Consider the following 111084-nt stretch of genomic DNA (forward strand, 5'->3'; position numbering starts at 1 on the left):
CCCGCGACGCCCCGTTGTCGGCGGCGCGGCGGCGTCCGGCCTCGCTCGTTTTCGTGGGGGAAAAGGCAGCGAGGTCGGACGATCCTTCACAATGGTGGCGGGTGATCCCTGGCGCCGACTGGCGGCATCCCGAGGGGCCGGGCTCGAGCATCCGGGGCAAGGAAGCCTGGCCGGTCGTCCACATCGCCTGGGAGGACGCCATGGCCTACGCCCGCTGGCTGGGCCGTGACCTGCCGACCGAGGCCGAGTGGGAATACGCCGCGCGGGGCGGCCGGGTCGCCAAGCGCTACGCCTGGGGCGACCAGCCCCAGGACGCCAGGTTTCCGCGCGCGAACACCTGGCAGGGTGTCTTTCCGGCCCAGGATCTGGGCGATGACGGCTTCAAGGCGCGGGCCGCGCCCGTCGGCTGCTTCCCGCCCAACGGCCATGGCCTCTGGGACATGGCGGGTAATGTCTGGGAGTGGACCAAGGACTGGTTCAAGCCAGGCTTGGAGCCCGCCAGCGTGATCGAGACCGGCGGACCACCCGAGGTCCGCGCCCTCGATCCCGACGAGCCGAACGTGGCCAAGCACGTGATCAAGGGCGGCTCTTTCCTGTGCGCCGATGACTTCTGTTTCCGCTATCGCCCCGCCGCGCGGACCCCGGGTCCGCCCGACAGCGGCGCCTCGCACATCGGTTTCCGGACGGTGCTGAGGGAGCGCTAGAAGCCCGGCGCCGGCTGGGTGCGGATGTTCAATTGGCCAGCCAGCCCCGCCTTGCGGTGGTGCTCGATCGCGTGCATCTCGGGCGACATCACCATGGCCTGGAAGGCGGCCAGGGACGGGTACTCGGCCAGGGCGACCGCGTCCCACAAGTCCTCGACCTCGCCCAGCAACAGGCCCGTCACCGCGCCGCTGTAGCGGATGCGGCCGCCCAGGCCCTCGACCAGCTTGCTGACCGCCTCGCCATAGCGGGAATAGGCCTCCTTGCCGGAAAGGTGGGCGTCCGAACCGTCCGGATACTGGGCCTTGTCGTGGAACTTCAGCAGGTTGACCATCACGAACGGCCCATCCTCCGGCGCGCCGAAGAATTCGCTGACCTGGGGAGCCTCGGGGAAGACGGCGTTGACGACCTTCACGCGACCGCCTCCGGCTGGGGCAGGGACGCGACGACCTCGTCCAGCAGGGCGGCGATCTCGGCGGGGGCGTCCTCCTGGATAAAGTGTCCGCCCTTCAGGGTCACGTGCTTGGATTTCTGGGTCGCCGGCACCCGGGCCTGGAAGATCGCCTCGCCGCCGCGCGTGATCGGATCGCTGTCCGAGAAGGCGGTCAGGAACGGCTTGTCGAAGCGCTCGAACACCTTCCAGGCCGCCTCGTTCTCGGCGATCGAGGCGTGCTCGGGCGTGATCGGCACCAGGGCCGGGAACTGCCGGGCGCCTTCCTTGTAGCGCTCGTCCGGGAAGGGCGCGTCATAGGCGGCGCGCTCGGCGTCGGTGAGATCGCGCGCGGTCCCGCCGTTCAGGATGAAGCCGATGGGTAGCTCCGGGACGTTCTGGCTAAAGTTCAACCAGGCCTCGAAGCCCTCGGTCTTGCCCTGGCCGATCGGCATGCCGGTGTTGGAGACGACCACCGCCGCGAAGCGCTCGGGGAAGGCCGCCACCAGCCGCAGACCGATCAAGCCGCCCCAGTCCTGGCAGAACAGGACGATGTCCTTGAGGTCGTTGCGGACGAGCCAGTCGCTCATCCAGGCCACGTGCCGCTCGTAGGTGTAGTCGGCGCGCGAAGCCGGCTTATCCGAACGGCCGAAGCCGACCAGGTCGGGCGCCACCGCGCGGCGACCTCGGGCGACCAGGTCGGCGATGATCTTGCGATAGAGATAGGCCCAGGACGGCTCGCCATGCATCAGCAGGATGGGGCGCTGACCACGCGGGCCCTCATCGACATGATGGACGCGCAGGCGCGTTCCGTCGGCGTCCGTGATCTCGGTATAGCGAGGCGGGTAGGGCCAATCGGCCAGTCCCTCGAACCGCGCGTCCGGCGTTCGCAGCACCTCCATGGCGTCTCTCCCTTCGCATTCCTCGTTTGTATTGACATAATGAGTGTCACTATCTCGCCCGCTGTCAAGAAGGACCGCGCGCGTTGCCGGGTAGCGGTCGCCGCCGGCGGACGCTAAGCAGGAGAAAGGAGGGTCTCGGACTTGGATCGCGCGCGCTATCTTCTGCCTCATCCCGCCACCGCCGAGCCGTCCGCCGATGGCCGACGCCGGCGCGGGGAGGACAGTCGCGCCCGCATCGTTCGGGCGATGCTGGACCTGGTGAGCGAAGGTTTTATTTCGCCTTCGGCCGAACAGGTGGCGGCGCGAGCGGAAGTGGGGCTGCGCACCGTTTTCCGGCACTTCAAAGACCTTGAGAGCCTGTATGGCGAGATGTCGGGCGTCATCGAAAACGAGCTGGTCACCTTGGCCGACACCCCGTTCAAGGCGGTCGCCTGGCGCGAGCGCGTGCTTGAGCTGGTCGAGCGTCGGGGCTGGGCCTACGAGCGTATCGCCCCTTTCAAGCGGGCTTCCGAGGTGCTTCGCCATCAGTCCGAGACGCTGGCCCTCGACAACGCCAGGTTCGTCGCCGGGACGCGCGAAATCCTGAGGCGCGAACTGCCGGCCCATCTGGCCGCGGACCGTGATGTCTTCGAGGCGATCGATCTGCTTCTGAGTTTCGACGCGTGGCGGCGTCTGCGCCAGGACCAGGAGCTTTCGCCGCTGGCCGCCAAGGAAGTCCTTCAGAAAACGATCTCGGCGCTGCTGGATCGGCTGGGCGTCTAAGCCTTCCGCGCGGGAGAAGGGGCCGGCCGGAGCTGCTCAATTCTCCGGCCGGCGGACTCCCGACCGTAAGGGATGATCGGTGTCCTTGCCAAATAGGGACGCCGCCGCGCGCGGACATCCTCCATCCCTTTTCGGACAGTCGCTTGAATTTCGACGCCCCATTCGTTCAAGCCCAGCGCCAAGCGTCCTGACACGGTGTGTCAGCAGCGCGAGCCCGCGCCGCTTGCCAGCGGAGGTTGGAACGCCGAAGTTTCGCGGACGTTGTCGTCGCCTGGGCCGGCAGGCGCGCCACCTCCCAAGGAGTTCCCATGACCCCCGACGATCTGCCCGTCATCGATCTGGCCGACGTCGAGGCCCCGGCCGCGATAGAGCGCTATCGCCGGGTGCGTCGGCGCACCGAGATCCTAGCGGCGCCGTTGTCGCCCGAGGACCAGTCCGCCCAGTCCATGCCGGACGCCAGCCCGACCAAGTGGCACCGCGCCCACACCACGTGGTTCTTCGAGACCTTCCTGCTGACGCCGTTCCTGCCGGGCTACGCCGTCCACGACCCCGACTACAACTATCTGTTCAATTCCTACTACGAGGCGGTCGGCCCAAGGCAGCCCCGGCCTCAACGCGGCCTGCTCACGCGCCCGTCGGCCCAGGCGATCGGCCTCTATCGCGCGCATGTCGATACGGCGATGGAGCGGCTCCTGGCGGGACCGCTCACGCCCGAGATCAGCGAACGTCTCGAGCTTGGCCTGGCGCATGAGGAGCAGCACCAGGAACTGATCCTGATGGACATCCTTCACCTGTTCGCCCAGTCGCCGCTTAGCCCCGCCTATCAGGCCGGCGCGCCCGCCCATCGCGGTGACCATGGACCGCAGCGCTTCCATCGCTTCGCGGGCGGACTGGTCGAGATCGGGGCCGAGGAGACGGGTTTCGCCTTCGACAACGAGCGCCCCAGGCATCGCGCCTATGTCGCGCCGTTCCGCCTGTCGGATCGCCTGGTCACGAACGGCGAATGGATCGCCTTCATCGAGGCTGGCGGCTACCAACGCGTCGACCTTTGGCTCTCCGAGGGCTGGGCGAAGGCCCGGGAGGAGGACTGGAGCGCGCCGGCCTATTGGCGGCGGGAGGCGGACGGGACCTGGACCACGATGACCCTGCGGGGGCGCCTGCCGGTCGACCCGTCGGCGCCGGTGCTCCATGTCAGCTACTACGAAGCCGCGGCCTACGCCGCCTGGGCCGGACGGCGGCTGCCGACCGAGGCCGAGTGGGAGGCCGCCGCCACCGCCTCGGGCGACACGGGCTTGCGCCAGCTCTTCGGGGCGGCCTGGCAGTGGACCTCCAGCGCCTACGCCGCCTATCCGGGCTTCAAGCCGGGAGCGGGCGCCCTGGGCGAGTACAACGGCAAGTTCATGGTCAACCAGATGGTCCTGCGAGGCGGTTGCGAGGCCACGCCGCCGGGTCATTCGCGCGCGACCTACCGAAACTTCTTCCATCCGGACCGGCGGTGGATGTTCGCCGGCGTGCGCTTGGCCGATGACGATCGCCTCGTTGAAGTGAAGCCCGCGAACGCATTCCTGGACGAGGTGATCGCGGGCCTGTCGGCGACGCCCAAGACCCTGCCGGCCAAGTATTTCTACGACGCCGAGGGCTCGCGGCTGTTCGAACAGATTTGTGAGCTGCCGGAATACTACCTGACCCGGACCGAGACGGCCCTGCTACGCGAGATCGCTCCGGAGATCGCCGCGCGCATTCCGGACGGCGCGGCCCTGGTCGAGTTCGGCAGCGGCGCCAGCACCAAGACCCGCATCCTGCTCGACGCGGCCCCTCGGGTGGCGGTCTACGCGCCGATCGACATCAGTCCCAGCGCCCTCGACGAAGCCGCGGCCAGCTTGCGGAAGGACTATCCCTCTCTGACCATCGCGCCCTTGGTCGAGGACTTCACCAAGGCGCTAGCGCCCCCGGATGGCGCGCGCGGCCGTCCGCTGGTCGGCTTCTTCCCCGGCTCGACGATCGGCAATTTCGCGCCGGAGGAGGCAGAGGCCCTGCTGCGGGGCGCGCGGAGGCTGCTGGGCGAGGGGGCCATGTTCGTGGTCGGCGCCGACGTCGCCAAGGACCCTTCGGTGCTGATCCCGGCCTATGACGATGCGCGAGGCGTGACGGCGGCCTTCAATCGCAACGTGCTGGTCCATATCAACCGGGAACTGGACGGAACGTTCGACCCCGCCGCCTTCGCCCATCGGGCGATATGGAACGCCGAGGAGAGCCGGATCGAGATGCATCTGGAGAGCGTCCGCGACCAGATCGTCATGGTCGGCGACCATGGCTTCCGCTTCGCCAGGGGCGAAACGATCCACACCGAGAACTCCTATAAGTACAAGCCGGAGGCGTTCGACGCGATCGCTCGCCGCGCGGGCTGGACGGTGGCCCGGCGTTGGATCAGCTCGGAGCCGACCTTCGGCGTCTACCTGCTGACGGCCTGACGAGCCAGGGGCGACGCGGACGCGAAAAAGCGCCGGTTCCGAGGGTGTCGGAACCGGCGCGCTCGAACCGCGGTTCGATCAATTAGATGCCGCGTTCGCCGGGGCGGCCGCGCGAGGAGGACCCGCCCTTGCGACCTGCGTTGGCGGCTAGGTCTCGATCCTTGGCGAAGCTGCGCTTTTCGCTGGGCACGCTTGCTCCGCCCTTCCTGGCGATCTCGCGCCGGCGTTCCGGGTCCATGGCGGCGAAACCGCGACGACCGCGGGGACGTTCGCTATCGGTGTCCATCTGGGGCTCCTAGTCGGGACTGGTCACAGGCGGTACGGGCGAGGTCGCGACGCTATAGGGACGGTCGTCCCCGGGATCGACCGGCGGCGAGGTAGGGGGCTCCTCGACGGGGATGACGCCGGGCTCGTACTCGGGCGGTTTGGGCTCGGTCGGAGGCGGGGCGTCGGGGTCGGTCATATGTGTCGTTTCCTGCGCGTTCCGGTGAAGTAACCAGCGAACACGCTTTCGGTTCACCATTAAGTCGCACTAATTACGCCGGGCCGGGAATGTTTCGGCCCTAAGGAGTCGCCTGAGAATGCCCCGCAACACCAAGCAGATGCTGCCTCGCGCCCTGTCGCATTGGCGTCTGGCGGTCGCTCTCGCGATCGGGATAGTCGTCTGGATAACGGCGAACTATTTTGGCGCGCCGCGTGGAGCGCGCCTGTTGCTGGCCTGGGATAGCGCGGCCTTGGTCTATCTATTGACGATGTGGACGCTGTTCATCCGCTCCGACGAGGCCAAGCTGAGATCGCGGGCGGCCCTCTATGACGAGGGCGTGCCGGTGCTGATGCTGATCGTGCTGACCGCCATCGCCGCCAGCCTCGGCGCGGTGGTCGACGCGATGATCGTCGTCAAGGACGCGCCCAGCGGCGCCAAGGCCACCATCATCGGCTGCGCGATGGCGACGCTGATCCTGTCGTGGCTGGTGCTGCAGACCGTGTTCGTCCTGCACTACGCGCACCGCCATTTCGGAGCCGGCGGGGACAAGGGCGGCATCCAGTTTCCGGGAGAACAGCCGACCAGTTACCTCGACTTCGCGTATCTGGCCTTCAGCATCGGCGCGACGTTCCAGGTGTCGGACAACAGCATCCTGACCTCGAAGCTGCGCCGGCTGGTCACCACCCACGCCGCGGCCGCCTACTTCTACAACACCGCCGTGCTGGCGCTGGGCATCAACATCATGGGCAGTCTGATTGGCGGCTAGACGCCTTCAGGCGGGCAGGCGCACGCTGGCCCGAAGGCCGCCTTCCGGGCGGTTGACCAGGGTGACGTCGCCGCCGTGCGCGCGGGCGAGGGAGCGGACCACCGCCAAGCCCAGGCCCATGCCGCCCGTCTCGCGATTGCGCGAAGGCTCGCCGCGATAGAACGGCTCGAACACCCGCTCCAACTCGGCCAGCGGCACGCCGGGCCCGTCGTCGTCTATCTCGATGATCGCCATGCCTTCCTCGGCGTAGACCCTGCCGCGCGCGGCGCCGCCGTATTTGAGGGCGTTTTCGACCAGGTTCTGAACAAGCCGCTTCAACGCGACGGGATCGCCTTCGATCACCGTCTTCTCGGCTTGCTCGACCGTGGCGTCGCCGCCCGTCTCGGCGGCCTCGTCCATGACGCTCTCCAGAAGGGAGGCGAGTTCCAGCTTGGTTCGTTCGGCCGGCCGGTTGGTGTCGCGCACGAAGCCCAGGGTGGCGGCGATCATCGCCTCCATCTGGTCGATGTCGGCGGCCAGTTTCGGCCGGATGTCGTCGGGCGCGGCCTCGATGCGGAACTTCAGCCGGGTGAGCGGCGTGCGCAGGTCATGGGCGATCGCCCCCACCATGGCCGTACGGTCCTCGACGTACCGTCGCAGGCGCTCCTGCATCATGTTGAAGGCCGAGGCCGCGGCGACCACCTCGGTCGAGCCGGAGAGGTTCAGGGGCGGCGTGCGCGGGTCCTTGCCCAGCCGCTCCGCGGCGTCGGCGAAGGCGGTGATCGGCTGGGACAGGCGGCGGGCGAACAGCCAGGCCAGCGGCGTCACGGCGATCACCGACAGCAGCAGGATCAGCAGGATGCGCTGCTGCCAGCTGTCCAGGCGGAAGGTGGGCTTGGGCTCGACCACCAGCCAGCGTCCGTCGCTCTGACGGACCCCGAACTTGAAATCGCCGAAGATCAGCGGCTCGTCCCGAGCTTGGCTACGCGCCCCTGGGGGACCGCCGGAGCCGGGCTCTCGGGCGAAGGGCTCGCGCGGGAGGCGGCCATTGGGAGGCGGTCGCGTCTCGCTCGAGGCGTTGGGAGGATTGACCGGCGTGCGACGGACAAAGAACCGCGGGCCGTTGTCGATCTGCAGCTCGACGCGGTTGACCGGAACGCCGATCGCGCGCGCGATGCCGGCCTTGAAGTCGGCGCGGCGGATGCTGTCGGGGCCGGTGGAGCGCAGGGAGCCTTGCTCCTTGACCACCAGAAGGCGACCGTCGCGGGGCTGGACCGACTGGCCGGTCTTGAGCGCGCGGACGATCTCGGCGGAACGGTAGAATTCCGGTGGCGGCGGCGGCAGGTTGAAGATGACCGCGATCGCGATCAGCTGGGCCGCCACCAGGGTGACGATGACCAGGCCGAGGGCTTGCGCGAACAGCGGCGCGCCGCGCCGAAACATCGTCATGGCGTGCGCACGACCTTGGCGGTGAACATATAGCCCTCGCTGCGGATCGTGCGGATCAGCTCGCCGCCGCCGCCATCGTCCAGCTTGCGCCGCAGGCGGCTGATCTGGACGTCGATGGCGCGGTCGTAGGCGTCGCTGTCGCGGCCGCGGGCGAGGTCCAGCAACTGGTCGCGGGTCAGAACGCGTTGAGGGCGCTCCACGAAGGCGCGCAGCAGCGAGAACTCGCCGCTGGAAAGGTTCACCACCACCGACTGCGGCGAGCGCAGCTCGCGACGGACGAGGTCCAGCCGCCAGCCGGCGAACTCACAGGCCGCGCCCATGGCGTCGTCGACCGCGCGGGGTTCTTGGCGTCGGCGCAGCACGGCCCGGACCCGCGCCAGCAGCTCGCGCGGATTGCACGGCTTGGGCAGGTAGTCGTCGGCGCCGAGTTCGAGGCCGACGATCCGGTCCGTCTCCTCGCCCATGGCTGAAAGCATGATGATGGCGGGACCATCGGTGGCCGAGGAGAGGCGGCGGCAGATCGCCAAACCGTCCTCGCCGGGCAGCATGACGTCCAGCACCACGAGATCGATCGGACCGTGCGCCAGGATCTGTTCCATGGTGCGGGCGTCCTGCGCCGTCTCCACGGCGTAGCCGTGTCGCGAGAGGAAGTCGGACACCACGTCGCGGATGCCGGGATCGTCATCGACGATCAGGATGCGGGGCGCCGCGCCCCGGGGAGCGTCTGGATCGCCTTGGAGGGTGTTCTGGGCATTTTCCATATGCGCTCTCCTGTCACGGGCCCGTCACGCTCTGATTTCACCTCTGCAACAGGGGTGCAACCCTAGCGTGGCATCCAGAACCGCGCCGGCCGCCGTCCCCCCAACTAGCGGCTTCCGGCGTTTGGGACCCGGTTCGCTTCTCCCCCCCCTTTGCGAACCGGGTCCGCCTGATCCTAGCCGGGCGAATGGTTCTCCGGCGCGTGGTAGCGCGCGCCTTGCGCCTTCATGGCCGCCACCGCGCGGTCGCCGACGAATGGATTGCTCCGACGCTCGGCGCCAAAGCTGGACATCGGCCCGTGACCCGGCACGAAGCGAACGTCGTCGCCCAGCGGCCAGAGCTTCTGGGTGATCGCGTCGATCAGGTCCTGATGGTTGCCCATCGGAAAGTCGGTCCGACCGATCGAGCCCTGGAAAAGCACGTCGCCGACCTGGGCGAACTTGGTTTCGCGGTGGAAGAACACCACGTGGCCCGGCGTATGACCGGGGCAGTGCAGGACCTCGAACTCGGTCTCGCCCAGCGTGACCTTGTCGCCGTCATTCAGCCAGCGGTCGGTGACGAAGATGCGAGCCTCGGGCATGCCGTACATCTCGCCGCTTTGCTGGATGCGGTCGATCCAGAACTGGTCCGCCTCGTGCGGGCCCTCGATCGGGACACCGGTGCGGGCCTTCAGCTCGGCCGCGCCGCCGGCGTGGTCCATGTGGCCATGGGTGATCCAGATCTTCTCCAGAGTCAGGCCCTTGTCGGCCAACGCCTTCAGCAGCCGGTCGACCTCGCCGCCCGGATCGATGATCGCGGCCTTCATCGTCTTCGCGCACCAGACGATCGTGCAGTTCTGTTGCAGCGGCGTGACCGGCGCGATCATGGCGGCGATGGGCATGGCGTCACTCATCGAGGCGACCTCCAAGGAAAAAGGGCGGGAGCCGAAGCGCCCGCCCTTTTGACCTAAAGCCTATCGGCTCAAGATCAAGCCAAGCCTGTTAGTCGCGCTCTTCCTTCGAGCCCGGCGCCGGAGCGCCAGGCATCGGCGCGACGGCGGTGGGCGGGGCGTCCTCGGCCAGTTCCGGGACGTCCGTGATGCCGCGACCGACATAGCTCTTGCGATAGCCGTAGGCGAAGTACAGCACGAGGCCGATCGCCGACCAGACCGGGAACAACAGCTTGGCGTCGTGCGGCAGGAAGAAGAACAGCACCACGGTGCCCGCGGCGGCCACCGGCGCGATGACCCAGACCAGCGGGGTCCGGAAGGGACGAGCGCGGTCGGGTTGCTTCACGCGCAGCATCATGACGGCGATCGACACCATCAGGAAGGCGAACAGGGTGCCCGAGTTCGAGATGTCCGCCAGCTTGCCGACCGGCAGGAAGGCCGCGGCGAAGGTGACGCCGACGCCGGTGATCATCGTGACGATGTGCGGCGTCTTGAACTTCGGGTGCACCTTGGACAGCACCGGCGGCAGCAGGCCGTCGCGCGACATCACGAAGAAGATGCGGGTCTGGCCGTAGATCATCATCAGGATGACCGAGGGCAGGGCGATGCCGGCCGCCAGGCCGATGAACTTGCCGACCATCGGGTGGCCAAGCTCGCGCATCACGTGGGCCAGGGCCTCCTTCGAGCAGACCAGCGGCATCTTGCCCGCGCCGCTCAGGGTCGAGCATTGCTCGGCCAGCATGACCGATCCCGGGGCCAGGGCTTCGCCGCCCGGACCGAAGACGGGCTGAGCGCCGTAGGCGCCGATCGCGCCAGCCGCGACCAGCATGTAGAAGATCGTGCAGATGATCAGCGAACCGATCAGGCCGATCGGGATGTTCCGCTGCGGGTTCTTGGTTTCCTCGGCGGCGGTCGACACGGCGTCGAAGCCGACATAGGCGAAGAAGATCGAGGCCGCGGCCGCGACGACGCCCGTGGAGCCCAGCGGCGCGAACGGCTTGAAGTTATCGTCATTGATGACCGGCAGCGCCAGCCAGATGAAGGCCACCAGGGCCGCGACCTTCACGATCACCAGGACCGAGTTGACGGTGGCGCTTTCCTTGGTGCCCAGGATCAGCAGGCCGGTGACGGCCAGCGAAATGACGATCGCGGGCAGGTTCACGATGCCGCCGGCGTACGGGCCGGCCGTTAAGGCGAGGGGCAACTGGACGTGTAGCGAAGCTTCGATCAAGCCCACCATGTAGCCCGACCAGCCGACGGCGACCGCGGAGGCGGCCACGGCGTACTCTAGGATCAGGGCCCAGCCGACCAGCCAGGCGAAGAACTCGCCGAGCACGGCGTAGGAATAGGTGTAGGCGGAGCCCGAGACGGGAACCATGGAGGCCAGCTCGGCATAGCAGAGAGCGGCCACGGCGCAGACGAAACCGGCGATGATGAAGCTGACCATCATGCCCGGACCGGCCTTCTGAGCCGCCTCGGCGGTCAGAACGAAGATGCCGGTGCCAATGATACCGCCGATGCCCAGCATGGTGAGCTGGAAGGCGCCGAGCGACCGGTGCAGGGATTTCTTCTCGGCCGTCGCTAGGATCGCATCAAGCGATTTTACGCGCCACATAGTTCCTCCTGAATAGGCAAGACTCCCCCGGGGGTCGCCTTTGGAAAATTTTGCGGACCGTGACCCTTTTATGAGCATGGGGTCAAGGCCAAGCGGTGGAAGCGCGTAAATGTTCTCCGGCGGCCTGACTAGTCCAGAGATGCTTGGCGCGAAGCGGCGCGGCCAGTAAAGCGGGCGCGATGTTGCCCATTTTCGAGGCCCTTCCGGCGCTGAAAGGCGCCCTGAACGCGCGGGAGAGCGCCGTTCTCGTCGCCCCGCCGGGCGCGGGCAAGACCACGGCCGTCCCGTTGGCGCTTTTGGAAGAGCCTTGGGTTCAGGGTCGCAAGCTGATCGTGCTGGAGCCCCGTCGCCTGGCCGCGCGCGCCGCCGCCGCCCGCATGGCCGCCAATCTGGGCGAGTCCGTCGGCGAGACGGTGGGCTTCCGGGTGCGCCTGCAATCCAAGGTCTCGGCCAGGACGCGGATCGAGGTCGTCACCGAGGGTGTCTTCACGCGGATGATTCTCGACGACCCGGGTCTGGACGGGGTCGCCGCCGTGTTGTTCGACGAGTTCCACGAGCGCAGCCTCGACGCCGATCTCGGCCTGGCCTTCGCGCGCGATGTCCAGAGCGTGCTGCGCGACGACCTGCGCCTGCTGGTGATGTCGGCGACGCTGGACGGGGCGCGAATCTCGTCGCTGCTGGCCGACGCGCCGATCGTCGAGAGCCAGGGCCGGATGTTCCCGGTCGACACCCGCTATCTGGGCCGCGACGAGCGTCAGCGGCTGGAGGAGCGCGTCGGCCGCGCCGTCGAGCGGGCCCTGGCCGAGGAGAGCGGATCGGTCCTCGTCTTCCTGCCGGGGCAGGGCGAGATCCGCCGGACCGAGAGCTGGCTGAACGAGCGCCTTCGCCGCGCCGACGTCGACGTCGCGCCGCTCTTTGGCGCGCTCGAGCCCGCCGCCCAGGACCGCGCCATCTCGCCGTCGCCGCCCGGCCGCCGCAAGGTGGTGCTGGCGACCTCGATCGCCGAGACCAGCTTGACCATCGAGGGCGTCCGGGTGGTGATCGACGCCGGCCTGGCCCGCGTGCCGCGCTACGATCCGGCCTCGGGTATCACGCGGCTTGAGACCGTGCGCGTCAGCCGCGCCGCCGCCGACCAGCGCCGAGGGCGCGCCGGCCGGACCGAGCCGGGCGTCTGCTACCGCCTGTGGGACGAGCCCGAGACCCGCGCTCTGCCGGCCTTCGCCCGGCCGGAGATCCTGGAGGCGGACCTGTCGCGCCTGGCCTTGGATCTCGCCCGCTGGGGCGCGCGGGACGCTGGCGGCCTGACCTTCCTCGATCCGCCGCCGGCCGCCGCCTTCGCCGAGGCGCGGGGTCTGCTGACGCGCATCCAGGCGCTGGACGCCCACGGCGACCTCACGGCCCACGGCAAGGCGCTGGCCGAGATGCCGCTGCCGCCGCGTCTGGCGCATATGGTCGTACGCGCCGCCGCCTCCGGTCAGGCGCGCGAAGCGGCCGAGGTCGCCGCGGTGCTGACCGAGCAAGGGCTGGGCGGCAAGGACGTCGACCTGCGTCGGCGGCTGGAAAACCTGCGCCGCGATCGCTCGCCGAGGGCGCGCGACGCCATGGCCCTGGTCGAGCGCTGGGCTCGCGCGGCGGGGCGGGCATCCGGCGCGAAGGAGCTTGAGGTCGGCCTGATGCTGGCCGAGGCCTATCCCGAGCGCGTCGCCAAGGCGCGCGGCAAGGCGGGTGAGTTCCAGCTGGCCGGAGGACGCGGGGTGTATCTGGAGCCGACCGATCCCCTGGCGCGCGAGCCCTGGCTGGCGGTGGGTGAACTGGGCGGGGGCGACAGCCGCGACCGCATCCTGCTGGCCGCCGCCGTCGAGGAGACCGAGCTGCGCGAGGCCTTCGCCGACCGCCTGATCGCCGAGGATCGCCTGGAGACCTCCGGCGGCAAGGTGCGCGCCAAGCGTCTGCTGCGGCTCGGCCGGCTGGTGCTGGAAGAGCGGCTGATCGAGAATCCCGACCCGGCGATGATCGCCGGCGCCTTGATGGATCAGGTTCGCGCCGAGGGGCTGTCGGCGCTGCGCCTGGGCGAGCGGGGCAGGGCGCTTTTGGACCGCGTGGCCTTCCTACGCGACGTCGACGGCGATGACTGGCCCGATCTGTCGGAGAGCGCCCTGATCGAGCGCCTCGACGAGTGGTTGGAGCCCCTGCTGGCGGGGCGCTCGTCGCTGTCCAGTCTGGACGAGGGGACGCTGCACGACGCCCTGAAGACACTGGTCCCCTGGGACCTGCAGCGGAAGATGGACGCGCTGCTGCCCGCGCGCTTCGAGGCGCCGACCGGCAACACCTTCGCCATCGACTATTCCGCTGAAGGAGGACCTCGCGTCGAGGTGCGGGTCGGCGAACTCTATGGCCTGGCCGAGCATCCCAGCGTGGCTGGCGGCAAGGTCCCGCTGACGCTGGCCCTGCTCTCGCCCGCCCACCGCCCGATCCAGATCACCAAGGACCTGCCGGGCTTCTGGAAGGGCTCGTGGCGCGAGGTGAAGGTCGAGATGAAGGGGCGGTATCCGCGGCACGTGTGGCCGGATGATCCGGCCAGCGCCGCGCCGGTGACAAGGGCGAAGCCGCGAGGGACGTGAGGGGGCTGACGGGCAAATCCTCCCCCTAGCGGGGGAGGTGGCCCAGAGGGCCGGAGGGGGCGAGCTCGGCTTTCAAGGCGCTAGCCCCCTCAGTCGCTCCGCGACAGCTCCCCCGCATCGCGGGGGAGCAACTTTGATGGCCCTACCCCGTCACCGTGTAGATCATGATCCCGGTCGCCACGGACAGGTTCAGGCTGTCGGCTCGTCCGCGCATCGGGATCTTGACGTTCACGTCGCACGCCGCCGCCAGCTCGGGCGGCAGGCCTTGCTGCTCGTTGCCCATCAGGATCAGCGACGGCTTCACGTAGTCGGCGGACTTGTGGTCGACGGTGGCGGTCAGCAGCGTGCCGACCACGCTGCCCGGCCAGGTTTCGCGCCAGGCCAGGAACTCGGGGATCGTCGCCTTGGCGATCTTTACGGCGAAGATCGAGCCCATGGTCGCGCGGACGCCTTCGACCGAATAGGGATCGACGCAGTCGCCAACCAGGATCACCCCGCCGCAGCCGGCCGCGTCGGCGGTGCGGATCACGGTGCCGAGGTTGCCGGGGTCGCGAACGGCCTGCATGGCCACCCAGCACGGCGCGCTCTCGGGGACGATGGCCGCCAGCGGCGTGAACACTTGGCGGAACACCGCCACGACCGCCTGCGGGTTGTCGCGGCGCGAGACCTTCTCAAGGATTTCGCGATTGACCTCAATGACTTCGCCGCCAGCCTTGAGGCACGCCGCGACGGCCTTCTTCAGCATCGGATGGTCGGCGGCGTCGGGGCCGTACATGACGATCTTGGGGGCGTGGCCGCAGTCGATCGCCTCGATGACGATCTTCAGGCCCTCGGCCAGGAACAGGCCGCTCTCCTCGCGCTCCTTGCGCATGTGCAGGGCGCGGACGGCCTTGACGGTCGCGTTGGTCAGGGAGGTGACGGTCTTGGTGCTCATGTCCCTCAGCCTTCAGACGACCAGCGGGCGAAGAACGACAGGCCGATCTGGCGGTCGCCCTTGTCCTCGACCAGCGAGAGCTCGCCCCAGTCGATGACGCCGCCCCGGCCTTCCAGCTCCTGGGCCAGCAGGCCCGACATCGCCGCGCCCGAGACGCGGGCGGCGTAGGCGTTCATCAGCAGGAACGAAGCGTCTTCGCCGAGCAGGGCGGCGACATCGCGGGTCAGGCCGGCCAGGTCCTCGAACAGGCGCCAGACCTCGCCGTCGGCGCCGCGGCCGAACTTGGGCGGGTCCAGGATGATCCCATCATAGACATTGCCGCGCCGAACCTCGCGGGCGACGAACTTGCGGGCGTCCTCGACGATCCAGCGGATGGGCTTTTCGGCGAGGCCGGCGAAGGCGGCGTTCTCGCGCGCGAAGCCGACGGATTTCTTGGAGGCGTCGACATGGGTGACCGCCGCGCCCGCCGCCGCGCAGACCAGCGAGGCCACGCCGGTATAGCCGAACAGATTCAGGATCTTGGGCTGGCGGCCCGAGGCCTTGGCGAAGGCGCGCACGCGCTCGTCCTGCCAGGCCCAGTTGGCGGCCTGCTCAGGGAAGAAGGCCAGGTGGCGGAAGGGCGTGAACTGACCGTGGAACTTGGCGTCGCCCCAGGCCAGGGGAAACTTCTCGATCGGCTTGCCCTTGAAGCGCCAGCGGCCCGCCTCGTCCTCGTCGGTCGGATCGAACACGGCGTCGGCGTTGTCCCAGACCTTCGCGTCCAGGCGCGGCGCCCAGAAGCACTGCGGCTCGGGACGCACGACCGTGTAGCGGCCGTAGCGCTCCAGCTTCTTGCCGTGGCCGCTGTCCAGCAGGGCGTAGTCCGCCCAGCCGGTGGTGCGCATGACGATGGGGGCGGGAGCGATCTTCGGAGCCATCGCCCGCCCATACCTTCTTACAGCCGGACCCGTCCAGAGCGCGGCGCGTGCTGGGTCTTGTCCCAGCGGTGCGGATCGGTGACGAACTGGGCCAGCGCCCGGGCCGCGGCGACGCTCTGCAGCAGCCAGTAGAAGGGCATGCCGAAGAGGTGCAGGGCCTTGGGCTGTCCGCCCGCCCTCATCATGCCGCGCGCGCCCGCGATCGCCGCCGAGCTCCAACCCAGGGCGTAGAGCACGAGGTCGGCGGCGGGGATGTCGAACCGTGAGTCCGGCCAGTAGTCGATCGCCGCCGCCGCGATCGCGACCGCCATCACCGGACCGTGCATGTGCGAGGACGCCACCGATTGGGCCAGGGTCAGGACCAGCGCCGCGGCTCCCTGGGCTTGGCGGACGACCCGCCCGCGCGAATGGACAGCCAGCGTCTGCATGTGCCCCTTGATCCACCGGGCGCGTTGCGGGAACCATTGGCGCCAGGTGGTGGGCGCGGTCTCCCAGGTCGGCTTGGAGATGACGCCCAGCGTGTAGCCGGCGGCGGCCAGGCGGAAGCCAACGTCCGCGTCCTCGGTCACGTTGTAGGCGTCCCACGCGCCGATCTCTCGCAAGGGCGCGACCTTGAAGTGATTGCTGGTGCCGCCCAACGGGAAGGCCAGACCCCATTGGGCCAGGGCCGGCAGCAGCACTTCGAAATGGGCGGCGTATTCCAGGCGGAACTGCGAGGGCAGGAAGAGGGAGAAACCGGGATCCTCGATCCGCAGAGGCGCTTGCAAACAGGCGAGACGCGGATCGGAAACGGCGAAGCGGGCGGCGGCTTCGCGCAGTTGTCCTGGATCGGGCATGTCCTCGGCGTCGTAGATCACCACCAGATCGCCGCGAGCTCTCGCCAAGGCGTGGTTGCAGGCGCGAGGCTTGGTCTTGGGCGTTCCTGGCGGCACGACCAGCACCTGGACGAAGGCGGGAAGGTCCAGGGCGCGCGCGGCCGCCAAGGTTTGAGAGTCGTCCGCCTCCAGCACCACCAGCGCTTGGAGCCGATCGCGCGGATAGTCGATCGCCGCCAGGTTTTCGAGCAACTCGCCGACCACCTCGGCCTCGCGGTAGAGCGGGGCGATGATCGTGTAGGCGGGCAGGTCCGCGTCCGCCAGGGGCGGGGGGGATCTTGTGGAGAGCGGCGCGCAAGCGGCCGCTAGCCGCGTCAGGCCGCCCAGCAGGAAGATGGCGAAGAACAGGTGATGGACGCCGACCAGACCGGCGGTTGGCGCCAGGGCCATGGCGACGGCCATCGCCAGCCCGACGGCTCCGATGGTCGCCGCTTGGAGCGGCGTGAGCGAAATGTGAGCGCCATCGCGGTCCGTCGCGAGCGCGAGTTCTTCCGAAGTGCTTGGCTGGGATAGGGGCGCAAGTCCGCCCGCCGGCGCGAACGCCGGGTCCAACCGTCTATCCTCACGCGCCATTATCGCCCCAAGACGCCAGATCGCCTCAACGACGGGGATAACGGTATCTCAACTAAAAAGTGTCAAACGGAAAAATGCGCGTTTTAAGATATTTTCCCTCGACCCAAGATTTTGGAGGCGGACGGTCGTTGCCAACGCACGTTCTTGCGACGGCTGGGTGATTCCCGTTTAGTATCGGGCTGGGGAAATGCAGGGGAAGCCAGGTCCGTGACGGTCGTTCTGAAAAAGCCTCAAAAGTCCGCGCGTAAGCCCAAGGGGGACGGTCACCTGAGGCGCGGTGAAATCCTCGAGGCGGCCGAGAAGATCTTCATCGCCGAAGGCTATTCGGGCGCGACGATCCGCAAGATCGCCGACGCGGTGGGGGTGTCGTCGACGGCGCTCTACATGCACTTCCGCGACAAGGATCAGATTCTGATGGAGATCAGCAACGACGCCATCGAGCGTCTGCTGACCCTGAACACCCAGATCGCCGCCCAACCGGTCGACGCCGTCGCTCGGGTGCGCCTGATGCTGGAGGCGTACATGACGTTCGCCCTCGACAATCCCAACACCTACCAGTTGGTGTTCTGCAGCACCGGCGAGCACATCTCGCAGGACAAGATCTCCGACCTGCTGTCGCTGGGCGACCGCTGTTTCGAGAAGTTCAGCGAGCCGGTTCACCAGATCGCCGCCCAGGGCCGCCTGCGCTCGGGTTCGGCGGTCGAGGCGGCCGAGGTGCTGTGGGCCGGCTGCCATGGCTTGGTGTCGCTGCTGATCACCAAGCCCGAGCGCGGCTGGTCGTCGTCCGAGGGGCTGATGAAGGTGATGCTGGACGGCTTGCTGCACGGCCTGGTCACGGACTGATTTCATGAGCGCCGCCAAGGCCCTGTGCGCCCTCGTGGCGGCGCTGGCGCTCGCGCCGGGTTTGGCCCGGGCGGCTCCTCGCGTGATGTCGCTGGACTCCTGCGCGGACCAGTATGTCCTGGCCCTGGCCCCGCGCGACAGCATCGTCGGCCTATCCTACCGCGCCGTCTCCCGCGACAGCTACATGCGAGACGCGGCCGTCGGTCTGCCTTTGCGGCGCGCCACGTTCGAGAGCCTGGTCACGGCGCGGCCTCAAGTCGTGGTGCGGCTGTGGGGCGGCGACGCGCGCCTTGTCCAGGCGCTGGAGCGGAAGGGCGTGACCACCGTCGCCCTGGACGACGCGGCTGACTTCGATGGCGTCCGCGCCAATGTCCGCAAGGTCGCGACCGCGCTGGACCGCCGCGCCCAGGGCGAGGCAATCGTCGCGCGGATGGACGCCCAGCTGGCTCGGGCGGCCGGGGCGGGGAAGGGCCGTTCCGCGCTCTACCTGACGCCCGGCGGCTTCACCGCCGGCGCGGGCACGCTGATCGACGCCCTGCTGAAGGCGGCGGGCTACGGCAACGCGACCCCGACCCCATACTTCGCGCCGGTGTCGCTGGAAGGGCTGGTGATGCGGCCGCCCGCGGCGGTGGTGCTGGGACTGTTCGACATGGCTCGGGCGGGCGCTGATCGCTGGGGACCCGGCCGCCACGCCGCCCTCCAGCGCGTGGTCGCGACCCGGACTGCCGCCTCGCTGCCGGCCTCGGTGGTCGGCTGTCCGGGCTGGTTCGCCGCCGACGGCGCGCGGATGCTGGCGGAGGCGGCGCGATGAGCCTTCTCCGACTTTGTCTCCTCATGCTGCTGGTCCTGGCGTTGGCGGCGATCGCGGCCGTGGCGCTGGGGGAGACGCCACTGAGCTGGAACCAGTACGTCCAGGCCCTGACCCGACCCGGCTCGTCGCCCGGCGAGGTGTTGTGGACGATCCGCGCGCCGCGCGTCGCCGTCGCGGCCCTGGTCGGCGCGGCCCTGGGCTTGGCGGGCGCGACCATGCAGGGCCTGTTGCGCAATCCGCTGGCCGACCCCGGGGTGCTGGGCGTCTCCGCCGTGTCGGGCCTGGGCGCCGCGATCGCCATCTCGGCCGGCCTCGCCGCCATTCCCGGCGCGATCGAGCTGTCGGCGCTGATCGGCGCGCTCGTCGCCGGCGCGGCCGTCGTGGCGCTGGCCGCGCGGTTCCGCGAGCCCGAGGCCCTGATCCTGTTTGGCGTGGCCCTATCGGCGTTCGGCGGGGCGCTCACCGCGCTGGTCTTCAACCTGTCGCCATCGCCGGTGGCCACGGCCGAGATCCTGGCCTGGCTGATGGGGTCGGTGCAGAACCGCGACGCCGTGGACGCCCTGCGAGCGCTGGTTCCGATGGCGATCGGCGCGGCGCTTTGCGCCAGGGCGGGAGATGGCCTGCGGATGCTGACGCTGGGCGAGGAAGCCGCTCGCATGTCGGCCCTGCCGATGGCGCGGCTGCGGGTCTACGCGGTCGCCGGCGCGGCGCTGCTGACGGGCGCGGCCGTCGCGGCGGCGGGCGTGATCGGCTTTGTCGGCCTGGCCGCGCCGCACCTGGTGCGGGCGGTGGTGCGCGACGATCCCAAACAGATCCTCTGGCCGTCCGCGCTGGCGGGGGCCTTGTTGCTGGTCTTGGCCGACCTCGCCGCGCGGCTGATCCCGACCGAGCAGGAGCTGAAGCTGGGCGTCGTCACCGCGCTCTTCGGCGCGCCCGCGTTCGCCCTCCTGGCCTGGCGCGCGGCCCGGAGCTGGCGGTCATGAGCGCGGTCTGGACCCTCGACGCGGTCAGCGCCCGTCAAGGCGGCAAGAGCGTGCTGGAGACGGCGAGCTTGAGCGTCTCGCCCGGCGAGGTCGTCGGGATCGTCGGCCCAAACGGTGCGGGCAAGACCAGCCTGCTGCGCGCGGGGCTAGGTCTTTTGCCGCTGGCGGCGGGGCAGGCGCTGTTGTCGGGGCGGCGCGTGGGCGCGCTGAAGCCCGACGAGCGCGCGCGCCTGGTCGGCTATCTGCCGCAGGAGCGCCGCGCGGCCTGGAACCTGCCGGCCCGGATGGTCGCGGCGCTGGGGGCGAGCGACCTTTCCGACCCCGAGGCCGACGCCTTGGCGCGCGCCTGCCTGACGCGCGTCGGCGCCGGCGATCTGGCCGATCGTGGCGTGCTCGACATGTCGGGCGGCGAGCGGGCGAGGGTGCTGCTGGCGCGGCTTTTGGCGACCCGCGCGCCGCTCCTGATCGCCGACGAGCCGGTGGCGGGTCTTGATCCCGACGCCCAGCTGCTGACCTTGGACCTCTTGCGCGCCGAGGCCGCGGCGGGGGCGGCCGTGGTGGTGACGCTGCACGACTTGGGTCTCGCCGCGCGGGCCTGTAATCGCGTGGTGGTGGTCTCGCGCGGCCACGTCGTCGCCGACGGACCACCGCGCGAGGCGCTGTCGGGCGCGGTCCTGGCCAGCGTGTTCGGCCTCGACGGCGCGCTCGTCGAGACGTCGGCGGGTCTGGTGCTGGCGGCGCGGCGCGCTTAGTCGCGCCGACCTAGGGCTGGGCCGCCACCGTCTCGGCCGAGGCCACCGCCGCGCTATAGCTATAGCCGCCGCGCTTGAGTTCGCTGGAGAGCGTCAAGGGCGTGACGCCGCCGCCCAGTCTGGCGCGATAGACCATGGTCGTCTCCAGGGTCCGCATGACGTAGTTGCGCGTCTCCGAGAATGGAATGCACTCGATGAAATCGAGCGGGTCGGTGGTCGCGCCGCGCGGGTCGCCGCACTGATTCACCCAGCGGGCGGGACGGCCTGGGCCGGCGTTGTAGGCCGCGGCGGCCATGATGTACGAGCCGCTGAAATTGTTGACCATCTGGCCCAGGTAAACCGAGCCTAGGCGCATGTTGTACGACGCGTCGGACAGGCGATCGACCGAGTGGTCCTCGCCCAGTTTGCGCGCCACCAGCGAGGCCGTGGCCGGCATCAACTGCATCATGCCGCGCGCGCCGACGCCCGAGCGGGCCTCGGGGTCGAAATTGCTCTCTTGGCGCGAGATCGAATAGACGAACGCCGTCTCGGCCGCGCCGGGAACCGGGGTAAAGTGGTGGTCCAGCAGCGGATAGCCCCGCTCGGCAAGAATAATGCCCTTCTGGGCGGCGGCGCGGACCGCGCGCATGGCCAGGTCCTGATCGCCATAGCCGCGCGCCATGTCGACCAGCAGGGCGGTCTCCTGGGCGTTGGGCAGGATGTCGTCGATATAGAGCATCAGGCCGCGGAACTGGTCGCGCGCGCCGATGTCGGCGAGGATCCGCGCGGCGCGGACCTGCTCGCGGCTGTAGAAGCGGGCGCGATCGGCGGCGGTGATCACCGGATCGCGTTCAAGGCGAAGCTCCCGGAGCCCGGCCTTCTCGGCGGCCAGTTGGCCGTAGAAGGTGGTGATGTAGCGCGCGCCCTCGAAATAGAAGGCCTGGGCCGCGATCGGGTCGCCTTGCGCCTCGGCGGCGCGGCCTTGCCAATAGAGCGCTCTGCCCTTGGTGATCGGCGAGGCGCCGACGGCGGCGATCTGGGCGAAGTGGGCCGCGGCGGCGTCGGGGTTCCTCAGCCTCGAGAGCGCGATCCAGCCGGCGAAGAACTCCGACTCGGCGATCTCGGTGGGCGTCAGGGCGCGGGTGTTGCTGGCGGCGGCGTAGGCGCCGGCGTTGTCGCCGGACTGTAGGGCCGCGACGACCAGTTGCTTGCGCTCCTTCCAGATCGTCGCCGAGGCCTCTTCCGTCGGTGGCGCGGGGAAGTTCGCCACCATCGGCAGGGCCAGGGTCTCCATGCCCCTGCGGCGCAGATAGGCGGCGCGCTCGAACACCACGCCCGGCGAGTCCTGCAGGTCGGGCGTCAGGTTGTTGTAGAGGTCGTTGGCGTTGGCCGCGTTCTGACGATAGGCCATGCGCGTGCGGGCGGCCGCCTGTTGCGTCTCCGACAACATCGAAACGATCTCGCGCGCGGCGGGGCCCTGCTGGCCGTACAGCAGGATGTCGGCGCGGCGGACGTAGTCGTCGGGCGTGAGCAGGGCGCCGAAGCGCGCGATCATCGCGCGCTGGGCGTCGGCCTCGAACACCGTGTCGCGGAAGGCGCGGCGGATCAGGTCCGTCGCGGCCTGCTGGCGGCCGGTCGCCTGCAGGGCGCTGGCCAGGGTCATGACGCCTTCCGCCGTCGCCGGCTGGGCGCCGCCGAACCAGGCGACGATACGCGCGGGATCCAGGCCCGAGGTCGCCAAGGCGCGCTCGGTCGCGGCGTCGCGCCGCGCGCCACGCGGCCAGCCGACCAACTCGCGGCGGGCCGAGTCGAGATCATAGAAGCCCAGCGCCTCGGCGTTGCTGTCGACCAAGGCCCAAAGGGCGATCTTGCGGGCCACGGGATCGCTCAGGCTGGCCATCGCCGCGCGCGTTCCGGAGACATCACCGCGCTTGGCGGAGGACAGAGCCGTCCGCAGGTTGGCGGCGTCGGTGTCGGAGACGGAGCTCGCGCCGGCGCTGATCGACGAGCCGACGAGATCGGGCGCGGCCGTCTGGGCGTCCGCGACGCCGCAAACGGCGACAATGCAGGCTCCTCCGAGCATGACACGGCGCAGAACTGAAGCCAAAACGCACTCCTCAACCAGGCTCCGGACAAGAGCCTCGACCACGCCGCAGCCGGATACGCGCTGGCGACAGGGGTCTCTTCGAATCGCAAATCCGGGTCCGAAACAAGATCAGGCCGGATTATGTTTAAAGGAGGGTTGGCGGGACTTGACCCGAGGGCCTGGTCCGATCAAACCGCTCCAGCCTCGACGCGCCCGGTTGCGGGACGGCGGGGCAGGGACATATTGTCCGCCTCCTTCGTCCTGCCGCAACCGACGCGGCGCCATTCTCACGGCAATTTGCAAGTCATGGTCCATTCCCCGTTCAAGGGCGTCATTCCTGCCCTCGTCACGCCGTTCAAGGACGGGGAGGTCGACGAGAAAGCCTTCGTGGCGCTGGTGGAGCGTCAGATCGCGGGCGGCGTCCATGGCCTGGTGCCGGTCGGCACCACCGGCGAGACCTCGACCCTGTCGCACGAAGAGCACATGCGGGTCGTCGAACTGTGCGTGAAGACCGCCGCCGGCCGCGTTCCGGTGATCGCGGGCGCGGGCAGCAACTCGACCGACGAGGCCATCATGCTGGTCCGTCACGCCAAGACCGTCGGCGCCGACGCCGCCCTGGTGGTGACGCCCTACTACAACCGTCCCAGTCAGGAAGGCCTCTATCGCCACTACGCGGCGATCAACGACGCCGTCCAGCTGCCGGTGTTCGTCTACAACGTGCCGGGCCGCACGGGCGTCGACATCTCCAACGAGACCCTGGCGCGCCTGTCCAAGCTGCCCAACATCGTCGGCATCAAGGACGCCACCGGCGACCTGACCCGCATCAGCATGCAGCGCCTGATGTGCGGCGAGGACTGGGTCATGCTGTCGGGCGACGATCCGACCGCGCTGGGCTACATGGCGCACGGTGGCCACGGCGTGATCTCGGTCACCGCCAATGTCGCGCCGGACGCCTGCGCCGCCTTCATGAACGCCTGCCTGCAAGGGCAATGGGAGACCGGCCTCTACTGGCAGGACCGCCTGGTGCGCCTGCACAAGGCCCTGTTCCTGGATTCCTCGCCGGCCCCGACCAAGTTCGCCCTGTCGCACCTGGGCCTGTGCGCGGAAGACGTCCGTCTGCCGATCGCGCCCTGCGCCGAGGCGGTGCGTCCGACGATCCTGGACGCCATGCGCGAGGCGGGTCTCTGACCATGGTCAAGCCGATCGCGGAAAATCGGCGCGCGCGCTACGACTACTTCATCGAGGAGACGTTCGAGGCGGGCATCATGCTGACCGGCACCGAGGTGAAGAGCCTGCGGACCGGGCGGGCGAACATCGCCGAGTCCTACGCCTCGGTCGAAGGGCGCGAGATCGTGCTGATCAACGCCGACATCCCGCCCTACGGCCACGCCAACCGCTTCAACCACGAGCCGCGCCGCCACCGGAAGCTGCTGCTGCATCGCAAGCAGATCGACAAGCTGATCGGCGCGGTGCAGCGCGAGGGGCGCACCCTCATTCCGATCAAGCTCTATTGGAACGACAAGGGCCTGGCGAAGCTGGAAGTGGGTCTGGCCAAGGGCAAGAAGCTGCACGACAAGCGCGAGACCGAAGCCAATCGCGACTGGCAGCGCGACAAGGCGCGCCTGATGAAGGGCGATCGCGGCGACTAAGGCGCGCCGCGGAGTTGGTCCGGGGTCAGACTAGGCCGGCCAACAGCAGGAAACCGAGCGCCATGCCGAGGCCGAAGCCGGCGACGCTGGCGACAAGATAGCGGCGGACATCCCCCCGGACGTCCGCTGGGACCTCTGTACGCGTCTGGGCCATCTGAAATCCGCTCCCCCCACGCCGACAGGGCGTGACGAATCAATCCATGATTCAGTCTTAGCGTGACTTTAGTCGGATGAATCTGGGTCAATACGCGGGCGCGACAATTGTTCGCGGCATGGCCGGCGGCATTGGCTCTATGGGTGCTGGTCCACGGCGACATGTGTTTGGAAGAATTCGAGCTGTTGTCAGCGCTGTCAAATGATCATCTGGCGTTGATTATTGCTCGACTGCCTATCCGTTCTCTAGCGCCAGCAGCGCGAAGGTCGCCAGCCAGTGTTCGCCCATGTAGTCGGCGGAAATGTGCGGGATCGCGGCGGCCAGATGATTCACCGCGGCGCTGATCGCATGAGGTTTGGCGGGGTCGGCTTCAGACATCGCGCTGGCCAAGGTCCGCCAACACCAGGCCCGCGATAGGTTCAGGCCGTCGAGGTGGGCGATCTTGCCGTCGGTGCGGTCGCTGACCCGCGCCGGCGTGAACAGCGTCGCCGGCTGCTTGCGGGCCAGGTCGGGCAGGAAGCGCGGGAACCACAGCTCGAAGCGCTCGGGCGGCAGCAGCCGGCGCATGGCCTCGGCCTCGATCAGGGCGGGCGACAGGAAGTCGTCGCCCGACGGCTCCCACGCCTGGCAGGCGGCGTCCTCGCCGTACCAGACCAGGGCGCGGTTGCGCATCAGCTCGTATAACCCCTGGTCGCCCGTCATCTCGGCGTACTCGTAGGCCAGCACCAGGGCGAAGGCGGTATTGTAGTGGGTCCCGGCCCGGACCGGATAATCGGCGATCGGCAGGAAAGCCTCGAAGCGGGCCTTGAACGCCAGTGCCAACGGGGCGTGGGCCTTGGCCCAGGGGCGGTCGTGACGCAGCAGCTCGGCCTGCAACATCAGGCTCCACGCCCAGCCATAGGGACGCTCGAAGCCCCGGCTTTCGGGGCGCGCCAAATAGGCTAGCTCTCCGGCGACTTTTTCCTCGGTGAAGGCGTCGTCGAACAGGGCGATGATGGTGTCGGCCTCGGGCATCTCGGGACGCAGGCGCAGCAGGGTCGCCAGCAGCCAATATCCGTGCACGCACGAGTGCCAGTCGAAGCTGCCGAAGAAGATCGGATGCAGGTCGCGCGGGGCGCGGACGTCCTCCGGCCCGGCCATGACGTGGTCCAGCTTGTTCGGATACTCGCGGGTCAGATGCCCGAGCGCGATCCGGGCGAACCGCGAAGCCGTGGCGCGGGCGAGGCTCATGGGCGGCCGGCGTGGAAGGCGAGGGCGTTCATAGGGATCACATTGACGATCAGCATCAGGACCGCCGTCGGCGCCTGGGCGCGGATCACGGCGTAGCGGTCCTTCAACTGCAACAGGGCGGCCGGCACAAGGTTGAAATTGGCCGCGAACGGAGTCCGTGGCGAGCCCTTGGGGCCGAACCGCGCTCGCGAGGTTGGGCTTGACGCCCTGGCGCCTCGGCGCGACGCTCAAGTCAACAACGATAACCTACGGGAGGCACCCATGGCCGACGGCTCACAGCCGATTACATCCCTGAAGGGCAAGGTCAGCGACGCCGAGTGGCAGGCGCGCGTGGATCTGGCGGCGCTTTACCGCCTGGTCGCCCTGCACGGGTGGGACGACATGATCTTCACCCACATCTCGGCCCGCATTCCGGGACCCGAGCACCATTTCCTGATCAACCCCTACGGCATGTTCTTCGGCGAGATGACCGCCTCGTGCCTGGTGAAGGTCGATCTGGAGGGAAATATCGTCGACAAGACGCCGTACTTCATCAATCCGGCGGGCTTCACGATCCACTCAGCCGTCCACGCCGCGCGGGAAGATGCCCACTATGTGATGCATTTGCACTCCGACCAGGGCGTGGCGGTGTCCGCGCACCGCGAAGGGCTGCTTCCCTTGACGCAACACGCGCTAATCGTCTTGCCTCAACTCGCCTATCACGACTATGAAGGCATTGCTCTCAACTTGGACGAGCGGGAACGGATCGTGTCCGATCTCGGCGACAAGAAGCTGATGATGCTGCGCAACCACGGCACCTTGTCCGTGGGCGCCACCGCGGCCGAGTGCTGGTTGGGGATGTTCTTCCTGGAGCGGGCGTGCGCGCAGCAGGTGATGGCTCTGTCGGTCGGACGCGACAACGTCCTTCTGGCGCCCGAGGCGGCGCGCGACGAGGTGCGTCGTCAGGTCGGCATGGGGATGGGAATGATCGGCGGCTTGGCCTGGCCGGGCTGCCTCAGGACGTTGGACCGCGAGCTACCCGGCTACGCCGAGTAGCCTCGGCTCACGGGGCTTCGAAGGCCGTCGCGGTCCTTGGGATCGCGACGGCTTTTTCGTGCCTGGTCGGGGCGCGAGCCCTGGCCGGCGCCTGGCCGATGGAGCCGGGCCGAACCCAGGCGATTTTCAAGTACGAGCGCGCCACGGCCGATCAGGGCTACGATCCGAACGCGAACCTGGTCGCGATCGACGGGCGGCGGGACGAGACGCTGTCGGTGTTCGTCGAGCGAGGCCTGACGCCGCGCCTGACCTTCCAGGCCAAGGCCGGCGCGACTCGAGGCCATGACCGCTGGGTCTCCTATTCCGGCCGGGGACCGATCGAGGCGGGGCTCCGCTGGACCGCGCAGCGCGATCCCCGGTCATCGCTTGCCGTTTATCTGGGCGCCGGCGAGGCGGGGGTGGGGCGCAACGCCGGCTACGCCGCGCCAGGAAAGGGCGGTCTCGACCTGGAGGCGCGCGTTCTCTACGGCCGCTCGGCCCCATGGCGCGGGCGCGAGGTCTTCATCGACGTGGAGGCCGCGCGGCTCAAGCGCCGTGGTCTGACGGATGAAACACGCCTGGACGCGACCCTTGGCCTGAGACCCGCCAAAGCCTGGCTGGTCTTGGCTCAGGTCTATGCCGGACGGGCCCATCGCGACGGACCGGACGCGCGCTGGGTGAAGGCCGAAATCTCGGCGGCGCGGGCCTTCGGCGACTGGAGCGTCCAGGCCGGGTGGCGCGATACGGTCTCAGGCCGGGACACCGCTCGTGACCGCGGGGGCGTTCTGGCCCTGTGGCGTCGCTTCTAGCTTGTTTCAGGCTTGCAACAGTCAGTCATCCGCCTGTCACTGGACGCCGCTTTAGCCTGCGGTCATATCTCGCCGCACCTATAACTTCGCCGTTCTTGGCGCCCGGAGCCGTTCGTTGATCCGCAGGCACTTCTTCCTCGTCGTGGCCCTGGTCGCCGTCGTTCTGATGCTGGTCGTCGGCGGGGCGAAGCTCGCCTTCGGCGGCAAGGAGAAGCAGGCTGGCGGCGGCGCCGGCGGACGCGCGACTCCCGTTTCCCAACTGGTGGTCGGGCAGCGTCCGTTCACGGATCGCATCGAGGTGCTCGGCGTCGCCAAGGGACGCCAGTCGGTCACCATCACGTCGAACACCGCCGAGCTGATCACCGCCGTTCATTTCTCGGACGGCCAGACCGTGTCGCGCGGACAGGTTCTGGTCGAGCTGAAGGCAGACCAGGAGAACGCCGGCATTTCCGAGGCGCGCGCCCGCCTGGCCCAGGCCGAGCGCGACTATCAGCGCTGGAAGACCCTGGCGGACAAGGGCATCGCCCCGCGCGCCACGGCCGAGCAGTATTTGGCCTCGCTGGAGACGGCGCGGGCCGTGGTCGGCTCGGCCCAGGCGCAAAAGCTGGATCGTGTGATCCGCGCGCCGTTCTCGGGCAAGGTCGGCATCTCCGACATCGCTCCTGGCACGCTGATCAGCCCCGGGACGGCGATCGTCACCCTGGATGACGTGTCGGTGATCCGCGTCGATTTCTCGATTCCCGACCGGTATCTGACGACCCTGCGCGTGGGCCTGCCGATCACCGCCAAGCCGGACGCCTTGCCGGGCGAAACGTTCCAGGGGCGCATCGCCCAGATCGACACCCGCATCGACCCGGCCACCCGGGCGATCAAGGCGCGCGCCGAGTTCCCGAATTCCGACGGCCGCCTGCGGCCGGGCATGCTGGTCAAGGTCGCGATCGACCAGGGCGTGAGGACTTCGGTCGCCGTGCCCGAGGCGGCTGTCCAGTTCGAGGGAACCCAGGCCTCCGCCTTCGTGATCGCCAAAGGGCCCAAGGGCCAGGTCGCGCGCCGGACCAATGTCGAGACCGGCCTCAATCAAGGCGGTTTTGTCGAGATCCGCTCCGGACTGAAGCCGGGCGACAAGGTCGTCGCGGATGGCCTCAATCGGGTCCAGGACGGCGCGCCGGTTAACGCGGGCCAGGGCAAGCCGGGCGCCGGCGGCGAGCGCAAGGCCCGCTGATGATCTCCGACCTTTCCGTTCGTCGTCCGGTATTCGCCGCCGTCGCGGCGATCATCCTGTGCGTCATCGGCCTGGCCGCCTTCACCGGCCTGCCCATCCGCGAACTGCCGAACGTCGACCCGCCGGTCGTTTCGGTGTCGACCAGCTATCGCGGCGCCTCGGCCGAGGTCATCGAAGAGCGCATCACCCAGGTGATCGAGCGCCAGGTGGCTGGCATCCAAGGCATCGACCGGGTGAACTCGTCCTCGCGGGACGGTCGCTCGCAGATCAACATCACCTTCACCCTGGATCGCGACCTGGACGACGCGGCGAACGACGTCCGCGACGCGGTCAGCCGCGTCGCGTCGAACCTGCCCGACCAGGCCGACCCGCCGCAGATCGCCAAGGCCAACGCCGACAGCTCGCCGATCATCATCCTGAACCTGACCTCGTCGACCCTGTCGCCGCTGGAGTTGGCCGACTACGCCGACCGCTATCTGGTCGAGCGGCTGTCCACCGTTCCCGGCGTGGCCCAGGCCGGCATGAACGGCCAGCTCTACGCGATGCGCATCTGGCTCAATCCGGACGCCATGGCCGCGCGCGGCGTGACGGTGGATGACGTCGAGGCCGCGCTGAACAACGAGAACGTCGAGCTGCCCGCCGGTTCGCTGGAAAGCTCGGCCCGGGACTTCACGATCCGCGTGAGCCGCGCCTATTCGACGGCCGCGGACTTCGCCCTGCTGCCGGTGCGCGCCGCCGACGCCAACGGGTTCGTGGTCCGCCTGGGCGAGATCGCCCGGGTGGAGGAGGGCGCCGACGAGCGCCGCAAGATCTTCCGCGGCAACGGCCAGAACCAGGTGGGCATCTTCCTCACCCGTCAGTCGCAGGCCAACGACGTGGCGATTTCCAAGGTGGTGGACGAGGAAGTCAAAGCCATCAACCAGACGCTGCCGCCCGGCACCCAGCTGATCAAGGCGGTCGACAACTCGATCTTCACCGCCGAGGCGATCCACGAGGTCTGGATCACCATGGGCATTTCGGTGGCCCTGGTCGCCCTGGTGAACCTGCTCTTCCTGGGCAGCTGGCGCTCGGCCCTGATCCCGTCGATCGTCGCCCCGATCTGCATTCTCTCGACCTTCATCATCCTGGCGCCCCTCGGCTTCTCGCTGAACCTCCTGACGCTGCTGGCCCTGGTGCTGGCGGTCGGCCTGGTGGTCGACGACGCCATCGTCGTGGTCGAGAACATCCAACGCCGGGTGGACGAGGGCGAACCCGCGCCCGTGGCGGCCCTGCGCGGCACGCGGCAGGTGTTCTTCGCCGTCGTGGCCACCACCATCGTGCTGATCTCGGTGTTCGCCCCGCTGATGTTCCTGCCGGGCTATACCGGCCGGCTGTTCGTGGAGCTGGCCGTGGCGATCGCCGCCGCCGTCGGCTTCTCGGCGCTTCTGGCCTTCACCCTGTCGCCGATGCTGGCGTCCAAGCTGCTGAAGCCCGCCCATGGCGAAGGGTGGCTGGCGCGTCGCGTGGACTTCGCGATGGACAAGCTGCGCGACAGCTATCGCAACTCGCTGGAGGCCCTGCTGGGCGCGAAAGCGGCGGGCTGGGCCACCGGGCTGGTGGTTCTGATCCTGGCGGGCGCGGCGACGGGGCTTTTCCTGGCCCTGCCCAAGGAAATGGTGCCGGCCGAGGACCGCGGCCGCGTCGACGTCTCGATCAGCGGCCCGGAAGGGGCGGGTTTCGACTACACCTCCAAGATCGCCGATCAGGTCGAGAAGGAGCTGGCCAAGTACCGCGCCGAGGGCGTGGCCGACCGGACGATCATCGCCGTGCCGCGATTTGGCCAAAGCCAGTTCAATACCGGCAACGGCGTGCTGGTTCTCAAGGGTTGGGGCGAGCGCGACAAGACGGCCGATGAAGTGGCGGCCGAATTGAACAAGTCGCTCAGCAAGATCACGGGCGCCCGGGCCGTGGCCTCGGTGCGCGGGGCGTTTCAGCGCGGCGGCGGTGGCGGCGGCGGCACCAATGTCGACCTGATCGCCGTCGGCAATGACTATGTGCAGCTGGCCAAATGGCTTGAGCCGATCCTGGCCGCCGCTCAGGAAAACCCAGGCTTCTCGCGCCCCCGGATCGACTATGAGCCGACGTCGCCGCGTCTGTCGGTGCAGATCGATCGCGACAAGGCCGCCAGCCTGGGCGTCTCGACCCAGTCGATCGGCCGCGCGCTCGAGACCATGTTCGGCTCGCGCCGCGCCACCACCTACATCAAGAACGGCCAGGAATACGACGTCATCCTGCAGTCCGAGCTCGAGCAGCGCCGCAGCATCGACAACCTCAACCAGCTGCAGGTCCGCACCAAGGCCGGGACCCTGGTGCCGCTGTCGACGGTGGTCACCACGCAGTTGCGGGGCGACACGCCCGACCGTCCGCGCGTGGACCGCCTGCGTTCCGTCACGCTGACGGCCCAGCTCTCGCCCGGCTTCACCGTCGAGGAGGCCGTCAGCTTCCTGCAGGCCCAGGCCGACGCCCATCCGACGCCCGGCGTCAGCATCAAGTGGGGTGGGCAGGCCAAGGACTATCTGGAAGCTTCCGGCGCGGTCGGCATCGCCTTCGGGTTCGCGCTGCTGCTGGTCTTCTTGGTGCTGGCGGCGCAGTTCGAAAGCTGGATCCACCCGGCCGTCATCATGCTGACCGTGCCCCTGGCGGTGCTAGGCGGACTGTTTGGCCTGCTGGTGATGGGCTCGACCATCAACACCTACAGCCAGATCGGCCTGATCATCCTGGTGGGGATCGCCGCCAAGAACGGCATCCTGATCGTCGAGTTCGCCAACCAGCTGCGCGACGAAGGCCTGAAGATCCGGGAGGCGGTCATCGAGGCCGCCGCGCTGCGCCTGCGTCCGATCGTCATGACCTCGATCGCCACGGCCATGGGCGCTCTGCCGCTGATGCTTTGGAAGGGCGCGGGCGCCGGCAGCCGTCAGACCATCGGCTCGGTGATCTTCATGGGCGCGATCGTCGCCACCCTGCTGACGCTGTTCGTGGTGCCGGTCTTCTACAACCTGCTGGCGCGCTTCACGAAGTCGCCGGAATGGATGGCCCGCCGGATCGAGGAGTACGAGGCCCAGGAGAGGGGCGAGGGCGACGGAACGACGCCCGCCTAGGGCTCGCGAAAGGCGTCAGCGGGCTCGCGACGGAGGGCGATCGATCTCGAGGAGCTCGAGGCGCCAGAAAAGGTCGTCGCGAAGCGTATAGCGGTGCCGGACCATGAGGTCCGACCACAGCTTTCCGGCCAGGTTCCAGACCACCTGGTTGGCGAGGACGACGATGCGGCCTTCGTCGTCGATGTCCGTCTTGACCGGCGCCATCTCCACGCGAAGGGCGCGGTCATTGTAGGCCCAGTAGTCGCGGACCGCCTCGGGGCTATCCAGAAGGCCGCCACGCGTTACGTCCGGCCATTCCAGCCGCGGGTGGACCATGGCGCGAAACGCCTCGTAGTCGCGCCGCTGGTTGGCGTCGTAGAGACGCTCGACCCGCGCCTGGATGTCGGGTGGAGCCGGTCTCATGGTCACGGCGCCGGTTTGTAGCCCGTCTCGACCTTCAGATAGGCGATCAGGTCCACCCGGTCCTTCGGGTCCTTGAGGCCGGCGAAGGTCATCTTGGTGCCCGGCATGAAGCCGCGCGGATCGGCCAGCCACTTGTCCAGGTGCTCGGCGTCCCAGGTGAAGCCGGCCGCCTTCACGGCGTCGGAATAGCTGTAGCCGGCCTTGGCGCCCACCTTGCGGCCGAAGACGCCGTAGAGGTTGGGGCCGGTCATGTCCGGGCCGCCCTCGGTGATCGTGTGGCACGAACGGCAGAGAGCGAACTTGCTCTGACCGTTGGCCAGGTCGCCGGTGTTGTAGGGCGCGGGCAGGGCCGCGAGGGCCGCGGCCTTCTCGGCGTCGGTCGGGATGGCCGCCGCGGGCGCCGAAGCCGGCGCGTCGGCCGGCGCTTCGGAGGAGCTGCCCCCGTCCTTCGAACAGGCGACGAGCGTGACGGCGAGGACGGCGAAGGCGGTCGTTTTCAGCGTACGCATGAGGGTTCCCGACTGACGTTTCGTCGCGGGCTCCGCGGCGCCACGACGCATTCCAAAACCTTATAAAATCTGGGCCCCGGCCTTGTCACCTAACAAGGGTCCCTAAAGGTCAAGCCTGCGACAATTGGCGATATCTATGTGATTCTCTAAGTGAAAAGTGAAATCGCAAACCGTGGGTTCGCACATAACCATTTGACGCTCGTTAACCATAAATCTTACCCATTTTCTCACGGAGCGGGCTGGCTCCGGGCAGGGCTGGAAAACAAGATCATGGACTGGAGCGAAGAACGCACGGCGACCCTCAAGAAGCTGTGGCTCGAGGGCCTCAGCGCGAGCCAGGTCGCGCGGCAACTGGGCGGCGTCAGCCGCAGCGCGGTGATCGGCAAGGTCCACCGCCTGGGCATCACGGTCCGCGAGACTCCGGTCCGACAGCGCGCCTCGTCCATCCGCGTGCCCTCGCGCATGGCCTCCCGTCAGCGCCCCGCCCGCGAGGCGACGACCGCGGCCCGTCAGGTTCCGACGTTCGAGCGTGTCGAGGAAGACCTGCTGCCGACCTCCGGCATCCTGGGCCTGGGCGCCCACTCCTGCCGCTGGCCGATCGGCCATCCCGACAGCGAGGACTTCGGCTTCTGCGGCCGTCCCAAGGTCAGCGCCCGCGGCTCCTATTGCGAGCAGCACAGCCAGGGCGCCTTCCGCCGGGTCGGCTCGAGCCAAGCCCTCGAAGCCTGGGCCCTGAAGGGCGTCAACGACAAGCGCGTCCAGCCCACCCTGGGCTGAGCTCGATCCGCCGCATCCCACATTCCCTCACGCACGATCGCCGAGACAATCCCATGAACATGGTCCTGATCGAGAACGCCGCCGGCAGCAGCCAAGTGATCACCATCATCGAGGAGTTCGCCGGCCATTCGGTGTCGCGCGACCTCAATCCCGGTGACCACGCCGAGATCCCGGTCACCCAGTTCAAGTCGATCACCGTGCGCGAAACCTATCCCGACGATTGGCTGACCCGCGGCCGCAACCGCAACCGCGCCGCGATCGACGCCTGACCGTCGACGGCCGTGTTGAGGGGGCAAATTCTCGCTTAAATTGAACGAGATCACCCCGCGAAGCCTTTCGCGGGGTTTTTCGTTTCCCTTACGGTCGCGCTGATTGCATGGCCGTTAACCTTATGACAGACAGAGCGCCGCTTTGTGGGGGGCGAAACGATTATGCGTGAGGGGGAAGAGCACGCGGCGCTGGTAGAAGACCATGCGCTGCCGTTGCCGAGTTACCTGAGCTATCTGCTTTACCAGACCGAGCAGCACCGGCGCGCCGTGGCGGCCGATCTACTGGCCCGACACGGTCTGACCTTCGCCAAATGGGTGGCGATGATTTCGCTGCGCCGGTTCGGCGATCTGTCGATGACCCGCCTGGCCAAGCTCTCGGCGACCGACCGCACGACCCTGACCCGCTCGATCGACAGCCTGATCGTCGATGGCCTGGTGTCGCGCGAAACCTCGTCCGCCGACCGACGCATTGTCGTCATCCGCCTGACCCAGACGGGCCGCGCCCTGTTGGCGACGATCCGCGGCGAGATCCGTCCGCTGAACCACGACATCTGCGCCAGGCTGACGCCCGAGGAGCAGACGGCCATGGCCCGCGCCCTGCAGAAGATGCTGGGCGGGCTGATCGCCGAGCCGGACTGGAAGGACGATGTCCTGGCGTTCAGCGCGCCCGCGCCGGTGGGCGCGGCCTAGAGCGTGTTGTCAGGCCTGGATGGTTCCATCGAAACCAGACAGGCCCTAGTCGTCGAACTTCACCCGCCCGCGGCCTGACTTCACGGTCCCGCGCTTGGCCTTGCCCTCCAGGCGCTTGAGCTTGCTGGAATAGGTCGGCTTGGTCGCCTTGCGGGGCTTGGGCTTTTCGGTCGCGCGGCGGATCAGGTCCACCAGGCGCGCCTGGGCGTCCTGGCGGTTCATCTCCTGCGAGCGCGAGCCTTGGGCGAACAGGATCAGCACGCCGTCCTGGGTCAGCCGGCTGCCAGCCAGCTTTTCCAGCCGCGCCTTGACCTCCTCGGGCAGGGACGGGGAGTTCCTGACATCGAAGCGCAGCTCCAGCGCCGTGGAGGTCTTGTTGACGTGCTGGCCGCCGGGCCCCGAGGCGCGCGTCGCCTTCCAGACCAGCTCGTCCTCGTCGATCCGCAGCCAGGAGGTGATCTCCAGCGTCATGGGCGTCGCGGCGGGACCGCGCGCTTGGCCTTGACCACCAGCTGGTCCAGCGCCTGCAGGAAGCGCGAGCGGTCGGCGTTGGCGAAGGCGGCGGGCCCCTTGGTGACCTCGCCCATCGAGCGCAGGTGCTCGCCGATCGAGCGCGAGGCCAACGCGACGCCGATCGTGTCGTGGGTGAACACCCGTCCGTTCGGCGCCACCGCCGCGCCGCCGGCCTTCAGCACTCGGTCGGCGAGGGGAATGTCGTTGGTCACCACCACGTCGCCCGGCCCGCAGCGCTCGGCGATCCAGTCGTCGGCGACGTCGGGGCCGGCGTCGACCACGATCTGCTCGATCACGGGCGTCAGCGGCACGCGGATCCAGCTGTTGGACACCACGAAGGTCTTGAACCCGTGCCGGGCGGCGACCTTGTAGGCCTCGTCCTTCACGGGGCAGGCGTCGGCGTCGATGAAGAGCGTGGCGGTCATCGCGCGACCCGGGGAAAGAGAGTGGTGCCGGCTGAGGGGATCGAACCCCCGACCTTCGGTTTACAAAACCGCTGCACTACCGCTGTGCTAAGCCGGCATGGGCCCCAAGGACCCGAGGTCAGGGCTTATGCCGTTTGCCGGCGCGGACGGCAAGTGGGGCCCATGCTCGTCGAGGAACGGGAATAGAATCCCTCTCTCTTTGAGAGAGGGAGGGGCCCGCGCCGTCAGGCGTGGGAGGGTGAGAGGTGACGAGAACAGCCGAGGAATCCCCGCCGTTTCAGCGACTTGTCGTCCTTGCCCTGTCCGGAAAGGGTGAAGCCTCTCCCCCTCCCATGCTTCGCATGGGCCCCTCCCTCTCTCGAAGAGAGAGGGATTTGACGGGCGTTCGACGAGCGTTCGCGCGAGTTTATCCACCCCTCCAAAACCTGCCGTATTCTCTACCCACCTCGTCGCGAGGAAAGGGCGCATGGCCAGCGACCATCGTGGCGGCGGGGGGCGATCGAGCGGGGGCAGGTTCGAGGGGGATACTCGGACGGTCCGGGGATCTGGTTGCTGGCCAGACCCGCCCGCCGCTGGCGTGGTTGGAGGCGAAGGGATGTGTCTTAGCCTGTAGTGGCTCGTCCTCTCCGACCGCTGGGTCACCGGGAAACCGGAAGCCCAGGTCCCGGTAAGGCCTGAACAGGGCCACCCGACGGGAGGCTGGCGGATAACGGTCGCGCGGAGCGTCGGGCTTCGTCGAAACGGTATCTACAAACTCACACTCCGGACGATGTCCGGCGCTCCGCGACCCTTTCCATCCCTTCAGCGAGCGATCGCGTGAAGCGGCGGAGGCGTGTCCGAAATCCTCCCCCCAGCGGGGGAGGTGGTCCGAAGGACGGGAGGGGGAAGTCCTGCTGACCTTGCTTCTTCCCCCTCCGTCGTCTCTTCGAGCCGACACCTCCCCCGCTAGGGGGAGGATTTGGGGTTACAAATCGAACCGCACCCCCTGGGCCAGCGGCAGGGCCCCGGAATAGTTCACGGTCGCGGTCTGGCGGCGCATGTACTGCTTCCAGCTGTCGGAGCCGCTCTCGCGGCCGCCGCCGGTCTCCTTCTCGCCGCCGAACGCGCCGCCGATCTCGGCGCCAGAGGGGCCGATATTGACGTTGGCGATGCCGCAGTCGCTGCCGGCGGCCGACAGGAAGGCCTCGGCCTCGCGGACGTCGTTGGTCATCACGCAGGAGGAAAGGCCCTGGGGGACGTCATTCTGGATCGCCACCGCCTCCTCGAACGCGGCGTACGGAACGACGTGCAACAGAGGGGCGAAGGTCTCACGTTGCATGCACGGCGCGGGCGCGGGCAGGCGGGCCAGGGCCGGGCGGACGTAGAAGGCCTCGGGCCATTGGTCGGCCAGCAGGCGCTCGCCGCCGCTGACGATCCCGCCCTCGGTTCGCACCGCGTCCATCGCCGCGATGAAGGCCTCATAGGCCGCCCGGTCGATCAGTGGGCCGAGCAAGGTCTTGGCCTCGCGCGGATCGCCGACCGGCAGGCGCTGGAAGGCGGTCTCGACGGCGTCGGAGACCTTGTCGACCAGGCTCTCGTGGACGATCAGCCGGCGCAGGGAGGTGCAGCGCTGGCCGGCGGTGCCGGCGGCCGAGAAGACGATGGCGCGCAGGGCCAAGGAGAGGTCCGCCGACGGCGTGACGATCATGGCGTTGTTGCCGCCCAGCTCCAGGATCGAGCGGCCGAAGCGCTCGGCGACCACGGGGGCGAGGGCCTTGCCCATGCGGGTCGAGCCGGTGGCGCTGACCAGCGGGATGCGAGGATCGCGGGCCAGCCGCTCGCCGGCGTCGCGGCCGCCCTGGACCACGCTGGCCAGACCCTCGGGCGCGTCGCCGAAGCGGGCGAGGGCGCGCTGCAGGATGGCGTGGGTGGCCAGGGCCGTCAGCGGCGTTTTCTCCGATGGCTTCCAGATCACCGGATCGCCGCAGACCAAGGCCAGGCAGGCGTTCCAGGCCCAGACGGCGACCGGGAAGTTGAAGGCGCTGATCACGGCGACGGGGCCCAGCGGATGCCAGGTCTCGCGCATGGCGTGGCCCGGGCGCTCCGAGGCGATGGTCAGGCCGTGCAGCTGGCGCGACAGGCCCACGGCGAAGTCGCAGATGTCGATCATCTCCTGGACCTCGCCGGCCGCCTCGGAGGCGATCTTGCCGGCCTCCAGAGTGACGAGGGCGGCCAGATCGGCCTTGGCGGCGCGCAGCTCCTCGCCGAACAGACGCACCAGCTCGCCGCGACGCGGGGCGGGGACGACGCGCCAGGCGTCGAAGGCGCGGCGGGCGGCGGCGACCTTGGCCTCGATCTCGCGGGCGTCGTCGAAGGCGACGTGGGTCAGGATCGAGCCGTCGATCGGGCCGCGCACGGGCTGGCCGGCGTCGGCGGGGCGGGCCGGAACGCCCAGCTTGTCCAAGAGGTCGCGGGCGTGGGCGGCGGGAGTCGGGAAGGACTGGGTCATGCCTCTGGAAAACGCTCCCCGCGGGTTCGGGTCAAGCCCTTGGCGGCGGCGTTGCGCGGCGCGCTTCGAGCGGCTAGGGACGGGTCAAGCAGGAGAACCCCCATGGCGCAGGCTAAACTCATCGACGGCAAGGCTTTCGCGGCCGATCTGCGGGCCAAGATCGCCGAGGACGTGGCCGAGCTGAAGGCCAAGCATGGCGTGACGCCGGGACTGGCCGTCGTGCTGGTCGGCGAGGACCCCGCCAGCCAGGTCTATGTCCGCAACAAGGGCGAGCAGACCGAAGCGGCCGGCATGTACTCCGAGACCCACCGCCTGCCGGCCGACACGACCCAGGACGAGCTTCTGGCGGTCGTCGCCAAGCTGAACGCCGATCCCAAGATCCACGGCGTGCTGGTCCAGTTCCCGGTGCCGCCGCACATCAGCCAGATGGACGTCGTGGCCGCCCTGTCGCCGGACAAGGACGTCGACGGCCTGACCGTGACCAACGCCGGGCGCCTGGCCAGCGGCCTGCCGGCCCTGACGCCCTGCACGCCGCTGGGCTGCATGATGCTGCTGAAGGACACGCTGGGCGATCTGTCCGGCAAGAGCGCCGTGGTCATCGGCCGCTCGAACCTGATGGGCAAGCCGATGGCCCAGATGCTGCTGGCGGCCGACTGCACCGTGACCATCGCCCACTCGCGCTCCAAGGACCTGCCGGGGATCGTGCGCCAGGCCGACATCGTCGTGGCCGCCGTGGGGCGGGCCGAGATGGTCAAGGCCGACTGGGTCAAGCCGGGCGCGACCGTGATCGACGTCGGCATCACCCGCTATCCGGCGCGCGACCCCGCGGCCGCGGCGGCGGGCAAGACCCGCCTTGTCGGCGACGTCGCCTTCGACGAGGTTAAGGAGGTCGCCGGCGCGATCACGCCGGTTCCGGGGGGCGTCGGACCCATGACCATCGCGTGCTTGTTGGCCAACACGCTGACGGCGGCCAAGCGCCTGTCGGGGATCGCCTGATGAAGCGGGGCGTCGCGCTGGCCGTCTCCGCCCTGATCCTGACCGCGTGCGGGCCCAAGACGCCGCCGCCGCCGCCGACGCCCGAGCAGGCCCTGGCGCTGCGTCCGGCCGACGCGCGCCTGGCCGCGCTCTACGAAACCTCTTGTCGCGCGTGTCACGCCATGCCGGAGACGGGCGCTCCGATGGTGCATGATCGGGCCGCCTGGGACCCGCGCTGGAAGCAGGGCGAGGCCGTGCTGCTGGACCACACGATCCAAGGCTTCAACGCCATGCCGGCGACCGGCCAATGCGCGACTTGCGCGCCGGACGATTTCAAGGCCCTCATACGGTTCATGGCGGGGCGCGAAGACTCCGCGACGTAACAAACAACAAGCGGGCGGAAACATGATCTCCAGGCGTGGGGCCCTGATCGCGGGGGGAACGGGCGTGGCCGTGGCCGCTGGCGGCGCGGCCGCCTACAAGGTCGCCACCGGAGACAAGCCCGAACCGCCTTCGCCGCCCTCGGTCAACGCCGATGGCAAGCTGCTCTGGCGCAACTGGTCGGGCATCCAGAACGCCTATCCCGCCGCCCGCCTGGCGCCCAAGGACGAGGGCGAACTGGCCCTGGCCCTCAAGACCGCGCCCGCGCCGATCCGCCCCGTCGGCTCGGGTCACTCCTTCACGGCGCTGGCGCCCACGACCGGGGCGCTGGTCTCGCTCGACGCCATGGCCGGGATCGTTGGCTGGGAGGGCGACCAGGCGATCGTGCGCACCGGCACGCGGCTCGGCGCCCTGGGGCCGATGCTGGCCGAGAAGGGCCGGGCGCTGCCGAACCTGCCCGACATCAACAAGCAGTCGCTGGGTGGAGCTCTGGGCACGGCCACCCACGGCACGGGGGTGAACATCCCGGCGATGCATGGCGACGTCACCGGCCTGCGCCTCGTCACCCCGTCGGGCCAGGAGATCGACGCCGACGCGGACAACAATCCCGAGATCTTCCAGGCCGCCCGCGTCTCGCTGGGCGCGCTGGGGGTCATCAGCCAGGTGCGGATCAAGACCAGCGCCAACCGCCGCCTGCGCCGCCGCGTCTGGCTGGAGCCCTTCGAGGAGGCGCTGGCCAATGCCGAGGCCCGCTGGGCCCAGCATCGCAACTTCGAGTTCTACGCCGTGCCGTTCACGGGCCTCGCGGCCAACATCAGCCACGACGAGACCGACGATCCGGCCCTGCCGCGCGGTCCCGACCAGGACACCGAGTTCCTTGAGGCGCTGAAGGGGCTGCGCAACCTGCTGGGCTTCGCGACGCCCGTCCGCAAGGCCGCGGCCAAGGCGCTGCTGTCGACCGCCAAGCCCGAGACGGCCGTCGACGAGGGCTGGAAGCTGCTGTCGACCGAGCGGCCGGTGCGCTTCAACGAGATGGAGTTCCACCTGCCGGTCGAGAACCAGCTGAAGGCGCTGGAAGAGGTGGTCCGGGCCATCGAGAAGGAGCGCCCCGACGTCTTCTTCCCGATCGAGGCGCGGCGCATCGCGCCCGATGACGCCTGGCTGTCGCCGTTCCAGGGCGGAACGCGCGGTTCGGTGGCGGTGCACGCCTACTACCGCGACGACTTCAGCTTCCTCTACAGCCTGGTGGAGCCGATCTTCCGCCGCTACGAGGGGCGGCCGCACTGGGGCAAGCTGCACACGCTGCGGGGGCAGCAGCTGGCGGCTCTATACCCGCGCTGGAACGATTTCCTGGCCGTGCGCCAGGAACTGGATCCGGAGGGCCGGATGCTCAACCCGTATCTGAGGGGCTTGTTTGGGCTGACCTAGGCCGCGGAGCCGAGATACTCGGCCACGCGCGTTTCCAGCTCCGTGACGAGCGGGCGGCCGACCGGGTGGGTGTCGACCCGAATGTCGTCACGGACGCAGGCCTTGATCGCGTCGATGTGGGCGTCGACCAGGAACATCGGCGCCGACAGGCGCGTCGCCGGATCGTCGATCAGCTTGCACAGCGAGGCCGACAGGCGCGTGATCAACGGGAACTCGTAGGTCGCGCCCAGGCCCTTCAGGTCGTGAGCGCGCAGGTACAGGGTCTCGACCGTTTCGGCGTTAAGGCCCTCGGTGCGGACGGCCTGGCGGGCGGCCTCCAGCTTGACGATCTCGTCGTCCAGCCATTGGGCGAAGTTGCCCGACAGGCTCTTCAGCGCGGCCTCGGCCTTGGCGATCGCGGCCATGTCGATGCCGCCACGCCCGCCCACCTTGAGCTTCAGCATGTTCGGCACCTGGATCACCTCGGCGGTGGTCTTATTCGTCACGATCGCCTCCCCAGCGGCGGATACTCGGATGACGTTACTATAGCAGGCGTTAACATTGAGTGAGACCGCACCTAACGTGCGACCCAACGTCTCAGGCCGAGAACTGCTCGGCCAGGACCCGTTCCTCCAGGCTCCGTCCCGCGTCGAACAGCATGGCCAGCGACGTGCCCCTGTCTTCGGAGATGTGCACCTCCATGACGTCCCGTACTTCGAAATTGTCGGCGACGGCGCTGACGGGCCGCTTGTCGGCCTCGAGGATTTCGAAGGTCACGCGGGCCGACTGCGGCAGCAGCGCGCCGCGCCAGCGACGGGGGCGAAAGGCGCTGATCGGCGTCAGGGCCAAAACGCGGCCGTCGATCGGAATGATCGGGCCGTGCGCCGAAAGATTGTAAGCCGTCGAGCCAGCCGGGGTCGCCAGCAGGGCCCCGTCGCAAACCAGCTCGCCCATCCGCACCTTGCCGTCGATCGAGATGCGCAGCTTGGCGGTCTGGCGGGTCTGGCGCAGCAGCGAGACCTCGTTGATCGCCAGGGCGCGATGCTGGGTCCGACGGGAGTCGATCGCCACCATGGCCAGCGGGTGGATGACGGCCCGTTCGGCGGCGTTGATCCGCTCCAGCAGGCCATCCTCGCTGTATTCGTTCATCAGGAAGCCGACCGAGCCTCGGTTCATGCCGTAGATCGGCGTCTGCGAGGCGATGGCCTCGTGCAGCGTCTCCAGCATGAAGCCGTCGCCGCCCAAGGCCACGATGACTTGGGCGTTGGCCTCTCCGACATCACCGTATCGCGCGGCGAGCCGTTCGCGCGCCTCCTGCGCCTCGGGTCGGTCGCTCGACTTGAAGGCCAGGCGAGTCACGAAAGGTTGCGGCTGGTACATGGCGCCAAGAGGCGGCAAGCCCGGGCGGTTGTCAAACCGCGCCGACGGCCTGTCGGAAGGCCATGCCGGCGATGTCCGGCGTGAACGGGCCGAAGGCGCTGCTGGCGCGTCGCAGACCCTCGTCGCCGCCGCCGGGACGGCCGCCATTCAGCTGGCGGACGTGCTCGAGGATGGTTGGAAAGACGCTGCGGTCGATGCCGACGGCCGAGCAGGCCAGGGCCAGAAGCTCGGGTTTGGCGCTGTCGATCGCGCGGCGGATCTGCGGCGGCTCGAAGTCCCCCAGACGCGCCAGGGCCATGATGAAAAGCTGCAGTCGTCCCTCGCGCAGGACCCGTAACAGGTAGCCAGGGCGTAGCTGACCCGCCGAGTCGAGCTTCTCGATCAACGAGCGCTCCATGTCCTCGCGATCCTCGTCCTGTTCGACGGGACCGATCTCGACTTCGCTCTCGCCACGATGGGCGGCGCGGAGGGCCTCGTCGAGCGCCCCCCGCATGCGGGCGGTGTCGAGATTAAAGCGGGTGGCCAGCGCCTCGCGCAGAGCGTGGCCAACCAGAACGTAGAGCTGCTCGGCCAGGTCGCTCGACATCCGGGGATGGCGCGCGAGCGGCGAACGCAGCGCGACCACATCCCGTGAGCGGTCGACAAGGCGTTGCATGGCCTGGTCGGAAATCTCGGCGGTCTCGTTGGCCGCCAGGGCCGTCAGGACGGCGGGCTCGTCGCGCTCGATGATCGCGTCGACCACCGGCGGCGACAAGCGGGGCCGGCGGGCGATCTCGATCTGGTGCTCCAGGGTCGCCTGGACCAGCAGGCGGACCAGGTCGTGATCGTTGAGGACCGGGCTGCGGGCGATGATCGGACGGGCGATCTCGATCTCGTCCAGGGCCATGATGTTGATCAGAGCCGACGGCGCCCAGTCGGCGTCCGCCAGCCGCTCCGACAGGCGATGCCGGATATCGCGCTCGGCCTCGACGACCAGGGTCATGAAGATCGAGTTGAGCAGGGCTTGGACGTCTGGATGGGTCGGCTCGCCCTTGGCGCGTCCCGCTTCGCAGAGATCGATGATCCCCGTGAGCAGGCGTTCGCGGTCACCCGGCTCGCGACTGCGAGCCAGCGTCATAAGCGTGGAGATCTCGACGGCTGAAATGGCCCGACTCCTCGAATCCGCAGGCGCTTCAAGGATGACCTTGCGGAGGCCAAATGAAAACATGCTTAAAGGCGATGTTTGGCGTCGGCGTGAATCGAGACCGACGGCCGCTTACGAGGGAGGACGCCGAATGGCGCAAGACCTGATCCTGGCTCTGGACCAGGGCACCACGAGCACGCGCGCCATTCTGTTCGATCGCGAGGGCCGGGCCTTGGCCGAGGCTTCGCGGCCGCTTCGCCAGGATTATCCTCACGATGGCTGGGTCGAGCATGACGCCGAGGAGATCTACGCCGCCTGCGTGGCGGTAATGCGCGAGGTGGTCGAGGCGTCGGGACGCGCGGAAGACATCGCCGCTATCGGCGTCACCAACCAGCGCGAAACGGTGGTGGTCTGGGATCGGCAGACGGGCCGACCGATTCATCCGGCGATCGTCTGGCAGGACCGACGCACCGCCGATGTCTGCGCCAAGCTCAAGGCCGAAGGCCGCGAAGCGCGCGTGGCCGAGGTCACGGGCCTGCTGCTCGATCCCTACTTCTCGGCCACGAAGATCGCCTGGCTCCTGGATCACGTCCCCGGCGCTCGCGCCCGGGCCGAAGCTGGCGAGCTGTTGTGCGGCACCATGGACTGCTGGGTGATCTGGCGGCTGACGGGCGGGGCGGTGCACGCCACCGACGCCACCAACGCGTCGCGCACGCTGCTGTTCGACATCGGCGCCCAAGACTGGTCCGACGAGATGCTGGCGCTGTTCAATGTGCCCGCGGCCTTGCTGCCCAAGGTTCTGGACTGTGTCGACGACTACGGGGTTCTCGATCACGAGGTCCTGGAGCGACCGGTTCCGATCCGAGGCGTGGCTGGCGACCAGCAGGCGGCGCTGATGGGGCAGGGATGCGTGTCGCCCGGCCTGATGAAGGCGACCTACGGCACGGGCTGCTTCATGCTGATCAACACCGGCGAGGAGAAATGCGTCTCGCGCTCGCGACTGCTGACCACCGTGGCGGCGCGGGTGAACGGCAAGACGACCTACGCGCTGGAGGGCTCGATCTTCGTGGCCGGCGCGGCGATCCAATGGCTGGGCGAGGGGCTGGGCGTCACCGGCGGGCCGCGCGGGGCGGAGGCCCTGGCGCGCGCCGCCAAGAGCGACCACGGCGTCGTGGTCGTGCCGGCCTTCACGGGTCTTGGCGCGCCCTGGTGGGACGCCGGCGCGCGGGGCGCGATCTTCGGCCTGACCCGCGACGCCGGTCTGCCGGAGATCGCCGCGGCGACCTACGACGCTTGCGCCCTGCAGAGCCGCGATCTGATCGAGGCGATGCGCGCCGACGCGCCCGGCGCCTTCGGCGAGGCGGCGCAGCTGCGCATCGACGGCGGCATGTCCAGGAGCGCCTGGTTCTCGCAGCGCCTGGCGGATCTGACGGGCGTCTCGGTGCGCCGGTCGAGCTATCAGGAAACCACGGCCCTGGGCGCGGCCCTGTTCGCCGGTGTTGGCGCGGGTGTCTACGCCAGCGTGGAGGAAGCCGCCGAGGTCAGCCCGGCGGCCGAAACGCTCAAGCCAACGCTGGAGGCGCACGAACGCGAGGCCGCCTATGCGCGTTGGCTCGATGCGGTGCCGCGCGTCAGGTCCTGATGTTTCGCCGTTGTCGCGACACCGCTGTCATGATTTCTAGGCGGCGAACCAAGAAGCGGAGACCGCCACCATGACGACCCGACGCGCCATGCTCGCCGCTGGAGCCGCCCTGATCGCCGGAGGACGATCGATGACCGCAGAAGCCGCGACCCGCGCTTTCCCCCCCATAGGCCGCATCCGGCGGCTGTCGCCGGAGCTGGACTCCGTCATCGCGCCAGACGCGGTGATCGAGCAACTGGCCGACGGCATGATCTGGTCCGAAGGGCCGGTGTGGATTCCCGACGGCGGGTACCTGCTGTTCTCGGACGTGCCCGGCAACGTGATGTACCGGTGGAGCGCGAAGGACGGAAAGAGCGTCTTCCTCCAGCCCTCGGGCTATGCTGGTACGCCCACCAAGGTCTTCCGCGAGCCGGGAACCAACGGCATGACCCTCTCCCTCACGGGCGAGCTCCTAGTCTGCGACCACGGCAACCGCGCGGTGTCGAAGGTCGATCTGAAGACCAAGGCCAAGACCGTCTTGGCCGACCGCTTCCAGGGCAAGCGCTTCAACAGTCCCAATGACCTAGTCGTCGCGCGGCTGGGCGACTTGAAGGGATCGATCTACTTCACCGATCCGCCCTACGGCTTGGAGGGGTTGGACGCCTCGCCGGTCAAGGAGTTGCCGTTCAATGGCGTCTATCTGCGCCGCCCGAACGGCGAGGTGGCGCTGGTCGATGACAAGCTGACCTTCCCGAACGGCGTGGCGCTCTCGCCGGACGAGAAGCGCCTGTACGTGGCGGTGTCCGACCCGAAGGGGCCGATCATCATGGCCTACGACCTTGGTCGCGATGGACTGCCGGTTTCCCGGAAGGTCTTCTTCGACGCCAGCGAATTGCAGAAGGCGGGCGGCCCCGGCTTGCCTGACGGGATGCGGGTGGACGCCCACGGGCGCCTGTTCGCGACCGGGCCGGGCGGGGTTCTGATCCTGTCGCCGGAAGCCAAGCTTCTGGGTGTGATCGAGACCGGTTTCCCGACCGCCAACTGCACGTTCGGCGAGGACGGCCACACGCTGTTCCTGACGTCCAATCACGTCCTGGCGCGGGTTCGCACCCTGACGTCGGGTCTCACGGGAGCGAAGCGATGAGCACGATCAGCAAGCGAACCTTCATCGCCTCCGGCCTCGCCGCCGCGGCCGCCGCGGGGCCGCTGGACGCCCTGGCCCGCCAGCCTGACCGCAAGCTGGGCTACGCGATCCTGGGTCTTGGCTATTACGCCACCAAGATCATCATGCCGCGCTTCGCCGAGTGCGAGCATTCCAAGCTCGTCGCGCTGGTCAGCGGCACGCCCGAGAAGCTCAAGACATTCGGCGAGCAGTACGGAATCCCCGAGAGCCATCGCTACAGCTATGAGACCTTCGACAAGATCGTCGACAACCCCGACGTCGACATCGTCTACGTCGTCACGCCCAACAGCCTGCACCGCACCTTCACCGAGCGCGCGGCCAAGGCGGGCAAGCACGTGATGTGCGAGAAGCCGATGGCAACATCGTCGGTTGATTGCGAGGCCATGATCGCCGCCTGCAAGAAGGCCGGCCGCAAGCTGATGATCGGCTATCGCAGCCGCTTCCAGGCGCACAACATCGAGGCCATCAAGCTGATCCGCGACGGTGCGATCGGCCCGGTGCGGCACATCTCGACCGATCACGGCTTCACGATCGGCGATCCCACGCAATGGCGCCTGAAGAAGGCGCTGTCGGGCGGCGGCAGCCTGATGGACATCGGCATCTATAGCCTGAACGCGGCTCGTTACCTGACCGGCGAAGAGCCGGTGGCCGTCAACGCCATGGAGTCCACGGACCGTTCGAACCCGCGCTTCAAGGAGGTGGAGGACATCATCAACTTCCAGCTTCTGTTCCCATCGGGCGCCACGGCTCAGTGCGGTTCGGCCTATACCGCTAACTTCAATCGCTATCGGGTCTCGGGGCCGAAGGGCTTTATCGAGCTCGACCCGGCCACCAGCTATCAGGGCCAGGCGATGCGGACGGCGTTGAGCGGGCCGCCCACGCCCCGCGAGCCGGCGCCGCAGCCGAAGAACCAGTTCTCGGCGCAGTTGGACCACCTCTCCGAGTGCATCCTGACGAACCGCGAGCCGATCGTCGGAGGCGAGGAGGGGCTGAAGGACGTGCGTGTGATCGAGGCCATCTACCGCGCCGCTCGCGAGGGCCGGACGGTCAAGCTGTGAGGGGGCTGCTCCTGGCCGCCGCGCTGCTGGCGCCAGGCGCGGCCCTGGCCCAGCAGCAGATCCCGCTATGGCCCAACGGCGCGCCGGGTTTCGAGAGCCGCAAGGACATTCCCGAGGTCCCCGGCGACTACTGGCTCAGGAGCATCAACAACCCGTCGGTGACCGTCTATTTGCCGCCCAAGGAGAGCGCCACCGGCGCGGCGCTGGTCGTGCTGCCCGGCGGCGGCCACAGGATCCTGGTGATCCGCTCGGAAGGCACCGACGTCGCCAAGGTGATGAACCCCGCCGGCGTGGCGGTCTTCATCGTCAAGTACCGGCTGTTCCGCGAAGAGGGTTCGCCCTACACGATCGAGCATGCTCGTCAGGACGCGGTGCGCGGCGTGCGTTGGGTTCGCGCCCACGCCGCCGAATACGGGGTCGATCCCAAGCGGATCGGCCTGATGGGCTTCTCTGCCGGCGGAGAGACGGCGAACCTCGAAATCTACGAGGGCGCGAAGGCGGGCGATCCAAAGATCGATGCGATCGACAACGTCAGCGCTCGGCCGGACTTCCAGGTGCTGGTCTATCCGGGCCCGCTGGGCGTGCCGGATAAGGTGCCGGCCGAGGCACCGCCCGCCTTCATGGTCGCCGCCAACGACGACGAATGCTGCTCGGCGCCGCTGGTCGATCTGCTGCCCAAGTTCCGCGCCGCCAAGGTCCCGGTCGAGCTGCACCTGTTCCAGGCCGGCGGCCACGCCTTCAATATGGGCCTGCGCAAGGAGCAGGCCTCGTTCAAGCATTGGCCCAACCTGCTGATCGACTGGCTGAACGACAACGGCTGGATGAAGCCACGCTAGAGCCTGCCCGGGCAGGCTCTATCTCTTCAGTCTGGCGCGCTAGGCGGTCTCGTCCAGATAAGCCTTCACCCGCGCGAATAGCTCCTCGAACATCGGTGTCGTCAGGCGACCGGTGTTCGTGTTGAGTCGCGAGCAGTGATAGCTGTTGAAAATGCGGTAGGGGCCCGCCTGGAACTCCGAGCCGTGACCCGGAACGCCAGCCGAGGCCTTCAGGCCCAGCGCCTTCAGCACATTTCGCCGCGAGACGTCGCCCAGGGTGACGATGGCCTTCAGGTTTGGGAACATTTCCAGCCGCGTCGTCAGGAACGGGCGGCAGTTGTTCTCCTCCGAGGTCTCGGGCTTGTTGCCGGGCGGCGCGCAGCGGACGGCGTTGGTGACCGCGCTGCCGACCAGCTTCAGCGAGTCATCCGGCCGCGCCTCGAACTTGCCGGTCGCGAAGCCGAACTTGATCAGGGTGTCGTAGAGCAGGGTCCCGGCGTAGTCGCCCGTGAACGGCCGGCCCGTGCGGTTGGCGCCCTTGCGACCAGGCGCCAGGCCCACGACCAGCAGCCGGGCGTCCTTGTCGCCGAACGAGGGGGCGGGGCCGTTGAACCAGTCCGGATAGAGGTCCTGGTTTTCGCGGCGATAGGCGACGAGACGAGGGCATAGCGGACAGTCGCGCGCCGGTTCGGCCGGGTTGGGAACGACCTCGCCAAGGATGTTCGAAACCTGGGCCATGCCTAGTACTCGTCCTCGGCCTCGCGCTCGGCGGGCGTGCGGTTGTCCGAAGTCTGGCGCGGCGGCGTCCGCTGGGGGCGGCCGATGATACCGCCCAGGTCGGCGAGGTCGACGAAGTTGTCGGCCTGGCGGCGCAGGTCGTCGCTGGTCATCGGCGGCTGGCTCTTCATGGTCGAGACCACCGTGACGCGGCGGCCCTTGCGCTGGACGGCCTCGACCAGGGCGCGGAAGTCGCCGTCGCCCGAGAACAGCACCAGATGGTCGGCGGTTTCCGCCATCTGCAGCATGTCGACGGCGATCTCGATGTCCATGTCGCCGCGCCAGCGCTTGCGACCCTGGCTGTCGGTGAACTCTCGCGCCGGCTTCGTCACCAGGGTGAAGCCGTTGTAGTCCAGCCAGTCCACCAGCGGGCGGATCGGCGAATAGTCGTCGTTCTCGGCGATGGCGGTGTAGTAATAGGCCCGGATCAGGACGCCGCGCTTTTTGAACTCGTCGAGCAGCTTGCGGTAGTCGATGTCGAAGCCCAGCGCCTTGGCGGCGGAATAGAGATTAGCCCCGTCGATGAACAGGGCGATGCGGTCGGTCGGATAGAAGGTCACGGTAGTTCCTTGAAAAATCAGGTCGCTGAAAATGACTTGGACGAGGCCGTGATCGTGGCGCTCGGCTGCAATCTGGCGGGAGCCTATACGAGTCGCGAGGCCTTGTTGGAAGCCGCCCTTGTCGCTTTGCCGCGGGAGGGGCTGGACCTTGTCGCGGTCTCGAACTGGTGGCGCTCGGCCGCCTGGCCGGACCCGGCGGGCCCTGAGTACTTGAACGGCGTCGCTATCGTCAGGACGGCCCTATCGCCCCGGGAAGTCCTGGCGGCCTTGCACCGGCTCGAGGCGCGGTTCGGGCGGGCGAGGGGGGAGGCCAACGCGGCCCGCACCCTGGACTTGGACTTGATCGCCTACGGTCGCGCGGTGTTGGATGATGACTTGGTCGTGCCGCATCCGCGCGCCCACGAGCGGCTGTTCGTCATGGGGCCGTTGGCCGAGGTCGCCTCGGCCTGGACACATCCGGTCACCGGCGAGCCGGTGACCCACCTAGCGGCGACGGCCACGATCGGGCGCGATGCGCGGCCTGCCGCCACGGCCTGACCTCGGGTCTGGTAGGGCGGGTCGGGACATCCTGGAGAACGCACCATGGCCGCCATCGAGGTCAATCCGGCGCATGTCCGCGAATTCGTGGACGCCGACGCCTTTTACGACTGGCTGTCGCGGCATCACGACCGCCAGGCCGAGGTGTGGATCAAGATCCACAAACTGTCCTCGGGCCTGCCCTCGATCACGCCTGTCCAGGCGATCGACGTGGTGCTGTGCTGGGGCTGGATCGACGGCGTGAAGAAGAGTTTCGACGCGCGCAGCTATCTGCAGCGCTACACGCCGCGCGCCAAGAAGAGCATCTGGAGCCAGATCAACGTCGACAACGTCGCCCGCCTGATCGCCGAGGGGCGCATGACATCGCATGGCTTACGCGAGGTCGAGGCGGCCAAGGCCGACGGCCGTTGGGGTCGAGCCTATGGCAGCGGAAAGAGCCTGAAGATCCCCGACGATCTTCAGGCGGCGATCGACGCCAGTCCCGCGGCGCGCGCCATGCTGGGGCGCCTGACCGAGCAGAACCGCTTCGCCCTGGCGTTTCGCACCCACAACATGAAGACCCCCGCTGGCCGTAGGAAGAAGATCGAGAGTTTCGTGGCCATGCTGGAGCGAGGCGAAACGATCTATCCTCAGAAGTCGCGCTGAGTCCGCCACGCACGGCGACGCTGGACATTGACCCCCGAAGCGGGCATAAGCGCCCGCTCGCAAAAGCTGATGATCGTGCGCGGCGTTGCGCGTCGCCGCACGGAAGCCTATTTTGCGCTAGATAACCGCAGCCCGAGGAACTCATGGCCCGCGTCACCGTCGAAGATTGCGTCGAGAAGGTTCCGAACCGCTTCGCGCTCGTCCTGCTGTCGGCGCACCGCGCCCGTGGCATCTCGGCCGGCGCGGCCCTCATGGTCGACCGCGACAACGACAAGAACCCGGTCGTGGCCCTACGCGAAATCGCCGACGACGTGATCGATCACGAGGGGCTCAAGGAGCACCTGATCACGACGCTGCAACGCGTCGACGAGCACACCGAGGCCGAGGAAGAGGCCGAAACCCTGGCCCTGCTGGCTGATCCGAGCCACATGCAGATGAGCGAGCTGGAACTGGTCCGCGCTCTGCAAAGCGACCGCGATGGCGGCCAGGAGGAGCGGTACTGAGCCCCGAAGGCGCAGACCCTCTAACCCTGGAAGCGGTCGCTAACGCCGCTTCATCTCAACGCGCGCCGGATTCCGCTCCAGTTGGGGCCGAATCGGGCGCGTCGTCGTCCGTGGCTCCCGCCGAGCCCGCGCCAGCGCCGGTCGCTCCGGCCAAGCCGCGCCCCAAGTTCCTTCGCCAGTACGAGCTGATCGAACGGGTCCATGCCTACGACCCGACGGCCAACGAGGCGCTGCTGAACCGCGCCTATGTCTACGCCATGCGGATGCACGGTTCGCAGACCCGGGCCAGCGGCGACCCCTATTATGCCCACCCGATCGAAGTGGCGGGCATCCTCACTGAATACCGGCTCGACACGGCGACCATCGTCACGGCGCTGCTGCACGACGTGATCGAGGACACCCCGGTCACCAAGGAGGAGATCGCCCAGCTGTTCGGCGAGGAGATCGCCGAGCTGGTCGAGGGCGTCACCAAGCTGTCCAAGCTGGAGCTCCAGGCCGAGCACACGCGCCAGGCCGAGAACCTGCGCAAGTTCATCCTGGCGATCTCGAAGGACGTCCGCGTCCTGCTGGTCAAGCTGGCCGACCGTCTGCACAACATGCGGACGCTGCACTTCATCAAGAACCAGGCCAAGCGCGAGCGCATCGCCCGCGAGACGCGCGACATCTACGCGCCGCTGGCTCGCAACATCGGCTGTCATCGCATCTGCGTGGAGCTGGAGGAGCTGTCCTTCCAGCACACCAACCCCGTCGCGCGCGACGCCATCCTGCGCCGCCTGGACGCCTTGCGCGAAGAACAGGGCGGGGCCGTAGCCCTGGTCAGCCAGGAAATCGCGGCGCGCCTGGAGTCGGCCAATCTGCCGTCCCGCGTCTTCGGCCGAGAGAAGTCGCCCTATTCGATCTGGCGAAAGCTGCAGCGCAAGTCGATCGGCTTCTCGCAGATGTCGGACATCTACGCCTTCCGCGTGATCGTCGACAGCGAGGAGGACTGCTACCGGGCGCTGGGCGTGGTGCACCGAGCTTGGTCAAGCGTGCCGGACCGGTTCAAGGACTACATCTCGACGCCGAAGCGGAACAACTACCGCTCGCTGCACACGACCGTCGTCGGACCGCGCGGCATGCGCATCGAGATGCAGATCCGCACCGAGGCCATGGACCGCGTCAACGAAGAGGGCGTCGCTGCCCACTTCCGCTACAAGGACGCCTCGTACGGCCTCGACCTGGAAGGCATGGAGGCCGCCGGCGGCCGCGATCCGCTGGCCAACCTGCGCCAGCTGGTCCAGGTTCTGGAGCATGGCGGCGACAGCGAAGAGCTGGTCGAGCACGCCAAGCTCGAGATGTTCCTCGACCAGGTGTTCGTGTTCACGCCCAAGGGCAAGCTGGTCAGCCTGCCGCGCGGGGCCATGCCGCTGGACTTCGCCTACGCGGTCCACACCGACGTTGGCGACACCTGCATCGGCGTGAAGATCAACGGCGAGCTGAAGCCTCTGCGCACCCCGCTGGTCAATGGCGACGTGGTCGAGGTGGTGCGCGGCTCCAAGCCCGTGGTGCCGCCGGATTGGCGCTCGCTGACGGTGACCGGCCGGGCCCGCTCGGCCATCCGCCGTCATATTCGCCAGACCGAGAAGGAAGAGTTCCTGCGCCTGGGCAAGGCCTTGCTGGAGCAGGTCTTTGAACGCGCCGGCAAGAAGCTGAGGGACGTCTCGCTACGTCCGATCCTGGAGCGCTTCGCCCTGGATGGCGACGAGGCGCTGTTCGACGCGGTCGGTCGCGGACGGGTCTCGCCCAGCCAGGTGCTGGAGACCGCCTATCCAGGCATGAAGGACGCGGATCGCGAGGCGGCCACCGCGCGTCGGAAGATCGAGGGTGGCAAGGACGCGACGCTGTATGTCGGCGGCGGCGGACTGACCCCCGGCGTCTCGTTGCACTTCGCCCATTGCTGTAGCCCCGTGCCCGGCGACCGGATCGTGGGCATCCTGCGCGAGGACGGCGAGGGGCTGGACGTCCACACGATCGATTGCCCGCGCCTGGCCGAGTTCGAGGACCGCGAGGAGCTTTGGCGCGACCTGAACTGGACGCCGGAAGCCGAGCGCTCGACGATCTCGATGACCCGGCTGCACGCCACGATCCAGAACGCGCCGGGCGTCCTGGGTCAGGTCTGCACGATCATCGGGGAGGCTGGCGGCAACATCGTCAACCTGCGCATGCACCACCGGCAGAGCGACTTCTTCGACACCGATATCGATGTCGAGGTGCGCGACGCCAAGCACCTGACCAACATCCAGGCCGCTTTGCGGGCCTGCCCCTCGGTCGAGACCGTGGATCGGACGCGCGGCTAGGCTTTCCGCAGAGCCGCCACTGCGTCGAGACCGCCCGCCGTCATTGGCGAGGGCAGGGCGTCCAGAGCGAACCACCCCCATTCGTGGATGGCGTGCGCTTCTTGGATCACGGGCTGGCCTTCCCAGCTTTCAACCGCATAGGTGATCGCCACCCAGTGGTAGTCTGGCGCGACCATGTCGGTGACCGCCAACACACGACCAGTCTTGACGACGATCCCGAGCTCTTCGTTGGTCTCGCGCTCGGCGCAGACATGGGCGGCCTCGCCCCAGTCGAGCTTGCCGCCTGGGACGCCCCAGTGATCGGCTTCTGGGTTCTTGACCCGCCTGACCAGCAAGAGACGGCCCTGTTCATCGAGGATGGCCGCGCCGCAGCCGACGCGTGGGCGTTGGATATCTTCGCTCATGGGGGCGGTAGAGCGCGAAACGGCGCCGTCAGGCAAGCCGGCGTTTGTAGACTCGGCGCGGTGGTCTATATCCACGGCTCATGACCAACGACGACGTCCTCGACGAATTCCGCGCCGCCGGCGCCCTGCGCGAAGGCCACTTCGTGCTGTCCAGCGGCCTCCATAGCCCGGTCTTCCTGCAGAAGAACCTGGTGTTCATGCGGCCAGAGCGCTGCGAACGGCTCTGCAAGGCCTTGGCCCAGAAGATCATCGCCACCGTCGGCCAGGTCGACGTCGCGGTGTCGCCGGCCGTTGGCGGCATCATCCCCGGCTACGAGACCGCCCGTCACCTGAACGTGCCGTCGATCTATGTCGAGCGCGAGGGGGGCGGCTTCAAGTTCCGCCGCAGCTTCCACCTGGAGCCCGGTCAGAAGGTCGTGATGGTCGAGGACATCGTCACCACCGGCCTGTCGTCGCGCGAGTGCATCCAGGCGATCAAGGACGCCGGCGGCGACGTCGTGGCCGCCGCCTGCATCGTCGACCGCTCGGGCGGCAAGGCCGATGTCGGCGTGCCGCTGATCGCGCTGGCCAGCCTCGAGGTCCCGGCCTATCCGGCCGACGCGCTGCCGCCGGAGCTGGCCGCGATCCCGATCGAGGACCCCGGCAGCCGCCGGCTGAAAGGCTGATCGTCATGCTGCGTCTGGGCGTCAACATCGACCACGTGGCGACGATCCGGAACGCCCGCGGCTCCTACTATCCCGAACCGGTCCGCGCGGCCGAGCTGGCGCTCGCCGCCGGCGCCGACGGCATCACCGCGCACCTGCGTGAAGACCGCCGCCACATCAGCGACGCCGACATCGCGGTGCTCACGGACCTTTGCCACAAGCGCGGCAAGCCGTTGAACTTCGAGATGGCCGTCACCGACGAAATGGTCGGCATCGCGATCGGGGCCAAGCCGCACGCCGCCTGCCTGGTGCCCGAGCGTCGCGAGGAGGTCACCACCGAAGGCGGTCTAGACGTGATCAAGGGTCAGGCCCGGATCGCCGCCGCCACGGCGAGGCTCCGCACCGTAGGCGCCCGCGTTTCGCTGTTTATCGAGCCAGACCCCGAGCAGATCCGCGCCTCGGTCGCGGCCGGCGCTCAGGTCGTCGAATTGCACACCGGCGCGTATTGCGACGCCGCCCGCGCGGGCGAAACCGAACGCGCCGAGGCGATCCTTCAGCGCCTCAAGACCGGCGCCGCCCTGGCGGTCGATCTGGGCCTCGAGGTCCATGCGGGGCACGGCATCGACTACGCCACGGTCAAGCCGATCGCCGCGATCCCGCAGATCGCCGAGCTGAACATCGGCCACTTCCTGATCGGCGAGGCGATCTTCGTCGGCTTACCCCAGGCGATCCAGCGCATGCGCGCCCTGATGGACGCCGCGCGGGTGGAGTTGGAAGCGTGATCATCGGGATCGGCTCGGACCTGTGCGACATCCGCCGGATCGAGAAGTCCCTTGAGCGCTTCGGCGATCGCTTCACGAACAAGGTCTTCACCGAGATCGAGCGCAGGCGGTCCGAACGCAAGCCCGATCGCGCCTCCAGTTACGCCAAACGTTTCGCGGCGAAGGAAGCTTGCTCCAAGGCGCTCGGCACGGGCCTGAAGCGCGGCGTGCACCTGGCCGGAATGGGCGTGGTCAACCTACCCTCGGGCAAGCCGACCATGGCTCTGACCGGCGGCGCGATGGAGCGTCTGAAGGAAATGACGCCCCCTGGCATGGAGGCGGTGATCCACCTCTCCTTGACCGACGACCACCCCTACGCCCAGGCCTTTGTGATCATTGAGGCGCTGCCAGCGGGACGGTCGGTCCAACCTTCGCCTTAAACGGCGGCTACCGCGCGGCACTTGCCCGTCGCGGCAACCCCGTCTAGCAAAGCCACATCCGGTTCGCCCGGACCGTCCTTTTCGAAGAGCTCAGCGCCCGCATGACCGACGTCGCCGACACGCCACCGCCCGGAGAGAAGGGCGCCGTCGCCGAGCTCATCGAGATCATCAAGACCGTCGCCTACGCCCTGGGCATCGCGCTGGTGCTGCGCGTCCTGCTGTTCCAGCCGTTCACGATCCCGTCGGCCTCGATGGAGCCGAACCTCTATCAGGGCGACTACATCATCGTGTCGAAGTTCAGCTATGGCTGGAGCCGCCACTCGATCCCGTTCAGCCCGCCGATCATCAAGGGTCGGATCTTCAATCACGCGCCGACGCGTGGCGACATCGTCGTCTTCAAGCTGCCGCGTGACAACCGCACCGACTACATCAAGCGCCTGATCGGCATGCCGGGCGACAAGATCCAAATTCGTGGCGGGGCCGTCTTCATCAACGGCAAGGAACTGCCTCGAAAGCCCTTGGCGCCGGCCCTGGTCGACACCGGCTATGGCTTCACCCAGCAGGTCCAGCGCTTCGAGGAGACCAATCCCGAGGGCCGCCAGTACAAGACCCAGGACTTCGGCCCCGACAGCCGCGGCGACAACACCGGCGTCTATACCGTTCCCGCCGGTTGCTACTTCTTCATGGGCGACAATCGCGACAACTCGGCCGACAGCCGCTTCGATCCGGGCGTTTCCCCGTTCAAGACCAGCGCCTGCAAGTGGGACTACGAGCTGGACCAGTACATCGGCGACGAGGTCGGCGTCGGCTTCGTCCCGGAAGAGAACCTGGTCGGCCGCGCCCAGATCATCCTTTTGTCCTGGAACGCCCAAGCCAGCCTGTTCAAGCCCTGGACCTGGTTCCTGGACGCGCGTCCCAGCCGCTTCTTCCACGTCCTGAAGTGATCTCGGCTCATGGATAGGCGCGCCGCCGCCGTCGGCGACCTGGAACGCCGGATCGGCCACCAGTTCGAAGACCGCGAACTTCTCGAGCGCGCCCTGACCCACGCCAGCGTCGGCGATGGGGCCAAGAAGGTTCGCGACAACGAGGTGCTGGAGTTCATCGGCGACCGCGTGCTGGGTCTGCTGGCCGCCGAGGCGCTGGCCCAGCGGTTCCCGAAGGCCAAGGAAGGCGAACTCGCGCCGCGCCTGAACGCCCTGGTCAGCCGGGAAACCTGCGCCCGCGTGGCGCGCGCGGCCGAGTTGGGTCCGGCGCTGCGGCTTTCGGCCTCGTCCAGCAAGATTGGCGGGCGCGAGACGGAGTCGATCCTGGCCGGCGCGACCGAGGCCTTGATGGCGGCGCTCTACCAGGATGGTGGGCTCGACGCGGCGCGGCGGGTGTTTCTAAGCCTCTGGGCCGAGGAGTTCGATCGAGCGGGCGAGGGGCGTCCGCGCGATCCCAAGACCGCGCTGCAGGAATGGGCGCAGGGCAAGGGGCGTCCGCTGCCGACCTACCGTGTCCTGGATCGTACGGGTCCCGACCATGCGCCGGTCTTCACCGTCGAGGTCGTGGTCTCGGGCGTCGATCCGGCCATCGCCAAGGGCAAGTCTCGCCAAGAGGCCGAGAAGGCCGCCGCCAAGACCTTGCTGGAGCGCGAACAGGCGGGCTGACGTCTCTCAGAGCGTCATGAACATGGCGACGACGGCCACGCCCATGACGGCCGTCGCCAGCCAGCCGAAGACCTTCTGAGCCGGCGTCGCCACGAAGGCGCCCATCTGGGCCTTGCGGCTGGCCACCACCATCATCGCGGCCATGATGGGCACCGAGATGACGCCGTTGATCACCGCGCTCCAGAACAGCGCCTTGATCGGATCCAGCCCCGAATAGCCGACCAGCAAGCCCATCACGATCGCGGCGGCGATCACGGTGTAGAAGGCTTTCGCCTCGGTCGGCTTGTGCTCCAGGCCGCTCTTCCAGCCGCGCAGTTCGCCCAGCGCGTAGCCTACCGAGCCGGCCAGCACCGGCACGGCGAGCAGGCCGGTCCCGACCACGCCCAAGGCGAACAGGAAGAAGGTGAGCTCGCCGGCCACGGGGCGCAGCGCCTGGGCCGCCTGTTCAGAGGTTTGAATGTCGGTCACGCCGTTGACGTGCAGGGTCACGGCGGTGGTCAGGATGATGAAGAAGGCGATCAGGTTCGACACGCCCATGCCGACCAGGGTGTCCCAGCGGATCCGCTTCAGCTCCTCCGGCGCGTCCGTGGGGTCCTCGATCAGCGGCGCTTTGCCCTTGGCCTCCTCGTCCTCCACCTCCTCGGAGCTTTGCCAGAAGAAGAGGTAGGGGCTGATGGTGGTGCCGAACACGGCGACCACCACGACGATCCAGCCGCTCTTGGGCAGCTGTGGCCAGACCGTGTGCAGCGCCACCTGGGCCCAGTCGATCTTCACGGTGAAGACCACGGCGACATAGGCGAACAGGGCCATGGTCAGCCATTTCAGGAGCTTCACGTAGCGGTGGTAGGGCACCAGCACTTGCAGCGCCAGGCTGACGATCGCGAAGCCGATGGTCAGCGCATGCTCGTTCCAGCCCGTCACCAGACGCGCGGCCGCGCCCATGGCCGCGAGGTCCGCGCCGATGTTGATCGCGTTGCCGATGAACAGCAGGACGACCAGGCTCATCACCGCCCAACCGGGAAAAACCCTCGCCAGATTGGTCGAGAGACCATGCCCGGTCACGCGGCCGATGCGGGCGCTGATCGACTGGATGGCGACCATCAGCGGATAGGTCAGCACGACCGTCCACAGCATGTTGAGGCCAAACTGCGCGCCGGCCTGGGAATAGGTCGCGATGCCGCTAGGATCGTCGTCGGCCGCCCCCGTGATGAGGCCGGGGCCCAGGGTGCGCAGCACCTGGGGCTTGGGCAGGGCCGAGTCTGTCGAGCTCATGCGGTTTCCGAATCCACGGCGCCGGTGCGGCCGGAAGACCAATGCCTAGCTTAGCGGCGATCACAAGGCAGGCGGGGCGGGATTTTCCGATCCATTGGTGCTACACGCACGCGCAATGACTGAAACCACCTCCCAAACCCGCGCCGGCTTCGCGGCCATCATCGGCGCGCCGAACGCCGGCAAGTCCACCCTGGTCAACCGCATGGTCGGGGCCAAGGTCTCGATCGTGACCCAGAAGGTCCAGACCACGCGCTTCCCCGTCCGGGGCGTCGCCATCGCCGGCGACACCCAGATCGTCCTCGTCGACACTCCCGGCATCTTCAGCCCGCGTCGCCGCCTGGACCGCGCCATGGTGCGCGCCGCCTGGGCCGGCTCGGAAGAAGCCGAAGCCACCGTCCACCTCGTCGATGTGCAAGCCGAGCTGGCCAGCCGCGCCGACAAGGCCACGCCGGGCGAATACCGCTCGGCCCAGGACGTCCAGACCATCATCGAGGGCCTGAAGGCGGCGAACCGCAAGGTGATCCTGGCGCTGAACAAAATCGACGGGATCAAGCGCGACACCCTGCTGGCCGTCGCCAAGGACTTCTTCGACACCGGCGTCTACAGCGACGTCTTCATGATCAGCGCCTCGACCGGCGCGGGCGTCGATGACCTGACGGCCAAGCTCGTCACCATGATGCCGGAGGGCCCTTGGCTCTATCCGGAAGACCAGACCGCCGACCTGCCGGCTCGTCTGCTGGCGGCGGAGATCACGCGCGAGAAGGTCTATCTGCGCGTCCACGAAGAGCTGCCTTACGCCGCGACGGTCGAGACGACCGCTTTCGAGGAGCGCAAGGACGGGAGCGTCCGCATCGAGCAGACCATCCTGGTCGAGCGCGAGGGCCAACGGGTCATCGTGATCGGCAAGGGCGGCCAGACCTTGAAATGGATCGGCCAGGCCTCGCGCGAAGAGCTGTGCGACATCCTCGACCGCAAGGTGCACCTGTTCCTGCACGTGAAGGTCAAGGAGAATTGGGCCGAGGAACGGGGCCTGTTTAGCGACATCGGGCTGGACTTCGATGTTTGACGCGCCCGCGTCGGTGGTCGACCTGGACGCCTACTTCAAGCGCATTGGCTACGATGGGCCGCGGGAGCCGACGCTGGCGGTGCTGCGCGATCTTACCTTGAAGCACCCAGACGCCATCCCATTCGAGAACGTCGACGTTCTGCTGGGGCGCGGGATCAGCATCGCCCCGGCCGATATCGACGCCAAGCTGATCGGCGCTGGACGCGGCGGCTACTGCTACGAGCAGAACGGCCTTCTGAAGCGGGTCCTGACGGCGCTGGGCTTCCAGGTCGAGGGCCTGATGGCCCGTGTGCAGTGGCTGGTTCCGGAAGGCGCGCCGCCGCGCCCACGCTCGCACATGGTGCTTGGGGTCCAGCTCGAGGGGGAGACCTGGCTGGTCGACAACGGCTTCGGCGGCTGCGTGCTGACCGGTCCGCTGAAGCTGTTCTCCGACGCGATCCAGGACACGCCGCACGGGGAGTTCCGGATTGTCGATGTGGAGCTTGGCGGCGTGGCCGAGCGGCAGGTGCAGGCCAATCTCTCGGGCAAGTGGGCGCCGCTGTATCAGGTGGCCAAGGGCGCCTGGGCCGACATCGACTACGAACAGGCCAACTACTTTACCTACACGCACCCCACCTCGCACTTCACCTGGAGCATGACGATCGGGCGCACGACGCCGACCGCGCGCTACGCCCTGAAGAACAACCGCTTTACCCATCGTGACGTGACCGGCGCGGTGGTCGAGCAGCGCGATCTCTCCGTCGACGAACTGGAGACGATCCTGCGCGACGTCATCGGCCTGCCGGTCGCGCCCGACTGGCGTCCGGTGCTGGAGAAGGTCGTGGCCTGGGGGACGCCGTCCTAGATGGAGTGGGAGGACGAAGCCTATGTCCTCTCGGCCCGCTCGCACGGCGAGACCGGAGCCATTGTCGAGCTGCTGACCCAGGATCGCGGCAAGTTCGCCGCCCACGTGGCCGGCGCCGCCTCGCGACGGATGAAGCCGTTCCTGCAACCTGGCGCGCGGGTCATCGCGCGCTATAGGGCCAGGGTGTCAGACCAACTGGGCTCGGCCAGCCTGGAGCCGATGGGCGAGGGGCCTTCGTCGCTGTTCGACGATCGCCTGGCGCTGGCCGGCCTTTCCGCCGCCGCCGCCGTGGCCGCCGCCGCTCTTCCCGAACGCGAGGCCCACCCGGGGGCCTTCCACGCCCTCGAGGCCCTGATCCGCGTGCTGGAAATTCCCGATATCTGGCCCGCCGTCTATGTCCGCTACGAGGCGGGCCTGCTGCAAGAGCTTGGCTTTGGGCTGGATCTCTCGAAGTGCGCGGCGACCGGCGTCTTCGACGACCTCGTCTATGTCAGTCCCCGCACCGGGCGGGCCGTCAGCCGCGAGGCCGGAAAGCCCTTTCACGACAAACTGCTGCCGCTCCCGCCGTTCATGCTGTCGTCGCAAGGCGGCTTGGGTGAAGGCGACGTCAAGGCTGGCCTCGACATCACCGGCCACTTTCTGGAGCAGTTCGTGTTCGGTCCGCTGAACCGGCCGTTGCCGCCCGCGCGACTTTGGCTGCTGGATCGCCTGTCTGAGGCCGGAAGGCTCTGATCGAGGCGGCGAAGTCGGTCGAATCGTATCGGCGAGTTCTGCTAAGGTGCCGCCTTGCGTAACGAATCTGCCTCATGAACAAACCTGTCCTTCCTCCCCCCGGCGGTCCCGGCGACGGCGACCGCATCCTCGACGAGCCGCTGACCGAGGCTCTGTCGCGTCGCTATCTGGCCTATGCGCTCTCGACCATCGGTTCGCGGGCGCTGCCCGACGTGCGCGATGGCCTCAAGCCCGTGCACCGTCGCGTGCTGTACGCGATGAGCAACATGCGCCTGAACCCGGACGCCGCGGCGCGCAAATGCGCCAAGGTGGTCGGTGAGGTGATGGGTAATTTCCACCCGCACGGCGACCAGTCGATCTACGACGCCCTGGTGCGTCTGGCTCAGGACTTCGCCCAGCGCATCCCGCTGGTCGAGGGGCAGGGGAACTTCGGCAATATCGACGGCGATAACGCCGCGGCCATGCGTTACACCGAGTGCAAGATGACGGAAGCGGCGACGCTTCTGCTGGACGGCATCGACGAGGACGCGGTCGACTTCCGGCCCACCTACGACGGCCAGGACGAGGAGCCGGTGGTTCTGCCGTCGGGCTTCCCGAACCTGCTGGCCAACGGCTCGTCGGGCATCGCGGTCGGCATGGCCACCTCGATCCCGCCGCACAACGCCGCCGAGTTGATCGACGCCTGCCAGCTCTTGCTGGCCAATCCCGACGCGACCACCGAAGAGCTGCTGGAGAAGGTTCCCGGTCCGGACTTCCCGACCGGCGGCGTCATCGTCGAACCCCGCGCTTCCCTGCTGGAAACCTATGAGACCGGCCGCGGCGGCGTGCGCATCCGCGCCAAGTGGGAGAAGGAAGACACCGGTCGCGGCACCTACCAGATCGTCGTCACCGAGATCCCGTATCAGGTGAAGAAGTCGGATCTGGTCGAGCAACTGGCCGACCTGATCGACAGCAAGAAGGCCGCCCTGCTGGGCGACGTCCGCGACGAGAGCGCCGAGGACATCCGCCTGGTCCTCGAGCCGAAGTCCAAGAACGTCGAGCCCGAAGTTCTGATGGAGAGCCTATTCAAGCTCTCGGCGCTGGAAAGCCGCTTCCCGGTCAACATCAACGTGCTGGACGCGCGCGGCACGCCGGGCGTGATGGGCATCAAGCAGGCGCTGCTGGCCTTCCTGGCTCACCGCCGCGAGGTGTTGACCCGCCGCGCGCGCCACCGCCTGGCCAAGATCGAAGCCCGTCTGCACATCCTGGACGGCCTGCTGATCGCCTATCTGAACCTCGACGAGGTCATTCGGATCGTCCGCTACGAGGACAAGCCGAAGGAAAAGCTGATCGAGACCTTCGGTCTCACGGACATCCAGGCCGACGCCATCCTCAACACCCGCCTGCGCCAACTGGCCAAGCTGGAGGAGATGGAGATCCGCCGCGAGCACGCCGAACTGGTCGAGGAGCGCGACGGCATCCTGGCCATGCTGGCCAGCGACGAGAAGCAGTGGAAGCTGGTGGGCGTGGGTCTGGGCCAGGTTCGCGAGACCCTGCTGAAGATCAACCATCCGCTGGACAAGCCCCGCCCGACGGGCGTGAAGGGCCGCTCGATCTTCGCCGACGCTCCGGTGGTCGACGCCGACGCCGCCATCGAGGCGATGATCGTGCGCGAGCCGATCACGATCATCCTGTCCGAGCGCGGCTGGATCCGCGCCGCCAAGGGCAAGGTCGACGATCCGTCCGAACTGAAGTTCAAGGAAGGCGACAAGCTGGGCTTCCTGGTCCCGGCCGAGACCACCGACAAGCTGCTGATCTTCTCCAGCGATGGCCGTTTCTTCACCATCGGCTGCGATAAACTTCCCAGCGCTCGCGGTCATGGCGAGCCGGTGCGGATGATGATCGAGCTGGACGACAAGGTGAAGATCGTCGACGTCTTCCCGTTCAAGGCGGGCCGTAAGCGCATTCTGGCCTCGAAGCTGGGTTACGGCTTCCTGATGCCCGAGGAAGAAGCCCTGGCCAACCGCAAGGCCGGCAAGCAGGTCCTGACCGTCGACGCCGCCGGCGCGGCCTTCTGCATGGAGGCCGTGGGCGACCAACTGGCCGTGATCGGCGACAACGGCAAGATCCTGATCTTCCCGATCGAGGAGCTGCCGGAAATGCCGCGCGGCAAGGGCGTCAAGCTGCAGGCCTACCGCGAGGGGGGGCTGCGCGACGGCTTGTCCTTCAACGCCGAGACCGGCGCCTACTGGATCGACACCGCTGGCCGCCGCCGCGATTGGGCGGAATGGAAGGAATGGGTCGGTCGCCGAGCGGGCGCGGGCAAGCTGGCGCCGAGAGGCTTCGCGACCAACAAGCGGTTCAAGCCGAAATGACGCCTGAACGGCTGCGTCGCCACGCGCTGAGCTTCCTGGCCGGCGTCCTGGGCTGCGCGGCCGTCGCCGCGACCCCGGCGCTGGCCCTGCCGCGGGCCAAGCCCGAGGAAGCAGGCTTCAACGCCGAGCGCCTCAAGCGTTTGGACGAGCACATGCGGGCGATGGTCGACCGCGGCCAAATCGCTGGCGGCGTGACCTTGCTGGCGCGCCATGGCCGTATCGTCGACGCCAAGACCTTTGGCGTGCGTGAGCTAGGCGGTGAGCCGATGCCGATGGACGCCATCTTCCGTATCCGCTCGGAGACCAAGCCCGTGACGGGCGTGGCCATGATGATCCTGTACGAGCAGGGTCTGTGGAAGCTGGACGATCCCATCAGCAAGTACGTCCCGGAGTTCGCCAACCTCCGCATCGCCAACGGCGTCGACGCGATGGGCCAGCCGATCCTGGCCCCGATCTCTCGGCCGCCGACCATGCGCGAGCTGATGACGCACACGGCCGGCTTCGCCTATGGCATCGCCGATGACCCCAGCAGCCCGGCGGACCAAGCCTACTATCAGGCCGGCGTCCTGCAATCCGGTTCGCTCGAGGAGTTGGTGCGCAAGGTTTCGGGGCTGCCGATGTTCTCCGAGCCAGGCCAACTCTGGCGCTATAGCATCGCCGCCGACATCCAGGGCTACATCGTCGAAAAGCTCTCGGGCGAGAGCCTGCCGGTGTTCATGGAAGAGCACATCTTCGCGCCCCTGGGCATGAAGGACACGGCCTTCTATGTGCCCGCCGAGAAGATGGGACGCCTCGCCGCGCTCTATGACGCCGATCCCGCCACGGGCAAGCTCGTTCCCGCCGTCGAGGGCGCCTGGCGCGACGTCAGCCGCTCGCCGGCCGCGCCGCTTGGCGGCGGCGGGTTGCTGTCGACGGCGGGCGACTTCGCGCGCTTCGCCCAGATGATCCTGAACCGGGGCGAGTTCGAGGGCGTGCGAGTCCTCAGGCCCGAGTCCGTGGCCCTGATGACCCAGAACCATCTGCCGTCGGGTTTCTTGGTCACCACCAACGGCACGACGGGCGTCTTGAAGCCTGGCCCGCGTCCTTTCCCCTTCGCCGCCGGCATGGGCTACGGCCTGGACGTCGCGGTGGCCGTTGATCCGGCCGCGTCCGGCGCGCCGGTGGGGCCGGGCACGATCAGCTGGGGTGGCAGCGCCGGAACCTGGTTCTGGATCGATCCCGCGAACGACCTCTTCTTCGTCGGCATGATCCAGCGTCTGGGGGGCGTCGGATCCGGTCTGGACGCGGAGTCGCGGAGCCTCGTCTATCAAGCCATCGAGCGGCCGCCTCTGGTCGCCATGGGGGCGCCGCAGGCGCCGCGACCCACGAAGCCCGCGAGCAAGCCGACCCTCGCGCGATAAAACGGGGCGCTCCCACGCTCGGCGAGGCCAGCAGGGCGGCGATCCAAGGCGAGTTTGATCGACGTGTCTCGCCCCTAAACAACCTTCACCATCGCGTGCGACGGATAGTGGCTCCGCGCCCCGTTGAAAAAGCGGTTCCAACGGGCCGGCGCGCGCTCTAAGGTCGTGTCAAACATGTGTTCGGGAGGGTGGTTTGGCGTTTCGTAAACTGATCGGGACGGTCCTGGCTGTCGCGCTGGTCGCGGGTGGTCCGGCGATCGCGGCGGCGCCCAAGACGGCGGCTTTCGTCGCGGCTGCTCCCGAAAGCGTTGGCTTTACGCGTGAGGGCCTCGCCAAGCTGGACGCCCACATGCAGGGCCTGGTCGACACTGGCCATCTCCCGGGCGTGACCACCATGCTGGTCCGGCATGGCAAGGTCGTGAACTACGCCGTCCACGGCAAGAAGGGCTTCGATGGCCCGCCGATGACCAAGGACACGATCTTCCGGATCTATTCCCAGACCAAGCCGGTCACGGGCGTCGCCATGATGATCCTCCATGAGGAGGGCAAGTGGAAGCTGGACGACCCGGTCAGCAAGTACATCCCCGAGTTCGCGTCCTTGCGCGTCTTCAAGGGCGTCAATCCCGACGGCTCGTTCGACACCGTTCCAGCCGATCGTCCGCCGACCATGCGCGAGATCATGAGCCACTCCGGCGGCTTCGCCTATGGCCTGGTTCCCGACAACCCCATCGACAAGGCCTACGCCCGTAACGTGTTGGGCGCGCGGACCCAGAAGGAGTTCGTCGACAAGATCGCCGAGCTGCCGCTGGTCGCCCAGCCCGGGACCCGTTGGAAGTATAGCGTCTCCGTCGATATCCAGGGTCTGATCGTCGAGAAGCTGTCGGGCATGTCGCTGGGCGACTTCATGCGGACGCGGATCTTCGAGCCGCTGAAGATGACCGACACGGGCTTCTGGCTCCCGGCCGAGAAGACGGATCGTCTAGCCTCGCTTTATCTCTGGAGCCCCAAGGAACAGAAATTGGTCCCCGCCAGCGGCTTCATGGTGCTGGACATCACCAAGCCGCCCGTCATGGCCTCGGGCGGCGGCGGCCTGGTCTCGACCAACGCCGACTATGCTCGCTTCGCCCAGATGCTGCTGAACGGCGGGACGCTGGACGGCAAGCGCATCCTCAAGCCCGAGACCGTCAAGTTGATGCGCACCAACGCGCTCAGCGACGCGATCATGAGCTCCGACATTCCGCCGTTCAACACGGCCAAGGGCCGAGGCTTTGGTCTCGACTTCGCCGTGGTGCTGGACAGCGCCAAGGCCGGTCCGCAGGGCGAGGGGACGTTCAGCTGGGGCGGCGCGGCCGGCACGTGGTTCTGGATCGATCCCGCGAACGACCTCTTCTTCCTGGGCATGATCCACATCCTGAACAAGGACGGGGACCCGGCCATCAAGGACATCGACGACGACAGCGCCAAGCTGGTCTACGACGCGCTGGTCAATCCCGCCAAATAGGCTTCGGCCGATAAGAAAACGCTGGGGAGAAACGCCATGAAGGCCGCCGTGTACTACGAGACCGGGGCGCCGGACGTCTTTCGCTACGAGGACGTCCCCGATCCGGTCTGTCACCCGCAAGGCGTGGTCATCCGCGTCGAGGCCGTCAGCATCGAGGGCGGCGACACGCTCAATCGGGGCGGCGGCCAGATGGCGGGCAGTCCGCACATTGTCGGCTACCAGGCCGCCGGCGAGGTGATCGAGGTCGGGGCCGAGGTCAGCCATCTCAAGGTCGGCCAGAAGGTGGTCACGGTGAACGCCTTCGGATCGCACGCCGAACTGAGGGCCGTGCCGGCGCGCAACGCTTGGCCGATCCCCGACGGCTTCGACATTCGCAAGGCGTCGGCGATCCCCGTGCCCTTCGGAACCGCGCATGAGTGCCTCTTCGGCGCGGGACACTTGAAGGCCGGCGAGACGGTGCTTGTGCAGGCGGGCGCTGGCGCGGTCGGCATCGCCGCGATCCAGCTCGCCAAGAAGGCCGGCGCGACGGTGCTGGCGTCCGCTTCGAGCGACGAGCGGCTAGAGCGCCTCAAGGCGTTCGGCCTCGACCACGGCATCAACTACCGTCGCGACGATCTCGTCGAGCAGGTCATGAGGCTGACCGGCGGCAAGGGCGTGGACCTCGTGGTCGACCCGGTCGGCGGCGCGACGCTGGCGGGGAGCCTCGGCGCGCTGGGCTACCGCGGTCGGGTCTCGCTGGTCGGCAACGCCGGTCGTGAGCCGATGAAGGTCGACGTCTCGTCTCTGATGGCGGGCAACCGCTCGCTGACCGGGGTGTTCCTCGGCGCGGAGATCATGACGGATCGCGTTCACGACCTGATCCAGAACCTGATCGAACAGGCCGCGCGAGGCGAGCTGGAGGTCGTGATCGACAGGACCTTCCCCCTGTCCGAGGCCGCCGCCGCCCACGCCTATATCGAGAGCCGCCAGGCCGTCGGCCGGGTGTTGTTGATCCCATGAGCAACCGTGTCCTGGCCCATACGGGCGCCAAGTATCCGATCATCCAGGCTCCGATGGGGTGGATCGCCCGCTATCCCCTGGCGAGCGCCGTCTCCCGCGCGGGCGGCCTGGGGATCATCGAAACCTCGTCGGGTGAAACTGAAAACTGCAAGGCCGAGATCACCAAGATGGCGGCCAGCGGCCTGCCTTTCGGGGTCAATCTGCCGATCCTGTTCCTCCGTGACGACGCCATGCTGCGCTTTGTTTGCGAGAGTGGCGTGAAGTTCGTCACCACCTCGGCCGGCAGCCCGGCCAAGTTCATCGGGCCGCTGAAGGACGCCGGCATCGTCGTCTATCACGCGGTGCCGACGGTCGACGCGGCGGTCAAGTGCGTCGAGGCGGGCGTGGACGGCCTCGTGGTCGAGGGGGCCGAAGGGGGCGGCTTCAAGAACCCCGAGGAGGTCTCGACACTCGTTCTGCTGCAGGCCATCCGCGCCAAGGTCGACGTGCCCCTGGTCGCCGCCGGCGGCATCTGCGACGGGCGCGGCATGGCGGCGGCCTTCGCCCTGGGCGCGGAGGCGGTCCAGATGGGCACCCGCTTCGTCAGTTCGGCCGAAAGCCCGGTGCACGCCAACTACAAGGCGGCGATCACGGGCTCCAAGGAGACAGGCACCTGGGTTCTGAACAAGAAGGCCAGCCCCTGTATCCGCGCCATCAAGTCGGAGCTGACCAAGGAAATCCACGAAGCGGGCGTCATGCCGCCCGACGTGCTGCGCAACATCCTTGACGTCTACTTCGGCGGCGACATGGAGGCCGCGCCGGCCCTGGCGGGGCAGACCGTGGGCCTTATCGACGCGGTCAAACCCGTTCACGAGATCATCGACGAGACGGTCTCCCAGTTCCACGACATTTGCGGGCGCCTCGGCGCCCTGGCCGCCGTGCGCGGCTTCTAGAGGATTTTCGACATGCAGAACCTGTTCTCGCTCGAAGGCCGCGTGGCCCTGGTGACCGGCGGTTCGCGCGGCATCGGCGCGATGATCGTCAAGGGCTTCCTGACCTACGGCGCCAAGCGCGTCTACATCACCGCCCGCAAGGCCGCGGCCTGCGACGCGGCGGCCGAGGCGCTGAGCGAGTTTGGCGAATGCGTCTCGCTGCCGGGCGACATCTCGACGATGGAGGGCATTCAGGGCCTGGCCGATCGCATCAAGGAACGCGAGGACAAGCTCGATATCCTGGTCAACAACGCCGGCGCGGCCTGGGGAGCCGCCTTCGACGAGTTCCCGGAGGCCGGCTGGGACAAGACCGTCGACCTCAACATGAAGACGCCGTTCTTCCTGACCCAGGCGCTGATCGGGCCGCTGCGGGCGGCGGCCAAGGACCACGTGGCCAAGGTGATCAATATCGCATCGATCGACGGCCAGTCGGTGACCAAGGACGAGACCTATCCCTATGGCGCGTCGAAGGCCGGCCTGCTGCATATGACCAAGCGCATGGCTCTGCGCCTGGCGCCGGAGAACATCGCCGTCAGCTGCATCGCGCCGGGCGCCTTCGCCTCCGACATGAACAAGGTCGCCCGCGATCACGCGGACGCCGTGTCCAAGGCTATCCCGGCCGGCCGCATCGGAACCGAAGAGGACATGGCGGGCGCGGCCATCTACCTGGCCTCGCGGGCGGGGGATTACGTGATGGGCGGCGCCGTGACCGTCGACGGCGGGGTCAGCTTCGCGCGCTAACCCAGCTCTTCGATCTCGGCGGGCTCCGCGTCGCTGAGCGGTAGGTCGCACGCGTCCTTGGCGTCGCCGCGCAGGGCCGGCGGCCGAGCGCCGCGCTCGCGGGCGGACATCAGGGACCAGCCGCCGGGCTTGAGGATTTCAAGCGGCGAGAAGCGCGCCTTGTAGGCCATCTTCTCGCTGCCCGGCACCCAATAGCCGAGGTAGACGTAAGGCATGCCGCTCTGTTGGGCCTGCACGATGTGGTCAAGGATGATGAACGAACCCAGGCTGCGGCGCGTCTCCTCGGGCTCGTAGAAGCTGTAGACCAGCGACAGGCCGTCGGCGAGCACGTCGACCAGGACGCAAGCGACCAGATCTCCCGGACCCCTGTCCAGCGACTTGCGCCGATACTCGATGAGGTGGGTGCGGACGGCGGTATCCTCGACCATGGCGACGTAGTCGGGCCAGGTCATCTCGGCCATGCCGCCCTCGGCGTGGCGCGCCAGCAGATAGCGACGCAGCAGCTCGAACTGCTCCAGCGTCGCCTCGGCCTCGACCAGATGACGCTCAAGGTCGTCGTTGCGATTGAGGACTTTCCGCTCCGAGCGTGACAGCAGGTATTCGCCCGCCGGCGCGCGCGCCGACTGGCAGGCGCGGCAGGTTTCGCAAGCGGGACGATAGGCGATGTTCTGCGAGCGGCGGAAACCGACCTGGGTCAGGCTGTCATTGACGGTCGGGCCGTCGGACAGCGGCAGGTGCGCGAACACCTTCCGCTCCTCGCGACCAGGCAGGTACGGGCAAGGCGTGGGCGCGGTCAGGAAGAACCGAAGCTGTCGCGTCGGAAAGTGCTGCGTCACGGAAGCCCGGTCCCCTCTAGCCTGGATACGCCCTAACAGATTAGGGGCCATTGCGTCCGGTTGCGCAAGCTTCGCCGCGACGTTGCGCGGCTAACGGTCACAGGCCGTCGGGTAACACCGGTTTTTCGCGCAGTAGAACGATCGAAATGCGTCGATTGCCGGCGAGGGTCGGGTCGTCGGCATAGAGGGGTTCGGAATTGGCCTTGCCCGAGACCTGATAGATGCGGTCGTCATCGACGCCAGCCGCGCGCAGGATCTGACGCGAGGCATCGGCGCGGGACGCCGACAGGGACCAGTCGCCGTCCTGCTTCTTGCCGTAGGCGCTGGCGCTGGTATGGCCGGAGATGGTCACGCGGTTGGGCAGCTGGGTGATCACCTTGGCGACGGCGCGCAGCAGGATACGGGCGCGATCGTTAGGGACCTTCGAGTTCTCCTGGAACATCGAGCGGCCTTCCTGGTCGACCAACTGGATGCGCAGGCCTTCGGGGGTCTGATCGATCAGAATCTGCTTCGACAGTTCGGCCAGCTCGGGCATGTCCTGCAGCGACTGGCGCAGCGACTGCGCGGCCGAGGCGAAGCTGTCCTGCTCCTTCTTAGCCAGGGCGTCGCGCAGCGCCTGCTCGCTGGCCGAGGCCAGGTTGGCGGTGTCGGTGGACTGGCCGTCCTTCTCGACGTTGTCGGGAACCTCGGGGGCCATCTGCTGGATGGCCGACATCTTGCCGTCCGACTTGGCGCCATCGTCGCCCAGCGACGTGCCGCCCAGGATGCCGCCCGAGCCACTGGTGGTGGGCGAGATCGAGGCTGGCGCGAAATAGTCGGCGATGCCTTGCTTCTGCTCGGGGCTGGTCGTGTTCAGCAGCCACATCAGCAGGAAGAAGGCCATCATCGCCGTCACGAAGTCGGCATAGGCGACCTTCCAGGCGCCGCCGTGGTGGCCGCCGCCCGAGACCTTCTTCACCTTCTTGATGAGGATCGGTTGCTCGCTGCTAACCGCCATCGTGTTTAAGCCTGTTTAACCTTGGACCCGCAACCTGCCGAAAGGACGTTAAGATGGGGTTGCCGTGGCGGGGCGCGGCCGCGTAATCCCGGGCGTCACTCTAGGAGTTCGCGATGAAGACGGCGTTTATCGGCTTGGGCGTCATGGGCTTTCCGATGGCGGGTCATCTGAAGGCGGCGGGGCATGAGGTCGCCGTCTACAACCGCAGCCCCGAGAAGGCGCGTCGCTGGGCCGAAAAGCACGGCGGCCCAGCGTTTCCAACCATCGCCGAGGCCGTCGCCGACGCCGAGGTCGCGCTGCTGTGCGTTGGCAACGACAACGACGTCCGCGACGTCGTGGCGCAGGCCCTGCCGGCCATGGCCACGGGCGGCGTGATCGTTGACCACACCACGACCTCCGCCAAGGTCGCGCGCGAGATGGCCGCCCTGGTCGAGGTCGGCGGACTTGCCTTCGTTGATGCGCCGGTGTCGGGCGGTCAGGCGGGCGCGGAGAACGGCCAACTGACCATCATGGCCGGCGGTGACCAAGCGGCCTACGATCGCGTGCTGCCGGTGATCGAGGTCTACGCCAAGGCCGTCCGCCGCATGGGCGACGTCGGGGCGGGGCAACTGACCAAGATGTGTAACCAGATCGCCATCGCCGGCGTCGTTCAGGGCGTCGCCGAGGCGCTGCACTTCGCCAAGCGCGCTGGCCTGCCGACGGACGACGTCCTGGCCGCGATCTCGAAGGGATCGGCGCAGTCGTGGCAGATGGAGAACCGCTGGGCGACCATGGCGCGCGGCGAGTTCGAGTTCGGCTTCGCCGTCGACTGGATGCGCAAGGACCTGGGCATCGCGCTGGACGAGGCGCGGGCGAACGGCGCGACTCTACCGGGCACGGCGCTGATCGATCAGTTCTACGCCGAGGTCCAGGCGATGGGCGGCCATCGCTGGGACACGTCGAGCTTGGTGGCGCGACTGGAGAAGTAGGCTGCTAGGCCTGCAGGGCGTCCGCCAGTTCGGTCGCGTCCCAGCCTTTCCGAGGCGCGACGAGGATCGGCGTTCGACGCTCGAAGGCGCGCAGCATATCGACGGTCTGGTGGAGGTCGGGCGCGTCGAGACTTTCGCTGACGACGATCGCCGCCACGGCGAGGCTCCGCGCCCGAACGACCTCCAGCGCCGTCAGCAGGTGGCTGGCCGTGCCCAGATAGCTGCCCGCGACCAGCAGGACGGGGAGGGCCAGCGCGACCATCAGGTCGAGGTTTGTCGCGTCGTCCGTCATGGGCGACATGACCCCGCCGGCGCCTTCGACGAGAGCGAGGTCGGCGTCGCGATCGGCCAACCAGGTCCGGCAATCGGCGACGAGATCGCTCATTCGCAGGGTGTCGCCTTCCATCCGGGCGGCGAGGTTGGGGGCTAGCGGCGCGCGATAGCGGCGCGGAGAGACATCGGCCCAGGCCCCCGCCCGGCCCAGAGCGGCGGCCAGGCGCGCGGGGTCGCTGGTCTCCGGCGCGGCGGGATCGAAGCCGCTGACGACCGGCTTGAAGGCCTCGACGCGCAGGCCGCGTCTCCGGGCGGTCTCCAGCAGCGCGCAGCCGACGTGGGTCTTGCCAAGATCGGTGCCGGTTCCGGCGACGAAGAACGCCTTCACGCGGCCGCGCCTCGCAGGACGTCGATCGCTTCGGCCAGCCGGATCACGTCGGTGTCTTCATGTAGCGCGTTGAAGGCCACGCGAAGCCTCGCCGTGCCTTCCGGCACGGTCGGCGGACGGATGGCCACGACCAGGAAGCCTCGCGCCTCCAGCGCGGCCGAGGCCGACAGGGCGGCGTCCGCGCCGCCGAGCACCACGGGCACGATAGCGCTTTGCGCCTCGGGTAGGCCCAGATGCTCGGTGAACAGGCGGGCCTTGGCGAGTGGGAGCGCCGTCAGCTCTGGCTGGGTCTCGACGATATCCAGCGCCGCCAGGGCGGCGGCGGCGGAGGCGGGCGGCAGGCCCGTCGCGTAGACGAGGGTGCGGGCGCGGGTCTTCAACAGGTCCACGACGGCTTGAGAGCCGCAGACATAGCCGCCGTAGGAGCCCAACGCCTTCGACAGGGTGCCCATCTGCAGGGGGATCTCGGCGTCCGGGAACAGGGCGGCCGAGCCGCGGCCCTCGGCCAGGACGCCGACCCCATGCGCGTCGTCGCTGAGCAGCCAGGCGTCGTGGCGGGCGCATAGCGCCGACAGCCGGTCCAGCGGGGCGATGTCGCCGTCCATCGAGAAGACCCCGTCCGTCGCCACCAGCGCGTGGCGGGCGAGGGGGCGTTCGGCTTCCAGCAGGCGCTCCAAGTCGGCGATATCGTTGTGGGCGAACTTGACGATCTTGGCGCCCGACAGCTGCGCGCCGGCCCAGATGCAGGCGTGGGCCAGGGCGTCGATCAGGACGACGTCGCCGGGTCCGACCAGCGTGGGGATCACGCCCGTGTTGGCCAGGTAGCCCGAGCCGAAAACGCAGGCCGCCTCGGTTCCCTTCAGACGCGCCAGGCGCTTTTCCAGGTCGCCGAGTAGCGGATGGTCGCCGGTCACCAGGCGCGAGGCCGCCGCGCCGGCGCCGTAGTTCAGCGCCGCCTCGGCCGCCGCCGCGCGCACTTCGTGATGCTGCGACAGGCCCAGATAGTCGTTGCAGGAGAACGAGATCAGCCGGCGACCGTCGCGCTCGACCACGGCACCGTCGTGGCGGCGGGTGGGCTTTAGCCAGCGCCGCAGGCTCTTGGCTTCCAGGCTCGCCAGCTTGCCGCCGGCGAAGGCGTCGAGGCTTTGCATGTCGTTTCCCGTTTGCCGTGGCTGGTGGGCGGGAATAGGCAAGGCGCCCCGAGTCCGCAAACGGAAACCGTCATGACCGACCCCGACTGGCTGACCGCCGGAGCCCCGCACGTCTGGCGTCCCTATTGCCAGATGAAGACAGCTCGGCCGCCGCTGCCGGTCGTCGCGACGCGGGGTTCGCGCCTGGTCCTGGCCGACGGCCGGGAGCTGGTGGATGGCCTGGCCTCCTGGTGGACGGCCTGCCACGGCTACAACCATCCACACATCGCCGCCGCCCTGCGCGACCAGATCGAGCGGATGCCTCACGTGATGTTTGGCGGTCTGGCGCATGAGCCGGCCTATCGCCTGGCCGAGCGGCTGGCGGGGATGCTTCCGGGCGAGTTGAACCACGTGTTCTTCGCCGAGAGCGGCTCGGTCTCGGTCGAGATCGCCATGAAGATGGCGCTGCAGTTCCACATCAATCGCGGCGCCCGGGGGCGGACCAAGTTCCTGGCCTTCCGAGGCGGCTATCACGGCGACACCCTGGCGACGATGACGGTCTGCGACCCGGAGGAGGGGATGCACAGCCTGTTCGCGGGCGTGATGCCGGCCCAGGTCATCGCCGACCTGCCGCGTGATCCCGACAGCGAAAAGGCGCTGGACGCGCTGCTCGCTCGGCGGGGCTCGGAGATCGCGGCGATCCTGATCGAGCCCCTCGTGCAAGGCGCGGGCGGCATGCTGCTCCACCCGCCGGAGGTGCTGCGAACGCTGCGTCGTCTCGCCGACAAGCACGGCGTCCTGCTGATCTTCGACGAGATCTTCACCGGCTTTGGCCGCACCGGGACCCTGTTCGCCATGCAGGCGGCTGGGATCGAGCCGGACATCGTCACCCTGTCCAAGGCCCTCACCGGCGGAACCTTGCCGCTGTCGGCCGCCGTGGCCTCGGGGAAGGTGTTCGAGGCCTTCTGGTCGGACGACGCGGGCGCCGCGCTGATGCACGGACCTACCTACATGGCCAACCCGCTAGCCTGCGCCGCCGCCAACGCCTCGCTGGACCTGTTCGAGGACGGCTCCTGGTGGGCCAACGTGGCGCGTGTGAGCGCCGCCCTGTCCGAAGGGCTCGAGCCGTGTCGGAGCGGCAAGGGCGTTGTCGATGTGCGGACGCTCGGCGCGATCGGCGTCGTCGAGTTCGACGCGCCCGTGGCCGTCGGCGACCTCTGCGCGCGTTTCGCCGAGCTTGGCGTCTGGATCCGGCCGATGGGCAAGGTCGTCTACCTGACGCCGGCCTTCACGACGCCGGACGAGGACCTCGCCTTGCTGACATCCGCCGTCCGCGCGGTCGTTGGCGTCGCCTGAGCCGCGATTGACCCGGGGCGGCGGGTCTGGTCCAAGCGGGGCCATGTCCGCCAAGTCCTCTCCCCTTACAGGCCTGGAATACCTCGCCATCCTGGCGATCATCCTGACCTGGGGGATCAACAACGCCGCCGCCAAGGTGGCGACGGTCTACCTGCCGCCGATGTTGATGGGCGGACTTCGTTTCTTGGTGGCCCTGGCTTTCCTTTTCCCGTTTGTCAGGCCGCCGTTTCCGGAGCCTCGGAAGGTGCTGGCGATCGTCCTGCTGACCGGGCCCATCCATTTCGGGATCATCTACGTCGCCTTCAGCATGGCCGACGCGCTGAGCCCGCTGGTCGTGGCCAGCCAGCTCTGGATTCCGTTCACCGCCATCTTCGCGTGGCGCCTGCTGGGCGAGAGCATGCGCTTGCCGGCCGTCATGGGCCTGGTGATCGCCTTCATTGGCGTGGCCTGGATGAGCCTCGACCCGCACGCCACGGGCGATCTCCCCGCCCTCGCGCTGATCGTCGTCGCCGGCGCCTGCTGGGCGGCGGCGACCGTGCTGGTGCGCAAGACGCCCGGCATCAAGCCGCTGAAGATGCAAGGCATGACGGCCCTGGTGGCCGCGCCCGTTCTGCTGGCCATGTCGTTCGTCTTCGAGACCGGTCAGGTCGAGCGCGTCAAGGCCGCGCCGCCGATCGCCTGGGCCGCGGTGATGTTCGCGGCGGTCGTATCGACGGTCGGCGCCAGCGCCTTGCTGTTCTGGCTCGTGCAGCGCCGCGAGGCGGGGCGCGTGACGCCCTATTTCCTGCTGACGCCGCTGGTCTCGTGCACGATCGGCATCCTGTTCCTGGGTGACAAGCTGACGCCGCAGCTGATGATCGGCGGCGGCGCGACCATGGTCGGCGTGGCCCTGGTCGCTCTGACCGAGAAGCGGATCAAGCCGGAAGAGGCGCTCGCCGAAGCGGCCTAGCCCTTGGGCGGTGGGCAGCGGTCGGCGGCTTCGCGCCGCAGCAGGGCCGGCGTGGCGCGGACCTCTGTTTGATCGCCGTCGTAGGTTCCCGTCGTGAGCCCGCCCTTCACCGCGAAGGTTTCGTTCGGGCGGGCGCGGACCAGGAACAATCCGGCGATGTCCTGCATGTCGTCGAGGCTGACGAAGGCGGCTCCGACCGTGGCTTGGCCCTTCAGCTCGGTGACGCCTTCTCCGGCGCCGGTGGCGTTGATCGTCCAACCGGGCGGCACGTGGCACACCGCGAGCACGTCGAGGCCGGAAACCTCGAGATCGAAGGCCTGCAGGTTCTGATTGGAGTTGCTGGGCCGCCAGGCGAGGGAGACGAGCTCGGTCGGCTGGGCGGCGGTTTGCGAAGGCGTGGCGGGAGCAGCCTGGCGCGCCGGCGCGGGCGGCGCGGCGGCGTCACGATCCTTTTTCTGGCCGTCGCAGCCGACCATGGTCGCCAGCAGCAGAGCCAGGATCGACAGTCGCCAGATACGCATGGGGTCTCCCGCCGAGGCTTGGGTGAGTCTCGGCGGGAGCTAAGCGACTACTTGATCACGCCGCAAGCCGCGCGCGCGCCGGCGCCGCCGATCGGCTGGCTCTTGTGGTCGTCGGGGCTGGCGTGGACGACGATGGACGAGCCGTCGGCGTCCAGCAGCGCCGGGCGGCCGCCAGCGCCCTTAAGCGAGACGAGCGTCGAGTAGATCTCGGCGGTGGCCGATCCGTCCGTGTTGGCGAAGATGTTGGGCAGGTCGCCGTTGTCGTTGGCGTCGGGGTTCAGCAATCCGTGGACGACCTGGGCGGTGGTGTGGACATGGGCGCCGGCCGACTTGAAGTCCGGTGTTCCGCAGTCGCCCTTCTCGTGGAAGTGGACCGCGTGCCAGCCGGGAGTCAGGCCCTTCAGCTCCAGCTTCAGCAGGACGCCGCGAGGGGCCTCGGTAAGGGCGATGACGCCCATGTCCTTGCCATCGCCGCCCTTGACCTGGGCGGTCGCGGCGGTCTGGGCCAGGGCCGGCGCGGCGGTAATCAGGGCGGCGAGGCCCAGGGTCGTCGCGAGGGTGAGGCTGCGCATGGCGGATTTCCTTCTGAACAAGCGGGGACTGGGGGTGAAACGGCCGTAAAGGTGGCGTCCGCCCCATTGGAATGCTAACAGTTTTCGACAGTTCCGTGTCCGATTCTGACGGCGAAAAATCCCCTTGAGCGACGAACACACCACGATCCCCGCCGACGGTTCCCGCGGGGATATCGCCCCGATCAACATCGAGGATGAACTCCGCCGCTCCTACCTCGACTACGCGATGAGCGTGATCGTCAGCCGCGCCCTGCCGGACGCGCGCGACGGTCTCAAGCCCGTGCACCGTCGGGTGCTGTTCTCGATGCACGAGCAGGGCCAGACGCCCGAGCGGTCGTACGTCAAATCGGCCCGCGTGGTCGGTGACGTCATGGGTAAGTATCACCCCCACGGCGACGCCTCGATCTACTTCACCCTGGTCCGCATGACCCAGTCGTTCTCGATGGGCCTGGTGCTGATCGACGGCCAGGGCAATTTCGGCTCGGTCGACGGCGATATGCCCGCGGCCATGCGCTACACGGAATGCCGCATGGCCCCGCCGGCCATGTCGCTGCTGGCCGACCTGGACAAGGACACGGTCGACTTCCAGGACAACTACGACGGCAAGGAGCAGGAACCGACCGTCCTGCCGTCACGGATACCGAACCTGCTGGTCAACGGCGCGGGCGGCATCGCCGTCGGCATGGCCACCAACATCCCGCCGCATAACCTGGGCGAGATCGTCGACGCCTGCCTGCTGCTGATCGACGATCCGGACGTCACCACCGACCAACTGCTGGACCTGGTGCCCGGCCCCGACTTCCCGACCGGCGGCGAAATCATCGGTCGCGCGGGCCCCCGCCAGGCGCTGCTGACCGGCCGCGGCTCGGTGGTCATGCGCGGCGTCGCCAGTGTCGAGGAACTGCGCGCCGGCCGCGAAGCCATCATCGTCACCGAGATTCCGTATCAGGTGAACAAGGCCAATCTGGTCGAGCACATCGCCGAGCTGGTCCGAGACAAGAAGCTCGAGGGCATCGCCGACATCCGCGACGAGTCCAACCGCGACGGCATGCGCATCGTCATCGAGCTGAAGCGCGACGCCTCGGGCGAGGTGATCCTGAACCAGCTCTACCGCTTCACGGCGCTGCAAAGCTCGTTCGGCGTCAACATGCTGGCCCTGAACCGCGGCCGTCCCGAGCAGATGGGCCTGCACAAGCTGCTGCAGCTGTTCGTCGAGTTCCGCGAGGAAGTCGTCGTCCGCCGCACCAAGTTCGAGCTCGGCAAGGCCCGCGACCGCGGCCACGTGCTGGTCGGTCTGACCATCGCCGTCGCCAACATCGACGAGTTCATCCACATCATCCGCTCGTCGAAGGATCCGACGGAAGCCCGCGAGCGCCTGGTGGCCAAGTCCTGGCCGGCCGGCGACATGCTGCCGCTGGTCGAGCTGATCGCCGACCCGCGCACGATCCAGGAAGCGGGCGGCCTGATCCGCCTGACCGACGAGCAGGCGCGGGCCATCCTGGCCCTGACCCTGTCGCGTCTGACGGGCCTGGGCCGCGAGGAAATCGGCAACGAGGCCGAGTCCTTGGCGGACGCCATCCGGGGCTATCTGGAGCTGCTGTCCGACCGGGCCAACATCATGGCCGTGGTCCGCGAGGAGCTGGTGGAGGTCCGCGAACGGTTCGCCATTCCGCGCCGCAGCCAGATCGTCGACGGCGACGCCGACATGGAAGACGAAGACCTGATCGTCCGCGAGGACATGGTCATCACCGTCACCATGGGCGGTTACGTCAAGCGCACGCCTCTGGCCAACTACCGCACCCAGCACCGGGGCGGGAAGGGCAAGTCGGGCATGGCGACCAAGAACGAGGACGCCGTCACCCGAGTGTTCTCGGCCTCGACCCACGCGCCGCTGCTGTTCTTCACGTCGGGCGGCAAGGTCTACAAGATGAAGGTGTGGCGCCTGCCGCAGGGCGTCGCCAATTCGCGCGGCAAGGCGTTCGTCAACCTGCTGCCGATCGAGCCGGGCGAGACCATCACCTCGATCCTGGCCCTGCCGGAGGACGAGGCGACCTGGGGCGGCCTGGACGTGATGTTCGCCACCCGTTCGGGCAGCGTGCGTCGCAACAAGCTTAGCGATTTCGTGGACGTCCGCCGCAACGGCAAGATCGCCATGAAGCTGGATGACGGTGACGGCATTATTGGCGTGGCCGTCTGCAACGCCGATCAGGACGTGCTGCTGACCACGGCCGCCGGCCGCTGCATTCGCTTCTCCGTCGACGAGGTGCGGGTGTTCGCTAGCCGCGACTCCACTGGCGTGCGCGGCGTCCGTCTGGCCGAGGGCGACGAGGTCATCTCGATGGCCGTGTTGCGCAGCGTCGACGCCACGCCGGCCGAGCGCGCGGCCTACCTCAAGCACCAGCGCGCCATGCTGCGCGCCGCCGGGGAAGAGGGCGATGACGCGCCCGTCGCGGCCGACGAGGGCGAAGAGGACGCCGACGAGACGACGCTGTCCCCCGAACGCATCGCCGAGCTTGGCGCGGCCGAGGAAATCCTGCTCACCGTCTCGTCGGAAGGCTTCGGCAAGCGCACCAGCGCCTACGACTTCCGCCGCACGGGCCGTGGCGGTCAGGGTCTCGCGGCTCAGGATCTGAGCAAGCGTGGCGGCCGTCTGGTGGGCTCGTTCCCGATCGACGAAAGCGACCAAATCCTGTTGGTCACCGACCAAGGCCAGCTGATCCGCGTGCCCGTTTCGCAAATTCGTGTTGCAGCGCGGAATACTCAGGGCGTAACCATCTTCCGCACCGCGCAGGACGAGCACGTCGTCAGCGTCGAGCGTCTCGCCGATTCCGGCGGCGACGATAACCAGGGCGAGGACAGCGGGGCGGACGAGACCCTGTAACCCTCAATCCCGTAGCGTAGGGGGTTGCATGCGGGTTGGGCTTTATCCCGGGACTTTCGACCCGGTCACCAACGGTCATCTCGATATCATCGGGCGCGCCGTGAAGCTGGTCGACAAGCTGGTGATCGGCGTCGCCGTCAACATCGGCAAGGGGCCGCTGTTCTCGCTGGAAGAGCGGGTCGCCATTCTCGAGCACGAGACCGCGCACCTGACCAAGATCGCCCAGATCGAGGTGCGGCCGTTCGAGAGCCTGCTGATGCACTTCGCCCGGGACGTGAACGCGCAGATGATCGTGCGCGGCCTGCGGGCCGTCGCCGACTTCGAGTACGAGTTCCAGATGACGGCGATGAACCAGCAGCTGGATCGCGAGATCGAGACCGTCTTCTTGATGGCCGACCCGCGTCATCAGGCGATCGCCTCGCGGCTGGTCAAGGAGATCGCCACCCTGGGCGGCGACATCTCCAAGTTCGTCCCCGCCGGCGTGGCCGAGCAGTTGCTGGCGAAGGTCGGGCGAGGGTAGGCGGCTTGGAGCGGGAGCGCGCGGAAGCGAGCTTCGCCCCCCTGATATGCCTGATCTAACGCGGAGGGCGACCGGGTCGTTTGCGGTGGTCGGGTATGGCTCGGATCTCGGGAAACGCGCTCCCGCTGGGCGTCCGCCCCGAAGCGGCCGGAATCCCGCGGTTCAAGGTTCGTCGCACTTGTCGGGGAGGCCGTGTCGTTCTACGCCGGCCATGACCTATTCTGTTCGGGGTAATCGATGAAGCTCGCCATGACCGCCGCCGCCTTGGCGCTCGCCGCACTGACGGCTTCCGCTCAGACGGCCACGGCCCAGACCGCTGCTCCAGCTGGCGTGGACTGGCGCGTGCCTGATCCCAATAACGTCATCGTGGTGGAGACGAACAAGGGGCGGATCATCGCAGAGCTCTATCCGCAGGCCGCGCCCAACCACGTCGAGCGCGTGCGGGGCCTAGTGAAGAGCGGCTTCTATGACGGCCTGACGTTCTTCCGCGTCATCAGCGACTTCATGGCCCAGACGGGCGATCCTCAGAACACCGGCATGGGCGGCTCTGACCAGCCGAACCTGACGGCCGAGTTCAATTTCCGCCGTGGCGCGGACCTGCCGCTGGGCGCGGGCTTCAAGGTCGGCAGCAACGAATCCGGCTGGATCGACGCCTTGCCGGTCACCAGCCAAAACTCGGCCCTGGCCGTCATGACCGCCGACCGCAAGGTCGCCACCTGGGGCAATTTCTGTCCGGGCGTGCTGGGCATGGCCCGCGCCGGCGATCCAGACAGCGCCAACAGCCAGTTCTTCTTCATGCGCCAGGCCAACGCCTCGCTGGACAAGACCTACACCGCCTTCGGGCGCGTGCTCTCTGGACTGGACGTCGTGCGCGCCATCAAGGCGGGCGAGCCGGTGCCCGACCCGCAGGACAAGATGCTCAGCGTCAAGCTGCTGGCCGACCTGCCGGCGGATAAGCGCCCGGCGGTCCAGGTGATGGACACCCGGTCGGCGGCATTCAAGGCGCTGGTGACCAAGCGCCAAGCCGAGATGGGCGGAAGCTTCACGAACTGCGATCTCGACGTTCCCGCTCAGGTGAAGTGACATGACGCTGTCTCGCGCGCTGCTGCCTTGTCTGGTCCTAGCGATCACTTCGAGCGCCGCTTTGGCGGCCGCGCCGAGCAAGCCATCCGACGCGGATTGGCGCGCCCCCGCGCCCGACACGATCATGGTGATCGACACCAACAAGGGCCGTGTTCTGGTGGAGCTGGTCCCCGAGGTCGCGCCCAACCACGTCGCGCGCCTTCAGGAACTGACCCGGTCCGGCGTCTATGATGGGCGGACCTTCTTCCGGGTGATCGACCGGTTCATGGCCCAGACGGGTGATCCGACCAATACGGGCGAGGGCGGAACCGACAAGCCCAACCTCAAGGCCGAGTTCACCTTCCGCCGCGCCGCGGAGACGCTGTTCGTCCCGATGGCGGCGCCGGCCGGGCTGGAAGTCGGCTACCTGAAGTCGCTACCGATCGTAAGCCAGGCCTGGAGCTGGAGCGAGATGACGAGCGACCACAAGGTCGCGGCCTGGGGAACCTATTGTCCGGGCGTGATCGGCATGGCGCGCGACGAGGACAACAACTCCGCCAACAGCCAATTCTTCCTGATGCGCCAACCCTATCCATCCTTGGACAAGCGCTACACGGCCTTCGGGCGCGTGGTCAGCGGCCTTGGCGTCGTTCGCGCGATCAAGACGGGCGAGCCCGTTCCAGCGCCGCAAGATCAGATGCTGAAGGTTCGATTGCTGTCCGATATTCCCGAGAGCGAGCGCCCTCAGGTGCGGCTTATTGACCCAAAAGGCCCTTGGTTCGCGGCCGAAGCTCAACGTCTGAGGGCTTTGAAAGGCGCTGACTTTTCTGTCTGCGACATCGATCTGCCAGCGGAAGTTCGCTAAGCTTCAGTGGTTTTCCCGCGAAGACTTGGTTCACAGGGCGCCATGAACCGCGCTAGAAGCGCGGTCGCATCACTCGCCACATAAGGGAAGACCATGTCGGCCGACCTCGAAAACACCCTGATCCTGACGCTGGAGACTGGTCCGGTCACCATCAAGCTGCGCCCCGATCTGGCGCCTGGCCACGTCGAGCGGATCAAGGAGCTGGTGCGCGAGGGCTTCTATGACGGCGTCGTCTTCCACCGCGTGATCCCGGGCTTCATGGCCCAGGGCGGTGATCCGTCGGGCACGGGCCGCGGCGGTTCGGACAAGCCGGACCTGAAGGCCGAGTTCAACAAGGAGCCGCACGTTCGCGGCGTCTGCTCGATGGCCCGCACGCCCGATCCGAACTCGGCCAACAGCCAGTTCTTCATCGTGTTCGACGACGCCACCTTCCTGGACGGTCAGTATACTGTCTGGGGCCAGGTGACCGAGGGCATGGAGAATGTCGACGCTCTTCCGAAGGGCGAGCCGCCGAAGGAACCGGGCAAGATCGTCAGCGCCAAGATCGCCGCCGACGCCTGATCTTTCGCGCCAATGCGCATTTTCTCGCGGCTCCGGACCTCGCGTCCGGAGCCGTTTCTATTTCGGCTGACGCCTCAGGGTCACCACTATGGGGCGATGATCCGAGCCGATGGCTGGCCCGCGCTCGACCTTGACCGCGCGCCAGTCGGCGCCGGCGTAGACGTGATCGATCGGCAGGAAGGGCGCGGGCGCGGTGGCGACCCTTGAGAACTGGCCGGACGGCCAAGAGGGCAGGGCGCGGGTCAATCGCTGGAGGGCCAGAGCTTTGTCCTGACGCTTCAACGTGAACGACCACGGCGTCGAGTTGAAGTCTCCGGTCACGATCAGGGTGCGTGGGTCGAAGGCCGAGGCGGCCTTGACCAGCATGGCTGACTGGGCTTGTTGGCGCCCAGCCGGCACGGGCCAGACATAGTGGGCGCCCAGGACAGTGAAAGATCCCGCTGGATCCTCGATGGTCGCCCAAGCCCCCGGCAAGCCCTTCTGGACGGTACCAGAGGCGATTACCTTCTTTCGCGAGAAGATCCAGGGCTCGCAACGCCCGGACTTGCAGGACATGTAGGGATAGGTGGCTCGCAGGCCCTTGTTGATCGCCCAGGCCGAACCTCCGCCTTCCGCCATGACGATGACGTCGGCGTTCTGGGCAAGCAGCCATTCCAGGCTTTGTTCGGGGGCGTAGTTCTCGTGCCAGGCGTTGAACTGAATGACCTTTAGATCGCTGGGGGCCGCAGCTTCGGGTTTGAAGCGCCAAGCCTGCCGCAATTCGGGAAGCATGAGAACGCCGCTGGCGCTGATCGCGACGACGCCCAGCGCGACCATGACCCATCGCTCGGCCTCGCGAGCGAAAAGGCCTCCGAGCAGGACGGCACCGATCCCCATGGCCAGCCACAAGGGGGTGATGTGGGTCAGAGCGTCGAGCTTGGGGTTGATCGCCCCGCCCAGGCTCGCCAAGGCGAGCAAGGAGCCCAGCAGGCCCAGCATCAGGGCCGTTCCGCGAACCAAGAGACTCAGAAGCTGGGCAATCAAGCGCATGCGCCGCTGTTAGCATGAGAAAATGACGGAGGGAGCGCGCGAGCGCGCTGGGGCTGATACTTCCTCGCGTTCGGGCCGCTGGTCGCCCGACTCTTGACCTTCGCGGCCCATCGTGCGCTTGAAGCGCGCCCATGCGCCTTTCCGATTTCGACTTCGACCTCCCCGAGGACCGCATCGCCCTGCGTCCGGCCGAGCCGCGTGACGCCGCGCGTCTGCTGGTCGTGCGCCCGGGCCAGCCGCTGGCCGACCACGTCGTCCGTGAACTGCCCGACTTCCTGCGTCCAGGCGACGCCATGGTCTTCAACGACACCCGCGTGATCCCGGCGCGGTTGTCGGGTCTGCGCGAAGGTCGAACCACCGGCGGCGCGGACGGTACGCCGGTCGCGGTCGAGGCGACCCTGCACCGCCGCCTCGCGCCGGATCGTTGGAGCGCCTTCATGCGGCCGGGCAAGCGCCTGAAGGTCGGCGACCGCGTCGCGTTCGGCGCGCGCGACGACCGTGCCTGCGACCTCGACCGCCTGGACGCCACCGTCGTCGAAAAGCACGAGGGCGGCGAGGTCATGCTGGCTTTCGATCTTTCCGGGCCGGATCTCGACATCGGCGTCGCGCGTCACGGCGACATGCCGCTGCCGCCCTACATCGCCGCCAAGCGGGGCGAGGACGAGCGCGATCGCGCCGACTATCAGACTGTGTATGCGCGAGAAGACGGCTCGGTCGCCGCGCCCACGGCGGGGTTGCACTTCACGCCGGCGCTGCTCGAGGCCTTGAAGGCCAAGGGTGTCTCGACCCACTTCGTGACCCTGCACGTGGGAGCGGGGACGTTCCTGCCGGTGAAGACGGACGACGTCTCCGACCACAAGATGCACGCCGAATACGGCCAGGTGACGCGCGAGGTCGCCGACGCCCTGAACGCCGTTCGCGCCGCCGGCGGCCGGATCATCTGCGTCGGCACTACCAGTCTGCGCCTGCTGGAGAGCGCCACCGGCGAGGACGGCGTTGTGAAGCCCTTCGCCGACGAGACGGCCATCTTCATCACGCCCGGCTACCGCTTCCGCGCCGCCGACGTGCTGATGACCAACTTCCACCTGCCCAAGTCGACCCTGTTCATGCTGGTCAGCGCGTTCGCTGGACGCGAGACGATGCGTCAGGCCTATGAACACGCCATATCGACGGGCTATCGCTTCTATTCCTATGGCGACGGCAGCCTGCTGTTCCGCGCCGAGCCCGAGAGCCGCTGATGGCCGCCTTTCCCTTCGAGATCAAAGCCACCGACGGCAAGGCGCGCACTGGCGTGCTCAAGACCCCGCGCGGCGATATTCGCACCCCGGCCTTCATGCCGGTGGGCACGGCCGCGACGGTGAAGGCCATGACCGTCGACCAGGTGAAGGACACCGGCGCGGACATCATCCTGGGCAACACCTATCACCTGATGCTGCGGCCCTCGGCCGAGCGGGTGGCGCGTCTGGGTGGGCTGCACAAATTCATGCGCTGGGACAAGCCGATCCTGACCGACAGCGGCGGCTTCCAGGTCATGAGCCTGTCGGGCATTAGCAAGCTGACCGAGGAGGCGGTGACCTTCTCCAGCCACGTCGACGGCTCCAAGCACGTGCTCACGCCCGAGCGCTCGATCGAGATCCAGGCCGACCTGCTGGGCAGCGACATCGTCATGCAGCTGGATGAATGCGTCGCCTGGCCGGCCGAGGAGGCGAGGGCGCGCAAGGGCATGGAGCTGTCCGCTCGATGGGCCAAACGCTCCAAGGACGCGTTCGGGGCCCGGGACCGTCAGGCCTTGTTTGGCATCCAGCAAGGCTCGACCTTTGAGAACCTGCGCCGGGAATCCTCCGAGAAGCTGCGGGAGATCGGCTTCGACGGCTATGCCATCGGCGGCCTCGCGGTCGGCGAGGGCCACGAGGCCATGTGCGAGGTTCTGGACTATGCGCCGGACCTGCTGCCGCAAGATCGTCCGCGTTACCTGATGGGCGTGGGCAAGCCGATCGACCTGGTCGAGGCGGTGGCGCGCGGCGTCGACATGTTCGACTGCGTGTTGCCGACCCGCTCGGGCCGTCATGGCCAGGCCTGGACCTGGGACGGGCCGATCAATCTGAAGAACGCCAAGTACGCCGAGGATGACACGCCGCTGGACCCCACCAGCGACTGCCCGGCCAGCCGCGACTATTCAAAGGCCTATCTGCGGCACCTGTTCAAGGCCGAGGAGATCCTGGGCCAGGTTCTGCTGTCCTGGCACAACATCGCCTTCTTCCAGGCCCTGACGGCCGCCATGCGCGTGGCGATCGCCGAGGGCCGGTTCGAACAGTTCCGCCGCGACTTCGCCGCCCGGCATTTGGCACAGGCTCAGTAGGCCGGCCCCTTCGGCACGGTCGGCGCTTCCTCCTTGTGGATCGGGAAGCGCGGCTTGCGCGGGCCGTAGGGATCGGGCGGCGGCGGCATGCCGGGATCGACGACGGGCGGCGGAGTCGGCGGCTTGTGCTGCGGCGTGGCCGGCGGATCGCACCCGCGCGATTCTCCAAGCCCTTTGAGATAGGCGCGACGCACGGCGCCCGAGGCGATGGCGCCCTGCACCAGTCGGTCGTGCCGCTCGGCGCCGGACAGCTTTCTCACCCAGCCGCGCATCGGGATCATGTCCTGCGCGGCGCTGGCCACCGCGCCAAGAGCCGCCTCGCCGGCAGCCTTGCGGCCGCGGTCCATCAGGTCCTCGTCCTCGGTGGCGGGCATGCTGTCGAGATCCTCGCCCAACGCCGTGTCCAGCGGTTTGACCAAGGCGACAAGGCTGGCGCAGTCCGCCCGCGCGGGACGTTTGTAGGGATCGTCCATCGCTTCCAACAGGACGCGAGGGATCTTGGTCCGGATGACGTTCACATCGCGCAGCGGCGCGGTCATGGCGCCGGTGATTCCGTCCTTGTTGGCTTCGGAGGTCGACTTGATGCGCTCATCCGTCTCCTGAACGGGAGGCGACGAAGGCGCGGCTTGCTGGCGCGCGGACGCGCCGCTGGACATCGCGATCACCAGAAAGCTCGCCAAAAGCAAGGTTCTACGCATGACTCACCTAAACCCGCTCACAGCTTTACCACTGTCGGCGGGAAAAACGGCGAAACCGTGCTTGCGGGTGGGACGACCCCCGACTATGGTCCGCGCCGCTTCACCGGCCCCCGCCGGATCGTGAGCGGGCCGGTAGCTCAGTGGTAGAGCATTCGACTTTTAATCGAATGGTCGTGGGTTCGAACCCCACCCGGCCTACCAAAAACCATTTCAAATGGTTTGAAAATTTTTCGTGAAGTTGCATGGTTCGTTAAACTGTAGACGTGCGTCCGTTAGCCTTCTTGCTTTCGGCGGCCCCATTGTGTTTCAGGTGAGGATCTCTCGCTATGGAATCACTGCGCGATACCGCCCGAGCTCAAGCAGATTTATTGGTCACGCTACTGCAGTTCCGACCCGCTCCCGCAACGCCTGCCGTATCGCCGGAACAGGTCGGGGTCCTTCTAGGGCATGAGCTGGTCCCTCCTTTCGAGATGGATCGACGCACGGGTTCGACTCTCGCGGGTATTTTTGGCTTAGCTGTCGCCTTTACTGAGGGCGGGTAAGTTGGGCGGAAAGGCTAAGACGCGCTTCGTCGTCGAGTTCGATGGCAAGCTGCGCGAACTGTTCTCGATTCAAGAACAGATCAGCGGTGATCTTACGATCCCGATCAAGCACGAGATCCAACATGGTTCTAGCGAGGACCTACAGGCAATCGTGGAGCAACGCCTGTCGGTTCACTACAGCCCAAACAGTCATGGCACACTGATAAAGCGCACCGCCGTACTGGGTAACCGCGACGTCATCACCAACACGACCTTCGTCAAAGACTCGAAGCAGGTTCTGCTTGCGCCGCTTTGGACAAAGATTTGTCCCGAACTCATCGACCGCTATGCGCCGAAAGTGAGGTCGAAGGATAAGATCGTTGACATTGGCCGGTTTCGTAAGGACCATGCCTGCACCCTTGTCTATACCGCCGTAGTGGGCGAAGCCGGTCGGACGTGGCCAGCTATTGCTGGTCTGGCGCTTCACTCGGCCCAGTTTCGCAAATTCTCGATTGCGGTTTACTCATCATACCTGAACTGGCCAGCGAGCCACATGTCGCACATTCTGATGATTGCGACTTCTCCGGAGCAGATCAACGGTGTGGCGCGGGGCGAAGTGAGGGGCGACGGCATTGCCTCAATAGCCGCTGAGGAACTGGGCTCCGAGCTGCTTAGACTCTCTGAATACGTCTCAGCCATGCTCATTCTTAAGATGGCCGAAGACGCGCCGGAAGACGTCGCACGGTTCATGCATGGCTGGCCTCTGTGGTTCTACCCATCCGCCACCGATCTGACGCTTGGCGAAATGGAACGCATTAGGCGGGAGGGCGAACCTGATTGGCCCGCCTCTATTGAGCCAGCGCCGCGATAGCGGCAGGCGGCAAACGTGGTCCCGGCTACGCCGACCGCCTGGACTTGGTGCTTGCTCAGGCCGCGGGGGCCGGTCAGCGGCTCGGCCTCGTCGAGATCCAGCATAAACGAAACGTCTATGGGATCTGCGCGCCTTCCGGGGCCTCTCCCTGCAACACAGAACCTGACGGCCATGAAGCTAGTTGGGGAGGTTAGGTGGGAGGGCTGGGCCGTTAGACTACCCGCGAACAAACAGAAAATTGGCGCGTGAACGAAAAGGGAAACGTCCAACGGCTCTCAATGAAGTCAGCGACTTGAACCTGCTTTTTAATCGAATGGTCGTGGGTTCGAACCCCACCCGGCCTACCAAAGTTCAAGTCTCTGTTCTGAAAAAGCTTCCACGCCGCCACCAGGGCGTGGCGTGCGCGGCTTTGGGCTCCGTTGACGGATCGCCTCGCTCGGGTCCGCCAGTTTTTCTCCATCCGCCACACGGCTTTTCTCGTTTGCCCCATTGTCGTGGTAGAGATTTAAGCGGCTCAGTTTTAACGACGCCGCCGGGACCGGGCACGGGCCTTGGCGCGTTCAGCCGTAACCTAGAGCCATGTGGCGAGCCCGGATCCTGGACGACGATCAGACGATGACCGCCGACACCGCCGAGCGCCAGCCGCCGGCCAAGCGACCCCTGTTCCGCCGCCGCTCGGCCATCCCAGGCTTTGGTCTGACGATGGGCGTCACGCTGACCGTGCTGTCGTTGATCGTCCTGATCCCGTTGTCGGCCGTGGTGCTGAAGGCGGCGGAGCTGTCGCCGTCCGAATTCTGGACCGTCGCCACCTCGCAGCGGGCCATGGCCGCCTACCGTCTCACCTTCGGCGCGGCCTTCGTCGCGGCCCTGGTCAACGGCGTCTTCGGAGTCCTGACCGCCTGGGCGCTGGTGCGCTACGACTTTCCCGGCAAGACCGTGGTCAACGCCCTCGTCGACCTGCCGTTCGCCCTGCCGACGGCCGTGGCGGGCATCGCGCTCGCCACGCTGTACGCGCCCAATGGCTGGGTCGGGCAGTTCCTGACGCCGCTCGGCGTCAAGGCCGCCTACAACCCCATCGGGGTGACCATCGCCCTGATCTTCATCGGCCTGCCTTTCGTGGTCCGCACGATCGAGCCCGTGCTGCGCGACGCCGCCGACGATGTCGAGGAAGCCGCCGCCAGCCTGGGCGCGAGCCGGTTCGACACCATCCTGCGGATCGTCCTTCCGGCCCTGGCGCCCGCTTGGCTGACCGGCTTCGCCCTGGCCTTCGCGCGCGGGGTGGGTGAGTACGGCTCGGTGATCTTCATCGCGGGCAACATGCCCTACAAGTCCGAGATCGCGCCGCTCCTGATCATCATCCAGCTCGAGCAGTTCGAATACGCGAGGGCCGCCACGATCGCCGTTGTGATGCTGGCCGTCTCGTTCACGATGCTGCTGATCATCAACGCCATTCAAGCCTGGTCGCGGAGGTTCGCCTGATGAGCGCCGTCGTTCCGCGCCACCGTCGCGCCACCGAGGATCCCGCCTGGGCCAAGGCCCTGGTGATTGGGGTCGTGATGGCGTTCCTGGCCCTGGTGCTGATCCTGCCCCTGGTCGCGGTGTTCGCCGAGGCCCTGCGCAAGGGCTTTGGCGCCGCCGTGGCCGCCGTCAGTGATCCGGACGCCCTGGCGGCCGTGAAGCTGACCCTGATCACCGCCGCCATCGCCGTGCCGTTCAACGCGGTGTTCGGCCTCTGCGCCTCCTGGGCGGTCGCCAAGCATGACTTCTGGGGAAAATCGTTCCTGATCACCCTGATCGACCTGCCGTTCTCGGTGTCGCCGGTGGTGGCGGGTCTGATCTACGTCCTGGTCTTCGGCCTGCAGGGCTGGATGGGCGAGTGGCTGCTCGACAACGACCTGAAGATCATCTTCGCCGTGCCGGGCATCGTGCTGGCGACCGTCTTCGTGACGTTCCCCTTCGTCGCCCGGGAGCTGATCCCGCTGATGCAGGAGCAGGGGACCAGCGAGGAAGAGGCGGCCGTGTCGATGGGGGCGAGCGGGCTCTATACCTTCTGGCGCGTGACAGCGCCCAACGTCCGCTGGGGCCTGCTGTATGGCGTTCTGCTTTGCAACGCCCGCGCCATGGGCGAGTTCGGCGCGGTCTCGGTGGTCAGCGGCCACATCCGGGGCCTGACCAACACCATGCCGCTGCACGTCGAGATCCTTTACAACGAGTACGACTTCGTCGGCGCCTTCGCGGTCGCGGCCCTGCTTTGCCTGCTGGCGGTGGTGACCCTCGTCCTGAAGACGGCGCTCGAAGTCGCCCAGCCCGACGTTCGCGCCGGGCGCGGCGGACACTGAACGGACTGAACGGCCCATGACCATCTCCATCCGCTCCGTCGAAAAGAAGTTCGGTCGCTATCCGGCGCTGAACAAGGTGGACCTCGAGATCGCCGATGGCGAGTTGCTGGCGCTGCTGGGACCCTCGGGCTCGGGCAAGACGACCTTGCTACGCACGATCGCGGGCCTGGAGTTTCCCGATGAGGGGCAGGTGCTGTTCCATGGCCAGGACGTGACCTACGCCTCGGCGGCGGCGCGCCGCGTGGGCTTCGTTTTCCAGCAGTACGCGCTGTTCAAGCACATGACCGTGGCCAAGAACATCGCGTTCGGCCTCGATGTCCGGAAGGGCAAGGACAAGCCGTCCAAGGCCGAGATCGCCCGGCGGGTCGAGGATCTGCTGAAACTGGTCGAGCTCGATGGCCTGGGTCAGCGCTACCCTTCGCAGCTCTCGGGCGGCCAGCGTCAACGCGTGGCCCTATCGCGGGCGTTGGCCGTGCAGCCAAGCGTCCTGCTGCTGGACGAGCCGTTCGGCGCGCTTGACGCGACGGTCCGCAAGTCGCTGCGGCGAGAGCTTCGCCGGGTGCATGACGCCACGGGCGTGACGACGATCTTCGTCACCCATGACCAGGAAGAAGCCCTGGAACTGGCGGACCGGGTCGCGGTCCTGAACCGGGGGCGGATCGAGCAGATCGGCACGCCCGACCAAGTGCACGACCAGCCGGCCTCGGCCTTCGTCTGTGGCTTCGTCGGCGAGGCCAACACCTTCGACGGTCAGGTCAGCGGCGGCCGGTTCAGCGCGGGCTCCCTGGCGCTCCCGGCGTCTGGCGTCCGCGACGGCGCGGCGACGGCCTATGTGCGGCCGCACGATTTCGTGCTGGACGAGGGCGGTTTCGAGGTTCGCGTCGATCGAGCGCACGTGCAGGGCGCTTTGACCACGGTGAACGCCACGACCGTTGATGGTCGTCGGATCGAGATCAGCGCCTCACGGGCCGAGGCCTCCCGATTCCAGGGCGCTGTCCGCGTCGTCGCCCGAAAGGCGCACGTCTACGCCGCCTAAAAAAACCGGTTTGCTGACCGCGGCGCTGGTCGCAGACGAAATATCAAGGCTTACGGTACAATCTCTCGCCGACTCGGCAGGAGTTTTGAAGGTCGTATGTCCATGGTGGAGCCCTCGGGCGCGGAGCGTCGCGCGCATCCTCGGATGCCGGCGACGCGCAAAATCTACATCGTTGACGATCCGCGTTCGTGGAAGTGCTCGTTGCTGGACATCGCCGAGCGTGGCGCGCGGCTGTCGACGGCCGGCATCTCGCCGCCGCCCGACCGGTTCATCTTCGTCGACGCTGGCGGACGCCGGGTGCACCTGGCCGAGGTCGTTTGGCGTTCTTCCGTCGAAGCGGGCGTGCAGTTCCTGGAAACCAGCCGGATTGGACCACGCGCCGGCGGGGCCGCGGGCGCGCTGGACATCGCCCGGCGCTTCGCCGCGACACTGCCGGCCTGACCTTGGCGGCGGCGGATCGCCGCCGCGCCTACCGCTGTTGCTGCTGTTGCTGTTGCTGTTGCTGCTGTTGATGCACGTCTTCGCGGACGGCCGTCGGGCGACGTCGGCCGCCAGCGAAATTGGGTCGCGCCATGCGCAGGAACTCCGGCTCGGCCATGGCCGCGCGAGCCCTACGAACACTGACGCCGACCGCCAACTGGCTTTCGGCGTCGCCCTTGTAGACCCCGCGCGAGGGCGTCACGTCGCCATAATCACGTCCGACGGCCACCGCTACGTGCCGCTCGCCGGCCATCATGTTGTTGGTTGGATCGAACCCTACCCAGCGCAGGCTGGGTAGGAAGACCTCGACCCAGGCGTGGGTGGCGTCGGGATCGGAGCGGTCGCCAGCCTCGCGATCGGTGAACAGATAGCCCGAGACATAGCGCGCGGGCACGCCCCAGCCGCGACAGACCGCCAGCATGATGTGGGCGAAGTCCTGACAGACACCCCGGCCGGCGCTGAGCGCCAAGTCTATGGGGCTGTCGGCGTCGGTGACGCCGGGCTGGTATTCGAACGCGCCGTAGATGGTCTCCGACAAGGTTCTCACCGCCGTCAGCGGATCCTTGCGCTTGAGGGCGTCGATATCGTGCTCGTCGACGAAGGTCTGGAGCGCTTCGGTTGTCCGCACGAAGCCGTGCGGCCGCAGGAAATCGAAACACTCGCCCCGCACGAACTCGCTGCGCATACGGTCCCACTCGCCCATGTCGAGGTGATCCGGGCGTTCGGGCGGCGGTTCGGTCTCGACGGCCGAGCGGGCCACGATTGTCAGCTTGTCGTGGGGCTGGGGCACATCGAAGTGATAGACCGCGTTGCCGAAGCTGTCGGCGTAGGAGAACACCTGGGCGGCGGGCTCCAGGTCCAGCTCGAAGCTGACCAGCCTCTGGCGCGCGGTCTTCTGGGGCTGCATCCACAGCTCCATCAGGCTTTCCCGCACCGGGCGCTCGTAGTGGTACTGGGTGACGTGGCGGATTTCGAGCAACACGGGCGGCTTCCTTATTTGGTCGCGTGACGGGCGCCGAAACCGCGGACACTTCCGGCTGTCACGCTCCGGCTCCTAGGCCGGCAGGCGCATTTCGAGCGGATAGGCCACGAAGGTCTCGTAGATCGCTTCGTGGATGCGGGCGCACTCGTTGACCACGGTGGTCAGCAAGGGGCCGGCGCCGACGGCCTTCAGCTCGTCGACATCGGCGTACTGCAGGCGCGCTTTCAGGCGGCCGGCCAGGCGTTCGGGACCCGCGCGCTCTCCGGCGGAGACGCTGCGGGTGAGCGCCGTGAGATGCTGCTCGATCTGCGCGGTGGCGAACCGGATCGAACGCGGAAAGTCCTCGTCGAAGACCAGGAACTCCAAGATGTGACGCGGCTCGATCTCGGCGGTGTAGACTCGCAGATAGGGCTCCAGGGCGCAGGCCATGCGCAGCACGCTGACCAGGGCCACGTGGTCGTCCAGCCGTCCGTGGCGGGGCGAGTCGGCGAAGCAGACTTCCAGCAGGCGCGAGACCAGCTGGGCGCGCTCCATGTAGATGCCCAACATCATGAACCGCCAGCTTTCGCCGTGGCTCATGGTGGTGTCGGCGGCGCCCTTGAACAGGTGCAGGTCGGCGATCACGTCGTGCAGGAAGGAGGACGAGCTGTCCGAGAACTCCTTGCCCGCCCGGCTATCGGTGACCTTCAGATAGAGCAGGTTCAGCCGCTCCCACGTCTCGGTGGTGATCTGGTCGCGCACCTGGCGGGCGTTCTCGCGGGCGCGAGCCAGCGACGACACGACTGAATTGGGATCCTGCCGGTTCAGCACTAGCGTCTGAGCGGCCTCGAACGAGGCGACGCCCGCGCCGTCGCCCGGCTCGCCCACGGCGGCCATGGCGATCCAGACCGCGTGGGCGCCGGCGTCCGTCTGGTCCAGCGTGGCGTTCAGCATGACGCTGGACAGGCGCGAGAGATGCTCGGCGCGTTCGATGTATCGGCCCAGCCAATAGAGGCTGTCGGCCACCCTCGCGAGCATCATGGACGGGCGCTCCCGTTGGCCGGCGTCTGATCGTCGGCCAGAACCCAGGTGTCCTTGGAGCCGCCACCCTGGCTGGAATTGACCACCAGCGAGCCGCGTTTCAGCGCCACGCGGGTGAGGGCGCCGGGCGTGACGATCGTCTTCTCGCCCGACAGGATGAAGGGGCGAAGATCGACGTGGCGCGGCTCGATCCGGCCGTCTACCAGGCACGGCGCGGTCGACAGCTGGATGGTCGGCTGGGCGATGTAGTTCTCCGGATCGGCCTTGATCGCCTCGGCGAAGGCCTCGCGCTCGGCCTGGGAGGCGTGCGGGCCAACCAACATGCCGTAGCCGCCCGACGCGCCCACCGCCTTGACCACCAGCTTGTCGAGATTGGCCAGTACGTGCTGCAGCTGGCGCGGCTCGCGACACAGGAAGGTCTCGATGTTGGGCAGGATCGCATCCTCGCCCAGATAGTAGCGGATGATGTCGGGGACATAGGCGTAGACCGCCTTGTCGTCGGCGACGCCGGTGCCCGGCGCGTTGCAGATCACCACGTTGCCGGCGCGATAGGCGTTGAAGAGACCCGCCGCCCCCAACGAGGAGTCGCGCCGGAAGGTCAGGGGATCGATGAAGTCGTCGTCCACGCGCCGGTAGATCACGTCCACGCGGCGCAGGCCCGTCGTGGTGCGCATGTAGACCATGTTCTCGTGCACCACGAGGTCGCGCCCCTCGACCAGCGGCACCCCCATCAGGCGGGCGAGGTAGGCGTGTTCGTAGTAGGCGCTGTTGTAGACGCCCGGCGTCAGCACCACGACCTGCGGGTTGGAGCGCCAGTCGGCGGTCATGCTCTTCAGCGTGGCCAGCAGCAGGTCCGGATAGCGCTCGACCGGGCGAACGCCGGCGGCGCGGTATGTGCCGGGGAAGGTCCGTTTGGCCGCGTCTCGGTTGGCGAGCATGTAGGAGACGCCGGACGGGACGCGCAGATTGTCCTCCAGCACCGCGAACTGTCCGTCCTGGCAGCGGATCAGGTCACTGCCGCAGACATTGGCGTAGGCCTTGTGGGGCACATAGAGGTGCTGCATCTCGCGGCGGTACGACGGCGCGCCCAGCACCAGCTCGCGCGGCACCACGCCATCCATCAGGATCTGCTGGTCGCCGTAGATATCGTCGAGAAACAGGTTCAGGGCCCGCAGGCGTTGGGTCAGACCGGCCTCGATCCGCGCCCACTCGGCGGCCGGGATGATGCGCGGGAAGAGATCGGTCGGGATGATCCGCTCGGTGGTGTTCTCGGCGCCGTAGACGGTGAAGGTGATGCCCTGCAGCAGGAAGGACCGCTCGAGCGTGCGCTGACGCCCCGCCAGCTCCTCGGCTCCCAGCGTCGACATCCGCGCGTGCAAGGGGTCGTAGTGTGGACGAACGTCGCCCTCGGCCGTGAACATCTCGTCATAGGCGACGCCCGGCAGATAGGCGGCCTCGGTCATCGGCAGGGGCGGCGCTTCCGCCAAGGTTTGGGACATCCCCGCCATGCTCTTTTCCAAGCCCATTTTCCGCCTTGAGACCGTCTTCGTCTTGGACGCGGCGCCGAGGCGCCGCCCGCTGACTCTAGAGCGTGGTGGCGAGGAAGGTCGAGGGATTTGGCCCGCGCCGCGCCTTTACGCATGACTGCTTATCATTTGGGCGCCTGTTGGTCGCTTTGAGAAGCGGCGTTCGCGGATAATCCGATGCATTTCGGCTGGTGACATGGGCGCGACCCGAGACTACAGCAGGGACGGGGGCGCATCGCGCGGGGAATGAGAACTGGTGCTTGGGCGAACTTCCCTCGCTTTGACGGCGATGGCTTGGCTCGCGGCCTCGTCGGCCTGGGCCGACGAACCGATGGCCCAGATCCAGGGCGTGGAGGACAAGGCCCTCCGAGAAGCCATCCAGCGCGCCCTGACCCAATCCAAGAATCCCGCCCAGAGTCGCGCCGAAGCGCGTCGCAGGGCCCGTCAAGCGGGCGAGGATGTGATCGCGGTCCTGCGCGCCGAGGGCTATTACGCCTACACGGTGGAGCCAGACGTCCTGGACGGCGAGCCGCCGCGCGCGGTGGTGAAGGTCACGCCAGGTCCGGTCTTCGTCATCGCCGATCCGAAGATCGATTGGTCCGGAGACCCGCCCGACGAGGGCACGCGCCAGCGGGCGGCCGCGGCCATGCGCTTGACCGAGGGCGAGCCAGGCCGGGCCGCCGACGTTGTCGGCGCCGAAGGGCGCGTTGTGGCCCAGGTCGCCAAGCTGGGCTATGCCGACGCCGAGGCGCGGCCGCGCGAGGTTATTGTCGACCACGCCGATCATACCGTCCGGCCGTCTTTCAAGATCGTCGCGGGCGAGCTTGTGCATCTCGACGGCGTCGAGGTCGTCACCACGGGGCGCACCAATCCCGCCTGGGTGGGAAGGCTCGCGCCCTGGGTGTCGGGTGATGTCTATGATCCGGAAGACGTCGCCGAGCTGGAGCGCCGCCTCCGCGACACGAGCGTCTATGACTCCATCTCGGTCTCGCTCGCGGGAGCCGACAAGGCCACCGGCGAGGGGTTCCGACCCGTGGTGGTCACCCTCGCGGACCGTCGGGCGCGAACGGTGGAACTGGGCGCTGGCTATTCCACCAGCGAAGGCGCCGGCGTCGACGCCAAGTTGATCCGCTACAATCGGCTCAAGCGCGCGGACACCACCACCTACGCCCTTCGTTTCGCCAAGTTGGAGCAGAGCGTCGGCGCGGAAATCTCGCTGCCGCATTGGCGACGACCGCAGCAGACGCTCAAGCTGAGCAGCTCTTTGTTCCGCAACGACACCGACGCCTATAACGAAACCGGCGCGCGGGTGGGCGTCGACCTCACCAAGCGTCGGCAGACGACGGCCTACCGGACCTTCGGCGTGTCGCTGGACCTGTCGCAGACGAAGGAACAGGTCAGCAGGAATGGCTCCGTCGCGGGGCGAAAGCTCAATCTGGCGACCGTGGCGGGCTTGGCCGCCTATGCCTGGGATTTCTCGGACAACATCCTGGACCCTAAGCGCGGATGGCGTCTCGAGGCGCGGGGAGAGCCGACCTACGTCCTGGGCGACACCACCTTGCCCTATTTGAAGATCACCACTCAGGGCTCGGCCTATGTTCCGTTCGGCGAGGGGGCGAGCACCGTGTTGGCGGGGCGTTTGAAGCTTGGGGCCATTCTCGGCGGCGGTATCCCGCAGGTGCCGGCCGCCCGTCGTTTCTACGCTGGAGGCGGCGGTTCCGTGCGGGGCTATGCCTACCAGGCCATCGGCCCGCGCCTCTCGGACAACACCCCGCAGGGCGGCGTCTCCCTAGTGGAGACCTCGTTCGAGGTGCGTCAGAAGATCACCCAGCGCTGGAGCGGCGTGGCGTTCATCGACGCCGGGGCGATCGGCACGCGCGAGACGCCGCGGCGCGAGGACTTCCGTGCGGGCGCTGGTCTTGGCGTTCGCTATGATCTCGGCTTCGGACCGATCCGCGCCGACGTCGCCGTGCCGCTGGGCCGGCGCGCCGGCGATCCGGCGTTCCAGATCTATCTCAGCATCGGGCAAAGCTTTTGAGCGGCGAGCAGGACAAGCCCGATCTGGCGGAAACGGTCGCCCAAGCGGCCGAGGCGGCGAGCGAGACCGCCGTCAAGGCCGCCAAGAAGATCGGCTGGGGCGGGGCGGTCCTGATCGCCGCGGCGATCTTGGCCGCCATCCTGGTTGTCATGGCGGGCGGCCTTCGCCTGGCGCCGGTCACGCCGCAGGGACGAATGTTTCTGGAGGCGCGCGCCTCGGGTCTGAAGCTGGGGCGGATCGGCAAGCTGCATATCGAAGGCCTGTCCGGCGATATCTGGAAGGACTTCGGCGTCCGCCGGCTGACCATTTCCGACGAGCAGGGGATCTGGCTCGAGGCGCACGATGTGCGGGTGGCTTGGCGCGCGACCGAGCTGTTCGGTCGTCGCTTCCACGCCGAGCGGATCGACGCGCGGGACGTGATCGTGCTGCGCCGCCCGACCTTGGGCCCCAAGGGCAAGTCGAGCGCCGCGCCGGTGTCGGTGGACCTGGACGCCTTCGCCTTCCGCCTGATGACGCGACCCGCGTTTAGCGGCCGCGCCGGCGACTTCGATGTCGTCGGCGAATACGAGATGGCGCGTCGCGGCGGTCAGAAAGGCAAGCTGGCGGTGGCATCGCGGCTGCACGTCGGCGACCACCTGACCTTCGATTTCGATCTCGGACGCTCCAAGAGCCTGCACCTCGCCGCCGACGCCATGGAGGCGAATGGCGGCGCGATCGCCGGCGCTCTCGGACTCCCCGCCGACCGTCCGTTCGATCTGAAGGCCAAGGCCGACGGCACGATCAACCGCGCCGCCTTCGAGGTCGTGGCCAAGTCGGGCGCCGACACTCCGCTGGAGGCCAGCGGGGCCTGGACGCCGGACGGCGGCTCGGCGCGCGGTCGGCTCGATCTTGGCGCCTCGCGTCTGACACAGCGTCTTGAGCGGATGTTCGGGTCGCGAGCGAACTTCACGATCGACGGCAAGAAGGCCACCGACGATGGCCTCTCGGCCCTGACGCTGGACGTTCGCGCGGACAACCTGACGCTCCAGGCGCGGGGTCTCGCGGACCTCGCCAAGCGCCGCACCGGTCCAGATGGTCTGGCCTTCACCGCTCGCGTCGGCGCGCTGAAGCGCATCGTCTCCATCCCCCAGATGGGGCAGGGGCTGGCCGATGGGGTCTTTCGGCTAGAGAAGGGCGGCTTCTCCGTGGAGGGAACCGCCGACGTCGCCGACCTGGAGCTGCTGGGCTACCACCTGAAGCGCGCCAAGGGGCCGGCCATGGTGCGCTGGGCCAAGGGCGAGCTCGAGATCAAGGCCCAGGCGACGACCTCGGGCGGCGGCGGAACGGGTCTGCTCGCCGTTCTGGGGGCCAGCCCCAAGGCGACGTTCGAGGGCGCGAGGATCAAGGGCGGTCGCTTCCTGATCCGCTCGGCCCGCATCGACGCGCCGAACCTGATCGTCACTGGGCAGGGTGAACGCGGTGTTTTGGGAGGGCTATCGTTCGACGGCGAGATGAAGGTCGCCAGCCTGAGCCCGGTGCGGGCAGGCGCCAAGGGCTCCGTCAACGCCAAGTGGACGGCTTCCAGCTTCGCCGGTCGGCCGTGGTCCTTCACGGTCGATAGCCGCGCGGCCAACTTCGCGACCGGCTACGCGGAGATCGACCGCCTCCTGGGCGCGACGCCGCGCCTGGACGGCAAGGCCAGTTGGAACCAGGGCGTGCTGACGGTCGCTGAAGCCCGCCTCGAAGGCGCGGCCGCCACCGCGAGAACGTCGGGAAAGCTCGGCGCCGGCCTCTCGCTCGACTTTGGCCTGGACTGGACCGCGACGGGCCCGTTCCGCGCCGGTCCTGTCGAGGTGGCGGGAAAGGCCAGCGGCGACGGCAAGATCGGCGGGACGCTGTCGGCTCCTCGGGCCGAGTTGAACGCCGACATCGATTCCATTGATCTCCCCAGCTTGCCGCTGACAAAGGCGCGGTTGAACCTTGTCTTCGCGCGCGGCGCCAACGCCACGGACGGAACGGCGGCGATCCAGGCTCAGAGCGCCTATGGCCCGGCGCGCGGCCGCGCCGCCTTCCGCTTCTCGCCAGGCGGTATCGAGCTGAGCGGCCTCGATGTCGACGCGGGTGGCGCCAAGGCGAAGGGCGCGATGTCTCTTCGCGATGGCTTGCCCGCGACGGCGGACTTGACCGTCGCCATTGGCCCGGGGGCCTTCATCCCGCAAGGGCAGGTCAGGGGCTCGGCGAGGCTCGTCGACGCGCCCGACGGCGGCGAGGCCAACGCGGTTCTGAACCTTACGGCGCAAGAGATCAGCTTCGGCGGCTGGAAGGTCCGGACGGCGGCGATCAAGGCCGACGGGCCTCTTTCGCGCCTGCCCCTCTCGATCGACGCGCGGGGCGACGCGCCCAACGGCCGCTGGCGCTTGGGCGGGTCTGGCGAGCTGGCGCGGACGGGTCGCGTCTATGATCTGACGCTGAACGCCGCCGGCCGTCTCGGGCGCACGGAGATCAAGACCAACGAGCCGGCCAAGCTGCGGTTCGGGGATGGCCCCACCCAGGCGCGTCTGCGGCTCGCGATCGACAAGGGGCGCGCCGACATCGACGCCGATCTGGGCGGGGCGACCGCCATGCTTAAGGCCGAGCTGGCCGGGGTCACCCTGACCGCCTTCAACCCGGACATGGACGGCGACATCGACGGCGCGTTCAATCTCCGCGGGCAGGGCGAGGCGCTGAGCGGCGATTTCACCATGCGGCTGTCCAACGCCCGCGAGCGCGGCGCCAAGGTCGAGCAGTCGCTGGATGCGAAGATCCACGGCGATCTCACCGACAGCCAATTGACGATCGTGGCCGACGGCGACAACCGCCAGGGCCTGAAGGCGGAGGCTAATCTCGTCCTGCCCGTCGAGGCCTCCGCCAAGCCGTTGCGGCTGACGATCAACAAGAAGCGCGGCGTCCAAGGCCGGTTCTCCGCCCAGGGCGAGATCAAGCCCCTGTGGAACCTGCTGATGGGGGCCGATCGCTCTCTCTCGGGCCGAATAAACCTTCAGGCCAGCTTGGGCGGCACGCTCGCCGATCCGCGCCTGCTGGGCACGGCCACCCTAGACAACGGCGGGTTCGAGGACGGTCAGACGGGTCTTCGCCTGCGCAACGTGACGCTTCGTTCGTCCATGGCCGACAACGCCATCGACGTGCTGCAAGCGATCGGCGAGGACGGGCAGGGCGGCTCGATCTCGGGCGCTGGGCGCATCAGTCTGGCGCGCGACGGCGTCGGCAGTTTCAAGCTCGACATGAAGAGCTTCCGCCTGATCGACAACGACCTGGCCTCGGCGGTGGCGAGCGGCTCGGCGACGGTCAATCGCTCGGCCGACGGCAAGATCAAGCTCTCGGGCGCCGTGACCCTCGATCGCGCCGATGTCTCGGCCCAGACCAAGACGCCGGCCGGCGTCGTGGCGATGGACGTGGTCGAGCGCAATCGGCCGCAGGATCTGGATCAGGGGCTGCAGCGCCGTCCAACCACCGGCGGCATGATCCTGGACTTGGATTTGAAGGCGCCGCGCCGAGTCTTCGTCCGCGGGCGCGGCCTCGACGTCGAGTTGTCCTTGGACGCCCATGTTGGTGGCACCTCCCTGGCGCCGGCGCTAAGCGGCGTGGCCCGAGTGGTCCGGGGCGAGTACGATTTCGCCGGCAAGCGCTTCGAGTTCGATGACGACGGTACGGTCTATCTGTCCAGCCAGCTTGATCGCATTCGCCTGGACCTCTCCGCGACGCGCCAGGATACATCTCTGACGGCGGTGGTGAGAATCCGGGGGACGGCCGCCAAGCCCGAGATCACCCTGACCTCCAAGCCCGAACTGCCCAGTGACGAGGTGCTGAGCCAGGTGCTGTTTGGCTCGTCGGCGGCGCAGTTGTCGCCGATCGAGGCCGCGCAGCTGGCCTCGGCGCTCGCGTCGCTGGCCGGCGGCGGCGGCTTCGATGTGATCGGCAACCTGCGCAGTTTCGCGCGGCTCGATCGCTTGGCGTTCGCCGAAGGCGCCACGGGCATGACCGTGGCCGGCGGCAAGTATCTTACCGACGACGTCTATCTCGAGATCATCGGCGGCGGTCGAGAAGGTCCCGCCGCTCAGGTCGAGTGGCGCGTTCGCCGGACGCTTTCGCTGGTCTCGAGGATCGGCGGCCAGAACGACGCCAAGCTCTCCGTGCGTTGGCGAAAGGACTACTGACGGGCCGGGGGACTTGCGTGATGTTTCGAACTCGGTTCGAAATAGGCGCGCTTCAGCAAGGCTGTTGCGTGGGCCCTCGGTTACCTGGCTATAGGTAAGCACGATTTGCCCGCGGCCCTTGGTTATCGTGACTAAGGGAGGACAAGCTATTGATGCGTCTCGAGTCAGAAGACCGCGTGGTTCTGGACCACATCGGACGCGGCGGCGGCCTGATCGTCGACCGCGCCGTGGAGTGGTGCGCGATCAATTCCGGCAGTCGGCATCTGGTGGGCCTCGAGCGCCAAAGGCGGGCGCTTCTGGACGCCGCCGCCAGCTTGCCAGCCGCTCCAGTTGAAATCCCCCTCTCGCCATCCCGTGAAGTCGCCGCCGATGGTCGGGAGACGGAACTGGCCCATCCGCCGTCCCTGGCGGTCATTGTCCGGCCCGAAGCGCCGGTCCAAATCGTGCTGACCGGGCACTACGACACGGTTTACCCGGAAACGAGCGCCTTCCAGCAGGTCCGCACGCGTCCGGATGGCGCGCTGCACGGGCCCGGCATCGCTGACATGAAGGGCGGGATCTCGGTGATGCTGGCGGCGCTGGAGGCGTTCGAACGCCACGCCATGGCGGGAAACCTCGGCTATCGTGTTCTGCTGTCGCCGGACGAGGAGATCGGATCGATCGCCTCGGCGCCCGTGCTCGCCGATTTCGCTCGGCGCGGCCATGTCGGCTTGACCTACGAGCCGGCTCTCGCCGACGGGGCGCTGGCCTCGGCGCGCAAGGGGTCCGGCAACTTCCACATTGTCGTCCATGGTCGCGCGGCCCATGCCGGTCGCGACTTCGCCGCCGGCCGCAACGCGGTGATCGGCGCGGCGAGGATCGCCGAGCGCCTCCACGCGCTGAACGGACGGCGCGACGGCGTCACCGTCAATGTCGCCCGCATCGACGGCGGCGCGCCGCTGAACATGGTGCCGGACGTGGCGGTGGTTCGCTTCAATGTCCGCTTCCCGGAGGCGGACGCCGCCGCGTGGTTCGAGGCCGAGGTCGCGCGGATCGTCACCGAGACCGGTGACGATTTGCATGCTCACCTCCACGGCGGGATCACCCGCGGCGCCAAGCCGTTCAACGCCGCCCAACAGCGGCTGTTCGGCGCGGTCAAGGACGTCGGCGCGCTGCTCGGCCAGGATATCGCCTGGAAGCCTTCGGGTGGCGTCTGCGAGGGCAACAACCTGTTCGCGTCCGGCCTGCCAAACGTCGATACCCTGGGCGTGCGCGGGGGCGATATCCACAGCGAGGCCGAACACGCTTGGCCCGAGAGTTTTGTCGAGCGCGCTCAGCTCTCGGCCCTGATCCTGATGAAGCTGGCGAGTGGCGCGATCGACGCGCGCGCGATCCGCACCGCCATGGACCCCTTGGGGGAGACCCACTGAATGCTCGTTGTCCGTCCCGCCGTTCCCGCCGATGTCGACGCCCTGATGGAGCTGGCCGTGCTCTCCGGGCGGGGCTTCACCAGTCTGCCCGAGGACGAGCCGACCCTTCGCGCGCGCCTGGCGCTGTCCGAGGCCAGCTTCCAGGCGAGCGTCGCGCCACCCGAGGCCTGGTACACCCTGATGTTGGAAGACCTCGACACGGGCTCCATCGAGGGCGTGGCGGGGGTCAAGGCGGGCGTGGGGGTGAAGCGTCCGTTCTTCTCGTTCCGCGTCGTGACCCTGGCCCAGTCCTCGCCGACCTTGGAGATGCGCTTCGACCACAAGGCCTTGGTGCTCGTGAATGAGTGCGCCGGCTGGTCCGAGGTTGGATCGCTGTTCCTGCGCCCGGAAAAACGCAAGGGTGGCGCGGGACGTCTTCTTGCCCAATCTCGCTACATGCTGATCGGCATCGAGCCGCAGCGCTTCGCGGAGATGGTGCTGGCCGAACTGCGCGGTTGGTTCGACGAGGATGGTCGTTGTCCCTTCTGGGAGCATGTGGCCCACAAGTTCTTCCGCCTGGGCTTCGACCAGGCGGACCTGATGAGCGCCTCGACCGACGGGCAGTTCATCCTGGACCTGGCCCCCCGCCACCCGATCTACACCGAGCTTCTGCCCGAGGAGGCGCGCGACGTGATCGGCCGCGTCCATCGCGACGGCGAGGCGGCGCGGGCCATGCTGGAACGCGAGGGCTTCCGCTACCAAGGTCTCGTCGACCTTTTCGACGCCGGTCCCACGGTGGCCTGTCCGCGCGATGACATCCGAACGGTCCGCGACGGCAAGCGGCTGAGGGTGAAGGCGGGCGAGGACGCCTTTGGCGAGGAGGCTTTGATCTCGACCGGAGAGGTGTCGCGCTTCCGCGCGGTCCGGACGCCGGTGCTGATCGATGGTGATGTGGCCATTCTCGGACGCGAGGTGCTGGACGCGCTCGGTGTCCGCGAAGGCGAAGTGGTGCGGGTGAAGGCATGAGCGGACTGTTTATCGACGGCCAGTGGCGCTCCGGCGAAGGTCCGGAGCTCGTCTCGATCGACCCGGCGACGGGCGAGGCGGTCTGGCGCGGGGCGACCGCGAGCCAGGCGGATGTTGGCCGGGCCGTGCAAGCCGCGCGTCGCGCCTTTCCTGACTGGGCCGATCGTCCGCGCGAGGAGCGCATCGCGATCTTGCGCGCCTACAAGGCGGTGCTGGTCGAACGCACCGCCGCCTTCGCCGAGGCCCTGAGCCGCGAGACGGGCAAGGCGTTATGGGAGACCAAGGCCGAGCTGGGGTCGATGGCCGGCAAGGTCGATCTGTCGATCAAGGCCTATGAGGAGCGGACCGGCGTCACCGAGAATGGCATGCCGTTCGGCCGAGCCGTGCTGCGCCACCGGGCCCATGGTGTCATGGCGGTTCTGGGGCCCTTCAACTTCCCGGGTCATCTGCCTAACGGTCACATCGTCCCAGCGCTGCTGGCTGGCGACACCGTGGTGTTCAAGCCGTCCGAGGAGACGCCGCTGGCCGGCCAGCTGATGGTTGAGGCGCTGGAGGCGGCCGGGGTTCCTGCCGGTGTCGTCAATCTCGTTCAAGGTGGCCGTGAGACTGGCCAGGCCCTGATCAACCAGGAGATCGACGGCCTGCTGTTCACCGGCTCGGCCGCGGCCGGCGCCTTTTTCCGGCGACACTTCGCCGATCGCCCCGACGTCATCCTGGCGCTGGAGTTGGGCGGCAACAATCCGCTGGTGGCGTGGGGCGCCGACGACGCGGAGGCCGTCGCGGCCCTGGTCGTGCAGTCGGCCTATATCACCACCGGTCAACGCTGCTCGTGCGCCCGGCGGCTGATCGTGCCCGACGACGCCTTCGGCAAGGCCGTGATCGAGGCGACGGCGGCGCTGGCCGACCGGCTGACGATCGGACATTGGAATGGCGAGGGCGAGCCGTTCATGGGGCCGCTGATCTCGGCGCGCGCGGCCAACACCGCTCGCGCCGTGGCCGACACGATGGGCGGAGATCGTATCCGTTCGCTGAGGCCGGTGGAGGGGCTGAGCGAGGCTTTCGTCACGCCCGGTCTGGTGGACGTCACCGGCGTGGACACCCCCGACGAGGAGCTCTTCGCGCCCTGGCTGCAGGTGCGACGGGTGGGGAGCTTCGATGACGCCCTGAAGGCCGCCAACGCCACGCGCTATGGTCTGTCGGCGGGTCTTATCTCTAATGAATCAAAGTATTGGGAGGAATTCCTAAATCGTATCCGCGCGGGGGTCGTCAACTGGAACCGGCCAACGACAGGCGCCGCCGGCTCGATGCCCTTTGGCGGGCTCGGGGCGTCGGGCAATCACCGGCCTAGCGCCTACTACGCCGCCGACTACTGCGCCTATCCCGTCGCGAGTTTCGAGGCCGAGGGGGTGATTGATACGCTCAAGGATATCAAGGGCTTGCGTCCATGACCTCCGTCGTCGAGGCCAACTGCGACGGGCTGGTGGGACCGACCCATTCGTATGTCGGTCTCTCGCCCGGTAACCTGGCCAGCACGCGCAACGCCGGAGAGGTGTCCAACCCACGGGCGGCGGCGTTGGAGGGTCTCTCCAAGATGCGTCGGCTCCACGACCTGGGCCTGCCGCAGTTCGTTCTCGCCCCGCATGAGCGACCGGCCATGGGCTTCTTGAAGTCCGTGGGATTTTCCGGCGGCGACGAAGCCGTGCTTCAAGAGGCCTGGCGGGTCGCGCCGGCCCTCGCGGCGGCCGCGTGTTCGGCCTCGTCGATGTGGGCCGCGAACGCCGCGACCGTGACGCCCAGCGCCGACGCTGACGACGGCCGCGTCCACCTCACGCCGGCCAATCTGTTGACCAACCTGCATCGCAGCCTGGAAGGCGCGCAGACCACCCGCGCCCTCAGACGCCTGTTCCCGGACGAGCGACGCTTCGCGGTCCATGATCCGCTGCCGGCGCAGCCGCGCTTTTCCGACGAAGGCGCGGCCAATCACGTCCGCCTCTGCGCCGAGCACGGCGCGCCGGGCGTCAACCTGTTCGTCTGGGGGCGCGAGGCCTGGGAGCATTGGGACGGCCAATTTCCGGCTCGCCAGACGCGCGAGGCGTTCGAGGCGGTTAAACGTCGTCACGGCGCGGCGCGGGCGGTCTTTCCACGCCAGGCCAAGGCGGCGATCGCGGGCGGCGCCTTTCACAACGACGTGGTCTGCGTCGGCACGCGCGAGTGCCTGTTCTTTCACGAGCGCGCCTTCGAGGATCGAGGGCTGATGGAGCGCGAGGTTCGAGCCGCCGCCGGGGGTCTGTTCGAGCCGGTCTTCGTCGAGGTCTCGGAAGCCGACCTGCCGATGGCCGACCTGGTCGCCAGCTATCTGTTCAATTCGCAGTTGCTAGTCGTTCCGGGCGAGGACCGGCTGGTGTTGTTGGCTCCGGCCGAGACGCGGGACAATCCGCGCGCCCACGCCGTGGCCCAGGGCCTGGCGGCCTCCAATGGACCGATCGGACGGGTGGAATATGTCGATGTGCGCCAGAGCATGCGTAATGGCGGCGGCCCCGCCTGCCTGCGCTTGCGGGTGGTGCTCACGCATGAGGAACTCGACGCCGCAAATCAGGCCCAGCGCTTAACGCCCGGGCTGCACGCCACGCTGGCGGACTGGGTGGAGCGCCGCTATCGCGACAGCCTCGCGCCCAACGACCTCGCCGATCCGCTTCTGCTGACCGAGAGCCGCGAGGCGCTGGATGAACTGACCCAGATCCTAGATCTGGGCGGAGGTTTCTATCCGTTCCAGAGGACCGCTTGAGCATCACGATCCGCGCCGCCACGTCGGCGGACAGAGAGGCGATCGTCGCGCTGCACAAGGCCGCCGCCGTGACGCCTGGCGCCCTGGCGCGCGCGCCGGAAGAGGTGACGCCGGCCTACGCCGAGGCGGCGATCAAAAGCGATATCTGTCTCGTGGCGGTGGAGCCCGATGGCTTTGTCCTCGGTGAAATCCACGCCAAGCGCGAGACCGTGGCCCTGTTCGCCCACGTTCTAGGAAGCCTGACCGTCGCCGTGCATCCAGAACGGCAGGGGCGGGGTGTCGGCTCGAAGCTGTTCGAGGCTCTGATCGCGTGGGCCAAGGCCCAGGAACCGCCAATCCTGCGCATCGAACTGGCGGCCGGGGCGGGCAATCCCGGCGCGATCCGCCTGTATGAGCGGCTGGGCTTCAAGCATGAGGGGCGGCAGGTCGCTCGGGGGCGACTGCCGGACGGCCGCTTCGAGGATGACATCCTCATGGGGATGTTGCTGTTCTAACCGCGTAGGGTCGCCAGCGCCTCGGGAAAGCGGCGGGAGAGGGGGGCTTCAAGGTCGCCCAACTCGACGGCGTAGTCCCCCGATCCTTCAGGCTTGAGGCCCGTGACCCGCGCCGTGTTGACCAGCCACGACTTGTGGGTCCGCACGAAGCCGTGACGCGCGAGGCTCTCCAGGGCCGCGCCCAGCGACGAGCGCGTCAGTGGCCGGCGACCATCCCCAAGAATGAATTCCACGTAGTTGCCGGCGGAGCGGACGGCGATGATCTCCGCCACCGGAACGCGGATCAGCCGCGCGCCGTCCTGGATGTCGAACAGGGGCGGGGAGGCCGCCAAGGCGATCCCTAGCGGTTTCTGCGCGCCGCGCATCAGGGCAAGCCAGAAGATGATCGTGGCCGCCGCGTAGCCCAACATGTCCTTCCGGAACTCATAGAGAAATTCGCTCGCTACCGGACCGAACCGATAGGCCTCGTGCAGAAGGACGGCGTGGGCCGCCTTGCGCAAGGCGACGAAGGTCGAGACGTGGATCGCCGAATAGACGAGAACGGCGGCGACATGGGCCAGGGCGGCGACCCACCAGCGCGGCTTGGCGCGGACCATCCACAAGGCCATGGCGGCCGGGATGGCGGTGGTCACCATGAGCGCCAGCGCGCTGCTGAGTTCCCAGATCGCCGGCCGGACGACCCCGAGCCGCGGCGCGTCGTGCTGCAACGTCAGGATGTTGACGACGCAAATGGCGCCGAACAATCCCAGGCACAGAGCATAGGCTCGGCCTAGCCACAGGCTCTCGTCGCCGGTCATCCCGAGAAAGCGGCCGTTTGGCCCCGAAGCTTCGCCGCTCGTCCCCGCCATTGGCCGCTGGTCCCCAATCGCTTGGCCGGCCGAAGCCGCGTGAGGCAGGTGTTTGGCGTCGCTTTTCACGCCGGATCCTTCCCCATGACCACAACCACCTCTTCGATGGACCGACGCCACGACCTGGACTGGATTCGCGTCGGCGCGTTCTTTCTGCTGATCCTCTATCACACGGGGATGTTCTACGTGCCGTGGGAATGGCATGTGAAGACGCCGCATGTCGTCGAGGGGCTAATGCCCTTCATGCTGCTGACCAATCCCTGGCGGCTGACGCTGCTGTTCCTAGTCTCGGGAGCGGCGACGCGGTTCATGGCCGACAAAACGTCCGTTGGGAAGCTGACCCGGGCGCGGATCGTCCGTCTGTTGCCGCCACTGCTCTTCGCGATGTTCGTGATCGTGCCGCCGCAGTCGTACTACGAGATTGTCGAGTATCTGGCCCAACATCCCAGCGCGCCGGTGGGCGTCGAGAACTTCTGGGTCCGGTATGTCACGGCTTCGGGCCATTGGTGCGGGGCCGACGGCGATTGCCTGACCACTCCAACCTGGAACCACATGTGGTTCGTCGCCTACCTGATGTTCTACACCCTGGTCCTGGCTGCCATGCTGCTGGTCTGGAAGAAGGCCGGCCAGCACGTCCAGGTCGCCGCCGAATGGCTGCTGAAGGGCGTGGGCCTGTTCGTCTGGTCGATCCTGTTCCTGGGGATGTTGCGCGCCACGCTCTATGCCAAGTATGGCGAGACCCACGCCCTGGTCGGCGATCACTATGTCCACGCCGTCTCGTTCAGCGCCTTCCTGCTGGGCTTCGGTCTGGCAAAGTCGGAAGTCCTGCGCGACCGCCTGACCGCTGTGCGCTGGCCGGCCCTCGCCATCGCTGTCGCCGCCTGGGTGGGCTGGAGCATGTATGTCTGGACCTATCGCGGCGACACAGCCGTCCCGCCGCCGCAACTGAAGCTTCTTATGCGCTTCGTCTTCGCGACCGACACCTGGTGCGCGATCGTCGCCATCCTGGGCTTCGGCGCAAAGCACCTGATGAACAAGGGCGGGCCGGTGCTACGCTACCTGACCCTGGGCGTCTTCCCATTCTATCTGGTTCACCAGACCCTGATCGTGGTCATGGCTCACCACCTGGCCAAGCTGGGCCTGCCGCAGGGGTTGGAGGGGGCGATCCTAGTCGTCGCGACCTTCGCCGGCTGTTTCGTGACCTACGAGATCGCGCGACGGATCCCCGGCGTTCGGATCCTGTTCGGCCTGAAAGGTCAGCCCGCCGAGATTGTCGCCAGTCGACCGCCGGCCTTGGCGTAGGCCTGGGTTCCGCGGGTGACCACGGCGTCGCCGAGCACGATCTCGGCGACGCCGATGTCGCTGGCGCCCTCCAGGCGCTCGTAGAGGGCGCCGAAGTCTCGGAGCGTCACTTCCTGGAGGGTTCGGATCGAGTCGATCACGAAATAGACCTGCTGGAAGTCGTCGATCCGATAGAGCGTTCGCATCACCCGCTCCAACTCGAAGCCAATGCGGTTAGGGGAGGGGTCATCCAAGGCGAAAATGGACTCGGCGCGCGACGAGACGATGCCGGCGCCATAAATTCGTAGTCCCGCGGGCGTGTTCATCAGGCCGAACTCCACCGTGTACCAGTAGAGCCGCGCCAGGTTGGCCAGACGTCCCAGGCCCAAGGCGCGCCGCCCGCCCTCGCCATAGGCCTGCATGTAGTCAGCGAAGGTTGGGTCGGTCAGCATCGGCACGTGGCCGAAGACATCGTGGAAGATGTCCGGCTCTTGCAGATAGTCCAGCTCGTGCGGTTTGCGAATGAACTGGCCGGCCGGGAAGCGGCGGTTGGCCAGGTGATCGAAGAAGACGTCGTCGGGCACGAGGCCAGGAACGGCGACCACGCTCCAGCCGGTCAGGCGCTGAAGCTCTTCGTTGATACGCTTGAAATCGGGAATGCCGGCGCGATGCAGGTCGAGGGCGTCGAGGCCGCGCAGGAACTCATCGCAGGCCCGGCCATGCAGCATCTGGGTCTGGCGTTCGTAAAGGGTGATCCAGACGTCGTGCTCGGCCTGGGAATAGGCTTCCCAACCCTGATCGATCGTCCAATCCTGGTTCGCTCCCGGCGGGGGCGCGCTGGTGTTGCCTTCTCCGCTCATGCGAGAACGCTACGCCCCGATTTTCGCAAAAGCTGTTCGGAATTTGCGTCGATCGCGCGATCACGCGAACGGGTTTGCCGTCTAGTGCGAGATTCGGGGGCGAAGCTTGTATTGGCCGTGATCGAACGACTCGAAGATCACCGCGGTCTGCGGATGGCCGACCGGCTCGCCGCTGTCGTCGGGCAGCAGGTTCTGCTCGGACACATAGGCGACGTAGCTGTTGTCCTCGTTCTCGGCGAGCAAGTGATAGAACGGCTGGTCCTTCACCGGACGGATCTCTTCGGGGATGGACTCCCACCATTCTTCCGTATTGGCGAACACCGGGTCGACGTCGAACACCACGCCCCGGAACGGGAAGATGCGGTGCCTGACGACCTGGCCGATCGCGAACTTGGCGAGTCTCGAATTCATGGTTTGGAGAATAGCACGGCTACCTGACTGAA

At 67.9% G+C, this 111084-nt stretch carries 106 protein-coding genes, 2 tRNA genes and 3 pseudogenes (1 of these 111 only partly in view); 69 read left to right on the forward strand and 42 right to left on the reverse strand.

All coding sequences use genetic code 11. The annotated features are described in order from the left end of the window. On the forward strand, positions 1 to 704 hold the 3' portion of the coding sequence (locus J2728_RS07020; protein ID WP_404979719.1) for a formylglycine-generating enzyme family protein. 316 nt of this gene lie to the left of the window's left edge; 704 of the gene's 1020 nt are visible here — the last part of the coding sequence; the start codon falls outside the window, past its left edge; its stop codon occupies positions 702 to 704. Here the strand turns inward: J2728_RS07020 and J2728_RS07025 are convergent. Further along, positions 701 to 1117 carry a DUF1330 domain-containing protein gene (locus tag J2728_RS07025; protein ID WP_309997826.1) on the reverse strand — a complete coding sequence of 139 codons (417 nt, stop codon included), beginning with the start codon at positions 1115 to 1117 and terminating at the stop codon, positions 701 to 703. The genes J2728_RS07020 and J2728_RS07025 overlap by 4 nt on opposite strands. Further along, positions 1114 to 2034 (reverse strand): haloalkane dehalogenase, encoded by a 921-nt coding sequence (locus J2728_RS07030; RefSeq protein WP_309997827.1) that lies wholly within the window; start codon positions 2032 to 2034, stop codon positions 1114 to 1116. Before J2728_RS07030 ends, J2728_RS07025 begins: the two co-directional genes overlap by 4 nt. 141 nt (positions 2035 to 2175) lie before the next feature. On the opposite strand from J2728_RS07030, the gene J2728_RS07035 reads away from it, so the two are divergent. Both J2728_RS07035 and egtB read left to right on the forward strand, forming a co-directional pair. After that, on the forward strand, positions 2176 to 2796 hold the full coding sequence (locus J2728_RS07035; protein WP_309997829.1) for a TetR/AcrR family transcriptional regulator: 621 nt from the start codon (positions 2176 to 2178) through the stop codon (positions 2794 to 2796). A gap of 308 nt (positions 2797 to 3104) precedes the next feature. After that, positions 3105 to 5267, forward strand: coding sequence for an ergothioneine biosynthesis protein EgtB (egtB, locus tag J2728_RS07040; RefSeq protein ID WP_309997830.1), 2163 nt, complete (start codon positions 3105 to 3107; stop codon positions 5265 to 5267). A gap of 82 nt (positions 5268 to 5349) precedes the next feature. On the opposite strand, the gene J2728_RS07045 is transcribed toward egtB, so the two are convergent. Then, complete coding sequence (locus tag J2728_RS07045) at positions 5350 to 5553, reverse strand: con-10 family general stress protein (protein WP_309997832.1); 204 nt, start codon at positions 5551 to 5553, stop codon at positions 5350 to 5352. Positions 5554 to 5562: 9 nt separating this feature from the next. After that, positions 5563 to 5730 (reverse strand): hypothetical protein, encoded by a 168-nt coding sequence (locus J2728_RS07050; RefSeq protein WP_309997833.1) that lies wholly within the window; start codon positions 5728 to 5730, stop codon positions 5563 to 5565. A gap of 118 nt (positions 5731 to 5848) precedes the next feature. Here J2728_RS07050 and J2728_RS07055 point away from each other — a divergent pair, with 118 nt between their 5' ends. Continuing rightward, the gene (locus tag J2728_RS07055; protein WP_309997834.1) at positions 5849 to 6517 is read left to right on the forward strand and encodes a DUF1345 domain-containing protein; all 669 of its coding nucleotides are present in this window, start codon (positions 5849 to 5851) and stop codon (positions 6515 to 6517) included. Between the two features lie 6 nt (positions 6518 to 6523). Here the strand turns inward: J2728_RS07055 and J2728_RS07060 are convergent, their stop codons facing one another. From J2728_RS07060 to J2728_RS07075, 4 genes are all read right to left on the reverse strand, one after another. Continuing rightward, positions 6524 to 7945 (reverse strand): ATP-binding protein, encoded by a 1422-nt coding sequence (locus tag J2728_RS07060; protein WP_309997835.1) that lies wholly within the window; start codon positions 7943 to 7945, stop codon positions 6524 to 6526. After that, the gene (locus J2728_RS07065) at positions 7942 to 8706 is read right to left on the reverse strand and encodes a response regulator (RefSeq protein ID WP_309997837.1); all 765 of its coding nucleotides are present in this window, start codon (positions 8704 to 8706) and stop codon (positions 7942 to 7944) included. The genes J2728_RS07060 and J2728_RS07065 overlap by 4 nt, the downstream gene beginning before the upstream one ends. Before the next feature lie 173 nt (positions 8707 to 8879). Then, on the reverse strand, positions 8880 to 9596 hold the full coding sequence (locus tag J2728_RS07070) for an MBL fold metallo-hydrolase (RefSeq protein WP_309997839.1): 717 nt from the start codon (positions 9594 to 9596) through the stop codon (positions 8880 to 8882). Positions 9597 to 9684: 88 nt separating this feature from the next. Next, positions 9685 to 11247: an amino acid permease gene (locus tag J2728_RS07075; RefSeq protein ID WP_309997840.1), complete on the reverse strand. Its 1563-nt coding sequence runs from the start codon at positions 11245 to 11247 to the stop codon at positions 9685 to 9687. A 179-nt stretch (positions 11248 to 11426) separates the two neighbouring features. On the opposite strand from J2728_RS07075, the gene hrpB reads away from it, so the two are divergent. Beyond that, complete coding sequence (gene hrpB, locus J2728_RS07080) at positions 11427 to 13868, forward strand: ATP-dependent helicase HrpB (protein WP_309997842.1); 2442 nt, start codon at positions 11427 to 11429, stop codon at positions 13866 to 13868. A gap of 142 nt (positions 13869 to 14010) precedes the next feature. Here hrpB and J2728_RS07085 read toward each other — a convergent pair whose 3' ends face one another. Genes J2728_RS07085 through J2728_RS07095 form a run of 3 tightly spaced genes read right to left on the reverse strand, consistent with a single transcriptional unit; the run spans position 14011 to position 17167 of the window. Further along, positions 14011 to 14802: a TrmH family RNA methyltransferase gene (locus J2728_RS07085; protein ID WP_309997843.1), complete on the reverse strand. Its 792-nt coding sequence runs from the start codon at positions 14800 to 14802 to the stop codon at positions 14011 to 14013. 5 nt (positions 14803 to 14807) lie between these two features. Next, complete coding sequence (locus J2728_RS07090) at positions 14808 to 15719, reverse strand: RsmD family RNA methyltransferase (protein ID WP_309997844.1); 912 nt, start codon at positions 15717 to 15719, stop codon at positions 14808 to 14810. Positions 15720 to 15736: 17 nt separating this feature from the next. Then, positions 15737 to 17167 carry a glycosyltransferase gene (locus J2728_RS07095; protein WP_309997846.1) on the reverse strand — a complete coding sequence of 477 codons (1431 nt, stop codon included), beginning with the start codon at positions 17165 to 17167 and terminating at the stop codon, positions 15737 to 15739. Positions 17168 to 17374: 207 nt separating this feature from the next. Here J2728_RS07095 and J2728_RS07100 point away from each other — a divergent pair, with 207 nt between their 5' ends. From J2728_RS07100 to J2728_RS07115, 4 genes are read left to right on the forward strand one after another with little or no spacing between them, the layout of a single operon-like run. Beyond that, positions 17375 to 18010, forward strand: coding sequence for a TetR/AcrR family transcriptional regulator (locus J2728_RS07100; protein WP_309997848.1), 636 nt, complete (start codon positions 17375 to 17377; stop codon positions 18008 to 18010). A gap of 4 nt (positions 18011 to 18014) precedes the next feature. Next, positions 18015 to 18821, forward strand: coding sequence for an ABC transporter substrate-binding protein (locus J2728_RS07105; RefSeq protein ID WP_309997851.1), 807 nt, complete (start codon positions 18015 to 18017; stop codon positions 18819 to 18821). After that, positions 18764 to 19804 (forward strand): FecCD family ABC transporter permease, encoded by a 1041-nt coding sequence (locus J2728_RS07110; protein WP_309999417.1) that lies wholly within the window; start codon positions 18764 to 18766, stop codon positions 19802 to 19804. Before J2728_RS07105 ends, J2728_RS07110 begins: the two co-directional genes overlap by 58 nt. Further along, entirely contained in the window at positions 19801 to 20556 is a 756-nt protein-coding gene (locus J2728_RS07115; RefSeq protein ID WP_309997853.1) for an ABC transporter ATP-binding protein, read from the forward strand. The genes J2728_RS07110 and J2728_RS07115 overlap by 4 nt, the downstream gene beginning before the upstream one ends. 10 nt (positions 20557 to 20566) lie before the next feature. Here the strand turns inward: J2728_RS07115 and J2728_RS07120 are convergent, their stop codons facing one another. Further along, complete coding sequence (locus J2728_RS07120; protein ID WP_404979742.1) at positions 20567 to 22618, reverse strand: lytic transglycosylase domain-containing protein; 2052 nt, start codon at positions 22616 to 22618, stop codon at positions 20567 to 20569. A gap of 309 nt (positions 22619 to 22927) precedes the next feature. Between J2728_RS07120 and dapA the strand changes: the two genes are divergently transcribed. Both dapA and smpB read left to right on the forward strand, forming a co-directional pair. Then, positions 22928 to 23809 carry a 4-hydroxy-tetrahydrodipicolinate synthase gene (gene dapA / locus J2728_RS07125; RefSeq protein ID WP_309997857.1) on the forward strand — a complete coding sequence of 294 codons (882 nt, stop codon included), beginning with the start codon at positions 22928 to 22930 and terminating at the stop codon, positions 23807 to 23809. 2 nt (positions 23810 to 23811) lie between these two features. After that, positions 23812 to 24270 (forward strand): SsrA-binding protein SmpB, encoded by a 459-nt coding sequence (gene smpB / locus J2728_RS07130; RefSeq protein WP_309997858.1) that lies wholly within the window; start codon positions 23812 to 23814, stop codon positions 24268 to 24270. Positions 24271 to 24295: 25 nt separating this feature from the next. On the opposite strand, the gene J2728_RS07135 is transcribed toward smpB, so the two are convergent. From J2728_RS07135 to J2728_RS07145, 3 genes and pseudogenes are all read right to left on the reverse strand, one after another. Beyond that, complete coding sequence (locus tag J2728_RS07135; RefSeq protein WP_309997860.1) at positions 24296 to 24424, reverse strand: hypothetical protein; 129 nt, start codon at positions 24422 to 24424, stop codon at positions 24296 to 24298. Positions 24425 to 24658: 234 nt separating this feature from the next. Continuing rightward, positions 24659 to 25654 carry a DUF2891 domain-containing protein gene (locus J2728_RS07140; protein WP_309997862.1) on the reverse strand — a complete coding sequence of 332 codons (996 nt, stop codon included), beginning with the start codon at positions 25652 to 25654 and terminating at the stop codon, positions 24659 to 24661. Continuing rightward, positions 25651 to 25821, reverse strand: a pseudogene (locus tag J2728_RS07145) (5-oxoproline transporter, DUF979 family subunit); the annotation flags it as partial. The gene J2728_RS07140 and the pseudogene J2728_RS07145, both read right to left, overlap by 4 nt. 94 nt (positions 25822 to 25915) lie before the next feature. Here J2728_RS07145 and J2728_RS07150 point away from each other — a divergent pair. The 4 genes from J2728_RS07150 (at position 25916) to J2728_RS07165 (ending at position 31836) form a co-directional block, all read left to right on the forward strand. Further along, positions 25916 to 26689, forward strand: a complete 774-nt coding sequence (locus J2728_RS07150) for a class II aldolase/adducin family protein (RefSeq protein ID WP_309997863.1) — start codon at positions 25916 to 25918, stop codon at positions 26687 to 26689. A 98-nt stretch (positions 26690 to 26787) separates the two neighbouring features. Beyond that, positions 26788 to 27477 carry a hypothetical protein gene (locus J2728_RS07155; protein WP_309997866.1) on the forward strand — a complete coding sequence of 230 codons (690 nt, stop codon included), beginning with the start codon at positions 26788 to 26790 and terminating at the stop codon, positions 27475 to 27477. 115 nt (positions 27478 to 27592) lie between these two features. Further along, positions 27593 to 28699, forward strand: coding sequence for an efflux RND transporter periplasmic adaptor subunit (locus tag J2728_RS07160; RefSeq protein WP_309997867.1), 1107 nt, complete (start codon positions 27593 to 27595; stop codon positions 28697 to 28699). Beyond that, a complete protein-coding gene (locus J2728_RS07165; protein WP_309997869.1) occupies positions 28699 to 31836 on the forward strand; it encodes an efflux RND transporter permease subunit in 3138 nt (1045 codons plus the stop codon). The genes J2728_RS07160 and J2728_RS07165 overlap by 1 nt, the downstream gene beginning before the upstream one ends. Before the next feature lie 15 nt (positions 31837 to 31851). Here J2728_RS07165 and J2728_RS07170 read toward each other — a convergent pair whose 3' ends face one another. Together J2728_RS07170 and J2728_RS07175 are read right to left on the reverse strand one after the other, a co-directional pair. Beyond that, complete coding sequence (locus J2728_RS07170) at positions 31852 to 32238, reverse strand: nuclear transport factor 2-like protein (RefSeq protein ID WP_309997871.1); 387 nt, start codon at positions 32236 to 32238, stop codon at positions 31852 to 31854. 2 nt (positions 32239 to 32240) lie between these two features. After that, entirely contained in the window at positions 32241 to 32747 is a 507-nt protein-coding gene (locus J2728_RS07175) for a c-type cytochrome (RefSeq protein WP_309997873.1), read from the reverse strand. 270 nt (positions 32748 to 33017) lie between these two features. On the opposite strand from J2728_RS07175, the gene J2728_RS07180 reads away from it, so the two are divergent. From J2728_RS07180 to J2728_RS07190, 3 genes are all read left to right on the forward strand, one after another. Then, on the forward strand, positions 33018 to 33524 hold the full coding sequence (locus tag J2728_RS07180) for a GcrA family cell cycle regulator (RefSeq protein WP_309997874.1): 507 nt from the start codon (positions 33018 to 33020) through the stop codon (positions 33522 to 33524). A gap of 53 nt (positions 33525 to 33577) precedes the next feature. Continuing rightward, positions 33578 to 33793: a hypothetical protein gene (locus J2728_RS07185; protein ID WP_309997876.1), complete on the forward strand. Its 216-nt coding sequence runs from the start codon at positions 33578 to 33580 to the stop codon at positions 33791 to 33793. Positions 33794 to 33955: 162 nt separating this feature from the next. Then, a complete protein-coding gene (locus tag J2728_RS07190; protein WP_309997877.1) occupies positions 33956 to 34483 on the forward strand; it encodes a MarR family winged helix-turn-helix transcriptional regulator in 528 nt (175 codons plus the stop codon). A 45-nt stretch (positions 34484 to 34528) separates the two neighbouring features. Here the strand turns inward: J2728_RS07190 and arfB are convergent, their stop codons facing one another. The 3 genes from arfB to J2728_RS07205 all read right to left on the reverse strand — a co-directional run bounded on the left by arfB (position 34529) and on the right by J2728_RS07205 (position 35518). Next, entirely contained in the window at positions 34529 to 34954 is a 426-nt protein-coding gene (arfB, locus tag J2728_RS07195) for an alternative ribosome rescue aminoacyl-tRNA hydrolase ArfB (protein ID WP_309997878.1), read from the reverse strand. Then, the gene (locus J2728_RS07200; protein ID WP_309997879.1) at positions 34951 to 35421 is read right to left on the reverse strand and encodes a YaiI/YqxD family protein; all 471 of its coding nucleotides are present in this window, start codon (positions 35419 to 35421) and stop codon (positions 34951 to 34953) included. The genes arfB and J2728_RS07200 overlap by 4 nt, the downstream gene beginning before the upstream one ends. 22 nt (positions 35422 to 35443) lie before the next feature. Continuing rightward, positions 35444 to 35518, reverse strand: a tRNA-Thr gene (locus J2728_RS07205). A gap of 335 nt (positions 35519 to 35853) precedes the next feature. On the opposite strand from J2728_RS07205, the pseudogene J2728_RS07210 reads away from it, so the two are divergent. Both J2728_RS07210 and J2728_RS07215 read left to right on the forward strand, forming a co-directional pair. Then, positions 35854 to 36002, forward strand: a pseudogene (locus J2728_RS07210) (hypothetical protein); the annotation flags it as partial. Then, positions 36003 to 36118: pseudogene (locus J2728_RS07215) on the forward strand (hypothetical protein); the annotation flags it as partial. Between the two features lie 267 nt (positions 36119 to 36385). On the opposite strand, the gene amaB reads toward J2728_RS07215, so the two are convergent. Further along, positions 36386 to 37909, reverse strand: coding sequence for an L-piperidine-6-carboxylate dehydrogenase (gene amaB, locus J2728_RS07220; protein ID WP_309997880.1), 1524 nt, complete (start codon positions 37907 to 37909; stop codon positions 36386 to 36388). Between the two features lie 102 nt (positions 37910 to 38011). Between amaB and folD the strand changes: the two genes are divergently transcribed. The 3 genes from folD to J2728_RS07235 are packed head-to-tail and all read left to right on the forward strand — an operon-like array spanning position 38012 to position 40693. Beyond that, the gene (folD, locus tag J2728_RS07225; RefSeq protein WP_309997881.1) at positions 38012 to 38905 is read left to right on the forward strand and encodes a bifunctional methylenetetrahydrofolate dehydrogenase/methenyltetrahydrofolate cyclohydrolase FolD; all 894 of its coding nucleotides are present in this window, start codon (positions 38012 to 38014) and stop codon (positions 38903 to 38905) included. Beyond that, a complete protein-coding gene (locus J2728_RS07230) occupies positions 38905 to 39267 on the forward strand; it encodes a c-type cytochrome (RefSeq protein WP_309997882.1) in 363 nt (120 codons plus the stop codon). Before folD ends, J2728_RS07230 begins: the two co-directional genes overlap by 1 nt. 22 nt (positions 39268 to 39289) lie before the next feature. Then, entirely contained in the window at positions 39290 to 40693 is a 1404-nt protein-coding gene (locus J2728_RS07235; protein WP_309997883.1) for a D-arabinono-1,4-lactone oxidase, read from the forward strand. On the opposite strand, the gene J2728_RS07240 is transcribed toward J2728_RS07235, so the two are convergent. The 3 genes from J2728_RS07240 to J2728_RS07250 all read right to left on the reverse strand — a co-directional run bounded on the left by J2728_RS07240 (position 40690) and on the right by J2728_RS07250 (position 43169). Continuing rightward, entirely contained in the window at positions 40690 to 41178 is a 489-nt protein-coding gene (locus J2728_RS07240; RefSeq protein WP_309997884.1) for an Hpt domain-containing protein, read from the reverse strand. The genes J2728_RS07235 and J2728_RS07240 overlap by 4 nt on opposite strands. A gap of 91 nt (positions 41179 to 41269) precedes the next feature. Further along, positions 41270 to 42052, reverse strand: coding sequence for an NAD kinase (locus tag J2728_RS07245; RefSeq protein WP_309997886.1), 783 nt, complete (start codon positions 42050 to 42052; stop codon positions 41270 to 41272). 31 nt (positions 42053 to 42083) lie between these two features. Then, complete coding sequence (locus J2728_RS07250) at positions 42084 to 43169, reverse strand: DUF2336 domain-containing protein (RefSeq protein ID WP_309997888.1); 1086 nt, start codon at positions 43167 to 43169, stop codon at positions 42084 to 42086. 157 nt (positions 43170 to 43326) lie between these two features. On the opposite strand from J2728_RS07250, the gene glpK reads away from it, so the two are divergent. The 4 genes from glpK (at position 43327) to J2728_RS07270 (ending at position 47873) form a co-directional block, all read left to right on the forward strand. Further along, positions 43327 to 44817: a glycerol kinase GlpK gene (gene glpK, locus J2728_RS07255; protein WP_309997891.1), complete on the forward strand. Its 1491-nt coding sequence runs from the start codon at positions 43327 to 43329 to the stop codon at positions 44815 to 44817. Positions 44818 to 44887: 70 nt separating this feature from the next. Next, positions 44888 to 45940: an SMP-30/gluconolactonase/LRE family protein gene (locus tag J2728_RS07260; RefSeq protein WP_309997892.1), complete on the forward strand. Its 1053-nt coding sequence runs from the start codon at positions 44888 to 44890 to the stop codon at positions 45938 to 45940. Beyond that, positions 45838 to 47037: a Gfo/Idh/MocA family protein gene (locus J2728_RS07265; protein ID WP_309999418.1), complete on the forward strand. Its 1200-nt coding sequence runs from the start codon at positions 45838 to 45840 to the stop codon at positions 47035 to 47037. The genes J2728_RS07260 and J2728_RS07265 overlap by 103 nt, the downstream gene beginning before the upstream one ends. Continuing rightward, on the forward strand, positions 46923 to 47873 hold the full coding sequence (locus J2728_RS07270; RefSeq protein WP_309997893.1) for an alpha/beta hydrolase: 951 nt from the start codon (positions 46923 to 46925) through the stop codon (positions 47871 to 47873). Before J2728_RS07265 ends, J2728_RS07270 begins: the two co-directional genes overlap by 115 nt. Before the next feature lie 39 nt (positions 47874 to 47912). Here the strand turns inward: J2728_RS07270 and J2728_RS07275 are convergent, their stop codons facing one another. Together J2728_RS07275 and J2728_RS07280 are read right to left on the reverse strand one after the other, a co-directional pair. Beyond that, positions 47913 to 48590 carry a uracil-DNA glycosylase gene (locus J2728_RS07275; protein ID WP_309997896.1) on the reverse strand — a complete coding sequence of 226 codons (678 nt, stop codon included), beginning with the start codon at positions 48588 to 48590 and terminating at the stop codon, positions 47913 to 47915. 2 nt (positions 48591 to 48592) lie between these two features. Beyond that, positions 48593 to 49189, reverse strand: a complete 597-nt coding sequence (locus J2728_RS07280) for a LabA-like NYN domain-containing protein (RefSeq protein ID WP_309997898.1) — start codon at positions 49187 to 49189, stop codon at positions 48593 to 48595. A 48-nt stretch (positions 49190 to 49237) separates the two neighbouring features. Here J2728_RS07280 and folK point away from each other — a divergent pair, with 48 nt between their 5' ends. The 4 genes from folK (at position 49238) to J2728_RS07300 (ending at position 53210) form a co-directional block, all read left to right on the forward strand. Continuing rightward, positions 49238 to 49726 carry a 2-amino-4-hydroxy-6-hydroxymethyldihydropteridine diphosphokinase gene (folK, locus tag J2728_RS07285; protein ID WP_309999419.1) on the forward strand — a complete coding sequence of 163 codons (489 nt, stop codon included), beginning with the start codon at positions 49238 to 49240 and terminating at the stop codon, positions 49724 to 49726. Positions 49727 to 49771: 45 nt separating this feature from the next. Then, a complete protein-coding gene (locus J2728_RS07290; protein WP_309997899.1) occupies positions 49772 to 50371 on the forward strand; it encodes a YdeI/OmpD-associated family protein in 600 nt (199 codons plus the stop codon). A gap of 143 nt (positions 50372 to 50514) precedes the next feature. Beyond that, positions 50515 to 50874 carry a DNA-directed RNA polymerase subunit omega gene (gene rpoZ / locus J2728_RS07295; protein ID WP_004619634.1) on the forward strand — a complete coding sequence of 120 codons (360 nt, stop codon included), beginning with the start codon at positions 50515 to 50517 and terminating at the stop codon, positions 50872 to 50874. 110 nt (positions 50875 to 50984) lie between these two features. Next, the gene (locus J2728_RS07300; RefSeq protein ID WP_309997903.1) at positions 50985 to 53210 is read left to right on the forward strand and encodes a RelA/SpoT family protein; all 2226 of its coding nucleotides are present in this window, start codon (positions 50985 to 50987) and stop codon (positions 53208 to 53210) included. Here J2728_RS07300 and J2728_RS07305 read toward each other — a convergent pair. Beyond that, positions 53207 to 53614 carry an NUDIX domain-containing protein gene (locus J2728_RS07305; protein ID WP_309997905.1) on the reverse strand — a complete coding sequence of 136 codons (408 nt, stop codon included), beginning with the start codon at positions 53612 to 53614 and terminating at the stop codon, positions 53207 to 53209. The genes J2728_RS07300 and J2728_RS07305 overlap by 4 nt on opposite strands. A gap of 80 nt (positions 53615 to 53694) precedes the next feature. Between J2728_RS07305 and pyrE the strand changes: the two genes are divergently transcribed. From pyrE to rnc, 5 genes are all read left to right on the forward strand, one after another. Continuing rightward, complete coding sequence (gene pyrE / locus J2728_RS07310; RefSeq protein WP_309997907.1) at positions 53695 to 54279, forward strand: orotate phosphoribosyltransferase; 585 nt, start codon at positions 53695 to 53697, stop codon at positions 54277 to 54279. 5 nt (positions 54280 to 54284) lie between these two features. After that, positions 54285 to 55040, forward strand: coding sequence for a pyridoxine 5'-phosphate synthase (locus tag J2728_RS07315; RefSeq protein WP_309997909.1), 756 nt, complete (start codon positions 54285 to 54287; stop codon positions 55038 to 55040). After that, on the forward strand, positions 55037 to 55459 hold the full coding sequence (gene acpS / locus J2728_RS07320) for a holo-ACP synthase (protein WP_309997911.1): 423 nt from the start codon (positions 55037 to 55039) through the stop codon (positions 55457 to 55459). Before J2728_RS07315 ends, acpS begins: the two co-directional genes overlap by 4 nt. 101 nt (positions 55460 to 55560) lie before the next feature. Beyond that, positions 55561 to 56403 (forward strand): signal peptidase I, encoded by an 843-nt coding sequence (gene lepB / locus J2728_RS07325; protein ID WP_309997913.1) that lies wholly within the window; start codon positions 55561 to 55563, stop codon positions 56401 to 56403. A gap of 9 nt (positions 56404 to 56412) precedes the next feature. After that, entirely contained in the window at positions 56413 to 57108 is a 696-nt protein-coding gene (rnc, locus tag J2728_RS07330) for a ribonuclease III (RefSeq protein WP_309997915.1), read from the forward strand. A 6-nt stretch (positions 57109 to 57114) separates the two neighbouring features. On the opposite strand, the gene J2728_RS07335 is transcribed toward rnc, so the two are convergent. Continuing rightward, a complete protein-coding gene (locus tag J2728_RS07335; protein ID WP_309997917.1) occupies positions 57115 to 58380 on the reverse strand; it encodes an Nramp family divalent metal transporter in 1266 nt (421 codons plus the stop codon). 115 nt (positions 58381 to 58495) lie between these two features. On the opposite strand from J2728_RS07335, the gene era reads away from it, so the two are divergent. The 9 genes from era to J2728_RS07380 all read left to right on the forward strand — a co-directional run bounded on the left by era (position 58496) and on the right by J2728_RS07380 (position 68988). After that, the gene (era, locus tag J2728_RS07340) at positions 58496 to 59446 is read left to right on the forward strand and encodes a GTPase Era (protein ID WP_309997918.1); all 951 of its coding nucleotides are present in this window, start codon (positions 58496 to 58498) and stop codon (positions 59444 to 59446) included. Beyond that, a complete protein-coding gene (locus J2728_RS07345) occupies positions 59439 to 60290 on the forward strand; it encodes an arylamine N-acetyltransferase family protein (RefSeq protein ID WP_309997919.1) in 852 nt (283 codons plus the stop codon). The genes era and J2728_RS07345 overlap by 8 nt, the downstream gene beginning before the upstream one ends. Then, complete coding sequence (gene recO / locus J2728_RS07350) at positions 60291 to 61022, forward strand: DNA repair protein RecO (protein WP_309997920.1); 732 nt, start codon at positions 60291 to 60293, stop codon at positions 61020 to 61022. It begins immediately after the preceding gene. Between the two features lie 74 nt (positions 61023 to 61096). Then, the gene (parC, locus tag J2728_RS07355; protein ID WP_309997922.1) at positions 61097 to 63376 is read left to right on the forward strand and encodes a DNA topoisomerase IV subunit A; all 2280 of its coding nucleotides are present in this window, start codon (positions 61097 to 61099) and stop codon (positions 63374 to 63376) included. After that, positions 63373 to 64776, forward strand: a complete 1404-nt coding sequence (locus tag J2728_RS07360) for a serine hydrolase domain-containing protein (RefSeq protein WP_309997923.1) — start codon at positions 63373 to 63375, stop codon at positions 64774 to 64776. The genes parC and J2728_RS07360 overlap by 4 nt, the downstream gene beginning before the upstream one ends. 193 nt (positions 64777 to 64969) lie before the next feature. Next, entirely contained in the window at positions 64970 to 66277 is a 1308-nt protein-coding gene (locus J2728_RS07365; protein WP_309997924.1) for a serine hydrolase domain-containing protein, read from the forward strand. Positions 66278 to 66313: 36 nt separating this feature from the next. After that, positions 66314 to 67276: a quinone oxidoreductase family protein gene (locus tag J2728_RS07370; RefSeq protein ID WP_309997925.1), complete on the forward strand. Its 963-nt coding sequence runs from the start codon at positions 66314 to 66316 to the stop codon at positions 67274 to 67276. Further along, positions 67273 to 68208 carry an NAD(P)H-dependent flavin oxidoreductase gene (locus J2728_RS07375; RefSeq protein WP_309997927.1) on the forward strand — a complete coding sequence of 312 codons (936 nt, stop codon included), beginning with the start codon at positions 67273 to 67275 and terminating at the stop codon, positions 68206 to 68208. Before J2728_RS07370 ends, J2728_RS07375 begins: the two co-directional genes overlap by 4 nt. Positions 68209 to 68220: 12 nt before the next feature. Continuing rightward, entirely contained in the window at positions 68221 to 68988 is a 768-nt protein-coding gene (locus J2728_RS07380; protein ID WP_309997928.1) for an SDR family oxidoreductase, read from the forward strand. On the opposite strand, the gene J2728_RS07385 is transcribed toward J2728_RS07380, so the two are convergent. Together J2728_RS07385 and J2728_RS07390 are read right to left on the reverse strand one after the other, a co-directional pair. Then, on the reverse strand, positions 68985 to 69824 hold the full coding sequence (locus J2728_RS07385; RefSeq protein ID WP_309997930.1) for an arginyltransferase: 840 nt from the start codon (positions 69822 to 69824) through the stop codon (positions 68985 to 68987). The two genes, J2728_RS07380 and J2728_RS07385, sit on opposite strands and share 4 nt — an antisense overlap. 97 nt (positions 69825 to 69921) lie before the next feature. Further along, on the reverse strand, positions 69922 to 70821 hold the full coding sequence (locus J2728_RS07390; protein ID WP_309997932.1) for a flagellar motor protein MotB: 900 nt from the start codon (positions 70819 to 70821) through the stop codon (positions 69922 to 69924). A gap of 113 nt (positions 70822 to 70934) precedes the next feature. On the opposite strand from J2728_RS07390, the gene J2728_RS07395 reads away from it, so the two are divergent. Then, positions 70935 to 71789 (forward strand): NAD(P)-dependent oxidoreductase, encoded by an 855-nt coding sequence (locus J2728_RS07395; protein ID WP_309997933.1) that lies wholly within the window; start codon positions 70935 to 70937, stop codon positions 71787 to 71789. A 4-nt stretch (positions 71790 to 71793) separates the two neighbouring features. Here the strand turns inward: J2728_RS07395 and bioD are convergent, their stop codons facing one another. Beyond that, entirely contained in the window at positions 71794 to 72450 is a 657-nt protein-coding gene (gene bioD / locus J2728_RS07400; protein ID WP_309997934.1) for a dethiobiotin synthase, read from the reverse strand. Continuing rightward, complete coding sequence (gene bioF / locus J2728_RS07405; RefSeq protein WP_309997936.1) at positions 72447 to 73601, reverse strand: 8-amino-7-oxononanoate synthase; 1155 nt, start codon at positions 73599 to 73601, stop codon at positions 72447 to 72449. The genes bioD and bioF overlap by 4 nt, the downstream gene beginning before the upstream one ends. A gap of 72 nt (positions 73602 to 73673) precedes the next feature. On the opposite strand from bioF, the gene J2728_RS07410 reads away from it, so the two are divergent. Both J2728_RS07410 and J2728_RS07415 read left to right on the forward strand, forming a co-directional pair. Next, complete coding sequence (locus tag J2728_RS07410; RefSeq protein ID WP_309997938.1) at positions 73674 to 74936, forward strand: adenosylmethionine--8-amino-7-oxononanoate transaminase; 1263 nt, start codon at positions 73674 to 73676, stop codon at positions 74934 to 74936. A 7-nt stretch (positions 74937 to 74943) separates the two neighbouring features. Beyond that, positions 74944 to 75885, forward strand: a complete 942-nt coding sequence (locus tag J2728_RS07415) for a DMT family transporter (protein WP_309997939.1) — start codon at positions 74944 to 74946, stop codon at positions 75883 to 75885. Here J2728_RS07415 and J2728_RS07420 read toward each other — a convergent pair. Both J2728_RS07420 and sodC read right to left on the reverse strand, forming a co-directional pair. Further along, the gene (locus J2728_RS07420) at positions 75882 to 76406 is read right to left on the reverse strand and encodes a hypothetical protein (protein WP_309997941.1); all 525 of its coding nucleotides are present in this window, start codon (positions 76404 to 76406) and stop codon (positions 75882 to 75884) included. The two genes, J2728_RS07415 and J2728_RS07420, sit on opposite strands and share 4 nt — an antisense overlap. Positions 76407 to 76453: 47 nt before the next feature. Further along, positions 76454 to 76978: a superoxide dismutase[Cu-Zn] gene (gene sodC / locus J2728_RS07425; protein ID WP_309997942.1), complete on the reverse strand. Its 525-nt coding sequence runs from the start codon at positions 76976 to 76978 to the stop codon at positions 76454 to 76456. 124 nt (positions 76979 to 77102) lie between these two features. Between sodC and gyrA the strand changes: the two genes are divergently transcribed. The 5 genes from gyrA (at position 77103) to J2728_RS07450 (ending at position 82867) form a co-directional block, all read left to right on the forward strand. After that, positions 77103 to 79859 carry a DNA gyrase subunit A gene (gyrA, locus tag J2728_RS07430; RefSeq protein WP_309997943.1) on the forward strand — a complete coding sequence of 919 codons (2757 nt, stop codon included), beginning with the start codon at positions 77103 to 77105 and terminating at the stop codon, positions 79857 to 79859. A gap of 28 nt (positions 79860 to 79887) precedes the next feature. Beyond that, complete coding sequence (gene coaD, locus J2728_RS07435) at positions 79888 to 80379, forward strand: pantetheine-phosphate adenylyltransferase (RefSeq protein WP_309997945.1); 492 nt, start codon at positions 79888 to 79890, stop codon at positions 80377 to 80379. A 237-nt stretch (positions 80380 to 80616) separates the two neighbouring features. Then, positions 80617 to 81462 (forward strand): peptidylprolyl isomerase, encoded by an 846-nt coding sequence (locus J2728_RS07440; protein WP_309997947.1) that lies wholly within the window; start codon positions 80617 to 80619, stop codon positions 81460 to 81462. Position 81463: 1 nt separating this feature from the next. Continuing rightward, positions 81464 to 82306, forward strand: coding sequence for a peptidylprolyl isomerase (locus tag J2728_RS07445; RefSeq protein WP_309997949.1), 843 nt, complete (start codon positions 81464 to 81466; stop codon positions 82304 to 82306). A gap of 93 nt (positions 82307 to 82399) precedes the next feature. Next, a complete protein-coding gene (locus J2728_RS07450) occupies positions 82400 to 82867 on the forward strand; it encodes a peptidylprolyl isomerase (RefSeq protein ID WP_309997950.1) in 468 nt (155 codons plus the stop codon). Positions 82868 to 82924: 57 nt separating this feature from the next. Here J2728_RS07450 and J2728_RS07455 read toward each other — a convergent pair whose 3' ends face one another. Continuing rightward, complete coding sequence (locus J2728_RS07455; protein ID WP_309997952.1) at positions 82925 to 83896, reverse strand: endonuclease/exonuclease/phosphatase family protein; 972 nt, start codon at positions 83894 to 83896, stop codon at positions 82925 to 82927. A 131-nt stretch (positions 83897 to 84027) separates the two neighbouring features. On the opposite strand from J2728_RS07455, the gene queA reads away from it, so the two are divergent. Beyond that, positions 84028 to 85134 (forward strand): tRNA preQ1(34) S-adenosylmethionine ribosyltransferase-isomerase QueA, encoded by a 1107-nt coding sequence (gene queA / locus J2728_RS07460; RefSeq protein ID WP_309997954.1) that lies wholly within the window; start codon positions 84028 to 84030, stop codon positions 85132 to 85134. After that, positions 85134 to 86255, forward strand: coding sequence for a tRNA guanosine(34) transglycosylase Tgt (tgt, locus tag J2728_RS07465; RefSeq protein WP_309997955.1), 1122 nt, complete (start codon positions 85134 to 85136; stop codon positions 86253 to 86255). The genes queA and tgt overlap by 1 nt, the downstream gene beginning before the upstream one ends. On the opposite strand, the gene J2728_RS07470 is transcribed toward tgt, so the two are convergent. Then, positions 86249 to 86953 carry a hypothetical protein gene (locus J2728_RS07470; RefSeq protein ID WP_309997957.1) on the reverse strand — a complete coding sequence of 235 codons (705 nt, stop codon included), beginning with the start codon at positions 86951 to 86953 and terminating at the stop codon, positions 86249 to 86251. The two genes, tgt and J2728_RS07470, sit on opposite strands and share 7 nt — an antisense overlap. Positions 86954 to 87079: 126 nt before the next feature. Here J2728_RS07470 and J2728_RS07475 point away from each other — a divergent pair. The 6 genes from J2728_RS07475 to J2728_RS07500 all read left to right on the forward strand — a co-directional run bounded on the left by J2728_RS07475 (position 87080) and on the right by J2728_RS07500 (position 92161). Continuing rightward, positions 87080 to 87154 (forward strand) — tRNA-Lys (locus tag J2728_RS07475). Between the two features lie 342 nt (positions 87155 to 87496). Further along, a complete protein-coding gene (locus J2728_RS07480; RefSeq protein ID WP_309997959.1) occupies positions 87497 to 88345 on the forward strand; it encodes a hypothetical protein in 849 nt (282 codons plus the stop codon). Between the two features lie 615 nt (positions 88346 to 88960). Continuing rightward, positions 88961 to 89824, forward strand: a complete 864-nt coding sequence (gene cysT / locus J2728_RS07485; protein ID WP_309997960.1) for a sulfate ABC transporter permease subunit CysT — start codon at positions 88961 to 88963, stop codon at positions 89822 to 89824. Further along, the gene (cysW, locus tag J2728_RS07490) at positions 89824 to 90684 is read left to right on the forward strand and encodes a sulfate ABC transporter permease subunit CysW (RefSeq protein ID WP_309997961.1); all 861 of its coding nucleotides are present in this window, start codon (positions 89824 to 89826) and stop codon (positions 90682 to 90684) included. The genes cysT and cysW overlap by 1 nt, the downstream gene beginning before the upstream one ends. A gap of 16 nt (positions 90685 to 90700) precedes the next feature. Then, positions 90701 to 91720, forward strand: coding sequence for a sulfate/molybdate ABC transporter ATP-binding protein (locus J2728_RS07495; protein ID WP_309997962.1), 1020 nt, complete (start codon positions 90701 to 90703; stop codon positions 91718 to 91720). 96 nt (positions 91721 to 91816) lie between these two features. After that, positions 91817 to 92161, forward strand: coding sequence for a PilZ domain-containing protein (locus J2728_RS07500; RefSeq protein ID WP_309997963.1), 345 nt, complete (start codon positions 91817 to 91819; stop codon positions 92159 to 92161). A gap of 28 nt (positions 92162 to 92189) precedes the next feature. Here J2728_RS07500 and J2728_RS07505 read toward each other — a convergent pair whose 3' ends face one another. The 3 genes from J2728_RS07505 to J2728_RS07515 all read right to left on the reverse strand — a co-directional run bounded on the left by J2728_RS07505 (position 92190) and on the right by J2728_RS07515 (position 95710). Continuing rightward, complete coding sequence (locus J2728_RS07505; RefSeq protein WP_309997964.1) at positions 92190 to 93182, reverse strand: transglutaminase family protein; 993 nt, start codon at positions 93180 to 93182, stop codon at positions 92190 to 92192. Positions 93183 to 93254: 72 nt separating this feature from the next. Further along, positions 93255 to 94202 carry an alpha-E domain-containing protein gene (locus J2728_RS07510; protein WP_309997967.1) on the reverse strand — a complete coding sequence of 316 codons (948 nt, stop codon included), beginning with the start codon at positions 94200 to 94202 and terminating at the stop codon, positions 93255 to 93257. Further along, positions 94199 to 95710 (reverse strand): circularly permuted type 2 ATP-grasp protein, encoded by a 1512-nt coding sequence (locus J2728_RS07515; RefSeq protein ID WP_309997968.1) that lies wholly within the window; start codon positions 95708 to 95710, stop codon positions 94199 to 94201. The genes J2728_RS07510 and J2728_RS07515 overlap by 4 nt, the downstream gene beginning before the upstream one ends. 271 nt (positions 95711 to 95981) lie before the next feature. On the opposite strand from J2728_RS07515, the gene J2728_RS07520 reads away from it, so the two are divergent. The 7 genes from J2728_RS07520 (at position 95982) to J2728_RS07550 (ending at position 107652) form a co-directional block, all read left to right on the forward strand. Next, on the forward strand, positions 95982 to 97766 hold the full coding sequence (locus tag J2728_RS07520) for an autotransporter assembly complex protein TamA (protein ID WP_309999420.1): 1785 nt from the start codon (positions 95982 to 95984) through the stop codon (positions 97764 to 97766). Between the two features lie 23 nt (positions 97767 to 97789). After that, positions 97790 to 101959: a translocation/assembly module TamB domain-containing protein gene (locus J2728_RS07525; protein WP_309999421.1), complete on the forward strand. Its 4170-nt coding sequence runs from the start codon at positions 97790 to 97792 to the stop codon at positions 101957 to 101959. Positions 101960 to 102111: 152 nt separating this feature from the next. Next, positions 102112 to 103368, forward strand: a complete 1257-nt coding sequence (locus J2728_RS07530; protein ID WP_309997970.1) for a hydrolase — start codon at positions 102112 to 102114, stop codon at positions 103366 to 103368. Further along, positions 103369 to 104373: an arginine N-succinyltransferase gene (locus J2728_RS07535; RefSeq protein ID WP_309997971.1), complete on the forward strand. Its 1005-nt coding sequence runs from the start codon at positions 103369 to 103371 to the stop codon at positions 104371 to 104373. Next, a complete protein-coding gene (gene astD, locus J2728_RS07540) occupies positions 104370 to 105821 on the forward strand; it encodes a succinylglutamate-semialdehyde dehydrogenase (RefSeq protein ID WP_309997972.1) in 1452 nt (483 codons plus the stop codon). Before J2728_RS07535 ends, astD begins: the two co-directional genes overlap by 4 nt. Beyond that, the gene (gene astB, locus J2728_RS07545; RefSeq protein WP_309997974.1) at positions 105818 to 107158 is read left to right on the forward strand and encodes an N-succinylarginine dihydrolase; all 1341 of its coding nucleotides are present in this window, start codon (positions 105818 to 105820) and stop codon (positions 107156 to 107158) included. The genes astD and astB overlap by 4 nt, the downstream gene beginning before the upstream one ends. Continuing rightward, the gene (locus J2728_RS07550) at positions 107155 to 107652 is read left to right on the forward strand and encodes a GNAT family N-acetyltransferase (RefSeq protein ID WP_309997975.1); all 498 of its coding nucleotides are present in this window, start codon (positions 107155 to 107157) and stop codon (positions 107650 to 107652) included. Before astB ends, J2728_RS07550 begins: the two co-directional genes overlap by 4 nt. Here the strand turns inward: J2728_RS07550 and J2728_RS07555 are convergent. Then, positions 107649 to 108449 (reverse strand): LytTR family DNA-binding domain-containing protein, encoded by an 801-nt coding sequence (locus J2728_RS07555; protein ID WP_309997977.1) that lies wholly within the window; start codon positions 108447 to 108449, stop codon positions 107649 to 107651. The genes J2728_RS07550 and J2728_RS07555 overlap by 4 nt on opposite strands. Before the next feature lie 135 nt (positions 108450 to 108584). Here J2728_RS07555 and J2728_RS07560 point away from each other — a divergent pair, with 135 nt between their 5' ends. Beyond that, the gene (locus J2728_RS07560) at positions 108585 to 109802 is read left to right on the forward strand and encodes an acyltransferase family protein (RefSeq protein ID WP_309997978.1); all 1218 of its coding nucleotides are present in this window, start codon (positions 108585 to 108587) and stop codon (positions 109800 to 109802) included. Here J2728_RS07560 and phhA read toward each other — a convergent pair. Further along, positions 109757 to 110641 (reverse strand): phenylalanine 4-monooxygenase, encoded by an 885-nt coding sequence (gene phhA, locus J2728_RS07565; RefSeq protein WP_309997980.1) that lies wholly within the window; start codon positions 110639 to 110641, stop codon positions 109757 to 109759. The genes J2728_RS07560 and phhA overlap by 46 nt on opposite strands. 81 nt (positions 110642 to 110722) lie before the next feature. Further along, entirely contained in the window at positions 110723 to 111052 is a 330-nt protein-coding gene (gene hspQ, locus J2728_RS07570; RefSeq protein WP_309997983.1) for a heat shock protein HspQ, read from the reverse strand. Positions 111053 to 111084 lie beyond the last annotated feature (32 nt).

It is taken from the genome of Caulobacter segnis (assembly GCF_031454995.1).
Lineage (GTDB): Bacteria > Pseudomonadota > Alphaproteobacteria > Caulobacterales > Caulobacteraceae > Caulobacter > Caulobacter segnis_E.

What these genes read in the sequence shown, in the direction of transcription:
- glpK (WP_309997891.1), top strand. Translation starts at nt 43,327, where the DNA reads ATGGCGCAAGACCTGATCCTGGCTCTGGACCAGGGCACCACGAGCACG.
- J2728_RS07085 (WP_309997843.1), bottom strand. Translation starts at nt 14,802, where the DNA reads ATGAGCACCAAGACCGTCACCTCCCTGACCAACGCGACCGTCAAGGCC.
- J2728_RS07250 (WP_309997888.1), bottom strand. Translation starts at nt 43,169, where the DNA reads ATGACGCTGGCTCGCAGTCGCGAGCCGGGTGACCGCGAACGCCTGCTC.
- J2728_RS07185 (WP_309997876.1), top strand. Translation starts at nt 33,578, where the DNA reads ATGAACATGGTCCTGATCGAGAACGCCGCCGGCAGCAGCCAAGTGATC.
- J2728_RS07175 (WP_309997873.1), bottom strand. Translation starts at nt 32,747, where the DNA reads ATGCGTACGCTGAAAACGACCGCCTTCGCCGTCCTCGCCGTCACGCTC.
- cysT (WP_309997960.1), top strand. Translation starts at nt 88,961, where the DNA reads ATGACCGCCGACACCGCCGAGCGCCAGCCGCCGGCCAAGCGACCCCTG.
- J2728_RS07075 (WP_309997840.1), bottom strand. Translation starts at nt 11,247, where the DNA reads ATGTGGCGCGTAAAATCGCTTGATGCGATCCTAGCGACGGCCGAGAAG.
- J2728_RS07440 (WP_309997947.1), top strand. Translation starts at nt 80,617, where the DNA reads ATGAAGCTCGCCATGACCGCCGCCGCCTTGGCGCTCGCCGCACTGACG.
- J2728_RS07095 (WP_309997846.1), bottom strand. Translation starts at nt 17,167, where the DNA reads ATGGCGCGTGAGGATAGACGGTTGGACCCGGCGTTCGCGCCGGCGGGC.
- rnc (WP_309997915.1), top strand. Translation starts at nt 56,413, where the DNA reads ATGGATAGGCGCGCCGCCGCCGTCGGCGACCTGGAACGCCGGATCGGC.
- J2728_RS07150 (WP_309997863.1), top strand. Translation starts at nt 25,916, where the DNA reads ATGGCCGACGGCTCACAGCCGATTACATCCCTGAAGGGCAAGGTCAGC.
- J2728_RS07050 (WP_309997833.1), bottom strand. Translation starts at nt 5,730, where the DNA reads ATGACCGACCCCGACGCCCCGCCTCCGACCGAGCCCAAACCGCCCGAG.
- recO (WP_309997920.1), top strand. Translation starts at nt 60,291, where the DNA reads ATGGAGTGGGAGGACGAAGCCTATGTCCTCTCGGCCCGCTCGCACGGC.
- sodC (WP_309997942.1), bottom strand. Translation starts at nt 76,978, where the DNA reads ATGCGCAGCCTCACCCTCGCGACGACCCTGGGCCTCGCCGCCCTGATT.
- J2728_RS07045 (WP_309997832.1), bottom strand. Translation starts at nt 5,553, where the DNA reads ATGGACACCGATAGCGAACGTCCCCGCGGTCGTCGCGGTTTCGCCGCC.
- J2728_RS07495 (WP_309997962.1), top strand. Translation starts at nt 90,701, where the DNA reads ATGACCATCTCCATCCGCTCCGTCGAAAAGAAGTTCGGTCGCTATCCG.
- era (WP_309997918.1), top strand. Translation starts at nt 58,496, where the DNA reads ATGACTGAAACCACCTCCCAAACCCGCGCCGGCTTCGCGGCCATCATC.
- J2728_RS07055 (WP_309997834.1), top strand. Translation starts at nt 5,849, where the DNA reads ATGCCCCGCAACACCAAGCAGATGCTGCCTCGCGCCCTGTCGCATTGG.
- tgt (WP_309997955.1), top strand. Translation starts at nt 85,134, where the DNA reads ATGGCCGCCTTTCCCTTCGAGATCAAAGCCACCGACGGCAAGGCGCGC.
- hrpB (WP_309997842.1), top strand. Translation starts at nt 11,427, where the DNA reads ATGTTGCCCATTTTCGAGGCCCTTCCGGCGCTGAAAGGCGCCCTGAAC.
- J2728_RS07510 (WP_309997967.1), bottom strand. Translation starts at nt 94,202, where the DNA reads ATGATGCTCGCGAGGGTGGCCGACAGCCTCTATTGGCTGGGCCGATAC.
- J2728_RS07360 (WP_309997923.1), top strand. Translation starts at nt 63,373, where the DNA reads ATGACGCCTGAACGGCTGCGTCGCCACGCGCTGAGCTTCCTGGCCGGC.
- J2728_RS07335 (WP_309997917.1), bottom strand. Translation starts at nt 58,380, where the DNA reads ATGAGCTCGACAGACTCGGCCCTGCCCAAGCCCCAGGTGCTGCGCACC.
- J2728_RS07120 (WP_404979742.1), bottom strand. Translation starts at nt 22,618, where the DNA reads ATGCTCGGAGGAGCCTGCATTGTCGCCGTTTGCGGCGTCGCGGACGCC.
- J2728_RS07380 (WP_309997928.1), top strand. Translation starts at nt 68,221, where the DNA reads ATGCAGAACCTGTTCTCGCTCGAAGGCCGCGTGGCCCTGGTGACCGGC.
- J2728_RS07030 (WP_309997827.1), bottom strand. Translation starts at nt 2,034, where the DNA reads ATGGAGGTGCTGCGAACGCCGGACGCGCGGTTCGAGGGACTGGCCGAT.
- J2728_RS07115 (WP_309997853.1), top strand. Translation starts at nt 19,801, where the DNA reads ATGAGCGCGGTCTGGACCCTCGACGCGGTCAGCGCCCGTCAAGGCGGC.
- J2728_RS07420 (WP_309997941.1), bottom strand. Translation starts at nt 76,406, where the DNA reads ATGCGTATCTGGCGACTGTCGATCCTGGCTCTGCTGCTGGCGACCATG.
- J2728_RS07135 (WP_309997860.1), bottom strand. Translation starts at nt 24,424, where the DNA reads ATGGCCCAGACGCGTACAGAGGTCCCAGCGGACGTCCGGGGGGATGTC.
- J2728_RS07450 (WP_309997950.1), top strand. Translation starts at nt 82,400, where the DNA reads ATGTCGGCCGACCTCGAAAACACCCTGATCCTGACGCTGGAGACTGGT.
- astB (WP_309997974.1), top strand. Translation starts at nt 105,818, where the DNA reads ATGACCTCCGTCGTCGAGGCCAACTGCGACGGGCTGGTGGGACCGACC.
- J2728_RS07090 (WP_309997844.1), bottom strand. Translation starts at nt 15,719, where the DNA reads ATGGCTCCGAAGATCGCTCCCGCCCCCATCGTCATGCGCACCACCGGC.
- J2728_RS07305 (WP_309997905.1), bottom strand. Translation starts at nt 53,614, where the DNA reads ATGAGCGAAGATATCCAACGCCCACGCGTCGGCTGCGGCGCGGCCATC.
- arfB (WP_309997878.1), bottom strand. Translation starts at nt 34,954, where the DNA reads ATGACGCTGGAGATCACCTCCTGGCTGCGGATCGACGAGGACGAGCTG.
- J2728_RS07165 (WP_309997869.1), top strand. Translation starts at nt 28,699, where the DNA reads ATGATCTCCGACCTTTCCGTTCGTCGTCCGGTATTCGCCGCCGTCGCG.
- J2728_RS07230 (WP_309997882.1), top strand. Translation starts at nt 38,905, where the DNA reads ATGAAGCGGGGCGTCGCGCTGGCCGTCTCCGCCCTGATCCTGACCGCG.
- J2728_RS07275 (WP_309997896.1), bottom strand. Translation starts at nt 48,590, where the DNA reads ATGGCCCAGGTTTCGAACATCCTTGGCGAGGTCGTTCCCAACCCGGCC.
- cysW (WP_309997961.1), top strand. Translation starts at nt 89,824, where the DNA reads ATGAGCGCCGTCGTTCCGCGCCACCGTCGCGCCACCGAGGATCCCGCC.
- amaB (WP_309997880.1), bottom strand. Translation starts at nt 37,909, where the DNA reads ATGACCCAGTCCTTCCCGACTCCCGCCGCCCACGCCCGCGACCTCTTG.
- J2728_RS07500 (WP_309997963.1), top strand. Translation starts at nt 91,817, where the DNA reads ATGTCCATGGTGGAGCCCTCGGGCGCGGAGCGTCGCGCGCATCCTCGG.
- J2728_RS07200 (WP_309997879.1), bottom strand. Translation starts at nt 35,421, where the DNA reads ATGACCGCCACGCTCTTCATCGACGCCGACGCCTGCCCCGTGAAGGAC.
- coaD (WP_309997945.1), top strand. Translation starts at nt 79,888, where the DNA reads ATGCGGGTTGGGCTTTATCCCGGGACTTTCGACCCGGTCACCAACGGT.
- pyrE (WP_309997907.1), top strand. Translation starts at nt 53,695, where the DNA reads ATGACCAACGACGACGTCCTCGACGAATTCCGCGCCGCCGGCGCCCTG.
- J2728_RS07235 (WP_309997883.1), top strand. Translation starts at nt 39,290, where the DNA reads ATGATCTCCAGGCGTGGGGCCCTGATCGCGGGGGGAACGGGCGTGGCC.
- folD (WP_309997881.1), top strand. Translation starts at nt 38,012, where the DNA reads ATGGCGCAGGCTAAACTCATCGACGGCAAGGCTTTCGCGGCCGATCTG.
- astD (WP_309997972.1), top strand. Translation starts at nt 104,370, where the DNA reads ATGAGCGGACTGTTTATCGACGGCCAGTGGCGCTCCGGCGAAGGTCCG.
- J2728_RS07370 (WP_309997925.1), top strand. Translation starts at nt 66,314, where the DNA reads ATGAAGGCCGCCGTGTACTACGAGACCGGGGCGCCGGACGTCTTTCGC.
- J2728_RS07555 (WP_309997977.1), bottom strand. Translation starts at nt 108,449, where the DNA reads ATGACCGGCGACGAGAGCCTGTGGCTAGGCCGAGCCTATGCTCTGTGC.
- J2728_RS07180 (WP_309997874.1), top strand. Translation starts at nt 33,018, where the DNA reads ATGGACTGGAGCGAAGAACGCACGGCGACCCTCAAGAAGCTGTGGCTC.
- J2728_RS07530 (WP_309997970.1), top strand. Translation starts at nt 102,112, where the DNA reads ATGCGTCTCGAGTCAGAAGACCGCGTGGTTCTGGACCACATCGGACGC.
- phhA (WP_309997980.1), bottom strand. Translation starts at nt 110,641, where the DNA reads ATGAGCGGAGAAGGCAACACCAGCGCGCCCCCGCCGGGAGCGAACCAG.
- J2728_RS07155 (WP_309997866.1), top strand. Translation starts at nt 26,788, where the DNA reads ATGGAGCCGGGCCGAACCCAGGCGATTTTCAAGTACGAGCGCGCCACG.
- parC (WP_309997922.1), top strand. Translation starts at nt 61,097, where the DNA reads ATGAACAAACCTGTCCTTCCTCCCCCCGGCGGTCCCGGCGACGGCGAC.
- lepB (WP_309997913.1), top strand. Translation starts at nt 55,561, where the DNA reads ATGACCGACGTCGCCGACACGCCACCGCCCGGAGAGAAGGGCGCCGTC.
- J2728_RS07455 (WP_309997952.1), bottom strand. Translation starts at nt 83,896, where the DNA reads ATGCGCTTGATTGCCCAGCTTCTGAGTCTCTTGGTTCGCGGAACGGCC.
- J2728_RS07515 (WP_309997968.1), bottom strand. Translation starts at nt 95,710, where the DNA reads ATGGCGGGGATGTCCCAAACCTTGGCGGAAGCGCCGCCCCTGCCGATG.
- rpoZ (WP_004619634.1), top strand. Translation starts at nt 50,515, where the DNA reads ATGGCCCGCGTCACCGTCGAAGATTGCGTCGAGAAGGTTCCGAACCGC.
- J2728_RS07470 (WP_309997957.1), bottom strand. Translation starts at nt 86,953, where the DNA reads ATGCGTAGAACCTTGCTTTTGGCGAGCTTTCTGGTGATCGCGATGTCC.
- J2728_RS07245 (WP_309997886.1), bottom strand. Translation starts at nt 42,052, where the DNA reads ATGTACCAGCCGCAACCTTTCGTGACTCGCCTGGCCTTCAAGTCGAGC.
- J2728_RS07140 (WP_309997862.1), bottom strand. Translation starts at nt 25,654, where the DNA reads ATGAGCCTCGCCCGCGCCACGGCTTCGCGGTTCGCCCGGATCGCGCTC.
- J2728_RS07390 (WP_309997932.1), bottom strand. Translation starts at nt 70,821, where the DNA reads ATGGCGGTTAGCAGCGAGCAACCGATCCTCATCAAGAAGGTGAAGAAG.
- J2728_RS07375 (WP_309997927.1), top strand. Translation starts at nt 67,273, where the DNA reads ATGAGCAACCGTGTCCTGGCCCATACGGGCGCCAAGTATCCGATCATC.
- dapA (WP_309997857.1), top strand. Translation starts at nt 22,928, where the DNA reads ATGGTCCATTCCCCGTTCAAGGGCGTCATTCCTGCCCTCGTCACGCCG.
- J2728_RS07410 (WP_309997938.1), top strand. Translation starts at nt 73,674, where the DNA reads ATGACCGACCCCGACTGGCTGACCGCCGGAGCCCCGCACGTCTGGCGT.
- J2728_RS07560 (WP_309997978.1), top strand. Translation starts at nt 108,585, where the DNA reads ATGACCACAACCACCTCTTCGATGGACCGACGCCACGACCTGGACTGG.
- J2728_RS07535 (WP_309997971.1), top strand. Translation starts at nt 103,369, where the DNA reads ATGCTCGTTGTCCGTCCCGCCGTTCCCGCCGATGTCGACGCCCTGATG.
- bioF (WP_309997936.1), bottom strand. Translation starts at nt 73,601, where the DNA reads ATGCAAAGCCTCGACGCCTTCGCCGGCGGCAAGCTGGCGAGCCTGGAA.
- J2728_RS07105 (WP_309997851.1), top strand. Translation starts at nt 18,015, where the DNA reads ATGAGCGCCGCCAAGGCCCTGTGCGCCCTCGTGGCGGCGCTGGCGCTC.
- smpB (WP_309997858.1), top strand. Translation starts at nt 23,812, where the DNA reads ATGGTCAAGCCGATCGCGGAAAATCGGCGCGCGCGCTACGACTACTTC.
- J2728_RS07190 (WP_309997877.1), top strand. Translation starts at nt 33,956, where the DNA reads ATGCGTGAGGGGGAAGAGCACGCGGCGCTGGTAGAAGACCATGCGCTG.
- J2728_RS07345 (WP_309997919.1), top strand. Translation starts at nt 59,439, where the DNA reads ATGTTTGACGCGCCCGCGTCGGTGGTCGACCTGGACGCCTACTTCAAG.
- queA (WP_309997954.1), top strand. Translation starts at nt 84,028, where the DNA reads ATGCGCCTTTCCGATTTCGACTTCGACCTCCCCGAGGACCGCATCGCC.
- egtB (WP_309997830.1), top strand. Translation starts at nt 3,105, where the DNA reads ATGACCCCCGACGATCTGCCCGTCATCGATCTGGCCGACGTCGAGGCC.
- J2728_RS07070 (WP_309997839.1), bottom strand. Translation starts at nt 9,596, where the DNA reads ATGAGTGACGCCATGCCCATCGCCGCCATGATCGCGCCGGTCACGCCG.
- J2728_RS07445 (WP_309997949.1), top strand. Translation starts at nt 81,464, where the DNA reads ATGACGCTGTCTCGCGCGCTGCTGCCTTGTCTGGTCCTAGCGATCACT.
- J2728_RS07170 (WP_309997871.1), bottom strand. Translation starts at nt 32,238, where the DNA reads ATGAGACCGGCTCCACCCGACATCCAGGCGCGGGTCGAGCGTCTCTAC.
- hspQ (WP_309997983.1), bottom strand. Translation starts at nt 111,052, where the DNA reads ATGAATTCGAGACTCGCCAAGTTCGCGATCGGCCAGGTCGTCAGGCAC.
- J2728_RS07260 (WP_309997892.1), top strand. Translation starts at nt 44,888, where the DNA reads ATGACGACCCGACGCGCCATGCTCGCCGCTGGAGCCGCCCTGATCGCC.
- J2728_RS07395 (WP_309997933.1), top strand. Translation starts at nt 70,935, where the DNA reads ATGAAGACGGCGTTTATCGGCTTGGGCGTCATGGGCTTTCCGATGGCG.
- J2728_RS07065 (WP_309997837.1), bottom strand. Translation starts at nt 8,706, where the DNA reads ATGGAAAATGCCCAGAACACCCTCCAAGGCGATCCAGACGCTCCCCGG.
- J2728_RS07060 (WP_309997835.1), bottom strand. Translation starts at nt 7,945, where the DNA reads ATGACGATGTTTCGGCGCGGCGCGCCGCTGTTCGCGCAAGCCCTCGGC.
- J2728_RS07290 (WP_309997899.1), top strand. Translation starts at nt 49,772, where the DNA reads ATGGCCGCCATCGAGGTCAATCCGGCGCATGTCCGCGAATTCGTGGAC.
- J2728_RS07315 (WP_309997909.1), top strand. Translation starts at nt 54,285, where the DNA reads ATGCTGCGTCTGGGCGTCAACATCGACCACGTGGCGACGATCCGGAAC.